Origin of the sequence: Rhizobium binae (genome assembly GCF_017357225.1) — a bacterium.
GTDB classification, from domain to species: Bacteria; Pseudomonadota; Alphaproteobacteria; order Rhizobiales; family Rhizobiaceae; genus Rhizobium; species Rhizobium binae.
This window is the reverse complement of record NZ_CP071608.1, coordinates 1-115343: the sequence shown is the minus strand read 5'-3', so window position 1 is coordinate 115343 and position 115343 is coordinate 1. Positions and strand designations below refer to the sequence as shown.

Below are 115343 nucleotides of genomic sequence, written 5' to 3'. Positions count from 1 at the left end.
ACAGGCAGCCGACCTGGTTTTCTTCAACGATCACCTTGACGCTGTTCCGGAAGCGATCGCCATTGCGAGAAGATCTGCCACGCTGATCCGGCAGAACTTTGTTCTGGCGATTGGTTATAATGTGCTGGCGGTGCCGATCGCCATCGCCGGATTAGCGACGCCGCTGATAGCGGCGGTGGCAATGTCGACATCTTCGATCATCGTCGTGACGAACGCACTGCGCCTGAACGCCTTCAGCAAGCGTCCGGGTATGCACATTCGAGGGCGGATCGGCAGGAGCGCGGAGGTCAAAGCCGCATGAACATGTTGATCTATCTCATACCGATCGCGCTGCTGATGGGAGGAATAGGACTCCTGGCATTCCTTTGGTCGCTGAAGAGCGGCCAGTACGACGACCTTCAAGGCGCCGCCTGGCGAATCCTCGCCGAGGACGAAACCGATCAACGAAAACCCTGACCAAACACTGGTCCAAAAAGGAAATGTAGATACAGAATTGCGACAATCTGCACTGTCGTCGTTTGTCGGCTCCGCGACAAATGCCCTTTCCTAACCGAGTTCACGGCTCGCCAAAATAACTAAAACTTAAGAATATTCTTTTCGGAATTCACTCGATGATTTGGAGGGCTTTCTTGAAAGCTACTAAGCGACGGGGCTTCCAAGTTGCCCCAAGTGGTTCATGATGCCAAGCACGTGCCAATTTCACGTGATGGCATCGATCTCGTGCCCTGAGGTCATGATCGGGCATGGATCCGAGAATTAAGTGGAACTTTATCATGAAACCTTCCGCCAATCTTATCCTGCGTCAGACCCAGTCCCTGGTGATATCACCGCAACAGATTCAATCCATCCAGTTGCTGCAAATGAATCATTTCGAACTCAGCCAGTTTATCGCTCAAGAAGTGGAACAGAATCCTCTGCTCGAATTTCAGGACGACAACGTGGCGGGTGGCGAATGCGGCGAAACCCAAGATGGTGAGTATGCTCATCAACCGGAGGATGCCGGCGGGGACGATGGTTATGACAATCGTGACCAGGCGCTCTCCACCGACTGGAATGACAATGGCGGCAGCGCCAGCACCAGCCGACTGAACGACGAGCTCGACACCAACTACACCGATTTCTCTCTTGACAACGCGGCCCCGCAGCGCCTCGACGCGCCGGAGCTCGTCAGCCAATGGAAGTCGATGCCGGGCAGCGGCGATGGCGCCGACTACGATATCGACGATTTCGGCGCCAGCCAGGTGTCGCTGCGCGATGATCTCGCCCAGCAGATCCGCTTCGCCCTGCCTGACACGGCCGACCGGCTGATCGCGCAGAATTTGGTCGACCAGCTCGACGACTGCGGTTATCTGCAGGCCGATATTGTCGAGGCAAGCGAGAGGCTTGGCACGAGCCTCGCGCAGGCCGAGCGCGTGCTTGCCACCCTGCAGAGCCTCGATCCGCCGGGTATTTTCGCCCGCAGCCTCGCCGAATGCTTTGCCATCCAGCTCAGGCAGAAGGACCGCTACGATCCGGCCATGCAGGCTCTGGTCGAAAACCTCGAACTGCTTGCTCGGCGCGATTTCATCTCGTTGAAGCGGCTCTGCGGCGTCGACGAAGAAGATCTTCTCGACATGCTCGGCGAGATCCGTCAGCTCAATCCCAAGCCCTGCAGCGATTTCGAGGCAGCTGTTTCCGAAGCGATCATACCCGATGTGGTCGTCAGAGCCTCCTCGGATGGCGGCTGGCTGGTCGAGCTCAATCCGGATGCGATGCCGCGCCCGCTGGTCAACAAGTCCTATTCTTCCCTGGTGAAAAAGAACGACGAAGCTCGCGCCTTCCTTGCCGGTTACGAGGAGAAGGTCAGTTGGCTGATGCGCAGCCTCGACGAGCGGGAAAAAACCATCATGAAGGTGGCAATCGAAATCGTCCGCCAGCAGGACGCCTTCCTGCTGCACGGCGTCGATCGCCTGCGCCCGCTGAACCTGAAAACGGTCGCCGAGGCGATCAAGATGCATGAATCCACCGTCAGCCGCGTCACGTCGAACAAATATATGCTGACGCCGCGCGGCCTGTTCGAACTCAAATATTTCTTCACCGTCTCGATCAGCGCCGTCGCCGGCGGCGACAGCCATTCGGCCGAGGCGGTGCGTCACAAGATCCGTGAACTGACCCTGCAGGAGAGCCCGGAGGCGATACTTTCCGATGACGATATCGTTGAGATGCTGAAGAAGGGCGGCGTCGATCTCGCCCGCCGCACGGTTGCGAAATACCGGCAGCAGATGAACATCGCCTCTTCGGTCCAGCGCCGCCGCGAGAAGCGGGCACTCGCCAAGGTCGCGGGCTTCTGAAGCTGTCTTCAACCCGGATCGAATTGTCCTGCTCCAAGCGGCCGCGAGTTCTTTCTGAAAGCTAGTTCTTCGTGGGTCACGCCCTCGCCTTGATCCTCAAAGGTTGCACTGATCCGCTGCGAATCCATCTGACTGCGGAACGGACCACAAAACCGCTGCTCTGGGATTTTGGCAGCGGAACGCCATCACCGCCCGAGTGCGCAGCCAAACGCGGAAACCCGAATGGGCGCATGGCGGCAGCTCCCGCGGTCTTGAGGCAGCGCTGACCGTCTGAATTTGAAGCGCCGTAGATCAAGTCAAAATTGTTGCGGCTTTACTATGGCGGCGCAACTGATAGACCGCAGAACCAACGTTTGATCGAGGAGAAGGCATTGCCGGATATGCCTACCCGAGCCGCTTAGGCCGCGGCCGTGGGCTATACCCTGATTGCGGAGGACCATGACCTGATTGGGCTCGATCATTTTCGCTTGACGGACGATGAACTTGCGCTGGCGCAGAAAGCCGGCCAATTGCGCGTAACATTCGCCTATTCGGCCGACATTAGCACAACCGTGATCGGGTTCGGCGCGTCAGCTATTGGTCGTCGTCTATGCGACGGTTACGCGCAATACGAACATCCGATAAGGCCGTATTGCCACGTCAAAGGGCCACACCAGCGAAGATCGGCTCGCAATCGTCGAGCGGCGCCAACGTAACTATATCCCAGCTGTTGCTTGTTTTCGATTGGACCCAGTGAGCCAAAATTCAAAAAATATAGACCGGATGGACTGCAGTCGCTATCTGAAAGGCTTGCGATGCTGAAGACGTCGCCGAACCTTCGAATCAGACACCCGAGGCTTCTTGAAGATGAAAAAAGTCCAACGCAGCTTTGCCGTCGAATATAAATCCGGTCGCCGAAAACTCGATTTCAAACCGAACTCAATCTGGGGCGACACCGATCTCAAGTCCGTTGCTCAAGATCTGCAGGACGAGGCAATGCCATTTATGTCATTAACTCCTCAGGCAAAAAGCAGCGAGATGCTTGTATCCGGAGAAGAACAGGCCGGGTCTTTATTGACACTGCCGATCGAGCAGGAGACAAATGCATCGGCTTTACAGGAGATCACAATGGCCGACGAAAACGATACGATGATCAATGCTGAAACGCCGGCCGCCACCGCGTCCGATGTATCTAAGAAAGTGCGCAAACCTCGCGCTAAGAAGGCAGTCCCTGAAACGGCCCCCGCCCCGGTTTCTGTGCAGCCAGCATTGGCTTCGAATGCCACCGCCGGAAAGCAGAAGAGAGGACGCAAAGCAAAGTCTGACGAAAGCGCGACAAGCGCCAGACGGGCACCTATCAAGCGTGCTCCGAGGGCGGTGCAGGCAGCGACGGCACCGTCGGTGGCTGCAGTCGACGAGTTTGCGGATCTTCTGCAGCTCGAAGAGGAAAACCAGAGGCTGCGCAAGCTGCTGGCGGAGAAGCTCCGTGCTGAAAATGCCGATCTGCGAAAGCGACTCAACCTCGGTTGATCGCAGCAGACGGTCAAGCGCTGGCCGCATTCCCATGCTTATTGAAGTGAAGATTTTGGCGGCGGTTCGTTCTGCCGCCAACACTTTTGTGCGTAGTTTGCATACGGGGTAGAATTCGAGGTCGAATAAAATGGCGTCTGCATGGAAACTTCTTGCCCGGCTGGTGTCTCCGCAACGGCAGCAGAGGCAAGAGCACCGCTCGACCGATGACGTGAAGTCGGACGCATTGGCCATCGCCGAGCCATCTGAAACTGCAGCCAAAAAGGAGTTGGGCGCCACAGACCGTCCTATGGACGATACGGCAGTTTTTCACGATCATTCCGCGGCGGTGGCAGTCGACCCAGATCATGCCGACGAGGCGGAAAGCGCTGTTGATGGTCCCGCAGATATCGAAGGCACGAGGCCGGAGGAAGCAGTTGATCCAGCTTTGTCCGATGAAGCCGCCACAGCTGCGCATGCCGCACCAAGTGCCTTTCGACAACTTGGTGAAGGTCAAACGGGAAAGCGCAGCACGCGGGGCAAGAAGGCGAAAACTATTGCGGCCGTTCTCCCACGGCCTCCAAGCGTTCCCACTGCTTCTGACGATGCAATCAGCCTCGATGGCGAGATCAGGCTGCTCCGGGATCAGTTGGCGCGCAGGCTTCGAATGCAAAATGCGCACTTGAAGCGTATGCTGGAGCGGTTCGAACGCTGAACGTGTCCAAGCACGACCAACGGACGGCGGGCTTGAGCAGCGTGTCAACACATTTTGATGCTAAGCTCGACCAAAACGCACTTGGCGCCCGGTGAAGTGCCGCGTAAGGAGCAAACCGCGCCTACACTCGAACTCCAGCTATCAACAGTATGATCTGGACCCTTTCGAATCGACCTAGTTCCCATCCGAATTCACGTCCATTTCTGTCTGGAGATGAAACGCAATATGGTGAAGCAATTCGGGCGCAGAGAGTCGTTCGTCTTGACTAAGGGGGGCCCGCGCCTAGCGTTTGATCCAGTGGCAGCCGGCCCGGCATCGTCTTCCTGGGTCTGGTGTCCAAGCAATGCGTGCGACCGGATCTTTGTAATCGTCCGCCGCGATCTTAGCCATAGGGGTAGCTTTGCGTTGCGCTTGCTCCGCCACGGGCGGCCCCATCGTGAGAACGATCACCTCGCCCCCATATCCGATCTAGAGCCTATCGGACCGCCCTCTCCAACGTGGTAGTGATCGCGGGCGGATTGCGACCCTATATGTCGACAACCCTACGGAACCTCCGAATAGTGACAACGAATGATGTGCAATCTGGAAGGCTTACCGGCGCAACCTAATTGGCACGAGTGGTGCTCCGATAGGGCGACCCGGCGCCAGTTCGGAACCGCAATTGCGAAGAGGCTAAACCTCCGGCACCTGACTTACAAGCGTCGCTTGCACAACCCCGCGGCGTCTAACGCGGAGGAGCATAATCGGTGTTCACGACTAACAGGAATTCTTGAATGACTTCCATCTGCATCATGGCCCGGCGTCTTTCTGTCGCGACGGGGATAGATGTGGCTGTCGATATTCCGCTCCCTGATGACGATTGCCGCAAGCGGTTGATTGAACGATTCGGTCATGCGCTGAAATTTCAGGGCGAAGCTTTGGCCGAAGCCGTCTCGCGTTCAAAGGGCGGCAGCGCCGCTTACATCAAGGAAATGGTGCGCCGTCTCGCCCAACGGAGGATTACTAGGGAAGCCGGGTCGCTCGTCTCAGGCGAGGACGTTGAGGTAGTCTTTTCTCTCGCTGAATCAGAGCGCAGCCCCTCGATGGATATGAGAAACTGGAAAAAGTCACATCATCGAGCAAGGCGATTGCGGTTGCTGCTGACGCTTGCAAGGCGTCCAGTGCTTCACGCCGGCACCTTCCCCCGCTGTTCGTGCGGTAAAGTATTGCGGACTGACAATCGCCGCTGAGAAGTCTTCTACATGCCTCTTAAGTCATTTCGCTGCCGGCAGCGCCTGCCGGTGTCACGTTCCGCCCCTTCATCGCGTAAAGAGTGAGTTGCCACCATGTCCGAACAATCATTGCCGACGCTGCCGATGTGGCGCGTCGATCACATCGAGCCCTCACCCGAAATGTTGACGCTATGCGCTAACGGTCCGATCCACCGCGTGCGCTTCCCCTCGGGGCACGAAGGCTGGTGGGTGACAGGCTACGACGAGGCCAAGGCGGTCCTGTCCGATCCGGCGTTTAGGCCTTCGGGGATGCCTCCGGAGGCAGTCACCCCGGCCACGGTAATTCTCGGTTCCCCGGGGTGGCTCGGCTCGCACGAGGGGAGCGAGCATGCCCGCTTACGCACGATCGTGGCGCCGGCGTTCAGCAGCAGAAGGCTGAAGCTGCTCGCGCAGCAGGTCGAGGCGATCGCCGCACAGTTGTTCGAAACGCTGGCGGCCCAGCCCCAGCCTGCGGACCTGCGCCGCCATCTCTCGTTTCCCCTTCCGGCCATGGTCATCAGCGCGCTGATGGGGGTGCTCTACGAGGATCACGCCTTTTTCGCCAGGCTGTCCGACGAGGTTATGACGCACCAACATGAAAGCGGCCCGCGTAACGCGGCGCGCTCGGCCTGGGAAGAATTGCGCAGCTACATTCGCGGCAAGATACGAGACAAGCGGCAGGATCCGGGTGGCAACCTGCTGACGGATCTGCTCACAGCGGTTGACCAAGGCAAAGCGACCGAGGAAGAGGCGGTCGGCCTGGCGGCCGGCATGCTGGTGGCCGGGCATGAGACGACCGTCGCGCAGATCGAATTCGGCCTGCTGGCCATGTTCCGCCATCCGCAAGAGCGCGAACGCCTCGGCAGCGATCCATCCCTGGTGGACAAGGCGGTGGAGGAAATCCTGCGAATGTACCCGCCGGGCTCGGGCTGGGACGGCATCATGCGCTATCCGAGGACCGACGTGACGATCGCGGGCATGCATATTCCCGCGGAGAGCAAGGTGCTGGTCGGCTTGCCGGCGACGTCATTCGACCCCCGCCATTTTGACGACCCGGAAATCTTCGACATCGAACGCGACAGAAAGCCGCACTTGGCTTTCTCATACGGGCCGCACTACTGCATCGGCGTGGGGCTGGCCAGAGTGGAACTCAAAGTGGTGTTCAGTTCGATCTTCCAGCGCTTTCCTGCTCTACGCCTGGCCGTGGCGCCCGAAGAACTGAAGTTGCGCAAAGAGATTATCACTGGCGGGTTCGAGGAGTTTCCGGTGCTCTGGTGATGCGTGGACAATACCGGGTATCGCGAGCTCTTCCGCATTTGCCGGCCTTCCTGTCTCGCACCGTTCAAATCAGCCAACCAAGAGGTAACCAAGATGAACGTGCAAGAAATCACGACAACATGCCGAGACGTCTTAGCCGAACTAGCGTCGCCGGCCTGAAGGGTAACTCCTCTTCCGACGATCAATGCGACCACGCTTTGCCCTGTATCAACGCTTTCGTGCGCCACATGCGAATGCGCCACCCTACTCGACATTGTAGGTTTCGTGCTCTGTTGAAAATGGTAGGACAGATTTCAGTGAGACATGATCCGCAGATGCGTTCGGCTGTTGCACGGAAACCGGACCAGCGTTTGGGATCTTACGTGCTACCATCGATATTTGATCCTATTCGATCGAGAACACGAATAGTTACTAATTAATTTTGACCTCGCCAACACCTCTGGCGGGGGAGACGAAGAGGAGGAACCCTCAATTCCAATACCTATCGCCAGTATGACAGTACGCAATGGCAGCCGAACCACAATTGGCTGCTGCGCTACCCACAATTTCAATGAGGAGCAACCGTGAGCGTTAAGAAGGTCGATGTCAGCAATTTCCAGTCGGAAGTTCTGGAATCCATAGTGCCGGTAGTCGTCGATTTCTGGGCTGAGTGGTGCGCTCCGTGCAAAACGATTGCTCCGAGCCTCGAAGAAATCGAGGTTGAGATGGAAGGAAAGGTCAAGGTGGCCAAGCTGAATATCGACGAAAATCCGGAGATCGCCCGGCGATTCGGCGTCCTCTCGATCCCGACGCTCGTGATCTTCGAGGTGGGCGAAGTGGCCAGCATCTCTGTCGGCGCCAAGCCGAAGACCGCTATCTTAAACTGGATACATCAAGCGTTGGCTAAATGACAAAATAGGACAGGGGTCGGAAAGCGTCGATTGCGCTCTCGCCCCTGCTACCCTGGGGCGATAGAGCACAAGCGGCCGCCCTCCAAGCGCATCCTACCTGCAGAGCCTCGACGAAATACCAACTATACCGCCGCAACTCAGCAATCTCCTCAACACCGATACCGCTTATCCAAACCCAGCAAGAACATCAACTGCTGAGGAAAGAGATGCAGTATGAACGGCGGTCATTCGTGAACAGGCTGGCGCCCTGGCCGTCGTGCCAGATCACCTTAATCACCCGCCTTGACGCCGTCGAAAGCTGAACAATTAGCCGCTATGCGTATCGCTCTTCAGCGTCTCCTGCACTGACGTACCCCGTCAAACTAGGCCATTTGGAATTGAAGCATCCACTTATGATCCCCGCGGGGAAGAAGAGGAGAACCCCGTGAAGGCCTCGACCTTTTCGGAACCGCAAATAGCATTCGTGTTGAAGCAGACAGAGGACGATACGCCGATCGGTGAGGTCTGCCGCAAGGGGGAATTTCAGACGCGACCTCTTACAATTGGCGCAAGAAAATACGCCAGTCTCATGCCCTCCGGAGATGAAGCGACTTCGCCAACTCGAGGACGAGAATGTCAAGCTGAAGCGGATCGTCGCCGACCCGTCGTTGGACAAGGCCATGCTTCAGAACGTCCTATCAAAAAAGCTCGGAGGCCTACCCGCAAGCGCAAGCTTGTCGACACGGTCAGGCGGACTGGAAGGTCTCGATTCGGCGCGCATGCTCGGTGTTGAAGATCGAGCGGTCGCTTTATGTCTACAAGTCCAGCCGCGGCGAGCAGGCCGAACTGAAGCTGAGAAGCAAGGACGTCTGCCAAACACAGGTGCGCTACGGCTACCGCCGCGTGCACGTGCTGCTCAAGCGTGACGGATGGCTCGTCAATCCGACGCGCATCTTTCGCCTGTCGCGAACCCTTGCGCGGACGAGGTGGACATACATTTTTGCAGGACGCTCGCAGAGTGCGGCGGCACCAGCATCTGCTCGGCGATTGGCTTCTTCAGCTTGGCGTTGTCCTCTTGAGCGCCTTCAGAAGCTTCGCCTCGCAAACTTTCATGCCGCCATATCTGGGTTTCCAAAATGTGAGAGGTCGCTTTCTAAATTTGCTTTGAGCAAACATCAACCGCTACGCTCCAGCTTCCTGTTCCTTCAGCACCGCAATGATCTGCTCTTCCGTAAATCTCTCCTCCTTCATTGTCCGTACTTCAGCAGGCCGGATTCTAATAAAATCTGGAGGAAAGTACCCACCGGCCCGTCACTTCAGTTCACGTCCACCAACACTAAATCCTCTTTACGTTGGAGGCGTTCTTTGGCAGCCGGACCTTGACTTTGAAGCCTCGTCCGCAATCAGTATCTATGGCGACTTCGCCGTGATGGGCACTTACTATCCTCTTTACAATTGTAAGGCCAAGACCGCTGCCTTCGGGAACGCGCTCTTGCGAGTCATTGCCGCGCCAGAAGGTATCGAAGACTTTATCTGCCACGTCGGCCGGCAAGCCAGGACCTGTGTCCTCGCAAAGTATCATGGCCGAATCTTCATCCTGATAGGTCTGGATGGTCACGGTACTCCCCGTTGCGTAGCGGCGGCAGTTATCGAGCAGCGCGCGCAGCACAAGGTGCATTCCCGTAGGATCGGCGATGCAAACTGCACGATCGAACTGTCGCTCAATTGTGATGCTGGCGGCGATTAAATCGTGCTCCATCGAGGCGGTCAGCGTCTCAGCTTCCACCGCCAGGTCGATCTCTTTCATGTTAAGAGCGAGCTTGTTGGCGCTCGATAATCGAAGATTTTCTAAGTCGTCGGCCATAGGAACAAGACAGCTGACATGGGGAATCATGCGAGCGAAGAGCTCCCGACTTGGTTCGATGGCTCCAGTCGAAAGTCCACGCAGATTGCCAAATAGCACGGTCAGGGACGTGCGGAATTCATGCGCGATCGCTGAATTCCGGTACCTGAGATCTGCTTCCAACTCCTCCAAACGTTCGGCCATAGCGTTAATATCGGCAGTAAGTGCATAGGTCTCCTCGAACGAGTTCGGGGGCGCCGTGACACGCACTGAATAGTCACCGGCGGCTATAGAACGGGTTGCAGCTGCAATTGGTGGCAGAGCGCCCACTATGCCTTGGGCTAGCCGACGGCCGACAATGACGGCGGGAATAAGACCCATTGTTACTATTAAACTGAGTACCGCGACATCCATCCAGGACGAGTAGTAATTGGTTTCCCGAAAATAGCCCAAAGACTGCAATCGATCCAGTATCGTGAAAAATATTGTAACTCCAAAGTTAAATGCCGCTAAAGATATGAAGGTTTGCACGCTCAAAGCCCGAACGATCATCGTTTTCAAATTTCTGGTCCGGTATCTAACCATCTGGGTTGTCCATTCGGTATCCAATGCCCCTGAGGGAGACCAACATGCCGCGAAGGTCTGCCGCGTCTAGTTTGGATCTCAGATTGGACATATGAGAATCAATGGTCCGCTCGAGCGGCAAATCTTGTGGAAAACACTCGTCAATCAGTTCAGCACGCTCGAACACGCGGCCGGGGGAACTAGCCATACGAGAGATAAGCCTGAACTCCGTTGGAGTTAGCTTCAGGTCTTTTCGTCCAGTCTGTTGATCTGCCCATGCGGCATGTGCTGACTTATCGATAGTCAGTTTTCCAAGGCGGATTGGCCTATTGGCGGTGCGACCACCGACCCTCCGTAGCACCGCGTTGGTATGGGCCACCACCAAGTCCGGTTCGAACGGTTTGGCAATGTAAACATCTACTTCGCATCGATAGCCCTGCAGTTGTTCAATAAGCTTGCCCCGGCCAGTCACCATAATCACTGGCGTATCGCCGCGGCGCCTGATTTCAGCCAATACTTCAAAGCCGTCCCGGCGGGGCAACGAGATGTCGAGAATGACGAGATCCGGTTTCAGCTTCATATGGTGCGCAAGGCCTATTTCTCCATCGGAAGCCTCCACTGTTCGATAACCTTCTCTCTCAAGGTAAGTTCTTAACAAAGCACGAATTTCCCGATCGTCCTCGATGATAAGAATCAATTCATTGCGCATGGCGTGCCCCCTAAAAGTAGTGATGCGAAAGAGGTTTTCGCGACGCCTCGCGTCAAACCATAAATTCGAATCGCTGCAACATTATTGAGCAGTTAGCTTATGTGACCGGTCATAAAGTGGACACCAACCCAGGGAGGAAGAATGGCGACGACTTCGCCTCCCCGTGAATATATTTTACTATATAATACTTCCGCAGGCACCGCTAATGACTCTTAAATACATTTTTTATCACATATGCTTCACACGGAAGATTATGTGAACGGTTTTTCTCTCAAATCTACTACTGCTACACCTCAATCAATCCGAATCTTGCTGCTCTCAATACCGCAACTATTCTATTCCCAGTCTTCAGCTTCCTCATAGCGTTTTTGATATGGTAATTGATTGTATTTGCGGAAATTCCGAGTATACCTGAGATGTCCCAAGAGGACTTTCCCTCTGCGACCCATGAAAGACACTCCTTTTCACGTGCGGTCAGGCTGGGACGTTCGTCGTTGCAGTCAAAAGTGTTCACGATCTTCAAATGAAATAACCACGCGGCGAATTGGAGGTAGTTGATTTCAAAGTCCTTCAGTCCATTCGCTTCTTTTTGAACAAAACTCATGGTCGAGAAAAAGCCGCCCTGCCCGCGGAGGGGAACAGTAACGCCCGCCTTCAAACCAAAATTTTTAGCGTCATCGAAGATGCGTCGTTCTCTATCCGTGGTTTTTGGATCGGCATACACTTCGTCCCAGCGCAGCGGCAACGACTGAGATCGGCTCGCTACGATTGGGCCAAGCCTGTCATAGCCTTCTTTTAAACAATGCTCCTGCCAAGCCGCTGGATAATTCGACATTGTTTGCAATTTGCTTCCGCTTTTTCTAAGTGGATTATGGACGTACGTCGAAGCGCTATAGGCAACCAAAGGGTGACCCAAGATTTTCGCGAAATCAGATAGACACTCGAACATCTGTTCAACACGGAAGAGAGCGTCCATCTGGTGAAAAAAAGTACCAAAGGCCAAATCAGCATCAGCTTGCGTCGTCATTTGAGCAATCTCTCTCGGTATCGAGCTAAGCCGACCGGAGCCTTCTGCCCGAGGTTGGGCACACTGATCGCGATCGCGCCGTCGGTTGTTCGCGAAGCCTTTGGGTGGCACGCGGATGGTGTCGCGGATTGCACGGCAGCATTGGACCAGCATGCTAAAGTGGTGCGGCCATAAACCAGCTTAAGGCCCCGAATCCGCATCAGTGTCTCCTCAACAAGGCCTATCTCTCGCGTACGGGTGGAGATTCCGTGGAGGCTGCATGGAGTTTTCATGCATACAGAGCAAATTGAGGTCGCTTGAAACGGATCGTCGCAGATCTGACGCTGGACCGCGATATGATGCAGGACGTCATTTGCGGAAGCTCTAAGACCTGATTGGAAGCGGGAGGTATCCGTCAGCCGCTTTGTGGCCGGTACCGACCGACGCCCGTAGTGAGATAGGAACAGCCCCGGACAGATTATCGGGAATGCGGTATCCAGCACGCGCATCAGAGCTTGATCACCGACGTCCTTGAGTTCCGCCTCCATCCATTCGATCATCCCGGTTGGACGTACTTTGGAGCGTGGGATTCCTCATGGCCGACACCTTGACATAGGACATCAGAGACGCTGTGCTGATCCACCTTCCGGATCATCACTTGATCATTAATGTTCAACCTCGAAAGAGGGCTTGGACATATCTCGATTTCAGAGCTTACACTTAAATCGAAGGATGAGCCGGTACGCCGGTTTGAGGTGTTGATTGGCAATGGCCGTAGCGAATGGAGCGACGATCAGAAGGCGCGTGTCATTGCGGAGAGTTGCGAACCTGGCGTGACGATGTGCTCTGTGGCGCGGCGGCATGGGCTGACGCCGCAGCAATTATTCACGTGGCGACGGCTCGCCCGAAAGCGAGCTGAGGTTCTTTCTGTGCTCGGGGAAGATCCGATGTTTGCACCAGCAGTCGTCGTGTCGCCCTTTAAAGGTATCTGACCGAGCAATTTTGAGAAGTCGCTAGTTGCCGCAAAATCCTGCTCTGAGATTGGGGAGGGCCGATTGTGGCACACTGGTCCGAAAGCATGTGAACTGACGGCGCCATTGAGCGATCCAATACTCCAGGTAGAAGTTCCGACCTTTGCCACCCTTTCTATCGCTCCTAAGCTTGTTGATGCCTACGTTTCGCGAAACCATGAAATGCACGCATCCACAAGAATATCTACCGGATCTATAACATCTGTACCTTTGAAAATATCTCTGGATGCGAGAGAAAGCTCACTGCACCCAAGTATAATAGCGTCCGGCTTGAAGCTCCGTGTTCGCGCTATCAATAACGCCATTTTAAATCTTGCGCGGCCTATATTTCGATGATGTCCCGAGAGGTGGTGTAGCTCGTTCGATCGTCGAGCTTTCCGGTCAAGGCCGGGAGCAGGTCAACTTGCGGCGGGCAAGTTGATGAGCGGATCATCACTCATTGTGGCGATCGTCTCAAGTGTCATGTAGCGCGAGCGCTGAACAGCCCACTCATCATTTTGCTCCAGCAGGAGAGCGCCGACGAGTCTGACGATGGCATCGTCGTTTGGAAAGATGCCGACGACCTCTGTCCTTCGCTTGATTTCTCCATTCAATCGCTCAATCGGGTTCGTGCTGTGCAGCTTGGTCCAGTGCTGCTTAGGAAAGGTCATGTATGCGAGGACATCTTCCTCGGCGCTGTCCATAAGGCCGGCGAGTTTCGGCACTTTCGGCCTGATCTGATCGGCGACGTTGCGCCACTGTTGGCTGGCGGCTTCCGGCGTGTCTTGGGCAAAGGCCGTTGCAATGAAGGCTGAGACCACGCGTCGGCCGCTCTTGCCGGCATGAGCCAACGCATTGCGCATGAAGTGGACCCTGCAGCGCTGCCAGGTTGCTGAGAGAACCTTCGACACGGCGGCCTTGATGCCTTCGTGTGCGTCGGAGACGACCAGCTTGACGCCGCGCAGACCGCGCCGGGTCAGCTTGCGCAAGAACTCCGTCCAGATCGGCTCGGCTTCAGAGGTGCCGATTTCCATGCCAAGAACCTCGCGGCGACCGTCCGTGTTGACGCCCACAGCGATGATAACCGCGACAGACACAATACGGCCGCCTCGCCGGACTTTAAGATAGGTCGCATCGATCCAAAGGTATGGCCAGTCGCCTTCAATCGGACGCTCAAGGAAGGCCTTCACCTTGTCGTCGATCTCTTCGCAAAGCCGAGATACCTGGCTCTTGGAGATACCACTCATGCCCATCGCCTTGACCAGATCATCGACCGAGCGGGTCGAAACACCCTGGATATAGGCTTCCTGGATCACCGCGGTCAGAGCCTTCTCAGCCATGCGACGCGGCTCCAGAAAGCTCGGGAAGTAGCTGCCAGTGCGTAGCTTTGGAATTCGAAGTTCAACAGTTCCAGCTCGGGTCTCCCAGTCGCGATCGCGATATCCGTTACGCTGAGCAAGTCGAAAGTCATTCTTCTCGCCGTAGGCCGCACCGGTCTTCGTGCCAACCTCCAGCTCCATCAACTTCTCGGCCGCAAAGCCAATCATCTCGCGCAGCAAATCCGCATCAGCGCTCTTCTCAACAAGCGAGCGCAGGTCCATCATGTCATTGGTCATCGGTGGTCTTTCCATCAGGTTGTGCTTGAACAACCCAACCCTACCGGAAAAAGCCGATGACCACCGCTATCGAGCTACACCACCTCTCGGGACATCATCTATATTTTATTTCCATTCTTGACTTCATCAATGACACTTACTGCGTCTCGTTGAATCGATTCGACACACCAGCCTGCCGTTAAATTTCCATATAATTTGCGTTGAATACATGCCTTCATTCCCAAGACAATTGTTCGCAGGTTATCTATATCGGTTCCGTTATTCTGACGAATAAAGTCGCGGGTCACCTCAACTATACTAATGAACTTTATTGTTAGTGCGTTTGCAATTTCAGAAGACCAAAAATGCGCGGTATTGCAGGGGATGGCTATAGCTCCACATCCAACGGTTTCGAGCCACTTTGCGCGTTCCAGAATTTGTCCCAAAGGCGCATTGCTACCGGTGTAAGCGGTGAACAGAGGCCGTTACTTTTGGAATTTCCAGGGCATTAGAGCCTCAATATCGCTGGCCGGCCATCCGGCTGCGATGCGCTCGAGCGTCTGTGTCAACCAGGCCAGTGGGTCGACGTCATTCATCTTGGCGCATTGAATGAGGGTTGCAATCGTCGCCCAGGTCCTACCTCCGCCAGCATTGCCGGCGAATAGACTATTTTTTCGAACAATTGCCTGTGGCCTGATCGCCCGTTCAACGATGTTGGAGTCGATTTCGATGCGTCCATCGCGGAGGAACTGTTCGAAGGTTTCGCGCCGATTGAGAGCGTAGCGGATGGCCTCAGCGAGCTTGGACTTGCCAGAGATGCGCGGCAGCGTGTCCCGCCAGAGCTTGTAGAGATCGGCAACGATTTCAGCGGAGCTCTCCTGGCGGGCGGCAACGCGCCGATCCGGGCTTTGTCCACGCACCTTTTCCTCGATCGCCCAGAGCGCGCCCATCTTTTCGATCGTCGCTGTTGCCACCTTGGAACCGTCGTTGGCATGTAGCTCGTAAAACCGACGCCGACTATGAGCCCAACATCCCGCCAGCAGAGCGCCGTCATTTCCGCGATCGGGACGGGCAACGCGGTTATAGGCCGCGTATCCGTCGATCTGCAGGATGCCACGATAGCCATCGAGATGCCGGGCGACACAATCTCCAGACCTATTGTCTTCAAATCGATAGGCAACCATCGGCGGGCCACTGCCGCCGAACGGTCGATCATCTCTGGCATACGCCCATAGATACGCTGTCTTGGCCGACCCCGACCCAGGCACAAGCGTCGGCAATGTCGTCTCGTCGGCGAATATTCGCTCGGCTTCTTTGATCCGATCAAAGGTGTAGTCGGCGAGGATCTCAAGTTCGAACCCGACCTTACCCATCCATCGCGCCATGGCACCACGGTCGACTTCGACATGGTCGCGCAGGAAGATCGCCTCCTGCCGATAGAGCGGCAAACCATCGCCGTATTTGGAGACCGCGACAAAGGCGAGCAGCGCTTCCGTTGGCATGCCGCTTTCGACGATGTGCGCCGGGGCCAAGGCCTGGATGACGCCGTCCTCGTTTTTGAAGGCGTACTTCGGGCGGTGGGTGACGATCACCCGGAACTTTGGCGGGATAACATCCAATCGCTCGGAGGTATCTTCACCAATCAGGATCTTCTGTTTGCCGGCATGCTCAGGCAGCTCGTCCGGCTCGATTACCACATGGATACGCTCCAGATGCGGCGGGAAGCCCTTGCGCGGACGTGATGCACGTTTCGTGGTGCTTGGGGTTCGGCCTTTTGCGACCAGCGCTTCGATTACAGCAATCCCAGTCTCGATTTCCTCGAAGACGAACGCACCCTGTTCATCGAGATCCGTGTCGGCCTTGTTGCTCTGCTTTTCCGAGCGTCTTCCATACCGGTATCGGTTGAAGGCTTTGAGGACCTGCTTCAGCTTGGCGATCTGCTCGTCGGCATCTGTATTGCGGGCTTTCAGATCAGCGACTTCAGTTTCCAGGACCTCAGCGCGCGCAGCCTTTTCAGCCATCGCCAGGATCATGGCTTTCAGCGCATCAACGTCATCGGGGAGCTGCAAATCGGCTGCTATCATGCCTGCAAATAGAGCATATTTTGCCGACAATTTCCCGCAGTTTCGGCCGCCTGATTCACTCTGCCGCAGGGCTTTTACCCAACAAATTCCGGCCGTTTCACCGCAACCGTGCGCACACGTTTCCAGTCCATCCCGTCAACCAGGGCAAGGAGCTGCGCGTGATTGAGCTGCACGCGGGCATGTCCGATCTTCGGCCAAACGAACTGATTTTTCTCCAGCCGCTTCGAATAGAGGCAGACGCCGGAGCCGTCCCACCAGGCGATCTTGACCCTGTCCGCTCTCTTGGCGCGGAAAACATAAAGCGAGCCACTGAACGGGTCATTGCCAGCATCGCGCACCAGCGACAAAAGGCTATCGGGACCTTTACGGAAGTCGACCGGGTGGCTTGCCAGAAACACCTTCACACCCGACGGGATCATGCTGACCGCACCGCACGCAGGACACGAGCAAGATGAGCCTCATCGATGTCGGCACCCGCCCGGATCACCGTGTCGCCGATGATGATCTCGATCGTCGGACCTCTGCTGCTTGCCGGTGAAGGCAAACCATTCCCCGATGCCGTCGTGGGTAATACCGCAGCTTTCCGGCGCGCATGGCGAAGCCACGTGAATAACTGCGACGGATCAATTCCGATGCGACGCGCCACCGCCGATATGTTGGTGCCCGGCTGCATCGCTTCGACAACCGCTTGCGCCTTGAATTCGTCTGACCAACGCCGAACCTCACGAGGCGCGCCTTCAAGACGACTGGCAACGGCTTCGATCATATGGAAGCTTCTAGCTTCGGACATAGGTGCAGACATAGAAGTTCATACCAAAGCTCATTCATCGCTCAGGCACGAATAGACCCTCAACATCAACCTCGCCAGATGGGGTCTCTGCATCGCTTACCTACCGGTCGATATCGCGTGTGTTTGATCAGAAATGTTTGGAAGTGACAGAGTAATAAATGGGACGTGGTCTTGATCTGTGTCCGCGCCACTTTTTTGAGCCAAAGCCTGCAGAAATTTCGCTGTTGCTAGACTTCCCATTCCCCCTACCACTCCAAGCGGCTTTTTTAACCCAATTATGTGGGGAGGACGGGCATCTGCTTGCGGGTTGATATCAGACATCAGAACATCTCATCTTGCTGTAGAATGGATTTGGTACGACATGAGGGCACCGTGGGCGACTGCAATCGAAGTTTTTCTTCACCAGTCACCACGGAACTTCTCTTAGTTGGTCTCGGCAGCTCAAGGCCATGTGAGTCATCATCGTTGTCTCCTTGTTTCCGTCTGTATGTACTTAGTGAGTTCAAGCCCCGTGGACGTTTGATGGAGCGATCATGGACGAGCGGTCCGGGGCGGGCGCGTACCGAGGCGAGCGCCTGCACGTTTTATAGCCCTGCGGCAGGTGACAGCCTTTGGGGGCGGCCATCAATCGAGCGTTCCGACGATCAGCCGCGGTGGCCGGAGGGATCGGCTCTACGATGCCGAAATGAGCCCGTAATCTCGCTGGTCGTGGCTTTACGATCGAGCAGTGCTCGTCAGTCGAAGAAGCCGGAGCCGACATCTTCACCACAGGGACGGCTGACAAATAGTGCGCGACCATGCTGTCGGATAACCATGTCGGACCTGGAATCCACATCAACGCGGTAGGTGGCAAATGCCCCGGCAAGAGGGAACTGAGCAAGGATATCCTCCTCTTTGTGGAATATCCGCCACAGACCCGCATTACACCTTGCATGGCAGCCGACGGGAAGTAAACCCGCTCCCAACTGCGGCGCAACTCGCGACGGCCCACAAGCAGCTTCCGATCTGGCAGGAGCGTTCACCCCCGGCAGGGAAGCTCATGGGAGCGATGCACCGATCATTCCCAAGCGGGGAGCGATAGACAAACATCCAAGCATTGCCGCGGCGTGATACGCTCATGGCCCGCACGTTTGGCCAGACCGTGTAAGAAATCCGCCGGGCGCTGTTGCTTGGCCGTTAAACGTCTTGTGGAGCTTCGAGCGCCGCCGACGACGACGAGCTGTCCTTGCGAATCTTTGGAACGGCTGATTGTGCCGTGCGGCGAATGGATTTCGGGCGCAAAGCCAAGCATGCCTGAGAAGGGCGCAGTTGATCTGCTGACTAGGGGCGACCTGGCCCGCAGACGCCGCCCGATGATAGCCTTGTATCGTCCGATTGCCATTTCGACCAGCGGGCGTCTGCCGTGGCCTTCAAAGACCTGCCATTCCATCCAGCCACCCAAAGCTGTGAAAATCAATATATGTAAGTATATATGCAATAATATACCCTATCACTCACGAACTTTTCACACGGATATTTGCCATGTCTCGAACGAAAACGATATACTATAAGATATATCCGTCTCATCTGTTGCGTTGCTGACGTATTTCATGAATTGTCCTGAATAGGAGCTACGACAGCACAGTGCAGGAAGATTACTTCCTATGAATGCTGAAATCTTGCCGGCGACATCATCGTCGGGAGGCTTGCACAAGGAGCACGATGACATGCATCAGAAAAAGCAATCAGACAAGCGCCTTGGCTCCTCGCATCTGCAGTTGGCAACCATCGACGGTGTGTCGCTGCCTGGTCTGCAATTGTCACTCGAGCGGCAGGAGGGCTCCGGGTCGACGAAGAAGACCTTTTTCCAACAATGGCTCCTGGATTTTGCTTTCGGTTGCGAGCTATTTTATCCGATCCAGCTATATGAACATCTCGCAACGAGCGAGAGGACGACAAAGGCGCTAAACCGTTAAGTGAATTGGGAGAATTTGGACCGGCCGCCACGTTCCTCCTTTGAAATCCACGTCTATTGAGTTTCCATATTCCGGGATGGAAGCATCGGCTCAGTCGCCAACGCTTGCAAACTCCAACAACAAGTCGGCGAGCGGATGGAGGATATCATGGACGACCTTGATGCGACGCAAGCAAAGGACGGCTCGGGCACACAGGCTTCAACAGGTGTGAACCAGCACGGCAGGAACATCGGAAGATGGTAAGAAAGTCTATCGGGAACCCGACCGTTAAACGGTACCCGCAAGGCGCAGTTCAAATCTTGCTGCTGGCATCAAATACGCTGACAACGCGCGCTCGCCTGCCAAAATCAAGGAAATTTGACGCGCAGGGTTCGCCCATCAAATTCACCGCAGAAAGGATTCGTTCTCCGTGTCATTTTGTTCTTCGAAACGCATTCGCATCGCCGCACTTGCAGCGACTGCCATCGTGCTGGGCACCCAGATCGCAATTGCGCAAGAACCGTCTATAGGGTCTCAGTGGCTGAACTCGCCAACATCTCGAGTGGAAGCGCTTGCGGTCCTTCAGACCTTGAATGCCAATCTCCTGAGTAACGCCAGTGCTACGTTGACCCTTGATCGCTGGTGCGCCGCGCACAAGCTCGCACCGGAAGGTTCTAAGATTGTAGCTCAGCGTGTGGGCGGGCAAGACAAGCCGGCCGATGAGCACATCCGTGAACTTCTGACCGTCGGACCCGGTGAGCTGATCGCTTATCGCCGCGTCCGCCTGGTCTGCGGCGACCGCGTCTTGTCGGAAGCCGACAACTGGTATGTACCCGCAAAATTAACTGCAGAGATGAATCAGGCTTTGAAGACCAGCGATATCGCGTTTGGCAGAGCCGTTCAGGCTCTTAATTTCACTCGCACAAACCTGTCTGCCAAGTTGCTCTGGTCCCCTCTATCCGAAGGCTGGGACATGGACGGCTTAACAGCGCATGAAACAAGTTCCCTCAGCCTGCCGCCGTTCCTGCTCGAACATCGTGCCGTACTGAAACTTCGAGACGGCACGCCGTTTAGCGCCTTGGTCGAAAGCTACACGGACAAAGTACTAGACTTTCCAGTTCCGCGCCTGCTTTCTCAATAGCGCTTCGGTAGCTCAGCATACTTGCTGAATTGCGCGGGATAAAAATCGACAGCCACTGCATGCGACAAAAGCGCCTGCCTTGCGGAAGCGTGCCGTCGGGCGACTGACTTGTCGATTCGTTGATCGCGGCGACGCACGATCCTGAGCCATCGCAGATGGTCACTTGACAGTCCTCTCGGCAAGCCTCTACCCTTTTTGGCATTCACCAGGGGGGTCCCGGCAAGGGGCTGAGATACTGCTATCGCGCGCAGTGACCCGTTGAACCTGATCCAGTTCATACTGGCGTAGGGACGGTGCAAGCGCTCGAGAGGTTTCGGATTCACGCGTGGAATCCGTGCCGGCGTCTTTCCATCATTCCGGCTGAGGACTGGGTCTCCAAACTCAAACTTGGAGCCTCAAACCGTGAACATCGCCGCAAAGAATATCACCCCAACCGTCACCACCGGCCCCTTGCCGACATCCAGGAAGATCTACAGTCGGGGGGACATCCATCCCGACATTTGCGTGCCGATGCGCGAAATCAGCCTTCATCCGACATCGGGCGAGCCGCCCGTTGTCGTCTACGACTCGTCCGGCCCCTATACGATCGAGGGCACCGAGATCCGTGTCGAACAGGGGCTGCCCTCACTGCGACGTGACTGGGTTCTCGCCCGCGGCGACGTCGAGGCCTATAAGGGCCGCCATGTCCGTCCCGAAGACAACGGCTTTGCCAGCGGCGAAAGGCTGACGCCCGAATTCCCCGCGCTACGCCAGCCGCTGCGCGCAAAGGATGGCAGTGCAGTCACCCAGCTCTCTTATGCGCGCGCCGGCATCGTCACGCCCGAGATGGAATTCATAGCCATCCGCGAAAACCTCGGCCGCAAGGCGCAGGAGGAGGCAATGGTTCGAGACGGCGAGAGCTTCGGCGCTCATATTCCGGACCATGTGACGGCGGAATTCGTCCGGCAGGAAGTGGCGGCGGGACGAGCGATCATCCCCGCCAACATCAATCATCCCGAAGCCGAGCCGATGATCATCGGCCGCAATTTCCTGGTGAAGATCAACGCCAATATCGGCAATTCGGCCATCACGTCGTCGATGGCCGAAGAGGTCGAGAAGATGCTCTGGGCGGCGCGCTGGGGTGCCGACACCGTCATGGACCTTTCCACCGGCCGCAACATTCACAACATCCGCGAATGGATCATCCGCAATTCGCCGCTACCAATCGGTACCGTGCCGCTCTACCAGGCGCTGGAGAAGGTCGAGGGCATTGCCGAGAACCTGACCTGGGAGGTGTATCGCGACACGCTGATCGAGCAGGCCGAACAGGGCGTCGACTATTTCACCATCCATGCCGGCGTGCGGCTTCACTACATCCCGCTCACCGTCAACCGCGTCACCGGCATCGTCTCGCGCGGCGGCTCGATCATGGCCAAGTGGTGTCTCCATCATCATCGCGAGAGCTTCCTCTACGAGCATTTCGAGGAGATCTGCGATATCTGCCGCGCCTATGACGTTTCCTTCTCGCTCGGCGACGGCCTGCGTCCTGGCTCCATCGCCGATGCCAACGATGCAGCGCAATTCGCCGAACTGGAAACACTGGGAGAGTTGACCAAGATCGCCTGGGCGAAAGACTGCCAGGTGATGATCGAAGGCCCCGGCCATGTGCCGATGCACAAGATCAAGGAAAACATGGACAAGCAGCTCAAGGTCTGCGGCGAGGCGCCCTTCTATACGCTTGGACCGCTGACGACGGATATCGCACCGGGTTACGATCACATCACCTCCGGCATCGGCGCAGCAATGATCGGCTGGTTCGGTACGGCGATGCTCTGCTACGTCACGCCCAAGGAGCACCTGGGGCTTCCCGACCGCAACGACGTGAAGGTAGGCGTCATCACCTACAAGATCGCGGCCCACGCGGCTGATCTCGCCAAGGGGCATCCGGCAGCACAGCTGCGCGATGACGCGCTCTCGCGTGCCCGTTTCGAATTCGGCTGGGAGGATCAGTTCAACCTCTCGCTGGACCCCGAAACCGCCCGCAGCTTCCACGACGAGACGTTGCCGAAGGAAGCCCAAAAGGTGACCCATTTCTGCTCCATGTGCGGCCCGAAATTCTGCTCCATGCGGATTTCGCACGATATCCGCGCCGAAGCGCAGAAGGAGGGGCTAGACGCGATGGCAGCGCGTTATCGCGAGGGCGGCGACCTCTATATGCCAGTTCAAACCCTGCAACATTCGGGCGAATGAGATGCGTGTGCTTGTCAAAGGGGCCGGCGTCGCCGGCCTGACGGTGGCGCATGAACTGCGCGCTCGAGATGCCGAGGTCACCGTGCTGGATCCATATGACGGTTTCCTGCGTGCTGCTTCGTGGCTCGCGGGCGGAATGTTGGCGCCTTGGTGCGAGCGGGAGAGTACTGATGACGCAGTACTCACGCGCGGTCTCACCGCCGCCGACAAATGGGAAGCAATGGTGCCGGGAGAGGTGCGACGAAACGGAACGCTCGTGGTCGCCTCTGCTCGCGATCTTGGTGAACTGCGACGCTTTGCCTGCCGCACGACGGGTTATGAATGGCTGGACGAGCCGGCGATCGCGGCGCTGGAACCCTCCCTTGCCGGGCGGTTCCGGCACGGGCTGTTCTTTCGCCGCGAAGCCCATCTCGATCCTCGGCGAGTGTTGTGTCTGCTGCGCACCAAGCTGACGGATCAGGGGGTCACCTTCGTGGGCGAGAGGCCGCACGAGAGCTTCGACAGTGTCGTCGATTGCACGGGCGCAGCGCAGATCGGCGAGGTAAAGGAATTGCGCGGCGTCCGCGGCGAAATGCTTTACCTTAGAAGCTTCGACGTGGATCTCTCCCGGCCGGTCCGCCTGCTCCATCCGCGTATCCCCGTCTACATCGTCCCGCGAGGAAACGGTCTGTTCATGGTCGGCGCGACGATGATCGAGACGGAATTCGACGGGCCTATAGTCGCCCGCTCACTGATGGAACTGCTCAACTCTGCATACACGCTATTTCCGGCCTTTGCCGATGCAACCATAATCGAAACGGGTGTCGGAATCCGCCCAGCCTTTCCAGACAATCTTCCACGCGCAAGCCGTCAGGGAAAGGTGATCTCGCTCAACGGCCTCTTCCGCCACGGCTTTCTGCTCGCGCCAGCCATGGCGGCCGAGGCGGCTGAACTTGTCTTCAACCAACATACCACGGGAAGGAATGCCTCATGAAAGTGATCGTTAATGGCGAGGCCCAGGATGTCGCGGCTGAGACGCTGTCGGAGCTTTTAGTCCTGATGGAATACGAGGGTGACTGGCTGGCGACAGCCGTCAACGGTGAGCTTGTCCATCGCGAAGACCGCTTCGATCGTTCGCTCAACGACAATGACAGGATCGAAATCCTGTCGCCGATGCAGGGAGGCTGACGGATGCTGACGCTCTATGGGGCCGAAATAAACTCCCGTCTGCTGCTCGGCACAGCGCAATACCCCTCTCCTGCCGTCCTCTCCGAGGCCGTCTGGCAGTCGGCGACGGAAATCGTCACCGTCTCTCTTCGTCGTGAGATGTCGGGGGGCCGCAGCGGTGGTGCCTTCTTCGAGATGATCCGCGCGCTCGGCGTTCGTATCCTTCCCAACACTGCAGGTTGCCACAGCGTCGCGGAAGCGGTGCTGACCGCAAAGATGGCACGCGAGCTGTTCGCCACCGACTGGATCAAGCTCGAGGTCATCGGCAACCATGATACGCTACAGCCGAACGTCTTCGGTCTCGTCGAGGCGGCTCGCACACTTGTCAGCGAAGGTTTCGAAGTCTTCCCGTACACGACCGACGATCTGGTCGTGGCCGAACGACTGCTGGAGGCCGGCTGCAAGGTGCTCATGCCTTGGTGCGCACCGATTGGCAGTGCTGCCGGGCCGCTCAATCCGACAGCGCTCAGAGCAATGCGGGCGCATTTCCCCGACGTGTCGCTGATCGTCGATGCCGGCATCGGCCGGCCGTCGCACGCAACTGCGGTCATGGAGCTTGGTTTCGATGCGGTTCTGCTCAACACCGCCGTTGCCGGCGCCGGAGATCCCGCGGCGATGGCAGCCGCCTTTGCCGCGGCAATCGCCGCCGGCAATCAAGCCTTTCACGCCGGCATGCTGGAGCCACGCGACATGGCCGTCCCCTCCACGCCGGTGATCGGAAAGGCGGTATTCACATGAAGCTTGATCCGTTCTACCTGATCGTCGACAGCGCCGAATGGATTGCCCGGCTGGTACCCCTCGGTGTCAAGCTGGTGCAGTTGCGCATCAAGGATCGTCCGGAGACTGAACTATGCGCCGAGATCCGTCGCGCAGTAGCAGTCTGCGCTAAACATCAATGTCAGTTGATCGTCAATGACTACTGGCGGCTTGCGATCGAGGAAGGTTGCGGCTTCGTACACCTCGGCCAGGAGGACCTCGCGACAGCGGACCTCGACGCGATCCGAGCGAGCGGCCTGAAACTCGGCCTCTCAACGCACGACGAACGTGAGTTGGAAACCGCACTGGCAGCAAAGCCTGATTATATCGCACTCGGCCCGGTCTACACGACGATTCTCAAGCAGATGAAATGGGCACCGCAAGGACTGACGCGGCTGAGCGAATGGAAATCGCGCATCGGCGATCTGCCTCTGGTCGCCATCGGCGGGTTGAATGTCGAACGGATCGAAGACGTCCTTGCTCACGGGGCGGATAGCGTCGCGGTCGTGACCGACGTCATGGTGCATGAAAATCCGGAACTGAGGACAAAGCAATGGATCGTCGCGACAGCGCAGGCGAGAATCCGCAATCTTCAATAGGTCCTCAGGAAGCCATTGGCAATGGATTGTAAATCAGCAGATCGCCACGGAAATGGCACCATCAAAAAATCGGAGTTTGAACAATATGGACACCGAAAGCTCATCGGTCTTCAAAGGATATGAACTTCTGACCCATCAACCGCTGGCAAAGTTTACCTCTAGCCCATTCGCGATCGTGCCATGAAACAGTGACGACAAAGAATTTAGGCAAACGGTCTTCCAAGCCTTGCTCGTAAAAGCACATGGATCTAATGAGGCGCGTCAGTGATCCTAGGGAGTTTAGAATGCAAGTTTTGGTACGTGATAATAACGTTGAGCAAGCGCTCCGTTTTTTGAAAAAGAAGTTGCAGCGCGAGGGCGTTTTCCGGGAGGCGCGACTTCGGGAGCGTTTTGAAAAGCCGTTCGAAAAACGTGCTCGTGAGAAGGCCGAGGGTATCAGGCGCGTCCGTAAACTCGCTCGCAAAAAGCTTGAACGGGAAAGCGGTATTTCGGCCCCAAAGAAGGCGAGAGCTTCTGGTCGCTAGTGGGGATCGAGTGACGGATGTTTCGTCTGTCGAAGGTATGACGGCCGAGGCCGTACGTTATCGACCGTGATCCGGCCTCCACCCAATTCCCGCTCGCTTGGGGGCTCCGCGCCAATACGGCTATCTGCGAACAGCGTTAAGTTTACGGTGCCCGCCGATCGCATTCCACGACCGCCCCTCCCCTCGGCAGATCAGACATGCTGTCCGCCGTTGATGTGGATTTCGGCGCCATTGATGTACGAGGAGGCGTCACTGCATAAAAAGTATATTGTTTCTGCCACTTCGCGGGGCGTTCCAAGCCGAGCCATCGGGACTTCTTGCTCGACCAATGCGTTGGTGCCCGGCGACAGGATTGGTTTCGATTTCGCCTGGAGCGATCGCGTTTGCACGCACACCACGCGGGCCGAACTCATGGGCGAGTTCGCGGGTCAAGGAAGCGAGGCCTGCTTTTGACGCCGCATACGCAACGCCCGCAAAAGGATGAACGCGCGAGCCCGCGATCGAGGTCACATTGACAATGAGACCCTTGGCCGCCTCAAGCTCCGGCAGGAGTGCCCGCGCGAGCAGCGCCGTCGAGATCAGATTGACGTTCAGCACTTTCGTCCAGGTTTCAGCATCGGTTCCGCGAACGCCCAGCCTTGATCCGCCCGGGCCTTTGGGCGAAATGCCGGCATTGTTGACCAGTGCGTGAAGCTTCCCATCAGGAAGACGCTCCCTAACCGCTGCGACTAGCGTGCCGACCTGAGAGAGATCTGCAAGATCAGCCTGTATGTGACTCTCCTTTGCTGTCGGCCAGGCGCATTCCTCTGAAAATGGCTGTCGCGACACTGTGAGGATGCGCCAGCCTTTCTCCTGAAATAAACTTTACGGTTGCGTGGCCAATCCCGCGGCTTGCGCCTGTCAACAGCATATATCCGGTTGCCATAAGACCCTCATACATCTAGATATATGATGCCTCATAAATGAGAAAGCGTCTGGCGCAAGATGTACGTTTGCCTACGCTCAAATATTATCGCATCGACGTCCACACAGACGTCATTCAGCAGCAGCTACACTCACATGCGCAAGGATGACTCGTCCACCCTGATCGATGTCGTCCATGATTGCCCGCGCCGCCCCCTCCCCCGCTGCCGATATCCAGTCTCATTACTTGCGTACGAGCGCTGGGTGATCAACCGGCACCCAGCGGCCATCTTGGTCGTGTGAGATGCTCGCGTAGCTTTGTTCTGGTGTCCATTCCGGCGTCTCGGCAAACTGGAAAAAGGGCTCAGATCCGAGTGACCACCCAAGCCGATCGACGGGGTATATTGAGCTGCAAGCATAATCACACATGCGTAAGCGCGAATTTCTATGCGCCTTTTGAAGCGGAGTGCTCTGATGCATGAAGTGTCCACCAAAAACAGGTGGACACCAAATCATGGACGATGCTCCTAAACTGCAGGTGCGGCTTGTTGGCCGCGACGGTCGCCGTCGATATGACCCTTCCTCCCGAGATCAGCTTGTCGCAGCGTGTTTAGAGCCCGGCGTTTCGGTTTCGCGTCTAGCTCTGGAGCACGGCGTCAACGCCAATCTCGTTCGCAAATGGGTGAAGAGAGCCAAAGAAGATAGTGCATTGCCTGCGGTATCTACGTTCGTTCCGGTTCAGATAGCTACGGATATGCACTCGTCTTCTGCCAGCGGTCCACTGACGAAGGTGGAGCCGGTGGGCAAGCGATCTCATGCATCCAAGCTGAGCGCGGTGCTGCCGAACGGGGTCAGCCTGACGCTGGAATGCAGCGATGTCGATGGTCTGGCGGCAATCATAGGAGCGTTGAGCCATGTTCAGACTGGGCGCTGATCTGCAGGTCTACCTCCACCGGGAACCCATCGACTTCCGCGCGGGCATCAACAGCCTCGCGGTCCTTGTGCAAGAGGTGATGGAGCTGGACCCGTTTGCTCCATCGGTGTTTGCCTTCTGCAATCGCAGGCGTGACCGGGTGAAGCTCTTGTTCTTTGATCGGTCCGGGTTTGTTATGGTCCTGAAGAAGCTAACGGAAGACCGGTTCAGGTGGCCCCGTCGGGAAACTGCGGTGGTGACGCTGACGACAGAGCAACTCCACTGGATCCTCGACGGCATCGATATCGATGCGATGGTCCGCCATCCCGTGCGGCAGTATCAGATTGCTGGCTGAGGATGGCGAATTGAGATTGACGCGCAGGGGCGGTTCAGATTCAAGAATCTGATGACGCGCACCGGCGAACCGAGCATTGCAGAACTGATGGCGCAATTAGCAGCCAACGCTGCCGAAATCGCCGCGCTCAAAGCCGAGAAGGAAGCGCTCTCGCAGCGGGTCGTCAAGCTGGAAGAAGAACTGGCACTGGCAAAGCTCCATCGCTTTGCACCCCGCAGTGAGAAGCACATTGATCGTCTCTTCAACGAGGCCGAAGAGGCTGCGGTCGAAGGTGGTAGCGAGGAAGACGATGACGTCGAGCTTCCGGATACTGGCTTGCCTGCGGCCGAGGGCGTTACGGGCAAAAAGCGGGGACGCAGGCCTCTGCCGGCAGACCTGCCGCGCGAGCGTGTCGAATACGACCTTGCTGATGATCAGAAGGCTTGCCCGTGCTGCAAAAGCCAAATGCATCGAATGGGCGAAGCCGTTAGCGAGCAGCTCCATATCGAGATCAAGGCAAAGGTCCTGCAGAACGTACGGTTCAAATACGCCTGCCGGCACTGTGACCGTACAGGGATTAACACGCCTGTCGTAATCGCGCCCATGCCCACGCAACCCCTGCCGGGCAGCATCGCCACCGCGTCGACGCTCGCCTTTGCTCTCGTCCACAAATACGTAGATGGCACGCCGCTCTACCGCGTGGCTCAGACATTCGAGCGTGCTGGCGTTCCGATCAGCCGTGGCGCTCTTGCGCATTGGGTCATCGGCTCGAGCGAGAAGCATCTATACCGCATCTATGATGCTTTGAAGCTGCGGCTGAAATCGCAGTCTCTCATCCATGGCGATGAGACGACGGTTCAGGTGCTGAAGGAAAAGGACAAGGAAGCCACCAGCACGTCGTACATGTGGGCGTACCGCAGCAGCGAGAACAGTGACGAGCCGATCGTGCTTCTCGACTACCAGCCCGGCCGCGGTCAGATTTATCCGCAGACCTTCCTTGGTGACTACCGTGGCATACTCGTCACTGATGGCTACACTGCCTGGCGCACATTGAATGGCGCAACCCATGTCGGATGCATGGCTCACTCCAGGCGGCGCTTCGTTGATGCCCTCAAGGCGAGAAAGAATGGAGGCGGACCGCCGGAACAGGCACTCCGGTTCTTCGAACAGCTCTACCGGATCGAAAGGCAGGCGAGAGACAAGACCCCAGATCCAGGGGAGACAAAGGCCGATTGCATTCGCCGTTTCCGCCAGCAGCACAGCCTGCCTGTCCTGAACGCCCTAAAGACGTGGCTCGATAACATCGCGCCGAAGGTCGTACCGGATACCAAGCTCGGCGATGCTGTGTCCTACACCCTGAACCAATGGGATTATCTGACGCGCTACACCAGCGATGGCAGGATGCCGATCGATAACAACATTCTGGAACGCGAGATCAGAGTTTTTGCCACCGGAAGAAAATCGTGGCTGTTCAGCGATACCGCTGACGGAGCCAGGGCCAGCGCTGTGATTTACAGTCTGATGCTGACCTGCCGCGCCTGTGGCGTCGATCCGCTCTCTTGGCTGCGCCACGTCCTCACTGAGCTGCCTCAGCTTGACGAAGCCGACGACATCGGCGACCTGCTGCCCTTCAATTACTCCAAGACCACTGCGGCCTGATAAAGCTGGGTACTGCTACCCAGCTAAGCGCAAGTGTCCGTCAACTGCCGTCAATGCGCATTGAAAATCGCGCTTACGCTTCGAGTTCAAAACGTGGCGCGCGTTCCATCTGTGGGACAATATACGCCGGTGATCTCGTCTTCTGAAATGGCTTCTGCGGGTACGGACCATCGTGACAGTATCCTTCTTTTGAGAGAGTGCCGGTGTCCTCATCGTGACAGGAAGGCGCCGACTTGATGCAGATGGAGCAGGAGCGACGACGTCGAGGGCTTCCTCGCCGGGGACGCCAAAGATGTACTCGACCCCCTCATTCAATCGCCGAGACAAGGAAGTTGGGCCCCTTGACCATGCGCGGATTCTCAAAAATGAGCAAAATTTACCTCCTGACGGATTTATGTATGGATTTTGCTTTTAATCCGTCGGAACGATATAGAATCGTTATATGCCCGTCAACAGCCAAAAAGCTGCCGCGCCAACAAACTTCCGGCTCCATCGAAAGGCCTTTCGTGCCTAATTGAATTTTCTTTTAGTGAGGGCATAGCGAGACAATTTCCGCAGCGAGCTCCGCGGTCCGGCGTCGGCTCGCCTTCGGCCAGGAGGAACGATCGCCAGTCGGTTGCGGAGATCCGCCGCAAAGCGGAGATCAGCCATACATCTGCAATACACCGCCCTTTGTCACGGTCGACGACATAGGTGCCCGTCATGCCAATCGCAATCTCGATACAACACAGATCGGCGGCGAACATTTCACCGCCTTTCGCACTACGCCGTCGAAGTCGCGGCTGCCGGCGACATTGGCGCAAGCACCGGCCTATCGTAAGAGCGGCATATCACGGGTGAGACGCGCATACGCCTTCTACGGATGCTCCTTGCAAATGTGAGCGCGGCATCGCAATCGTCTGTCTAGATTTGGGCGGGGCAGGAACGAACTGTTACCCGAATGGGCCAATACCCGCTGGCGGGTGGACCAGCACACAATTCGGCACGAGCGACCTCAACCTGTTGCGAGATGCGCCCGTCCAAGCGATAAACGTACACACTAAGGATGTACAAGTTGGAAAGCCTAGGATATAGTACATCCACGTACACACAAGGTTGATGACATGCACACCACTAAAGCTTTCAAGAATGGAAATTCCCAGGCGGTTCGCATACCGGCGGAACTGGCGTTTGAGCGAACCGATGTTGAGTTGGAAATCGAGCGCATCGGCGACGAGCTTCGCATCCGTCCTGTGCATCGCTCCCTGGCCGGCGTTCTGGATGTATTCGCCCGCTTCTATCCGGATTTCATGCGCGACGGAAGAGAGTCCCATGAGCAAGAGGAGCGGGATAAGATCTGATGGCGCGTTACATGCTCGATACGAACATGTGTATCTACCTGATGAAAAACCAGCCGGAGCAGGTCGCTCGCCGCTTTGCCAGTTGCTATGTGGGGGACGTGGTGATGTCCGCCATCACCTTCGCGGAACTCGAGTACGGTGTTTCCGCATCCGATGATCCGGCACGAGAACTTGATAATCTCACCGCCCTGGCCGAGCTGATCACGGTAGAGCCGTTTGGGATCGCAGCAGCGCGTGCCTACGGTCCGGTTCGAATGGCGACGAGAGACCGGAAGAAAGATCATCTCGACAAACTGATCGCATCGCATGCGATCGCTCTGGACACGGTATTGGTGACCAACAACACGCGGGACTTCCTGGCGTATCCCGGACTGAAGCTCGAAAACTGGCTGGACGCGGAACGCAGAGAAACCAATTAACCCGTCCCAGCGGCTATGCCGTGAGAGGCGGGCAGGGAGTGGACCTTGACGGGGGTCGTGCTAAGAGTGCCAACGACCAAGGTGCGATCGGCGAAAAGGGCGATGTCAAATTAACTTCTCTAGGTGCGTTTGCGGTATGATGCGGGCTCAGGCCGTCACTGCAGTAGCCATTTTCCGTTGGGCGAACGCATCGAGACGATGCAGGTGAACCGCGATGGCGGAACGCGTTGGGTGTGAAGGGACGACGAGATTTCGCACGGCCGAGAAGATGTTGGTGAAGCGTTGCAACGCACCCGGTGAGCGAAATCGTTGCATCATCCGCTGACGTTTTCGCAGCGGCAGATGCGAATTCTCGGCACGATTGTTCGGGCCCCTTGTGCGATCGATGGTCGAGTAGGCATGACCTGCCGCCGTGCCGCTCCATAGGAGCGGAGCTTGTCGGTGACGATGCGCTTCGGCAGGTATCCTTGCTTCCAGCAGGCGTTCGGCCGCCTTGGTCTTGCGTAATTCTGACCTACCCTGTTCCGTCCTATTCCCTTCGTTGGTTTGAGGAACTGCTTCCGGCGGACACGTGGCGGCGATCGATCGTCAACAGCCTGAGGATTGGTGGCGGGACTACGTTGTTAGCCACCTTACTTGAAATGGCGGCTTCTTTGGGCCTTCGAGCTCGAACCCTTTTGTTGCGCGGACATTCCGCACACTTTCCGTCTGCCAATGGTGGTGCCTGCGGTGGTGCTTGGTGTTCGGATGCAGGTGCTTCTCGCTCGACTCGGCCTGACGAATACCTACTTAGGGTCATCATCACTCATACAGTTGTTGCCGTTCCATTCGTTGTCATCAGTATTGGCGGAGCACTTTCCGGAATCGACGGCGAACGGAGCTTGCATCGCAAAGCCTCGGCGCCTCGCCGTGGATTGTTTTTCGCCGCGTAACGTTTGCCACTTGCAATGCCGGGAATTCTATCCGGTGCTGCGCAGCCGAAATGGCTCGGCACCGCAACCCGCCGCTACCGAACCAACAACAGCAACCAAAAACCGCTGGAGCGAACTCAAAACTGGATAAAACTTGAGGGCAAGGTCAAAACCTGTAATCACAGCTTCAGGCACTTGTCGAAGTCCTTCGCAACGCAAGCTTTGAGCGACGGAATCGATCCAACATCGACAATCTGCCTTATGTCAGTTAAGGAAATCTCATTTGTTCGCTCCCGGTTCCCGTCCTACACAATGACTGACCACCTTAAGACACGATGATTATCGACAGCGGGACCGCTAAAATGACTACTGTGTTGCGAGACAAGTTCGAGATGCTGTCGAATATGAAGCCCTCGCTCGAAGACGGCGAGTATGTGTTCTGCTCGTTACCCAATGAAGGGAGCAAAGTTCACAATCTAAACCCGATCGCGACATTTCATGAAAGAGAAGGCTTAGCAGTCGTCCTCGAGAAAGGAGAGGCGCACGGAGCGGGGTTCGAAACTTCACTTGCGATGCGCCAGATCACTCTCAATGTGAATTCTGCGCTCGATGGCGTCGGCCTCACGGCGGGCGTCGCTGCCTGTCTCGCAGAAGCTGGCATACCGTGCAACATGGTGGCTGCATATCACCACGACCATATTTTTGTGCCGGCGGGCCTAGCTGATCGAGCATTGCAGCTCCTGATATCGCTGCAGGGCGACTCCGCGCGGGCGATGCGCAATGTTGACGGACAATAAGTCGCAGAAGGCCCACGAAGCTTCACTAACTTTGCGAGCAAGCAGCAGCACAGGGTAATATAGAGCCGTCAAATCTGCGGCGGATTTTGTCACACACTGGGGCGAGCGCGTATGAACCTAAAAGGCGGGCATCGACGTGGCACGCTCGTCGCCCGGCGGCAAGGACTGCATTTCCGAATTGGCACTAATCTATCGTGGACGGGTTTCGGTCAGGAGACCGGTTTGCCACTCGCTATGTATCGACTGGCACCCATCTACGCCCATTTGGGTCTTTGCAGCCGATAAATCGGGCCGAAGCTGTGCCGTCCGACAGTTCAATGCAGTTGACTACCAATCGACCGAAGCAACCGATCAGCGTTCTGACGGACATATAGGCAATGCAGGCGAGAATGTGGGCAAGCCAGGCTTGGGCTTCGATCCCGTTCACAATTGGCGATCGTCGTGACAGAGTCTGGGCGGAGAAATCTGCTCGTACGCACGATTATGCGCCCCTACACCAAGTGCGAGCTGGCCCACGACCGAGGCCATCGCTCGGCGCAGGACCATTCAACCCAATATCCAGCGTCGTCCCGGCCGTCGCTCGACCGTTGTCAGGAGCCGATCTGCAGGCGATCACGCCGAATTTACGAGCGAAAGAACTGCGCCAGCCGCGCCATTCCCCTTGAAGAGTCAGCTGGTTGCCGAACATCACAGCCGAGGTTCCCTGCCCTACCCTTGAAAACCGTGCCCGAGTTGAACAGCATCCCATTGAAGCGCCCCGTGAGTTGCTGCACCCACCTTCCTTGAAAAAGGTGCAGCCGTGGAAGAAGCTGTTCAACGATGTCAGCGCGGCGCATCGCATATCTTTTCTAGAATCCCTAGAGCGGATGCAGTCCTTCGAATCCTGGACGCGTCGAAATCCGCGTCATTCTCCAGAGCTGTCACCTCTGCCACAGTCAGACCAGTGGTTTCTGCGACGTCGTTCAGCGAATAGCCACGAGCCAGGCGAGCTTCTGCAAGCAGAGCGCCAACGGACGGGGCAACTGGGGGTTTCGCAATCTTCGAGACCATGTTCATGTCGATTAAGGCTCCTTTTGGCAGCCGGAAAACGTGCATCCGTTTTCTAGCTCCACCGCTGCCGACCGCGTCCGGCAACGGACAGTTTCTTCGAATTCCGCGGGCGCACTTTCTACCAGTTTGTGCAGCAGAGAACAGGTCTGACGCGATGAAGGGCGGACACCCTTGCGTAGCAGCCGACGAGAGGTAACCCAAGCTCCCAACTGCGGCGCACACTCACGACGGCCGACAAGTAGCTTCTGATCTGGCAGGAGCGTTCGCCCCGGTAGGGAAGCTCGTAGGGAGTGATGCACTGATCATTCCCAACCGGAGAACGATGGACAAACAACTCGAGAGTTGCCTCGGCGCGATACGCTCGTGGCCCACAGATTCGGCCAGAGCCTGTGAGAAACCTGCCGGGCGCTGTTGATCGGCCGTCGTCTTGAAGAGATCGCCTGAGAAAGGCGCATGGGGATCAAGCGCAGCAATCTGAGCTCAGGGGCCCTTCATCTTTAAGGATTTGATTCGATCGCCCGAAAAGATGATGCGGGCAAAGCCCGCATCATGTTTGGCATTCGACTCAGTTCTTGGTGACGAAGTCCTTGACGTTGGCAGGCGTCACGAGCTGGAAGGGTATGTAGACCTTCTTTTCGATCTTCTCGCCCTTGGCGAGCTTGAGCGCTGCATCGAGCGAGCCCTTGCCCTGGCCGGCGGCATCCTGGAACACGGTAACGTCAAGATCGCCTGCCTGCATGGCGGCAAGCGCGTCCTGCGTGGCGTCAACGCCGCCGACGACGACCTTGCTCATGTCCTTGCCGGCTGCCTTCAGCGCCTGGATGGCACCGATCGCCATTTCGTCGTTATTGGAGATGACGGCGTCGAATTCGATGCCGCTGGAGAGCCAGTTGGTCATCAGGTCGGCACCCTGGGTACGATCCCAGTTGGCCGTCTGCTCTTCGACGATCTCGATGCCTTTGCACTCGTCCGTCTTGATGACGTCGTGAACGTCCTGGGTCCGCATGCGCGCAGCCTGGTTGGAAAGCTCGCCCATGATGACGACAGCCTTGCCCTTGCCGCCGAGAATGCGGCAGATTTCCTTGGTTTCCAGCGTGCCGGATTCCAGCTCGTTGGAAGCGACGAAGGCCTGCTTGTCCGGCAGCGTGTCGACGTTGACCGGCTGACGGTTGACGTAAAACCAGCGGAATGCCGGCATCGGCCGCGAGCTTCGACATCGCCGTGGTCGCATCGGTATCGACAGGGTTGACGATGATTGCATCGACCTTGGAGGCGATGAAATTCTGGATCAGGCTCTGCTGCTTGGAAACGTCGTTCTGCGCGTCTTCGACCTGCAGCGTCACGCCGCTCAGTGTCTTTGCATAATAGGTCATGCCGTTGCGCAGAACCGTCAGCGCGGCTGGATCGATTGCTTCACCTGCAAAGGCCCCCGCGATGGAGGAACATACTTCCGCTCGAAGACTGACCCACGCCCGAGCCCGAAGCGGGTCGCCGAGGAAATGCTTCGCTGCGCTTTCACGAAGAGGAGCAATACAACTACATCATATGAGGCTGACGAAAGGCCGTCTCGATAGAGCGATGAGGCGAAGCATATTGACTGCTGCCTACCTAATGTCGTAATAGAACCGTCATTCACTACAAAACCCGTCACGAGGTTATTTATGCCACAATCCGAGAAACCAGACGATGAAGAGCGTATAGTGGAGCGCGTTCGGCGCCATAGCGATAGTATTTGGGCTTCCATAAAGGCGCAGGGCGTGGCTGCCAGAGCACCACTTCCCCTCAGGACCTTGCGCTCGTTCTCGTTGGGCGAGGTCGCTGAGATTCTCGGTGTGTCGGGTAGCTATCTGCGCCAGTTGTCAATTGATGGGCAAGGCCCGACACCCGAGCTTGGGACCGCAGGACGACGCTCCTATACACTTGAACAGATCAACGAACTCCGTAATCATCTCGCTTCAGCCCGTCCAAAAGAGGCTTTGAAGTTTCGCCCGCGGCGACGCGAGGGTGATAAGCTGCAGATCATCTCGGTAGTCGCCGGTCCCGCAAGCACCACCACATCGTTTTATCTGGCTCAAGGCCTTGCACTTCAAGGTTTCCGCGTCCTCGCTATAGATCTCGATTCGCACGGCTCGTTATCTAAGATGTTCGGTTTTTACTACTTTGGTTATCCAGTCCACAATGCGAGCATCTATGCGGCGATACGCTTTGACGAGCATCAGGAAAGTATGCGGTCAGCAATCCAACCCACCCTTTTTGATGGTCTTGATCTCGTTCCGGGCTCTGCCGAACTCTCTTTTTTTGAAGAGGAGTGTGGCCGGCGCTTCCGTGGCGAGAAATTGAGGTACCCGGACGCTAGCGCCAGGATGGTGTCTGCGCTTAAGGAAGTTGAGGCGGATTATGATGTGATCGTTCTCGCCTGCGGAGATGGAGACTTTCTGACCGCGGGTGCATATGAAGCAGCAACCGGCGTTCTTGTGACGGTCCGCCCTGAGATGCCTGAGATCGTGTCAATGACCTCGTCCCTCTACTCTTTCACGCATTTCGTCGCACTGATCGAAAGGGCTGGGAGGACCATAAATCATGATTTCTTCAAATATCTGGTGACAAGGCACGATCCGCGTGACGTCTCACAGCAGAAGTCAATCGCAATGTTGCGGGAATCCCTGGGGGATGATCTGTTGACAGCAACCGTCTGGGAGTCGGACGCGATCCGGCAAGCGCGGGACAAAGGCCGATCATTGTATGAGCTCTCAAGCGGAGCGGTAGGCCGATCGTCGTACGAGCAAGCGATGAAATCGCTGAATTGCGCCAATGCAGAGATAATGGACATCATGTTCGAGGTTTGGGGCCGCGCCCCGTTCTATGTCTCGCTGGCTTCGCGCTCGACGACTGCAGGAAAGGCGAGTTCCGAATCCAGAGGCTAAGCAAGTGAACTCACGTATTTTGCGCATCCACGTGCGCTCGACGGATAAGGACCTCAGCAAGAAGATCACATCGGCAGAGGAAAACTAGCAAATGAGGTGTTGCAAGAACATCCCGCATTTGCGTGAGGTTGAACCGCGCCGGATTTACTCGGGACCATTTCGTTCAAGTTATGCGGCCATGGCTGCTTCCGCTTAATACCGCTCTTCAGCATTGGTTGATGGTATATTCCCGCGGGATAGGGCAGCGAAGCGCGTGCTGGTGGCGTTAATGAAGCGCTATGACTTTGCTCCAAACGGATCATCACCGATAAGCTCCGCTTCTACGGTGCAGCAAAGGCGAAAGTAGCACCCGGCCTTGACCATTGGTCGGACAGGGCCTCAATAATCGGGGCCGAGACAGCCATCTGCCGTTTCGAAAACGGGAACGAACCACGCAAGGCCACCGATCACCAGGCACGTTGCAACGGTTCGTCTCCATGCGCTCAGCGACCCGCAATTGCTTTTTCAGTTCCGTCCCGTCGCCGCGCCGGGCAAACAATACGCTACCGCCGGCTCGAAGCTTTCGATGCATGGAAAATTGCGGCCTGTGTCGCCTGAATAACCACGAGCCGCTGACTTTCCAGCCAGAGAAACTTAACGTGACAACACCATCGAGACGCGTCGCGTCAAACCCTGAACGCGAATCGCTGCAGCCGCCGTTTGTTTACGGTTACGGCGGAAACTCAATCAAATCCAAATCTTGCCGCTCTCAACACCTCAACTATTCTGTCCCGGGTCTTCATTTTCCTTATGCCGTTTTTGATTGATAATTGATTGTATTTAAGGAAATTCCGAGTATCGCTAAGATGTCCCAAGACGACTTTCCTTTTGCGACTCATGAAAGACACTCCTTTTCACGCCCAGTCAGGCCGGGATAGTCGCCGTTGCAGTCTAAGGTGTTCACGACCTTCAAATGAAATACCCAGGCGGCCGATTGGAGGTGGTTGATTTCAAAGTCCTTCATTTCACTCGCTTCTTTTTGCACAAAACTCATTGTCGAGGAAATGCCCGCCTGCCCGCGGAAGGGAACAGTAACACCCGCGTTCAAACCGAACTTTTTAGCGTCATTGAAGATGCGTCGTTGGTGTTGTCACGTTACTCTCTTTCGCCGATTGCACGTAACTGTGTGGGGACGCCAACGACGATCAGGCGTTGACGTGATTAACGCACCAAGAATGATAGCTAGGGACGCACACATTCCTGAACCTGTCAGCCATTCGCCGAAGAACATGGCGGCAAAGAGCGCGGAAAAGAACGGCTCGCTCGATTCGATGACCTGTGTTTTGTACGCTTCGATATGCCGCAGGGCGAGGATCGTGCAGTAAAAGCCGCAAAAAGACGGAATAACGCCAAGCGACAACAGGCTCGGCAAAGCGTTTGCTGATGGGATTTGTGCACCGCTCCAGAAATAGGGCACGGCGAGCATGACCAGTCCATACGCCAGGAACAACCACAAATTTTCCAAGGAAGAGCGGAGTTTGAAGAATTTCCATGCAAAGATGAAGCTGGCATAACCCAGGCCGGCAATGAGGGCGAGAGTGACGCCCATCAAGCTTCCCGTTTCCAGCCCGTCGCCAGAGATCAGGAAGAAACCGCCGAGAACGACCATAGCTATGGCAAACGCTTTCCCCATCGTTACTCTTTCCTTCAGGATGATGATGTCGAGCGCGATTGCGCCAAGCCCACCGGCAAAAACTAGGATGGCGACAAGCGGGATCGGCGCATAAGCGAAGGCGCTGGTTTCAAAATGATAAAGCGTAAAGATGCCAAGTGCGGAGCAAACCGCAATTTTCCACGACCCCGCGAAAGCCGCAGTTAATCGGGCCAGACCCCCAGCTTTCCAGACAACGATGATCGAAATCAGCGAAAGCGCGATACCGCAACGCCAGAACGCGACGGCCGTATGATCGAGACCTTCATTGAAGGCGAAGCGGGACAGTACACCGACGGTTCCATTTGAAAGAGCCGCAAAAAGGGCGAAAGCAGCGCCGGCAACTGGCGAAGGACAAGTACTTTTCACGGCTGTAACATCTTTCTTTTCACATGCAAGTGGCACGCCTCACCGAAGGCGCGGAAGATTTCACCGCTGAGCGGATCCTCGACGTGAAACCATTCAGGATGCCATTGCACAGCTGCGGCAAATGTCGTTGCTTCCTTTACCGATACGGCTTCGATGACGCCGTCCACGCACCGCGCATCGACAGCAAGACCATCCGCCAATTGTGCAATGCCCTGCTCGTGCAGTGTGTTGACTGAAACAGAATTTGTCTTCAGGCGGCGAATGCACTCCGCGATATGGCCGTTACCTTCAGCGACAATTGCATGTGAGGGAGCGTATTGAAGATCACGCGCGAGAGACAGATCTTCAACATGCACACCTCGGCCTTCACCTTCCGAGATATTGGTTGAAAGGGTGCCTCCAAGTGCAACATTGAGTTCCTGCAGCCCACGGCAGATTCCGAACAAGGGGACGCCCAGCGACAAAGCAATCTCAATCGCAGCGATGCTCGTCCTGTCGCGATCAAGATCGAGCGTGCTGGCGCAAGCCATCGGACCCCCGTATCGTGAAGGTGATACATTTGACGCCGCGCCGGTCAGGAGCAATCCATTGAAGGCCAACAGGCAGGTCCGCAACTCTTTGTCGGCAAGTCCCCCTGGGATCAGGACTGGCACGACGCCAGCGGTGAGGTGCAACGCTTCGAGATAACGGGCGCGCACCACATCATAATCAACGCCGTCGACCGTCTGGCGATTGCAAACGACACCAACGATTGCCGGGCTGTCTTCTGCCATAGCGGCCACTATGTCAGGCCTCTTCAAGGGCTTGACCGATATCAGCAAGGATATCGTCGACATGTTCAAGCCCGACGGAAATCCGAATCGTTCCGTCGCGCACGCCGGAAGCCAGGCGCGCTGCTTGCGGCACTGACGCATGCGTCGTGGAGGCCGGATGCGTGGCGAGTGTCCTCGCATCGCCGATGTTTGCAACATGGTAGACGAGTTGTAGGCGCTCGATAAACCGGCGGCCGGCATCGATACCGCCGGCGATCTCGAAAACGATCATCGGGCCGCCATGGTCGCCCATGTTTTGCTCGGCGCGACGTCGTTCCAGCGTTCCGCCAAGACTCGGATAGGTCACGTCGAGGACGTTCCGATGCTCCTTGAGATATTCAGCGACGCGGCGGGCATTGGAGCAATGTCGCGGCATCCGCAATGGCAGCGTCTCCAGGCCCTGGATGCAGAGAAACGATGCGAATGGTGACGGACAGGGGCCAAAGTCACGCATGAGCGTATTGCGCATCTTGAGCAGGAAAGGGCTGGCTCCATAGGGACCGGGCAGATCACGCGCAGCTTCGAGCCAACGGATATTGCCATGGGAGACATCAGGGCGGGTCATCAACGGAAATCGTTCGGAACAGGCGTCCCAATCAAAGGTGCCGCCATCCACGACGACCCCACCAATCGTGGTGCCGTGGCCGCAGATGTATTTTGACGTGGAGTGCAAGGTCACATGCGCGCCGAGCTCAAGCGGGCGTGTGATGAGAGGGGTCATGGTATTGTCGATGATGAGCAGAATGCCCATTTCATGTGCAATCGCGCCGACCTCCACGATCGGGAAAGGTGTGAGTTTCGGATTGGGCAATGCTTCGGCAAACCAACAACGCGTACGGTCGTCTGAGGCTTCGCGGAAACGTGTAGGATCGCCCGGATCGACGAAACGCGTTTCGATCCCGAGCCTTTGAAAGGTACTAGAAAGCAGATTGATTGTCCCGCCATATAGATGAGCGGAACTCACAATGTTGTCGCCCGCCACCGCAATATTCAAAATGGCGAGCATAATCGCGGCCTGGCCCGACGACGTCGCCAAAGCCGCGACGCCGCCCTCCAGAGAAGCAATGCGTTGCTCGAGTATATCCGTCGTCGGGTTCATCAACCGCGAATAGGTGCGTCCCTCTCTTCGCAGATCAAATATGTCTGATGCGTGATCAATAGATTCAAAAGCATAGGCATTCGAGAGGTAGATCGGCACAGTCGTCGCGAGTGTTGTCGGATCGTAACGATAGCTACCGTGAAGCACCGCCGTCTCAACGTGCAGCGCCGGCGCCGGAACGGGTTGTGTTGTGGCGATATTTCTCTGGGTTTTGGTCGGCATTGGTTGTCTCCGGAAATCTGTTCTTCTCGAGAATTGGCGTTTAGGCCGGCAACAGCGCGCTTTCGATAAAGCGCTTCAGATTCTGGTCCCTGATCAGCATCAGAATGGAAGGTTCACCATTTGCGCCAGACTGAAATATCCCGCCTGTCTCGGAGCAGTGCGCCGCATATTCGAGATCGCGCATGCGGATGGCGTGCGCCTCAGGTAGACGCCAGAATGGGGTGGTCGGATCGAGGTGATGATCGAGATGATAGTTGTCGTTGTTGATGCCCGTCAGCCACTTCTCGATGTTCCGGCTTTGACGGTTTCGCGCCATATGAAGGTTGACGTGCTGGTTGTCGATGGAGCTGCAGTGCTCAGACATCTCGATGAACCATCCGATGATATGGAATGAGGTGACGTAGGGAACGACCCAGAGCAGGAGGAATTCCAGGAAATAGCCGGAGACCAGACCCGCCGCGGCAATAGACGCCCAGAATGCATAGAAGCCCCAGCGATCGAATTCACAGCGCCACCCTTCTCCACGCTGAACTCGCGTAGCGCTCTCCTTGCCGGAAAGGGAAGCGACAATTACCTGGTATCTGTTACGTACCAGATACCTGAAATAAGCGTAGGTCTTCGATCCGAGTAACGGAAGAACAATGATCTTCCAGATAAAGGAACGATCCGTCCGCGGCGTGAATACGCCTTCCTTTATAAAGAACTCTAGGTCGGGATCGGCGTCGGCTCTGCCAAGGAAGGGGTGATGATTATGGACATGAGACTCCTTGTAGGCAAAGTGGCGCTGAAAGATCGGCCAGGCGGTTGGCCACGTGCCGAGCAGGAAGTTCAGCAAGCGATTCTTTGTCAGAACGCCATGCGCGGAATCGTGCAAAATGGTGGAAATGCCCCTTTGATGCGCGCCGATCATGATTACCGCGAGAGGATAAAACCACCAGCTTACATCAACCACCAGCCACACAAGGGTAGCGATCACCGCATAGTCCTTAACGATGTAAAATGGGCCATGCCAATTGTCAGTCGCAAGAGCCTTGATGTCACCGGTGATAGATCGATCGAAGTGATGGTGCGTATAGCGATCAGGCGCTTCGATACCTTTATAGAGAGGTTGAGCATGACTGTTCATGAAAATACCTTTTGCTCGATATTGAAGCGCCATTCCGTCGCATAGGCTGATAACGTGACATCGCCCTCTGCAGCATCCCACGGACGGAAAGCGGAAACTCGGCGCGACGTCTCGCATGGGCGAGCGAACCGTAAGCCGACTGTCGAAGCTCTGCGGAGCGCGGCCGTGCGCTGGGCACATTTGAAGGCCGGCGTATTCGTAGTGTGGACCGAATAGTTCTTGCATTGTCACGAGAAGCCAATCTTCAGAGTTTCGTTCAATCTTTCCGATTAAGATCCGGAGGATGTCCCCTTCGTTGGTCTCGTCGGCACAAGTCATCATTGGCGCCTGTATGTACTGAGTAGGTTCAGGTCCCGTGGAGGCCGGATGGAGCGTTCATGGAGGCAGCGTAAACTTAACGCAGTGAAAACAAGAGTACCCCCCGATTGCTACCGCCGGGACCGCACCAACGCGCGCCGCAATCGACTTGGGCCGAGCCCTAGCTCAAATCTGTATCTCAGAATCTCGCGGACACGCCGCATCTTTAGTCTCTCCGCTGGCATCCCGTTCCTTCCTTTCAAAGGACGAACGTCTCAATCAGCAGGACACCCGGATAAACACCCCAATCCGGGGGCGGCATCATCTCGGAACAAGGGGGCGGTTAATTCTCGGAATTGGGGGACCGCGCTTGAAGCTCTTTCAAAATCGAGTACTGAATCTTGCCCAAGGCTGTTCGCGGCAATTCCCTCGTGAAAATGAACTCCCGCGGGACCTTGAAGCGAGCGACCTGCGACTGCACATGCGCGGCCAATGCTTCCGCTTCGATCCGTGCCCCCACCCGCCTGACCACGTAGGCGACCGGCACCTCGCCCCAGTGCGAATCATGCCGACTGACAACGGCGCATTCCTTGACATCAGGGTGCTCCCCGAGCACACGCTCGACTTCGGCTGGATAGATGTTTTCTCCGCCGGAAATAATGAGGTTCTTTTTGCGATCGCGAACCCAATAGTGACCGCTGGCATCCCGGTACCCGATGTCACCAGTGCGATACCAGCCGTCACACAGTGCCTCGCGGGTCGCTTGATGATCGCCCCAGTATTCACAGAAGACATTCGGGCCGCGCACTGCGATTTCGCCTGGGGCACCCGCCGGCAACTCCTTGCCGGCTTCATCAATGATCATCGCCTCACAGCATAGACCCGGCAGGCCAATAGACCCGCAGCGTGAGAGATCACCCCCAAGCCTCGTGTAGATGGCGATGGGGCAGGTTTCTGTGGAGCCATACACTTGAAGGACCGGTACCCCTCGCGCGGTAACGCGCTCGATCAGGGCCTGGGACACAATCGTTGAGCCCGTTGAAACGGCCTTCAAGGAGTACAGGTCTGCCGTCCACCACGCGTCGTGGTCAGTCAATGTTTGGATGGCCGTCGGAACCAATGCCGTTAGTGTTGGCCGATCGCGCTCAAATGCAGTAAGTGTCGCACCTGCCGCAAATCGGGAATGGATAGTGACCGTCGCACCATGTTGCAAAGCCGGAGTGGTCTGAATGTTGAGCCCACCCACGTGAAAGAACGGTAGTACCGACAACACATGATCTTCCGACGTCAGAGCATGCATGTGCTGGCTCATCACCCCGTTCCAGAGCAAAGCTTCTTGTCGGAGGACCGCGCCTTTGGGCCGCCCGGTAGTGCCAGAAGTGTAGACGATCAGAAGCGGGCAGCTCAAGTCAGCATGTGAGTTACCGCCATCACCGCGGCCTTGGGCCAACAGGTTACCCCATGTGCTCCCGCGAGGGGGCGTGAAGTCCAAACCGACGACTGAGGTGTCGGGCAGTGTGTGTGCCAGATGCGGCAGAAGGCTGTTGAACTCCTGCTCGACAACCAATACCCTTGCTCCGGCATTGGACAAGATGAAGAGCTGCTCAGCCGGCGCGAGCCGCCAGTTCAAAGGCAGCATAATTGCGCCAAGACGCGCACAGGCATAGAGAAGAATTAGATACTCGGGCCGGTTCAGGCTGAGGATGGCGACTCGATCGCCTTTAGTGACTCTCAGCTCTTTGTTCAGGGCACGGGCGGCTTGCTCGATAGATCCCCGCAACGCGGCGTAGCTTAGCGTCTCACCCTCGAAATGAATTGCGGCCTTGTTTGGAGCAACCGCCGCATTGCGGTCAATCAGTGTGCAGAGATCCATTGTAATCGTCAGCGCATATTTTTCGATCTGAAGGAAGGCCGAGAGGGGGAGCCGCACTACATCCTAAAGATGCCATAATGTGGCGTCTCAGTGGGAGCATTGAGCGAGGCGCTCAAGGCGATTGCCAGCGCGTTTCTGGTGTCGACAGGATCAAGAATCCCGTCGTCCCAGATTTCAGACGTTGCATAGTAAGCGCTTGATCGCTCCCTATACTCTTCCAAAATCGACTGTCTCGTGACTTCGTACTCCTCCGCCGATAAGCGCCTACCATCGGCCGCCATTTGCTTTGCCTTCACATCCGTAAGCACTCGCGTCGCTTGATCGGCACCCATGGCTGAAATTTGAGCCTGCGGCCAGGTGAACAGAAAACGCGGATCGAAAGCGCGCCCTGCCATGGCGAATGTTCCCCCACCGTGAGAATGATTACAAATGAGCGTGAATTTGGGCACCGCCGCTCCAGACACGGCCATGAGTAGCTTGGCGGCATTTTTGGTGATGCCACGCCGCTCATATTCGCTGCCCACCATGAAGCCGGTGATGTTCTGCAAGAAGAACAGCGGCGTCCGATTCATGTCGCACAACTGGATGAAGTGAGCGCCCTTCAACGCACTGTCATCGAATAGCACGCCGTTATTCGCCAGAACACCGATTTGGTATCCATGAAGGCGCGCGAACCCGCATACCAGAGTTCGCCCGTAGAGCGGTTGGTATTCATGGAACCTGCTGCCATCGACCAAGCGCGCGAGAATCTCCCGCATATCAAAGTGCACTCGAGGATCTCTTGGAATTATACCGTATAGCTCAGATGCATCATAAGCGGGCGGCTCGGGAGCGACTCGATCGATGGAGATTTTTTCAGGACGATTGATACGACCGACTAAGTCGCGGGCAATCGCAATCGCGTGCATCTCTGAATGCGCGATATAGTCGGCCGTTCCCGATACCGTGGTTTGCATGTCAGCACCGCCGAGCTCGTCGACAGACACGTGCTGGCCAGTCGCAACTTTTACAACCGATGGACCGCCGAGAAATATCGCTCCGCTTCCCTGGACGATAATGTTGTACTCGCTAAGCGCAGGAACGAAAGCTCCTCCCGCGATGCAATGTCCCATCACGAGGGCGACCTGCGGCACGCCCATCTTCGAGAGAATGGATTGGTTGCGGAAGATTCTGCCCGCGTGGTGGCGATCCGCGAAGAGTTCCGCCTGCAGAGGAAGAAATCCACCGCCACAGTCGCAAAGATGAACGACGGGCAGACGGTTCTCGATTGCTATATCCAGGGATCGGACGATCTTTTTGACTGACAGCGGATACCATGCTCCACCCTTGACGCTCGGGTCATCTGCGTGAACGATCACCTCGCGTCCCGCAACGATGCCGATGCCGACGACTTGCGCTGCGCTGGGCACACCCCCGTTGTAAGCCTCGTTCGCGGCCAGTGTCGAAAGTTCGAGGAAAGGCGTTTCTGGATCAAGCAAAGCCTCCACCCGGTCGCGAACAAAATGCTTGTTTTGTCGCCGCAGGCGCTCGCGGTCGCGCTCGGGACGGTCGAAGCGGACCGCACGCTGGCGCTCGTTTAATTCGGCCGCAAGTCTTCTGTTGTGGAGCTCGTTGAGGTGAAATTCTTGCGAGTTCACGTCGACAAGAGAAGCGATGCGCTGCATCTTAATGCCCTTCCTCTTTGATCGTAACTAGTACCGCGCCATGCTTGAAGCTCTGGCCTTCGCTAAAATGAATTCGGTCGACCACCCCGTCCTGTGGCGCGCGTATGACGCTTTCCAGCTTCATGCTCTCGATCACCATCAGCGCGGAGCCTGCGGAAATTTGGTCGCCGGGCAAAACCGACGTTTTAACCACCACGCCTGGCATCGGCGCGCGCGCCACAAGAAGACCTGCATCCTTTTTCACGAGCGAATGGGCTAACAATGGGTCTCGGTAGCGCAGAACGCGCGTCCTGCCGCGAATATGCAGGTGAATAGTGTCGCCATCGATCGCAAACCTTACCGGCTCGTTTGAGTCGGCAATGGTAAGAATGCCGCTACCGTCGCCTTGATGGGTGAAGTCGAGCGGTACGAGTATTTCGCCCCCCAAATGCAGGCGATACCCCTGCTGACAACGTGAAAGCCACAACTGATAATCTACACCTTCAAGCTCAAAAACGTGGTTCACGCGTTTCTCCAGCCGCCGAGCGAGGCGTGAAGCTCAGGTACGGCATCTGCCGAATCGCACACTGGCCTCGTCAGTAGAGCGGCGGCGGCTAGGAAGGTCGACAAGTCGGACGGGGAGTCGCCAGCGGCCAACTGCGGATTTTCGTCAAGATATCCAGTATGGAGCTGTCCGCTTAAAAATTGCTCGTCGGCAAGGACGCGCGCTAGAAAGCTCGCGTTTGTTTCGCAGCCGAGGAGCACCAGCTCCCGCATCACGCGTTCGACCTTCAGCGCAGCTTCATTACGCGTGTCCGCATGTACGATCACCTTCGCCAACAAGGAATCAAAGGCTGTCGTTATCTGCTGACCCTGCGAGATGCCAGTGTCGATCCGTAGGCCTGGACCGCCGGGATACTCGAGCACCAGTACCTTCCCCGTCGTAGGAGAAAAGCCGCGTTCAGGAGCTTCAGCACACATCCTCGCTTCGATCGCGTGTCCTTTCGACACGATATCTGACTGTGAAAATCTAAGCTCATGGCCCCCGGCGAGATAGAGCTGTTCGGCAACAATATCGATGCCAGTGATCATTTCGGTGACGGGATGTTCCACCTGCAGGCGCGTATTCATCTCGAGGAAATAGAAATCTCCTCCATCCACGATGAATTCCACAGTTCCTGCATTTCGATAGTTGGCGGCTCGAGCGATGCGAACGGCAGCTTCGCAGATTCTCTGGCGCAACCGCGGGGAAATCGTTGACGCGGGCGCCTCCTCAATGACCTTCTGAAATCTGCGCTGAACCGAGCATTCCCGCTCGAACAAATGAACGACGCTTCCGAAGGAGTCGCCGAGCACCTGCACTTCGATATGCCGTAACTTTTCGATATATCGTTCGATGTAGAGCCGGCCATCCCCGAAGTAGCGCTGCGCCTCACTGCGTGCCTCCGCAATGGCGTCTTCCAAGGTGTCGAGGTCGCGGGCGATCCGCATGCCCTTGCCGCCGCCGCCGGCTGATGCTTTTACCAGCAAAGGCGCTCCAATGGATCGCGCCCTCATAATGAACGAGGCAGGGTCATCTTCTTCGATCGCTGAATGCACGACCGGAATCCCGTTCCGCTGAGCGAAGTTGCGGGCCCGAATCTTGTCACCCATCAATTGGATGCTCTCAGGAGTAGGCCCGACGAAAGTGAACCCAGACTCGACCACTGCCCTTGCGAAGTCCGCATTCTCTGCAAGGAACCCATAGCCTGGGTGAATCGCCCCGGCGTTCGCCTCGCGGGCGGCAGCGATGATTTGTGCGGTATCAAGATAGGCTGCGACCGGCGTGCGACCGCTCACAGCAATCGCCGTGTCGGCCATTGAGACGGCCGGCGCTCCCGCATCGAGAGCGTGGTAGACAATTGCGGAGCGCAATTCAAGCTCGCGCAGGGTCTTGATGACGCGTACGGCAATCTCGCCTCTATTGGCGATCAGAACGGTATCAAAGGGTAATTTTCGCATTCGCCTATTTGCCTACCTTAGGGCTGAGATCAGATTTGCAGGCCCTTTGTAGTGCTCTCCATCTCCGTATAAGGGCCTGCATCGCCCATGGATCGGGTTCGCAAATGATCCCGCGTTGTCACAATCTCTTTGTGGTCGATGTTTTGATGGCAGGTAGCCTCATCCGCAAACCGAAGCCGGGCCAGCGCATCGCTGAGTAGCAGCAATTCCTCAATAGCGTAAGCAACGAGCCCACTTGGGCGCGACAACTGCGGTTCGTGCAACGCCCTCCCTGTGGGTAGACGGCAGAGACGGTGCGCGCCTGTTCCATGAGGTCATTTCGAATGCGTATTTCACTTGGCCTGTTGGCATGAGCCTTCTATTTGCTCGGCGGGCACCCGAGACACCGAGCCGAGATCCTGTTCCCTAAGATGCTGCCCCGGTACACGGCCGTAACTGTCGAGACGCAGGATAGCATCGTAGGCAACGTCGACCTTCGCAGGTTGTGGTTCAGTAGTACAATTTGGGACAACCGCACGCCCTTAGGCCGCTTTGTTGCAACACCGCAGTTGCTAGTTTTTCCTCTGTGGATGTCCTTGACCACTGTATCCGGCAAACGCCGTGGTTAGCTGCTAGAGCGCTCCCCCGCTGCGGGGCTTAGTCAAGCCTGTTTGTCCGTGCCGGCGTCATGGTCCTTTTCTGGGTCAGCCTCATGAGGGGCTGAGATGAAATCGCTGACTCTCAGTTATCAAGAACCACCGCTTTCCACCGCAGATCATCGCCCGTGCGATCTGACTGTACTTCCGGTTCCCCTTGAGCCTGCGGCTGGTCGAGAAAATGCTGCTGGAGCGCGACATTGTCGTGCCTTACGAAACGATACGGCAATGGAGCCGCAATTCCGGACGGCTCTACGCGTTCAATCAGCTTAGATCCATAAGGACGGACTGAATGGCCAAGGCGGTGTACTGGGAGGCCTCCAGTGGCAGATCTCCAAACGCAAGTTGACAAAGAAGGTAGTTGGCGCCCGCCTCTTCCAACTGCTCGAGGAGAGCCCGGCGCACAAGAGCTGCCGTTCCTACTACGCACAACTCGCTCTCGATTGCGGCATCTAAGGTCAGCGGCAAGTTTGGCGGAACGGCGATCGAGTTGAGATCGTACAGGAATTTGAAGTTCTTGATCCATCGGCCGTAGGCAGGTGCCGCGAGTGAATGGGCATGCGCGGCAGAACGTCCGACCACTACCATTCGGAGCAATCCGAGAAAAGGCACTGGGTCGTCCGCACCAGTGTTGTGCACTCGCTCGGAACGGAAGGCATCAGTAATTTTGCGAACAACAGACGCGGGTCCTTGGCACGCGATGCTTGCGCCGTTCGCAGCGGCCCAAGCAGCAGACTCGGGCCGGTTGGTGGCGATCCATGTAGGCGGATGTGGACGCTGATGAGGCCGCAGCGTCAAAGGGACATTGTTCAGCTCAAAATGGTAGCCTCGGTAGGATAGTGTGCCCCCCTTCATTGCCTTCATGAGGATTTCGCAGGCTTCGAAGTAGCGCTCCGGCACCGCGTCTGCACCAATCCCGAAGTAACTCAATTCGATCGGGAGAGAGCCGCGCCCTATGCCAAGCTCGAGCCTACCACCGCTCAACTGGTCCAGCGTACAGATCTCTTCAAACGCGCGTAGCGGATGACAAAGGCTGAGCAACATGACCAAGGGGCCGACACGAAGCTGCCGAGTGCGCTGTGCGACGCTCGACAAGAACAAATTCGACGATGCGCCTCTCCCGTGCGGGGTACAATGGTGCTCCGCGAGGTGATATGCATAAAAACCGAGCCGATCGCACGTCTCGGCTAACGTCAGGCGGTCTGAGTACTGTTGTGCGATGTCGCGACCGTCGTCGTCTAAGTGATCAAAGATGCCGATGGTTAGCTTTGAAGGGAAGGTATGTCTCATTCGGTCATCTCCAACTTTCATTAACGAGCTCAATGGCGTTGATCCAACTGATCTGAGACCTGGCTTTTTTACTGGGCGGACATGATCTTAATTTGCCTGGGCTTTGCGCTGGCCACGCCAGATCAGGCGTTTGGAAGTTGCGCACACGTGTCCTTGCGCTTCCGGCTGTTGCTGAGAAGTTTATCCGTCCCCTACGAAGGCCACCTAGAACGTCGGCGTTGGCCACCCTAGCAGATCGCGTGGAAGGCTCCTTCCGCCAACAGGCACACACGGCCAAAAGCTGAACCGGGCTATGGGACTGTACTTTCGGTGGGTGGCCCGCCCGAGCTGTGTGGATGTCCCCTTCGTTGGTCTCGTCGGCACAAGCCATCATTGGCGTCTCCTCGTTGGCGTCTGTATGTACTGAGTAGGTTCAGGTCCCGTGGAGGCTGGATGGAGCGTTCATGGATGCACGGTCTGGAGGGCCGCCCGCATCTCGGAATAGACGATGGTTGCCCGTCGGCCTACGAGATGGCTCCGAGCAAAGGTTTACATGCGAATCAGCTCTGCTTTGATGGGACAGCGCTGCCGGTATATTGTCACGTTAACTGGGCTTCGGTTGTCTGCCTGACGGGTTGGGCGTAAATTTCGGTGATGCAGACACGAGATATCAGCTTCAAACGTCACCGTTTTCCGCCACGGATCGTTCTCACTCGGTCTGGCTCTATTTGCGGTTCAACCTTGGTCTGCGTGAAGTTGAGGAAATGCTGCTCGAGCGTGGAATCGACGTGTGATGCGATCAACCCAGGAGTAAGGCAGGCCCACCGCCGGGCAAGGGCCGATCGATCTCGGCCACACCGAAAGGAAGGACCACGGCCTTGCGGCTTGCCGATCCTTCGAGGTGAGTAATTCTCTCTCAGGTCCTCGAGAACGCGAGGATTGTGGGCGCGCGACATCGTTCACGGACCTCCTCAGGCTCTTGTTTTCAGGTTTTTATGTTCGAAAGGACGGCGATGTTCCTTTTGCTCTCGGAAATTAAAAAGGGTCACACGGGCGGATACTTGTGCTCCCGGTCAGGAATTGGACGTCTGGACACGATTCACGAAGAGAAACATGGATATATCCTGACAATTAGGGAAGGAGAAAAATGAAGCTTTTCCTATCCAGACCTCCGTCGAAGAGGAAAGGCAGGACACATCACATTGCAAACTGTCAGAAAACTGCATATATTTCTGACAGGAGATTGCCATGCAACGACTAACAACACAGATCATGGCCTATGCCGAACAGCTGCCCGAGGGAACGGCGCTGTCCGCAAAGGCCTTCCTGCATTTGGGAAACCGTGCTGCGGTAGACCAGGCTCTGTCGCGCCTATATGAACGCGGCGAGCTCGTCCGGGCCGGTCGTGGGATCTATCTCAAGGCGATCAAGAGCCGCTTCGGAAGCCGGCCGCCTACGGTCGAGCAAGCCGTCGAAGCCGTTGCGCACCAGCGTGGCGAGGTGATCGTTTCGAATGGCGCTGCGGCTGCAAACTCACTCGGTCTTTCCAGTCAGGTGCCGATCCGGTCCATATACTTCACATCCGGTCGCAGCCGAACCATGACTGTCGGCAGCCAGACGGTCGAGTTGAAGCACGTGCCACGTTGGCAGCTTGCCTTGGCGAACAAGCCTGCCGGCCTGGCTGTCCGCGCGCTGGCCTGGCTCGGTCCGGAAAAGGCCGACGAGGCTCTTCCGAGCATCAAGCGGAAGCTCTCCGCAGAGGCGTTCGGCGAACTCGTTGCCGCCGCCCCTCAGTTTCCCACCTGGCTTGCCCGCAGTGTAGGAAAGGCCGCTTATGGCTGAACAGTTTTTACGACTGTCCCGAGAAGCGAAGTCCTTGCGATCGCAGCGGAGAAAGCCAGGCGGCCTATCCACCTCCTGGAAAAGGACGCGTGGGTCGTCTGGGCACTGCAGACCCTTTACGCAACGGCGCTTGGCGACCACCTTGTCTTCAAGGGCGGCACGTCCCTCTCGAAAGCCTACAACGCCATCCGTAGGTTTTCGGAAGATGTAGACCTGACCTACGATATCCGCACGCTCGCTCATGATCTCGTGGGCGAGAACGAGGAGGCATTGCCGAAAACCAGAAGCGAAGAAAAGCGCTGGTCGAGCGAAGTCCGCAAGCGTTTGCCGGTCTGGGTATCCGAGACCGTGCGCCCGCTCGTTGCCGATGCGCTCAGCGCCCAGTCGCTTCCAGCCACCGTCCGGGTCGAAGCCGACAGGCTCTTCATCGACTACGAGGCAATTAGTGGAGGATCCGGCTATGTCGCTCCAAGCGTGATGCTGGAGTTTGGGGCTCGATCGACCGGCGAACCGGCAAGCGTTCGCGACATTTCATGCGACGCTGCCGGCCTTGTCGATGGCATCGAATTTCCCAACGCGCGACCGCGGGTCATGCATGCCGAACGCACGTTCTGGGAAAAGGCGACAGCAATTCACGTCTTCTGCCTGCAGGAACGCCTCCGCGGGGAGCGCTTTTCACGCCACTGGCACGACATCGTTCGTCTCGACGATATAGGCGTCGCCGACAGCGCAATCGCTGATCGCGAGCTGGCAAAGTCGGTGGCGCAGCATAAATCGATGTTTTTCGCTGAGAAGGCGGCTGACAAAACGCCGATTGACTATGAAGCGGCTGTGGGCAGGGGGCTGCAGCTGACGCCCTCCGGCGCCGGGAGGACAGCTCTCGAACAGGACTACTCGCGGATGCTTGAAGACGGCCTTCTTCTCGATGAGGCCGAGACCTTCGACGAACTCCTCTCTCGATGCGTAAAAATCCAAGAAAAGGCCAATGCCAGCGGCTGAGAAAAACGTCCATGATCGCGTTTGTGGAAGGCAACTGAAATGACAATTCGCGCGATGGCCGACCCGTGATTTTCAGCCGCTACACCACCTATCGGCCCGGCCTTTTCGCCCGTCTGCTTCCCTCCGGTAGGTGGAAGCTCCGGCTACCGACGGCGACCACGGCGTCCGTCGAGCTCCATACCGGAACGCGGGCCAAGCTGCTATGCCTGGACATTACCGCCATCGGTATCAAAAAGGCCCTGCTTTGGCACACGGTCGAAATCCGCACATGCAGTCATGTCGAAACTCTGTCGTGCCTCGGCGAGGACGCCGCTACTCGGCTCGCGACGGACCTTCACAGGTTCATCAATCGCTACCTGCTCGAACTGATCCGGTCGGATCAAGAGGTTTTGAAAGAGGTCGATGCGAAACTCGAGCCATTGATCGAGGGGAAGCGGCAATACCTCGCACAGGCAGATCTGGCGCAAGCCATCGCGAGTGTTTCTGGCCCGGCCGCCGCAGCACTCTCCCATCCCTTGTTCGACGCCGACGGCTTAACCGCGGCTATGGAAGCCGATCTTCCACGGTCCCTGTTTTTCCTGACCGACCCCGACCGGCGCCATCAGTACAATAATGAATTTGTTGCGACCGAGCTCACCAGATACGCCCCCTTCTTTGACGATCTCGATGGCCGATCATTGTCCGACCAACAGAGGGAGTCCTGTATTCGCCTTGAGGACAGCAATCTCCTCATCGCGTCCGCAGGGTCAGGCAAGTCGGCGACGATGGTCGGCAAAGTCGCTTATGTGCTGGACAAGGGACTGTATCAACCGGAGGAAATCCTTGTCCTCGCCTACAATCGGGCCGCAGCTGAAGAGCTGAGGGAACGAATTGCGCAGCAGCTTGGCGTCCAGCCGGCGGATCTGCAGTGCAAGGTCACGACGTTCCACGCTCTCGGTCGGAGTATCATCGAACTGGTGGAGGCCGGGCCACCGCAATTAGCGAATTGGGTGGACCACCCTACTGGCGAAGCACGGGTCATCGCAAAGATCATCGAAGACTTGATGCAATCGGACGCGGGCTTTGCCAAGGTCTGGATTGACCTTCTCGTGCTATATCCGCAAGCCGATATTCCAGCGTCCGTTTTTGACAGCAATGCGGACTATCACCGCTACATCTCAGCGCGCCGTCGTGGTCGTGATGTGTCGATTGGCGCACTCGGCGGGGTCTACGTCAAATCACTGCAGGAGCAGACCATAGCGAACTGGCTGTGGCTCAATACGGTCGAGTTCCAATACGAGCGCCAGATCGCCACGGAAGGCGAAGACGGGACGATCAGGCATGTGCATCCCGATTTCTATTACCCGGCAAGCAATACCATCCATGAGCATCTCGCAATCGATAGCGACGGTTCCTCGCCATTTGCCGACTACGTAGAACATGCAGATAGTAAGTTAGCGGCCTATAGCCGCGCGGAGCTGGACGTTTTCTCGACAAAATCAGCTCAGGCAAACGGTGGAACGCTTCTCCTTCAGCTCGAGGCTGAGCTTGCTAAACGAGAAATTCAATTGCGTCAGCGCAGCCTTGAGGAAATCTTGAAGGCGGTCGAACCGATCGTCATCAAACACTTCCAGAAGCTGATCGCCATCTGCATCAAGCATATCCGTGCTGGCGATCTGACTTTGGAAATGCTCCTTGAGCGCGCGAATTCCCTTCACGACAAGAAGCGTGCCAAGACGTTCGCACAGGCAATCTCGAAAATTACCGAGGCCTACGCGAAGAAGCTCGAAGACGACAAGCGTATCGACTTCGATGCCATGATCGCCAACGCGACCCGTTTGGTGGAGGAGGCCCGGTATAAGAGCCCCTACTCCCTCATCCTCGTCGACGAATTCCAAGATATCTCAGATTCCCGCGCCAATCTGATTAAATCACTGAAGCACCAGAAGCCATTCTCGAAGATCTTTGCGGTCGGAGACGACTGGCAATCGATTTATCGCTTTGCCGGCTCTGATATTAGCATATTCACGCAATTCGAGGAAAATTTCGGCGCAAGCTGGCAAGGCAGGCTCGAGACGACCTACCGATGCAATCAGGTGATCGCCGATGCTGCCGCAAACTTCATACAGCGAAACCCCGCTCAGCTGAGAAAGGCAGTTCGCTCGGCCAGACCGGCGATTGCGCGATCCATCAGAGCAATTCCGATAACGGGCGAGGAAGGCAAGCCCGACTTCGGTAAGGCCAGCCTGCGGCTCCCGGACCGGCTTGACCGGTTTCTCGGCGGGATCGCAAGCCAATGGCGCACGAGCAGCGCTGCCCGGCTGAAGGTCATGGTGCTTTGGCGGTATAACCTGCTTGATCCGTTTGCCGGCGGGCTCCCCCGGTTTGAAAACATCGAGGTATCGGGTTTGTCATTTCATCGCGCGAAGGGGCTGGAGGCGGATTACACAATCCTGCTAGATGTCAGCGAGGGTGAATATGGTGTTCCCAGCCGAATTGAAGATGACGAGCTTCTAAACCTCGTCATGCCGCAGCCAGAGACCTTCGAATACGCTGAGGAGCGGCGTTTGTTTTACGTCGCCCTAACGCGGGCAAGTCGAGGTGTCTTCCTGCTGATGAACGATCGGCAGCCATCACGTTACATTCACGAGTTGGCAAACATCGCCGGTGGCAACTTCCGACTGGAGACAATTGACGGCGAGGCGCTGCCTCAATGTCCAACATGCCATGTCGGGCATGTCACCGAAGAAAGAGCAAGACCGGAGACCGCTTTATGGGGTGCACGCAGTACCCAGATTGCAGTTACACAGCGCAACTTGGTGTGCGCTGAAGAACATCCAATCATCGTGGGCAACCAAAAATGCTAGGGCTCAAGCACTCCCACGGGTACCCTTGGAAACCGTGGACCCGATAGCGCGTAAGTGAATAGTCATTGCGATTACGATGTCCCCGGGTAACGAGCGTTGGAATGTCAGCGCGATCGCGACGCCGTTTCGTCGCAGCGGTCGGCAGGGACTGGGATGACGGTCGAACGGAGTGGTTCCGGGCTCCGATGACCTCTTAGTTGACTGAATTGTCCAGCGCGCCAGGCGGGCCGGCAAATTGCGGAAAAGATCACGGAACCCGGTGGTGTCCGCGCATCACCAGAGCACCGGGAACTCCTCGAACCCGCCATTGATGATCTCCTTGCGCAACTTGAGTTCTTCCAGCGCCACGACCAGGCGCAGCGTGGGGAACCGCTGAAGATCGTACCGAACACCACCTTGAGTTCCAGGCTGGCGAGCGCCAAGCCGATGCGGTAGTGCGGCCCGTAGGAGAACGCCAGGTGCGGCTTTACGGCGCGTCCGATGTGGAATTTCCGGGTCGTCGAAATGGCTTCGATCGAACAACTTCGCTGGTAGCCGATCAGCACCTTGCTCTCCGCGGGAATATGCACGCCCGCGATGGTCGCGGCCGCCCCTGGGATAGCGCACGATGCCATCCCAGCCCGCGCCCCGGCAAACGCCTTGTCCACCAGGGATGGATCGCCGACCAGGGTTCGGCTTAAGAGAGCGCGCGTATTCGTCCGGTCATCGCAGGCGCTCGGGCTGATTCAGGTTCCGCAACCAGCAATCGGTTAATGATACTAGTGGATATACAACTAAAAGTGCAGAAAAGGTCCGACCCTACTCTCGACTAAGAGACGCATCAGCGGTTAAACATCCATCGGGTGGAAGCAAATTTCGCACGGCAACGCCGCTTTACTTCAGCGGAGTGAACACCTGTTGCCGTCCAGGGGGGTCTTATGAAATTAATCTATTCGCTCTTTCTTGCCTTTACGCTATCAGCAAGTTCGGCTACCGCACACGGCGGCGGAACTGACGGGAACGGGTGCCATACCAATCACAAGACCGGGGGCTACCATTGCCATTGAGAACTCTTGCACTGATTGGAATGTTTTTCGCCTCGAGCAATATTTGCCTTGGCTGGGATGGCGTCGATAACGAAACGGGGGCCTCAGTCGAGATCGGTAAAGGTAATCTTGTTAGATCCGGCCAGACTATTGAGATCTACGACCACGGGTCCGGTGAATACCGCGACGTTGACGTCCAAAGCATTCAACGTTCCGGTGGATCCGTTGAAGTGGAAGTCTACGACAGTGAGAGCGGCGAATATCGCACTCTCGAGATGGATGATTGAAGCCATGAGCAGGCGTCATGGTGGCGCCTGCTTCATATTGTTGCACAGCGTTGAATCAAGTTTTCAAAGGCGCGGTCAGAAATTGACGATCGGCTCCCAACCCCGGTGCAAAAATCGCGGAGATAGTTACGCTACGTAGCTCCTGCACGCTTGCTTGCGGGGTATGGGTTGCTTGTCACACCGAAAACCAGAGCAATCCATGTCTATTGGTATCCTCACGCCGACTGGTGAATGCAGCATCGAGCCTGCTCCTGGAAGGCCTATCATCCTCCTCGGACCTAACGGTACTGGAAAGAGTCGCCTTGGCATCCACATCGATAATCTTGAGGAGACAGGAGCCTCTTATCGTATCGGGGCACAACGCTCACTTGAGCTCCCGGATGAAGTTTTTTCGGAGAGGTACGAACGAGCCGTTGGCTTGCTTCGCCGTGACAGCCGGCGCGTCCAGGCCTCGCCGGGATCAATGGAGCATAATTACGATGAAGTACTTGTCGCCCTCTTTGCCGAACGCCTCCGGGCACTGGAACTTGCGCACGAAAAATCGAAGGGGCGGAAAAATTCCATTCGACCGGTTACCGTGATCGACAGACTTCAAGAGCTTTGGCATGAGTTGATCCCCAGCCAAAGCCTTCTGTTTTCGGAAGCCACCGTCCGGGCGGTCAGGCTCGATGGCGATGGCGAGTCATACGAAGCGTCCGCGATGAGCGATGGAGAGAGGCTTGTTCTCTATATTCTCGGTCAGGTCCTACCGATCGAGACCGATAGCCTTCTGATTGTTGACGAACCCGAACTGCACATGAACCGCTCGCTGCTTATGCGGTAATGGGACCTTGTCGAGCGCGCCCGACCGGACTGCTCTTTTCTCTATGGTGACACATGACATCGATTTCGCGGCGTCCCGTCGCAGCGCTCAACTATATGCCGTTCTAAACTATGTGCCGGCGACCTATAAGGAGGTGCTTGTTCGCACACGAACTCGGCTTGAGGAGGACACGCCGGCAATGTGGACGATCGAGCCCTTGCCCTCGGCGACTGAGCTCCCGCGCGATCTTCTTGTGCGGATGGTCGGAAGCCGCAAACCAATCCTGTTTGTTGAAGGGAAACAAGGCGGCCTGGACGAGACGATCTATAGGGCGATCTATGGCAATTTCACCGTCATCCCGTCCGGATCTTGCGGCCAGGTGATCCAGTTTGTCCGCAGCTTCCGCAAGCAGGAGGAGTTGCATTGGCTGCATTGTGCCGGTTTGGTGGATCGCGACAATCGCGATCCAGCGGCGGACGGTGCTCTTGAGGAGGGGATTTTTACACTTCCCGTTCACGAGGTCGAAAACTTGCTTCTCGCGCCCGAAGTTTTCTTTGCGTTGGCCGAGGAACTCAAGTTCGACAAACGTGAGGCGACGCGCCGCTTTGACACGCTGACGAGTGACGTCTTTGAAGCCGCAGGACGCGACGCGGACCGCGTTAGCCTGAGACACACCAGCAATGTTATCTGGCAATCCGGTAAATCAGTCGGCGCGAAAGCGAAGAACATCAATGAGTTGTCGCGCATTTACGCTGAGCTTACGGCTAAAACCGACCCCTCCTCGATCTATTCTGATTTTCACTCAAAATATCAGGGCGTCTTGGCAGCTCGGGACTTCGAGCAACTTCTCCTTCTATACGACAACAAGAACAAGCTTTTGGACATGCTCGGGAAAGCATTGGACCTGCAAGGCAGAAGCGCGCTCGAAAATCTCGTGTCTCGGCTTCTTGTATCGCCAACCGCGAGCCCACTGACTGGCGCTCTCGTGCAACGACTTCCGGTAATTGATACTGGTACGTACTGACACGCAGGCAACTTCCGTGAACCCCTCGTACGCGGCTCCTGCTTGCTTCAGAAGCTCGGGGGCCATGACATCTCCATGCTACCCTCGACCTCCGATCGATCTTCGCCTCCGCCCATGCTAACGCCGAAACGCGCAAGAGGTGCGGCAGCGTCGCCGATCGGTTGGTTGCAAAAGCCCTATCCGGTTGACGCTTTGATCGATCTGGCCGGGTGGCATCTGACTTCATCGTCGTCATCGGACCACCTCCAAAGGAACGGAAGTTAGCGCGCTCCGATGGGATCCGAACTTTGAAGCCGAAGGGGATTTCGAACGAAGAGTTCGACGCGGACCACGTTCTGATCGCTTCCCTTCCTTGGTGGCTTCCTGTCGGACGATCGGCGTGCGCAACGTTTCTGGGCAGATCTGCAGAAACTTGTCGATCGAGATGAGGACGTGCTTCTGAATGCGCCCGGCACTTATGACGCTGGCCGCGGTGCCGAGTGATCAGGCTGTACAGCCCTTGGTGATGCCGACGTCGGTTGCGGCCTTAACTTTCGGTTGCATTCTGGGGAATGCTCGCTCAACGCTTTGCAAGTAAAAAGTACGCTAAAATGGCTGGAGCGTCTGGGTAGAATTGGTCGTTCGGCAACGATCTGCGGTCGAGCAACCTCGATTTATAGATAGCCGTCAGACGATACGCCTTCAAGAAGTCTTACCTATGTCTTGTCCGGAGGGGGTCATGGCAATTCGGGTTCTGCCTTCACAGATCATCGCGATGCTTGCGCCGCGGCGCCATCGCTTGCGCAACTTCTTGTGGCACGCAGTCCGCGGCGCCTGGAACAATCCACAGCTCACCTGCCCCGCCATGATGGCAACCGGCAGGACGATACGGATCTTCGCGATATGAAGGCGATCATACAAAAGCTCGGCTCCTACCGGGTCATTCGCAATTCCTGCGACCTTCTGCGCGACCCGGATTGATGCCGCAGCGAGTACATCTGCAACCAACACTTTGGGAGGCAAGTCATGGCAAAAGTTACTCGTGGAAGCCGACAATCAACGGGGGTGGCCATGCCGGTCCTGTTGCTGACGAAGGAAGAGACGGACAGTTGGATGCGGGCGCCCTGGGATGAAGCCGGGGAGTTGGCCGGTCCATTACCCAATGATGCGCTGATCATTTCGCCCGCGAGCCGTACGGATCCACGATCGTCTCGAAATCTGGAGAGCCGGCGGAACAGGGCAGCTTACAGTGGTCGAGCGGGTGCCGGCGAATTAGGCAGACGTTGGGTAAGCCTCAGTTGTGTCACCGTCGCAGTTCATCCAAGTCGCGATCGAGTCATGCAGCATCCAAGGTGATGGCGCGCTGAGGGTGACCTCAACGGTGTCGACTGCGGTGAAATGGCACCACTCTTCATCATCTGAAGTCCATTCGCCGAGAATTTCGCCGTCCACGCGCAATATGTCACCGCTAAAATCAGGGTTGTGATAGCCCGTCATAATTATGCCGTTACGAACCATGCCTCCTGTATCGGTCATTTCACAGATGGCTCGAAACTGAGCCCTCACAGCCTCTACACTGGGACCGGAGATGAGGCCGACCTCGAAGATCCTGTATCGCAAGGTTCCGACGTAGTGGTCCATCTCCTCATTGGCGTCGATTTGACCCGACATCTCACCATGTTGTTCGGTCTCAATATGCACGATGCAGAAACCCTCCTGTATATTTCCAAATTGGCGCTGCACTGGGCTCGAGACCGATAACGAATTCGATCACTTTGGCGGAGGACAATTCGCACGGCTTCAGTAGCAACCCAGGCCCAGCCAGTCGATAGAGGCTAAAGCTGACGATATCGCTTCCGCTAAGCTCCTCGCCATACAGCCAGGTCCGTTTGCCATCCCGCGACCGCTTAACGGTCACGCCCCATAACCGCTTACCAAAATATCCGTCGAAACAGCCGTCCGGCAATTTCGCTAGCGCATCTTCGAATGCCGCCTGAAGCGATGGAGGTTTCTCGCCGTCGTCGGTCATGGTTCCAGGCATTCGTCGCAGATGCCACAGCCATCGTCATCCAAGGGCATTTAGTGCGGCCTCCTTCTTCGTCCAATAGTCGAAAAACGCGGCTCAGGCGCATCAGTTGAGAGGCGTTTTTGCCGCTCGGTTCAGTTAAGACGAGGTACCCAATATCGTCAACGTGAATGGCGCGGCGTTGCTGGATATCGACACCGAGGGAGCCGGCTCCCAAGATCCCGATCAATAACGCACGACCCGTTATGGGAGGTCTTTGACAATGCTGATCTGCTGCAGCCGGTCTTTGTCAGATATAGACCTGCAGGATCTGATGCGCTAACGACTCAACTGCCTGATCTACAACCCTACCGGGTCCACCAGACACGGGCGACACCGTGGCGCGCTGTGACGAGCAAGAGAGGTGACAATGGAAATGGCGATTAAGCCCCTCCGACATATTCTTAAAGAATATTTTTCCGGTTCGAAGCTTTCAATCATAATACTGTTAGCGTCAATTTTGACCGGCTCTGCGCTCTCAGTACTCGTCCCCTTTTATTTCTCACGTCAGCTAGACGTGTTGGCCGCCGGCGCCCCAACTGGTCAATGGGTTCAAGCCTTTTGGGTTTACGCAATCCTTTTGGGTATTTCGGTCACCTTTCAGCGAGGAACACAGTATCTTGCTGTCATTCAAGCTGAACGCTTGGGATTTTTGGCTTCCCGAAGTTTTTTTGAGCGGTTGATTGCTAAACGACCTAGCTTCTTCGTCGACCATAATCCTTCAGAAATTCAGTCAGCTCAGTCTCAAGGCACACAGGCGATCACCATGCTTGTTCAGGTCGCGTTCATTGCCTTTCTGCCTGGGGCAGCCTCGTTTGGCTTCACAATCGCTATGCTAGGGGCAGTGATCAACCTGCAGATCGTTCTGGTCGTGCTGACCTACGGTATGATTTTCTTGACTTTGATCGTGATTTCGAACCGCGTTAGCCGGCGACACATGGAAGCAGCCATTGACGCTGATCAGGCGAACGCACGGTATGTGGGGAATGCGATCAGCGTGATCGAACCTCTTCGACAAGCCGGAAGCGCTGTGTGGATGAAGGATCGCTTTACCCACAGCGCAGAGTCGGTGTTTCTTAATTGGCGGGCCTACGCAGTCCGGCGCATCGGTTTTGCCGGCTTGGTCGGCGCTTCCATCACGCTACAATTCGGAATAACCTTTTTTCTGCTGATGCCTCGATACGAGGCAGGCACGCTGTCTATCGGCGATATTGTTCTCTTCAATACTCTCCTCCTGCAGCTGAATGTTCCATTTGAGCTCATCGGACAATCAATTGATGAAACACTCAGAGCGATCGCCAAGATGCGACCACTGGCGCGTATTTGGTCGGCGCCAGAGGAGGAGGACGCGGACGATCGAGAGCCCCTTATGCTAAAGCAGGGGACTGTCGAATTTCGAGAGGTCAGCTACAACTATCCGAACGGACGTGGCGCAGCCAATATATCGTTCAAAGCAGAACGGGGAACCATCACGTTCATAACGGGGGAAACGGGATCGGGGAAATCGACGCTCCTCAAACTCCTCCTCAAAGCGATCGAGCCGGACGCAGGAGCTATCCGCATCGATGGCAAGAACCTCCATGAGATCCCGCGCGCAGCTTGGTTCGCGAAGACAGGAATCGTCCCCCAGGAGGTTCTTCTTCTGAACGACAGCTTGAAGACGAATATCACCATGGGACGACCCCTCGACGAGAAACGCCTGAAGGAAGCCGCCCGAAAAGCGGCCATTCTCTCCCGAATTGAAGAGATGCCTGAAGGTTTTGAAACGACGGTAGGGGAGCGGGGGCTAAAGTTATCGGGCGGAGAACGACAACGGATCGCCATAGCGCGGGCACTTTACGGTTCACCCTCAATATTGCTGCTCGATGAGGCAAGTTCGGCTTTGGACGATACAACGGAAACGGAGATTATGGGCCAATTGAGGCTGGTCGGCAGTGATATGACCATAATAGCGATTACCCATAGACTGAGTAGCATTCAACGGGGCGACCAGGTGGTAGAACTTCGAAGCCCCGCAACAGCGATGCCGAGCCCACACGAGACCAAATTGTTTGTAGAGCGACCAAGTGCCTGAGGAGGTCCGGCGGCAGCTACAGATTATATTTATCTTATAAATCCCTTATAAGTTGCATATACCCGAAAGCGTGCAAACATCTGAATTGCCAATTCCGGCAAAAGAGAAAGGAAACTGCTATGAAAGTTCGCCTTATCAAGCTGAATGCCCCTCGTGCTACCGGTCGTGCAACCAAGTTCCTCGTCCGGGGTGACAGCGCCCGTTACCGGTACTAAAGCTAGGGGAGCTCGTGAATGTTGCGCGGGACACTTTCAGCTCGTACGGTTCGCGAGCTCCCTAACTCGTCTCCACAGGCTGGCCGCATTGAGCCGCTAGAGCACTGCAACGTTGTCTATCGATTGATTCAAGAGCCAGCGGCATGGGCGATAGTCGTAGCAGAGAAAATCTCAGGTCATGCATACTCGCTCACAGGCTTATCCGACGCCTATAAATTCTTCGAGGAGTTCGATGGTGAGGTTCTCCTCCTCGAAGTGCAACACAATGAATACGGATTTAACTTAAGGCTGTTGTCAAATGGTAACGGCGTTGCGCCGGTATATTTCTACCAGACCGGCGATTTCCTCCACTTAGATTGGGATAGCCACCGTCTTGCACAGGCAGTTCCATATAAGCCGCTAGATTTCCAATTCCTTTGCCGATCTATAGTGGATCCGGTTTATACCTATCGGACGCCGTTCTTAAATGTCCAATCCCTCCCTCCTCGAACGGAGTTGTTATGGGATGGTTCACGAGTATCAATTTCGCAACTCCAAGGTGAAGAGCTCGTTGACGAGATCGATCGCGAAGACGCCGCAGAGTTTATCGCCGATCATGTCGCGGCCTTTCTTACCAAAAGAGCCCAGCCCGAAGATAAAGTTGCCGTTGAGCTTAGTGGTGGGATAGATTCATCGTTTGTCGCCTTGGCAGCTTTTCGCGCTTGGCAGGGGAGAGGAATAACCCTGGGCATCGATATCGGCTTCGGCCATGAACGAGCATCTCAAACAAAACGCCGAAACAAAGTGATCAGGGCCTTGGGCTGCCGAGACTTTTTGATAGATGTCCGTAACCATTTGCCGACTTTTGAGTTGTCGGAGCAAGACCTTGAGAGCCGCTATTTGCTGTCGGAAGAATACGAGCGCTCATTCACGCGAATATGGCAGATTGCTCAGGAGCAAGGATGCAACGTCATCACAGGCGGATATGGAGGCGACGAGCTCTTCCCAGCTTTGGAAACGGACGAAGTGCGTCAGGATAAGCTGAGAGGCGTCACCGAAGCCGATCTCTCAAGAATTGAGCTGGTCTATGAGGAGATTTTCACGCCGGAGGCTGTGCAAGCCTTGAACGATGGATTCATTGGCGAGTTGGATGCCGGCTACCTTGGAAAATCTGCGCGACTGGCAGTAATAAAACGAGCACCGCTCTTGCTATCTCGTGGGTTTTGGCCCGTATTTCCGCTTTTTGACGAGAAACTGGCGGCGGCGCTGCTTTCGGCAACGGTGGACGAGCGCCACGAGAAAGCCTCGCTTCAACGGGCCGTCAAGGCACTTTTAGGCGACAATGACATCTTTGGAGAATACGACAAAGAGACCTTGGAAGGAGCTTCGGACTATTCTCTTCGCACTAACATTGATGACGTCATTCATGTCCTGGCCATTCACGTCTAATCGATGTGGGAATTCTCAAACCAGACGCAATCAGCATGGATGGTATCGGAGATATCTCGGACAAAAAAAATCCATACTCGCCCGTCCTGTCAGTTCTTTACGCGGCCGAGAAGTTTATCAGATGGAATCTCGCTTGACAGATTTTCAAACCATTATCGGACGGTGGTTACAGGTGGATCCAACCCAGGTTCAAATGGTCACTGACGGGGTAAACAAAAACCTCCGCGCGATGGTCGACCATCAGGACGTATTTTTCAGGTTTTCACCAGCCTCACTGCACTCGAAGAGCGATCTGGAAGCCGAAGCAGCAGCATTGAAGAAGTTGTACTCTATGGGGGTGCCGTGCTGTGAAATCGTAGAGGTAGATGGTCGGCAGATCTGGGGGCCAGTCAAGGTCAACGAGGTAGAATATAACGCATTGGTAAATCGCGCTATCGTGGGCTCATCATTGGCACCTGTCCCTAGTGACGCTAAGGCTTTCGGCCGCTCCCTCGGCCAGCTACATCAAGTATCCGCGGATCTGCCCATCCCACGAAATGTGTCGACCAGAAAAAAGCGAGTAGATCCAGTACTCCAGACAGTCTTGCACGATCTTACAGAATTGGCGAACACCTTCGAAGTCAATCCGGAGGCAGAGGTGGGTATCTGCCATGGCGATGCGTGGCTCGGTAACGCCATCATGAGAGAGAACACGGCGGTTCTATTTGACTTTGAGTTCATGAAATTTGAAGCCCTGGCTTATGACATCGCGACCTTTATTTGGGCGCTTCGAGCCGATAACAACGAAGAGGAGGACCAGACCTTTAGGAGCTTCGTGAGAGGATATCGCGAGGAGTGCAACAAAGAGTTCAGCGAAGGCGAATTGAAGAATGGTCTCCTGCGGAAGGAGATCAATAATATCGAGTTCCTTTGTGAAAACGTCGCAATGTCCCGAGAAGTTAAAGTCGCTACCGCACGGTTTGCCCGGGACACGATTGACTTCGTTCTGAGCGACGAGTTTTCACGGTTTCGCTGGGTTTAAGCCGAACTATGGATAGCTTGATAATTAGACAACCGCGATCCTCAGATAAGGAGGACATCGTCGCGGTCTATGAGTCCAGGGGCTTTTTTGACTACTCGCCGTCTCGCCCCGATCTAAAAGTCATCGTTGCAACAGTAGACGCCTATTTCACAGAACTAGTTTCCGATCCGGCCTCGATCATTCTCTACGTCGCCGAGCTCGAATATCGGCTTGCCGGATTTGCGATCGCCCGAAAGGGCGCTCGGGCTACTTGGGAAGTCCAGTCGGGCGTGCATTTCGATCATCGAAAGCAAGGCATTGGGCATGTCCTTCTAGCAGCGTTGTTTGAAGAAATGTATAAGCGCGGACCGGCTGCATGCAAGGCAACAGTACATGCCGGAAATGTCGCCTCGATAAAGATGGTATCGCGATTCTTCCGAGAACATGGAGAATTTACCGGCTTGCCGGGCTTCCTGCAATTCACGACATCCTGGTAGTCAGAAGGAAGCGCCAGAAAAAACCATTGGGTGACCCGCCAGGAGGTCACGTTCTTTGACCGCTTGAATAGTATCTGCCATTCTCTGCTTCCGAACTTCAAAAAAAATCTGAAGCCTTTCCGTCAGCGGCACGGGTTGCCGGCTGGAAGCTAGCCACAAGTATGAAAAGGCTGCCTTTCCAATCTCTCCCTCGGGCCCGTGCTTTTCTCCGTCGATCACAAGGTAACGCGCGCATTGTGCGATTGCTGTACGAGTGAATATGGCTGTCGGGTGGGCGAAGTAGGTGTCAATGATATCCGTAATCAACTTTACACTCTCAAACACGCTATTCGCAGGTTCGCGGAGCCTTATACCATCGTCAAGCAGCCGTTTCCGAACAAGGTTCTTTCGGCCGTGGGGAAGCGTAGCAGCACTCGCCAGAAGAAGATTTTGGAGGAACTCAAGGCGTAACGCGATGCTTTCTGCATCAAGTCGTTTGTTGAAGAAGCCCCGTCCCGGATAAAAGTCTATCAGATCTTCTGCCGCCAGCGCGATCAAAGCCTCTCTGATTGGAATTGCGCTGAACCCTAGCTCAGATTCGAGCGCCCTGACCGTGATAGGCGCACCAAACGGAAGTTCTCCGTCGACAATTTTGCGTTTCAACGCCTGGTAGGCAGGTCTGCTGGTCTGGTGGATCAATATCGTCTCCGTCAGTCACTGATCGGAAAGTAGGTCACGTTCGCCAAACTAACTCTCACGGCTCAACTTAAGTATGGTCAACTGAAACGAGTAGGACGAGTTTGATAAAATAATTGTGATCGACCGTCAGCTTGCTCATGTCGACGACGAAAATATCACGTGTTCAATCAGTTATCTGAGATTAGCGACCGATGCTGCCTACCGTGCGGAGCCTCCGACTCGCCTCGTGGTCGTATCGACCGGATCGGGGCTTCGTCTCAAAAATGCCATACGACCGCTCACAGTGTCTTCGGAAACACGTCCGCATGAGAGAGCTGGAGGTCGTACGTGCAAAGATTGAAGATCAAGCAATGTTTTCAGCCGACGCCGGACTATTCGTTCAACAACCCAGTATGGATACAGCTTTAAATTTAGCAGGACCTTACCTTTTCGGGCGCTGAACCGTGGATGAAATGCGATGACGATTATTATTCGGTGGAACCATAAGAGATTTGCGGCGGCTATCGCGATAGCAATATCAAGTCTCGCTCCGGCTGGAACTGCCGTTGGGCAGGACAAACAATCAACTCAAATTGAGCTCGCCCAAGCTGACGTGAGCAAAGCTGTTCGTCAGGACGTCGCGAACGAGGTCCGCATTGCTGGATCTCTAACCCCAATTCGCCGCTCAACGCTTACTTCACGTGTCTCCTCCACGATCATAGAGCTTCCGGTACAGATTGGAAATGTCGTCACGAAAGGCGATCTGCTTGTCCGCTTTGATACGGAAGGACTTGAATCGGCAGTCACCGCCAAAAGGGCTGAAATCGACGCCCTCAACGCCCAGATCGAGCTCGCGGAGGTGGTGCTCGAAAGAAACATCACCCTTGGCGAGCGCGGTGCTGCGTCAGAGGCGACCCGGCTGGAAGCAAGGGCAAATCTTCTCAAGCTTCAAGCCCAGTTGAGGGCCAAACAGGCTGAGGTCGCGGATGCTGAGCGGTCTCTCGCCTATGGAGAGCTGCGAGCCGAGTTCAACGGCATGGTTGCCGCTCGTCCAGTGGAACAAGGACAAACAGTCGCGCTGAACACCGACCTCATGACCATAGTGGATCTCAGCCAGATGGAGGTCGATGCGGGAGTTCCCACAAGCCGCATTCCGCTTGTACGGCTTAAGCAGCCCGTCGACCTGGCCGTTGAAGGCTTTCCGGGACGGACGTTCACAGGCCAGGTCGTCCGTATTTCGCCAACGGCCGTTGCCGGATCTCGGGCGGTGCGTGTCTTTATTGCCATCGATAACGTACAGGGTCTGCTGCGGGGCGGCATGTTCACGACGGGGGTTCTTAAAATCGACGATCAGAAGGATGTCATCGCCCTTCCGACTGCTTCGATCCGGCATGATACGGGAGGCTCGTTCGTCCTCAAGGTGGAAGATGGCGTCTTGCGCAGACAATCCGTGGAGCTCGGTACGAGTTGGACCGACCGTGATCTCGTTGAGGTATCGGGCATCAAGGAAGGCGATGTAGTGGTCACAGCCCCGTTGCGCGATCTTGTTGCGGGCACGCCAGTGGCCGTTGAGGGCAGTTGACCGATGTTCCTCACTCGCATCAGCGTCAAGCATCCCGTCTTCGCCACCATGATGATGGTAACGGTTCTCGTGCTCGGCTTGTTTTCGTACAGCCGTCTCGGCGTGGACTTGTATCCGGAAACCGACCTGCCGATCGTGGTGGTCGCAACCACCTATACCGGTGCATCTCCGGCATCGGTGGAGAGCGAGGTCTCACGACCGATTGAATCGTCGCTGAATACCATTGGTGGGATCGACACGATAACGTCGGAGTCTTACGAAGGGCGCTCCATCGTCGTCGTTCAGTTCGAACTCGACGTGGATGCACAGGTGGCGGCGCAGGAGGTGCGCGACAGGGTTGCACGGCTTGATGCGACCTTCCCTGACGGCGTGGACACCCCCCATGTCACACGCTTCAATCCGGACGACGAACCAATTCTCTCCGTGGCGGCATCCTCGTCCAGCCGAACGTTGTCCGAAATCACGACGCTTGCCAACCGTGTCATCACCAACAGTCTGAACGTCATTTCGGGCGTCGGTCAGATTTCGCTCGTTGGCGGCAGCGAGCGGCAGGTTCTCGTGGTCGTAGATCCTGATCGCCTCGAGGCATATGGTGTAAGCGTCGTCTCCGTGATGGACGCGATCCGCCGCGAAAATCAGGATCGTGCGGCGGGGACGCTCATTTCGGGCATCAATCAGCGGATCGTGACGGTCGAAGGGCGCATAGCGGATTCCTCGAGCTTCAACAGCATCATCGTCAGCCAAAGCGGCGGCTATCCCGTTTACCTTTCAGATGTAGCGACCGTTCTCGATACAGGCGCGGAAGTGACAAGCCGCGCGACCTATCAGGGCGTCACGTCGCTTGGGTTGGACATCGTCAAGGTCCAGGGGGCGAACACGGTCGCGGTGGCGTCTGCGCTTCGCAATGAAATTTCCGCGTTGAATGCAGAACTCGCAAAAGAGAATGTCCAGCTCACCATCACCCGGGACAACTCCCGCCCGATTGCCGCACAGGTTTCCGAGGTACAGCGGACGCTGATCGAAGGTGGCGTCCTAACCGTGCTAATCGTGTTCTTGTTTCTGAACTCGTGGCGATCCACCGTCATCACCGGGCTTACGCTCCCGATTTCCGTCATCGGCACATTCGCCGTCATCCATGCTCTGGGGTTCACCCTGAATACAATGACGCTGATGGCCCTGTCGCTGTCGATCGGTATTCTCATCGACGACGCGATCGTCGTGCGCGAGAACATCACTCGCCATCTCCAGATGGGCAAGGGCCATGTCAGGGCGGCGCTCGACGGCACCAACGAGATCGGCCTCGCCGTATTGGCGACGACGCTATGCATCGTCGCCGTGTTCCTGCCTGTCGCATTCATGGGGGGACTGATCGGCCGCTTCTTCCTGCAGTTCGGCGTGACTGTCGCCGCGGCCGTGATGATTTCTCTTTTCGTGTCCTTCACGCTTGATCCCATGCTTTCGAGTGTCTGGTACGATCCTCAATCCCAAAAAGGTGCCAAGCGAGGACTCCTCGGCCGTTTGGTGGAACGGTTCGACCGACGGTTCGACGGCCTTGCGGACCGATATCGCTCTGTCATTCACTGGACATTCGACCATCGGAAAACAACAATTGCGATGGTCGTCGGCATGTTCGTTGCGAGCCTGCTGCTCGTTCCCCGCATCGGAGCCGAATTCCTGCCGCCGGCCGATCAGGGTGAAGTGAGCATATCGCTCGAAGCCAACGAAGGCGCATCTCTCGATTACATGGCCGCCAAGGTCGGCCAGGTCGAACGAGCGCTGCGGGAATTCCATTATGTCGCTTCGACGTATTCGACTATCAATTCCGGCGGCGCCCGCGGGTTCAACGAGGCCATGGTGGCCGTGCAGCTTGTGCCCAGCATCGATCGGACGCTGACCACGTCGGAAACCATCGAGCCGATCCGCCAACGCCTCTCGCGGATCGCTGGCCTTAAGATCTCTGTCGGTCAGTCGGCGGGAGTGGGAGGATCATCAAAGCCGCTGCAGCTCTCGATCCTGGGGGATGGCGACGAGGAACTGCGACGAATTTCGGATCAGATCACCTCGGCGCTCGCTGCCATCCGGGGCGCAACGGAAATCGAGTCGTCGATCGAAAATGTCCGACCCACCCTCGCCGTCCGAGTGCGTCGCGAAGCGGCAAGCGATCTGGGGGTGTCGATTGCGACGATCGGCGACACGCTTCGGCCGCTCGTCGCCGGCGACGCAATCTCAGTCTGGAACGCGCCCGACGGTGAGTCGTAAGACGTCATGGTGCGCCTGCCGGCGACCGGCCGACGAGATGCGTCGCAACTTCGCAATCTCACAATTTCCACCGGCCGCACGGACGAGGATGGCAAGCCGATAACCGTCCTGCTGGACCAAGTCGCCGATGTCGTCGAGAGCACGGCGCCCAATGCAATCACCCGTAAAGATCTGTCTCGCGAGGTTCGTATATCAAGTAATATCGAAGGCAGAGCGTTAGGTGACGTAACGGCGGACCTGAATGCCGCCATCGCCAAGATGGACATTCCTATCGGCTATCGCATCTCCTTCGGCGGAGATGCCGAGAACCTTGCGGAGAGCACCGGTTATGCGCTTCAGTCCCTGGTGCTGGCGGTCATCTTCATCTACATCATCCTGGCTTCCCAGTTCGGCTCATTCATCCAGCCGATCGCCATCATGATGACATTGCCCCTCTCCTTGATCGGCGTTTTGCTCGGCCTCCTATTCACGGGATCGACGCTCAACATGTTCTCGATGATCGGGTTCATCATGCTGATGGGGCTAGTTACCAAGAATGCGATCCTTCTCGTTGACTATTCCAATCTGGGAGTGCGGGAAGGCACGGATCTGCGCCAGAGTCTCGCCGATGCCGGAGCGGTCAGGTTGAGGCCGATTGTGATGACCACGCTTGCGATGATCTTCGGCATGTTGCCGATGGCATTGGGCCTGGGCGAAGGCGGCGAGCAGCGTGCTCCGATGGCCCATGCGGTGATTGGTGGATTGATATCCTCGACGGTGCTTACGCTGGTGTTTGTGCCGGTTGTCCTGACTTATCTTGACGGCATGGCGACCCGCGTTGGGCGCTGGTTTGTTCATCCGGCGGCAGCGACAAGGCCGTGAAGCTCAGCGACGGCAATCAGCCGCCGCCTCGCCTTCTTCTGCGATCCGTTTGGCAACCTGATCGAACTCGCCGAAGTCCTGCCGTGAACCTTTCCCACCCCGGTGGCCATCCCGACATCGCTGTGGCCAGACGCCCTCCCATATCTCGCCGAACATCAAGGAACATCCTCATGAAAATCTGGTTCATCACCGGCGCCTCCCGCGGCTTTGGCGCCCTCGTCACCACACGCGCTCTTGCTTAAGGCGACGCCGTCGTCGCCACCGCCCGCAATCCAAAGGCGATCACCGAGCGGTTCGGGAACACCCCAACCTGTTTTCGGTCGCCCTCGGCGGTCCATCCTCTCCGAATGGCGCACCGTCTCGGTCTCGACCGATTTCGCTGCCGACCAATAACAGCGCTCGTCTGGTTAAACGTCGTCCGATGGAAGGCCGCTTTCGGGGTCTCTCCCATCGCCTTGAACCAGTTCGAACCGTCGACCGTCGAATGCTACGGTTAAGCTGCAAACTCAGGAACTTAATGTAGATCTCTCGTGGTCGACGCGCGCCAATCCAACAATTATAACGCAGCGGGTTGTAACCGGTGCACAGTGAGAAACACGGCCTAAGCTGATGGGGTGACAGTTTTTGAAAATAGGCCGGCGTCAAAGGAGCAGCGGCGCACCAGGCGCAGACTTCTTTTTCGCCCACAGCTCGCTGGTCCGCTCCATCGTCACCAGCTCGGGCGGAAATGTCCGCTTCTGAAATGCCAGCGCCTCCTCGAAGCTCCCGTGAAGCCATTGTTCGTACTCATCGGGATGTAACAAGACGGGCATCCGGTTGTGCACGGGTTGAATAGCCTCATTGGCGTCCGTCATGACCCCGGAGTAGACCGGACCCCACTCGTCGCTAATCCGCCAGAGCCCTGCCCAGGCGAACACCGGCTGGTCCTTCAGCGAACCAGGTACGGGTCATCCTGCCCTTTTCACCCTCGGCTTCGGCGAAGCCGGTCACGGGGATCAGGCACCGCCATTGCGGCTTTCTGGCAAGACCGATCCACATCCCCTTCGAAAGGTCAGCGATGTTGTTGACCGGCTTTGGTTTGGCCTCCGGCTTCATGCCTTTCAGGCGCAACGGGAATCCCCAGACCATCGAGCGAAGCTCGCGAACGCCCTCATTCTCCGTCACCACCATCCCCGGCGTGCCCGGATACACTTCCTCCGGTGCGTTGGACTGCATCGGGTTCGGCACGCGGAAGTGTGCGGCGACTTCCGCAGCGGACAGACGGACGGTGTACAAGTTGCACATTCTGCAGACCTTTCGACTGGAAACCGAGCACGAGACCTCGGTTACATAAGCATGTTGTCCCGACGCGGTGAAGCCTTGGAGGGCGAAACGCCGCTTTGCCAGCGGTCACGCGTATGCAGGATTTCGAAGTCATCGGATGGCGGCGGCTCGCGGAACTGGAAGGCGATGACGTCCTCGATCGGGCCATGAAGCCAGCGGTCGTATTCGTCCGGATTGAGCAAAACCGGCATGCGATCGTTGAACGGCCTGATCTTCTCGTTGGCGGTCATGGTCATGCCGGCGAACACGGGGCCGAAGTCGGGGGTGTTCTTGCAGAACCCTGCCCAGGTTGTTGATTTGCGCTGAGAGTTGACCCGGGATTTGCACTGAGAAGTGACCCGCCTTTTAGGTATCGTTCGTGTCGGTCTTGGTGGTCAAGCTCTTGCGTTTCTCCTTTGCCGTTTTGGGTTCATGTGCGGAACTGTTTTTGAAGCGGAAGCTGTCATTGCCAGTTTCCAGGATATGGCAATGATGGGTGAGCCGGTCGAGCAGCGCGGTTGTCATCTTTGCATCGCCGAACACGCTGGCCCATTCGCTGAAGCTGAGATTGGTCGTGATGATAACGCTGGTGCGCTCATAAAGCTTGCTCAGCAGATGGAAGAGCAGCGCGCCACCTGAAGCGCTGAACGGCAGGTATCCCAGCTCGTCGAGGATCACGAGATCGGAGTGAACGAGGCGATTGGCGATCTGCCCGGAGCGACCTTGTGCCTTTTCCTGTTCCAGTGCGTTGACCAGTTCGACGGTCGAGAAGAACCGAACCCGCTTGTGGTGATGCTCGATGGCCTGGACACCGATCGCCGTGGCAATGTGCGTCTTGCCCGTGCCGGGGCCGCCAACCAGGACAATGTTGTTGGCGTCATCGAGGAATTCGCAGCGGTGGAGCTGTTGCACTAGCGCCTCGTTGATCTCGCTGCTGGCGAAGTCGAAGCCGTTCAGATCGCGGTATGCAGGAAAGCGTGCGATCTTGAGCTGGTAGGCCGTCGATCGCACCTCTCGTTCAGCCGTTTCCGCTTTCAGAAGCTGTGACAGGATCGGAATGGCAGCTTCAAACGCCGGCGCTCCCTGTTCTGTCAGCTCTCCGACGGCTTGAGCCATGCCGTGCATCTTCAATTGCCGTAGCATGATGACAATGGCACCGCTTGCTGGGTTATGACGCATGACGAACCTCCGTCTTTCTCAAGGTGTCGTAGCGTTCGACATTGGCCTTAGGCTCATTGGTGAGCACCAGTGCCTGGGGTGCGTCGAGCGTCGGCGGCGTGAAGGATTTGCCATCGACAAGGCGATGCAGCAGATTCAACACGTGAGTCTTGGTCGGAACCCCGGACTTCAGCGCCATGTCGACGGCCGACAGGACTGCTTGCTCATCGTGCTGAAGAACAAGCGCCAGAATATCGACCATCTCCCTGTCTCCACCCGGCTTCTTGAGCAGGTATTGCTGCAGGTTCTTGAATGCGTCCGGTAGCTCGGCGAACGGAGCACCATTGCGAAGAGCGCCGGGTTTGCGCTGTACGACAGCCAGATAGTGCCGCCAGTCGTAGATGGTCTGTCCCGGGCGGTCATGGGAACGATCGATGACGCGGTGATGCTCGCAGACGATCTGACCTTCCGCTGCTATAACGACACGATCCGGATAGACCCGAAGGCTTACCGGCCGATTAGCGAAAGAGGCCGGGACGCTGTAGCGGTTGCGCTCAAGATGCACGAGGCAGGTCGGCGTGACACGCTTTGTGTATTCGACAAAGCCATCGAACGGCCTGGAAACAGGCATGAGAGCCAGAGCCTCCTCAGCCCAGATGTCGGCAATGGTGCCGCGTACCTGACCATGTGGTGTCTTTGCCCAGAACTCCTTGCACCGAAGCTCAAGCCAATCATTCAAGGCTTCCAATGATGGAAAGCGCGGGATCGGTTGAAAGAAGCGATGACGCGCATCCTGAACGTTCTTCTCGACTTGCCCCTTCTCCCAACCTGAAGCCGGATTGCAAAACTCGGGCTCGAACAGGTAGTGGCTGGCCATCGCCATGAAGCGGACATTGACGTCACGCTCTTTTCCACGGCCAACCTTGTCGATCGCTGTGCGCATGTTGTCGTAGATGCCACGGCCAGGAATTCCACCGAAGACGCGGAACGCATGATTGTGCGCATCGAACAGCATCTCGTGGGTTTGCAGCAGATAGGCCCGGACAATAAAGGCACGGCTGTAGCTCAGCTTTGTATGTGCCACCTGCAGCTTGGTGCGTTCATTGCCAATGATGGCCCAATCCTCAGACCAGTCGAACTGGAACGCCTCACCCGGTTCAAATGCCAGGGGGACAAACGTGCCACGTCCTGTCGTCTGGAGTTCTCTCTGTCGGTCCGATTTCCATTCTCGAGCAAAGGCTGCAACGCGGCAGTAGGAACCATTATAGCCGAGGCTCACCAGATCAGAATGCAATTGCTTCATTGTCCGCTTCTGCTTGCGGCTCTTTTTCGATTCAGTCTTCAGCCACGCTGATAGCCGATCCGCGAATGGATCAAGCTTGCTCGGCCGCTCCGGGACATTGAACTTGGGTTCAACGCCGCCGGCACGCAGATATTTGCGGATGGTATTCCGGGATAAGCCCGTCCTGCGGCATATCTCCCGGATCGATAGCTGATCCCGAAAATGCCAGCGCCGGATTACGCTCAGTAACGCCATGTCGATCACTCCAGAGCCCCCGCTGAAACCACAGGGGATGATTGAAACATGGGTCAATTCTCAGTGATATTTTCCCGCAGTCCCGGGTCAACTCTCAGCGCAAATCAACACCCAGGCCATCAAAGGTTGGCGGTTCTTCGAAAACCACGATCGGGTTTTTGCCCCTTTGACACCGTCGGGATTTGCGAAGTGTGTCAGAGGGATCAAGCAGCGATATCTGGGATGAACGACGATTCGATCCCAGAGCGGATTGGTGAGATCGGCGACGAGGCCTATTCGGCTCGGGGGCTCGCCCTCCCGTCGCATGTCACGTGTCTGCCGTGGGAAGCCCCAAGGAATCGACTTCAGCAGCCGCAGTCCATCCTTCTCCAACACGATCAGTCCGGGAGTGCCTTCGACAGTTTCGCTCGGCACCTTAACGGCCGGCGCCATGTCGACCGCGAAATGCGTGACAATCTCCTCCAGGCTTTTGGTGACTGCAAACAGGCGCGACACATCGGTCTCCTCAGTGGAAGTTTCTGGATTTGATCTTCAGATTATCGATATGGAGATCGGGAATATAAATGTCCCGAGTTTGCACAGCGGGCTTGGGATTATCCCGTGGATCCGGTCCTCCTCCGTGCTTGACCTGATCGCCACGGCCATGGGGCAGCGGGAAGTCACCAAGGCCGCCGTCCCGGTTACCAACGCTCGCCAGGTCGGTGGAGAAATCGAACAGGCGCTGAGCGACGAGGTGAACGACCTCGCCTTCTCGTTGAATGCGTCCGTTGATGGCCATCATGCTCGCGGTCATCAGAACCCGCCGCTGGCGTTCAAACAGCGACGGCCAGACGACCGCGTTGACGATACCGGTCTCGTCTTCCAACGTGAGGAACATCACGCCCTTCGCCGATCCTGGCCGTTGTCGCACGAGAACCAGGCCGGCCGTCCACAACCATCGTCCGTCGCGTTGTCCCATCGCCTCCGCGCAGGTGACGATGCCCTTGCGATCGAGGTCCTTTCGGAGAAACGATACCGGATGCGCTCGCAGGGTCAGACCCGTATGCGAGTAGTCCTCGACGACCTCCCTGCCCTCGGTCATCGATTTCAGCGCTACTTCGGGTTCATGCATTTCCGCGATGACCTTGGCTTCGCGCTCGGCGGCAGCCGCCCAAAGCTCCAGGGGTTCATCCCGGAGCGCCTTGATGTCCCAGAGTGCGTGCCGCCGTTCCAGTCGCAGCGATGGCAGGAAAGCATCCGCTTCGGCCAGCTTGACCAGCGATGATGGCGAGACCCCTGAGCGTCGCCACATGTCGTCAGCCGATGCGAACGGCTGGTCTGCCCGAGCCAGGATGATCCGGGCGGCATCGTTGGTGGACAGGCCCTTGACGACGCGCATGCCAAGCCTGACAGCAAACCGGTCGGAATTACCAATCCGCTCCATCGTGCAGTCCCAGCGTGACCGGTTCACACAGACGGGCCGAACTTCGACACCGTGGTTTCGGGCATCCTGCACGATCTGCGCGACGCTGTAGAACCCCATGGGCTGGCTATTGAGCAAGGCAGCACAAAACACATCGGGGTGGTGACACTTCACCCACGAACTCGCATAGGCGATCAGCGCGAAACTCGCTGCATGGCTTTCTGGAAAGCCATACGATCCGAACCCTTCGAGCTGCGCGAAGGTTTTTTCGGCGAATTCGCGTGTGTAGTCGTTCTTGACCATGCCCTCGACCAGCTTGTCCTTAAACTTCGACACGCCGCCTGTGAACTTGAACGTCGCCATCGCGCGCCTGAGCTGGTCCGCCTCGCCGGCCGTGAAACCCGCGCAGGTCATGGCAACCTTCATCGCACTTTCCTGAAACAGCGGAACGCCGAGCGTCTTGCCGAGGACCGCTTCGAGCTCAGGCGTCGGATACTCGACCTTTTCCTTGCCTTCGCGCCGCCTCAGATACGGATGCACCATATCGCCCTGAATGGGTCCGGGCCTGACGATCGCCACCTGGACGACCAGGTCGTAAAACGTCCGGGGCTTCAGGCGCGGCAGCATCGCCATCTGGGCGCGGCTCTCGATCTGGAACGTGCCAAGCGTGTCGGCCTTGCGGATCATCGCATAGGTGGCCGGATCCTCCTGCTCGATATCGGACAGGCCCATTGGGATGTTCTTGTGTTCTTTCAGCAGCTCGAACGATTTCGCCATGCAGGTCAACATGCCGAGCGCGAGCACATCGACCTTCATGAACTTCAGCGCCTCAATGTCGTCCTTGTCCCATTCGACGACCTGGCGGTCCTTCATGGTCGCCGGTTCGATCGGCACCAGATCGTCCAGCCGGTCCTGCGTCAGGACGAAACCGCCCGGATGCTGGCCGAGATGGCGCGGCGCGCCCATCAGCTGGGCCGAAAGATCCAGCGCCAGCTTCAGGCGATAGTCGGCGGTATTCATGTTGTTGTCGATGAGCTGCTTCTCGCCGACACCTTCGGACCAGCCCCAGACCCCAGAGGAGAGCTGAGTGATCAGATCTTCCGGCAACCCTAAAGCTTTACCGACATCCCGCAGCGCGCCTTTGGCGCGGTAGCGGGTGACGGTGGAACAGAGCGCGGAGCGTGAGCGGCCATAGGTCTCGTAGATCCACTGGATGACTTCCTCGCGGCGGGCATGCTCGAAGTCGACGTCGATGTCTGGAGGCTCGTCCCGTTCCATCGAAACAAACCGCTCGAAGAGAAGGTCACCCGTTTCCGGATTGATGCTGGTGATGCCGAGGCAGTAACAGACCGCCGAGTTGGCCGCCGATCCCCGCCCTTGGCAAAGGATTCCTTGCGACCGGGCAAACCGGACGATGCTGTAGACGGTGAGGAAATACGGGGCGTATTTCATCACCCGGATGAGTTCCAGCTCGTGAAGGATTGCTTTGCGGACTTTGTCCGGGATCCCTTCGGGGTATCGGGAAGCAGCGCCCTCCCAGGCGAACTTTGTCAATGACTGATGGGCATCAAGGCCCGGCACGAGCGCTTCTTCCGGGTATTGATACTGAAGCTCGCTCATGTCGAAACGACAGCGGTCGACGATTTCGCGGGTTCGTGCCAACGCTTCCGGGTATTCCGAGAACAGCCGGTGCATCTCTTCCGGCGCTTTCAGGAAGCGATCGGCATGCCGCTCGCGATCGAAGCCGACGCTGTCGATGGTCGTGCGGTTGCGGATGCAGGTGACGATGTCCTGGAGCTGTCGTCGCCTTGGATCATGAAACAAAACGTCGTTGCTGACAACCGTTTTGACCTTATGTCTCGCCGCCATGTTCGAAAGATTGTGAAGCCGCAAGCGATCATTCGGGCGACGGCGCAGGCACAGTGAGACATAGGCCCTGTCGCCGAAAATCGCAGCGATCTTCCTGAGCTGGCTGGCAGTGGTCTCGTCGGCCTCATCCGGGACAAGGATTGCGATCAGGCCAGCAGCATAGGCTTCCACGTCTGACAGATCGAGAACGCACTTGCCCTTGCCGCCCCGGCTCTTGCCGAGCGAAAGCAGGCGGGTCAGTCTCGAATAGGCTGGCCGATCGGTGGGGTAGACCAGGATAGACATGCCGTCGGAGAGATCGAGCCGACAGCCGACGACCAGTCTCACGCCGGTGGTCTTTGCCGCCTCCCATGCCCGCACGATCCCGGCAAGCGAATTGCGATCGACCACGCCAAGAGCGTCAATGCCAAGCGCTGCCGCCGCGGCAAACAGTTCCTCGGCTGAACTCGCTCCACGCAGGAAGGAGAAATGCGTGGTGACCTGGAGTTCGGCATATCTCATCCGAACACCCCATGCAGAAACCAAAGGTGCGAGCCGGTGTCAGCATCCACGCCGTCACCCGCGCGATAGACCCAGTAGCGTTCACCCGCCTCGTCCTCGACAACGAAATAGTCGCGAACGGCGGCATGTTCTCTCGGGCGAAGCCACCACTCGCCAAAAATCCGCTCCGGGCCGTCTGCCCGCTTTACCCGACGGCGCTTTCCGCGCCAGGTGAAGACGGCAGGCGGCTGGTCGGGAAGCAGAGCGGTGACGTCGATCCGTTCCGGGTTGGCCAGCAGTCGCGACGGCCTCGGCCATTTGGCAGCCCATGTCGCCCCGGTTTCGTCGGCCATCGGACCGACGCGCATCACCGATCGCTCGGGAACGTCGGAGGCGACGGGCGTGACCCGGTAAAGCCGCTGGCCGCGATTGCCGAGGATGTCGACAAGCGGCGTCACGTCGACCACGGGTTCTTCGATCAGGGAGGATGCAGCTTGTCGCTCCTCGAGCGGCTCTGCCATGATGGCGACAAGCACCAGGCATTCGATGCCGAAGCCCGGATCGATCTTCTCGATCCGGTCGCAGAGAAGCTTTGACAGCCGGGCGGGGTCACGTACCGGTTTTGCCAATCCGGCTCGGATGCACTGGCGGGTGTTGTCGACACGATGGATGACGAGATCGGAACGCCTGACGCCGAGACCGCGCGTCTCCAGCTTGGCGGTCAGTTCGCCGACCAGTCGACGCACATATTTGGCGATCGTCTCCGCCGCGCCGATCGGCTCCTGAAAGTTCTTCGCTGCCTCGACAAGCTCCGGAGTGCGCAGAGGTTCGATCGGTTCTGCCATTCGTCCAAAGAGCTGATCCAGCCGTCGGCCAACTTCGAGACCGTATCGCAGCGTCACGGGCGCACGTGGCATTGCGGAGAGTTCACCGACCGTCTCGACGCCCATCACCCGCAGTCCATGGATGGTGTCTGGTGGAAGACGCAGACAGTGGATCGGCAGGCCAGTCACCGCTCTCGCAACGCCGCCGACCGGGACAACCGTCGTTTCAGCCGACGTCACGCGGGTGATCGCATGCGCGGCCCCCCATGTATCGGCGACCGCAGCACGCGCCGCCAGGCCCCGTCCTCTCAGCCCATTGACCAAGCCGGAGATCAGCAAGTCTTCGCCGCCCTGCAGGTGATCGGCGCCTTCCGTATCCATGACGATGCCGTCCGCGCCATCGACAGCAACGACCGGGCTGTACTGCCGGAGCGCCCACAGCGCGAGCCGCTCAAGGGCAGCGGCGTCGGCGCTGGGATCAGCATCGATCATCGTCAGATTGGCAACGACGGCCTGGGCTTTGCTCGCCGGCATGCCGATCTTGAGGCCCAGTTTGCGTGCGGCGGTATCGGCCGCCGAGATCCAGCGTTTCGACCCCGATTTGGAAATGACGACGAGCGGCTGGTCAGCTGGCACGGCTCCCTCTCCATGTCGACGTATCCGGTCTGTTGCCAGATTGGGGAAGTAGACACAAACGACCCTTGGCATCACAGGCTCCTATTTCAAACTCAGCACACTCGCCTGCTTTCACGCGCATCAATTCCAACAGCCACCGCGCCCGGCCGACCCCTGCCACTGGCAGCTCCTCCGACGGAAGCACGCTCACCCTCCATCGTGTCGTCGAGGCCGTCGGGTTGCCGAAGTCCGACGCTTCCGTCTGTCGCCGCCATCTGCGGACAACGAGGCCCATGGTTCCGGTTTTTTCGGCAGCCAGCTGCAGCCGCCGGGATGCCACCATCGGCAATCGCACCAACTCCCCGACCACCGCTGCCAAGCCACCGAAAGAGAGCCCTTCTTCCATGGAAGCCAGGACATCCTCCTCCTTGTCGCCTTCGCAGAAGATCACCCGGTCGGGATGTAGGCCTGCCTGAGCGATGGCGGGGAAAAACAGGTCAGGCCTCGTCAGGCACCAGAGCACCTTGCCTCTCGAGCGCGCGGCAATGCCGGCGGCGAATAAGGCTGCCGCCGCGCCATCCACAGTGCCCGAACCGCCACCGGCGACCTCGTGAAGAGCCCCGTACGACAGCCCACCGCCGGGCAATCGCTCGTCCATTTCCCGGACGCCGAAGGGCAGCACGACAGACTTCTTCGCCGCGCCGCCTTCTAGGTGCGCAATACGATCCCTGAGTTCCTCGATGACCCGAGGACTATGGACGCGCGACATCGTTCACGGACCTCCCTCGGCTCGTGTTGCATGGACTTCATGTCCCCGAAAATTGTTGACGTTCCTCTTTTGTTCCGTGTCCGTGACGGAGTCAAGCCGGTCGTATCGAGCTTATTTAGGCTCCGCTAAAGCGCTGTGGGCGAAATGATGAAACGAATCAGGAGCCTAGGCTGCGGGAGCCAAGTGACTCTACCGCCTCATTTTTTTTTGCGTTTTGCACATGGGCCTAAAAGATGCGACGGCGTGATAGCGGCCAAAACGAAAAAGCCTGCCGCGGGAGGAGGTGCGGCAGGCTTTTCGAAAATAACCGAACAGCAACTGGGAGGAGGAGTGTTGCTGTTCCCGCAACCGGCCTTGGGAGGAGTAGGACGTCTGCATATCGAACTGATGCGGGAGGAGGTGCATCACTTCGATAGGTGGATGATACGCGTTCTGGCCGCCTATTAAATAGACTTTGCTGCAGCGCAGTCATGCCGACAGCGCATATCAATTCCGACGGTGCCAGGTCGATCATTCAGAGCCAATGGCGCTGTTGTCCACCGCCCCTGCCCAACTCCATGGAACAAAACGACAATCTGTTGCTTTTTGCCTCCTAAGGTCGCGCGCTGTGACAACCAGACGTGACAGGAGGCGGATTTGTAGCGAGGACTGCCATGGCAAGCGACAAGCTCTCGACATACAAACAAAAGCGGGATTTTCAGAAGACGCAGGAGCCAAGCGGCGCGGCGAAGCTGAAGGCATCGAACCGCAGGCGCTTCGTTATCCAGAAACATGACGCAACGCGACTGCATTACGATCTGCGGCTCGAACTCGACGGGGTGTTCAAATCCTGGGCGGTGACTAAGGGTCCGTCGCTCGATCCGCACGACAAGCGGTTGGCGGTCGAGGTCGAGGACCACCCGCTGGACTACGGCGACTTCGAAGGCACCATACCGAAAGGCCAGTATGGCGGCGGCACAGTCATGCTCTGGGACCGTGGCTACTGGGAGCCCGAAGGCAACAAGACACCTGAGCAGGCTCTGGCCAAGGGCGACTTCAAGTTCACCCTGGAGGGAGAGCGGCTGCATGGCAGCTTCGTTCTGGTGCGGATGCGCAACGATCGCGATGGCGGCAAGCGCACCAATTGGCTGCTGATCAAGCACCACGACGGTTTCTCGGTCGAGGAAAACGGCGCGGCTGTCCTTGAAGACAACGCAACGTCCGTAGCCTCGGGTCGAACTATGGAAGCGATCGCTGCTGGCAAAGGCAGGAAGCCGAAGCCGTTCATGGTGGAGAGCGGCGACGTTCAGGCCGATGCGGTCTGGGACAGCAACCATGGCCTTGCTGCTGAAGAACGCAAAGCCGAAACCAAAACTAAAAGGAAAACTAGCTCAGCTAAAACTGCCAAACCAGCAAAGTCTGCGATGCCCGACTTCATCGCGCCGCAGCTTTGCGAAACGCTGGAACGGCCGCCCGCGGCCGAGGGATGGATCCACGAGATCAAGTTCGACGGCTACCGCATCCAGGCGCGCATCGAAAACGGCGAGGTGACGCTGAAGACCCGCAAGGGCCTGGACTGGACGGCAAAATATCCGGCGATCGCGACATCGGCTGCAAACCTGCCGGATGCCATCATTGACGGGGAGATCTGCGCCCTCGACGAAAACGGTGCACCTGATTTCGCAGCGCTTCAGGCGGCACTGTCGGAAGGAAAGACGGACGCCCTGGTCTATTTCGCTTTCGACCTGCTGTTCGAAGGCGATGAAGATCTGCGGCGATTGCCGCTCACCGAGCGGAAGGAACGGCTGCAAAAATTGCTGCATGGTGCCGGCGAGGATCCACGCCTGCGTTTCGTCGAGCATTTCGAAACCGGTGGTGACGCCGTGCTGAAGTCGGCCTGCAAGCTCTCGCTGGAAGGCATTGTTTCAAAGCAGGCGGATGCTCCCTATCAATCGGGCCGCACCGAGACATGGGCGAAGTCCAAATGCCGCGCTGGCCATGAAGTCGTGATCGGCGCCTATGCCAAGACCAACGGCAAGTTCCGCTCATTGTTGGTCGGCGTCTTCAGGGGTGACCACTTCGTCTATGTCGGCCGGGTTGGAACCGGCTACGGGGCCAAAACGGTCGACACGATCTTGCCGAAGCTTCGGGAGATCGAGACCGACAAATCACCGTTCACGGGCGTCGGCGCGCCGAAGAAGGATCCCAACATCGTATGGGTTAAACCCGAATTGGTCGCCGAGATCCAGTTCGCCGGCTGGACGGCGGACGGCCTGGTCCGTCAGGCCGCCTTTAAGGGATTGCGGGAAGATAAACCCGCAGCCGAAGTCGAGGCGGAAAAGCCGGCATCGCCGGCGAAGACAGAGACCCCAACGCCAGCCGCGACAAAGGCATCAAGGCCGGCACGCGGCAAGAACGCCAAGGCCCAGGTGATGGGCGTGATGATCTCCAGCCCGGACAAGGCCCTGTGGCCGGATGCCAATGACGGGGTGCCGGTCACCAAGGAGGATCTCGCCCACTATCATGAAGCTGTCGGCCCATGGCTTATCGACCATATCAAAGGGCGGCCATGCTCGATCATCCGGACGCCGGACGGCATCGGCGGCGAGCAGTTCTTCCAGAGGCACGCGATGCCTGGAACGTCGAACCTGCTCGAACTGGTCAAGGTGTTCGGCGACAAGAAACCCTATCTGCAGATCGATCGGGTCGAGGGCCTCGCCGCCATCGCCCAGATCGGCGGCGTTGAGCTGCATCCCTGGAATTGCGAACCGGGCCAACCTGAGGTTCCCGGTCGTCTCGTCTTCGACCTTGATCCCGGTCCGGACGTCCCCTTCTCCACCGTGGTCGAAGCCGCCCGGGAAATGCGCGACCGACTAGAGGAACTCGGCCTCGTCAGCTTCTGCAAGACCACCGGCGGCAAGGGTCTGCATGTCGTCACCCCGCTTGCCGTGGCGAAGGGCAAGAAGCTGACATGGCCGGAGGCAAAAGGGTTCGCACACGATGTCTGCCTGCAGATGGCACGCGAGAACCCTGACCTCTATCTGATCAAGATGGCCAAGAACCAGCGAAACGGCCGGATCTTCCTCGACTACCTCCGCAACGATCGGATGGCGACTGCCGTCGCCCCACTGTCGCCGCGCGCCCGTCCCGGCGCCACCGTATCGATGCCGCTCACCTGGAGCCAGGTGAAGACGGATCTCGATCCGAAACGCTTCACCATCCGCACGGTACCGGCGCTCTTGGCCGAGACGGCCGCCTGGCAGGATTACTGTGACGGGCAGCGCTCGATGGAGCATGCAATCAAGCGGCTGGCAAAGTCCATGAAACAGGCCGCCTGAGATAGCTGTGGTCAGGGACCGTAGCGTCGATCAAGTTCTTTGAGGGCAGCCTGAACCTCATCAATAGAAACCGGTTCCGGTGTTCCAGGCATATGTCTGAAAGCGGGCTTCGAGTTGACGGCGTAGAAATCCGAAGCCCACGAAGCCAGGATGGTCCTTTTGTCGTCTGCAGAGAGTGCCTTCGCTTTCACCACATCCATCGGCCGCTCAACCTGCATGCCCTGGAGCAGGACCGTTGGTCCCATTGCCATAGCGTTGCTGGCCGCCTGCTGCAAAATCTCGTGCATATCGGCCTCCTTAGCGAACGTGCGGATCTTTGTCGTGCCGGCGGCGGGAGGCGACGATCACGTCGGTTTCCGGCGCAAGCAAATCATGCTTAGCGGCGAAGGCTGCAAACAGGCCGCGCGCGGTCTCGGCTTCGATATCGCCGCGCAGCGCGGCACTGCATGACTTGAGCGCCACCGAATGGGCCGTATCGCGCAACGATGCCGGCCATTCGGCCAGATGCCGGTAGGCATCCATGACTGTTCGGACTTCAGCCGGAAAGCCAAGGCCGACAAGGATGGTCACAGGTTGTCTGAACATATCGGGTTTCATCGCTCTCTCCTTCCCAACCCGGAATGTCGACGGGCGCCACCGCCGTGGCGCCCTGATCTATTGAACAGGCCTGGAAATCAGGCGGCCTTCTGCGCTTCGATTTGCACCGGGGCCGTCTTCTGCGTGACAGCCGGATTTGTCTGGATATCGATCCTACGCGGCTTCAGAGCCTCGGGGATCTCACGGACCAGGTCGATCGACAGGAGACCGTTTTGCAGATCCGCGCCGTTCACTCGTACATGATCGGCGAGCTCGAACCGGTGTTCGAACGGTCTTCCGGCGATGCCGCGATGCAGGTAGCCGTCGTTGGCGGTCTCCTGCTTCTTGCCGGTGACGGTCAGAAGGTTGGACTGGAAGGTCACGTCGAGATCTGCCTGGGCAAAGCCGGCCACCGCAATCGAAATCCGGTAGCTGTCATCGCCGGTCTTGACGATGTCATAGGGTGGCCAGTCGCTGATCGAACGGGCACGCTGGGCATTTTCGAGAAGATTGAAGACCCGGTCGAAGCCGACGGTCGAGCGAAACAACGGTGCGTAGTCATAAGATGTTGCCATAGCCATATCCTCCTTGAAGCAACATGGGTACGGGAACGCCGAAAGGCAGCGCTCCCAGCAAGGCCAGCTCTGTCTTCAGCAGCCGGCGGCAATCGATTTGGTTTTCGAAAATTTCGGATTCAAGAGAGCAGGCGGAAAAATTTGGACGGGGCAACAGCCGTCAAAATCAGCTCAGTCGAGCTCGTAGACCGCAGCGTTATCCTGGATCTCACGCAGCCCTTTGTAGGACGCGTGCCGCAGATTGCCGTCGTCGGTCCAGCCCCGGAATTCAATCTCGGCGATCAGCGTCGGTTGCGCGAAGACGTAGTTCTTGCCCTGGAGCGGAACGACCGGCATCCTGGTCTTCAGCTTGTCGAGCGTCTTCTTCAGGTAGGCTGCGTCCTTTTCCTTGAAGCCCGTGCCGACTTCGCCGACATAGATCCAGTCGTGGCCACGCCGGGCGGCAAGCAGCAGGCTGCCGATCCCGCCTCGGGCGGTGGCTGACCGTTCGTAGCCGACGATCATGAAACTCTCGCTCTGAATGCATTTGATCTTCAGCCAGTCGCCAGTCCGGCCGGATCGATAGGGACGGTCCCGGTGTTTGGCGATAATGCCTTCCAGTCCAAGCGAGCGGGCGTTCTCGAGAAGCTCGGCGCCATCACCCTGGACCTCCTCGGAAAGCTGTATCGCGCCGACGGCTCCGTCGAGCAGGTCGGTCAGGAGGTGGCGGCGGGCCGACAGTTCGGTCTTCGTCAGATCGTGCCCGTCGAAGTATAAGAGGTCGAAGGCGAAGAGGACGGATTCCGTGGAGGCACGCTTACCACCGCGCCCGCCTAGCGAGCGTTGCAGCGCTCCGAAATCGGACCGGCCCTCGCTATTCAGCACAACAGCTTCGCCATCCAGGATCGCAGTTCCTACCCCGAGCTCTCTGGCGGCCGCTGCAATCGCGGGAAACCGAAGTGTCCAGTCATGGCCGCCACGCGTGATTATCCGGACGCCCTTCGGCTCGATGTGGATGGCTAGGCGATAGCCATCCCACTTGATCTCGTAGGCCCAATCCGGTCCAACCGGTGGCGCCGATTTCAATAGGGCCAGGCAAGGTTCGACCCGGTCTGGCATTGGATCGAATGGAAGGTTCGGCTGTGCCGGGTCGCGCTTTCGGCGCGGCTGCGATTTGGCGGAGAGACCGTCGTCCTGCAGTAATGGCTTCGCTGGTTTTCTCATTTGCTGGACCGGGTCTCGGCCGCGACCGATTTCTTCAAAGCATCCATGATATTGATGACGTTGTTCGGGGCGGGCGCCGAGGCCGGCGCTTTCGCCTTGGCCTTCGACGGCTTCTTCAGCGCCTTCTTCTTATCCGCAATGATGTCGAGCAACCGATCCTGCACCGGATCGATGACCATCTTCGGATTCCAGTGCTGGGTCTGCTTTTTGATCAGTTGCTGCACCAGGGGCATCATCTCGCTGTCCGCTGTCTTGTCGTCGTCGATCCCGGCGAAATAGGTATCCTCGTCACGCACTTCATCCCCATAGCGCAGCGTCCAGAGGACGATACCCTTGCCGCGTGGCTCCAGCATGACGGCCCGTTCCCGGCGCGAGATTACCAGTCGCGAGATACCGACCATGTCCTGCGCTTCCATGGCGTCTCTGATGACGGAAAAAGCCTCCTGCCCCACCGGATCGTTGGGCGACAGGTAATACGGAGTGTCGAGCCAGATCCATTCCACGCTGTCGCGCGGTGTGAAGGTGGAGATATCGATCGTCTTGGTGCTGTCGAGTGCGACGTTCTCCAGCTCCTCGTCTTCCAGCATGATGTATTCGTTTTCGCCACGCTGGTAGCCCTTGACCTCGTCCTCGTCTTTCACCTCCTTGCCGGTAACGCTGTCGACATAATGACTGACGACACGGTTCTGGGTTTCGCGGTTGAGGGTGTGAAAGCGCACCTTCTCGCTCTCGGAGGTCGCAGGCATCATCTGCACCGGGCAGGTGACAAGCGAAAGCTTCAGATAGCCTTTCCAATAGGGACGAACGGCCATGGTCTCCTCCGATCAACCGGCGCGGCGGGCTTGCGACGCCGCGGACTTGGTTTTGGCAGCGGCAGGCTTGGCGGCCTTATGCCGCGACGTGCCCTTGTTAGCATTGGCAGCCGTCCGCTTCGGCTCGGCCTTCTTCCCACCAATGCCAGCGCTCTCTCTAAGAGCCTGGAGAAGATCGCTGGGCTTGGAGGCGGGCGGAGCCTTCTTCTTCGGTAGCGCCCTGCCCTCGATTTTGGCCTTCACCAGTTCGGCGACGGCAGCTTCGTACCGATCGTCAAACGTGCTGGCGTCGAAGCTGCCTTTCTTGGTGCCGATGATGTGCTCGGCAAGCTCAAGCATTTCGCCTTCGATCTTCAGATCAGGCAGTTCGTCGAACGCCTCTTCGGAGGAGCGCACCTCGTAATCGAAATTCAGCGTTGTGGCGATCAATCCCTTGCCGTGTGGCCGGATCAACACCGTGCGGACACGGCGGAACAGGACGGTCCGGGCGATCGCGGCAACCTTGGCATTTTTCATGCCGTCGCGCAAAAGCACAAAGGCATCCGTGCCCATCTTGTCCGGCGCCAGATAGTACGGCTTGTCGAAATGGACCCCATCGATCTCGTTACAGGGGATGAACGCGTCGATCTTGAGCGTCTTGTCGCTGTCGGGAACCGCGGCCGCCACTTCCTCGGGCTCGAGGATGATGTATTGGCCGTTTTCGATCTCGTAGCCCTTGACCTGATCGTCCCGTTCGACGGGATCGCCGGTCTCGCTGTCGACGAACTCACGCCTCACCCGGTTGCCCGTCTTGCGGTTCAACGTGTTGAAGGCGATGCGTTCCGAAGAGGAGGCCGCGGTATAGAGCGCCACCGGGCACGACACCTCTCCGAATTTGATGAAGCCTTTCCAATTCGCTCTTGGGGCAACCATGACGCAAAACTCCTCACGCAACTTAAGCGATTCAAGCGAATCAGAATGTAATTGTTCCGAGTCGAAACGAATCATTTTTCAAGGACTTAGCCCAACCGTGCCGCTCGTTTTACGAGTCTGCGCTAGGCGCTTGATTCCGGTGCATCTTTTCGTGGCCGCGCGCGTTTCTTCCCGGAGCAACCCTGAAGGAGTCCTGCCATGAGCAAGCGCGAACTGATCGATACCGGTACCGACAAACGTTACGTCCGGCGGGACAAAAAAGGCAAGTTCAAGGAGAGCGTCGATGTCTCGCGATCCCTGTCCGCCGATGCTCGCCACGACGCGAAGCATGATGCGAAGCCCGGCCAGGGCGACAAGGGTGATCGCAAACACTGAGGCAGCGCCGGTGAAGCTCGCCACCTATAATGTCAACGGCATCAACGGTCGCCTTGACGTCCTGCTGCAGTGGCTGACCGAAGCTCAGCCTGATGTCGTCTGTCTGCAGGAGTTGAAGGCGCCGGAAGACAAGTTTCCGCGCCGTGAGATCGAGCGCGCCGGCTATGGCGCCATCTGGCACGGTCAGAAATCCTGGAATGGCGTGGCGATCCTAGCGCGGGATCAGGAGCCCCGCGAGACGCGCCGCGGCCTTCCAGGCGATCCCGACGACAGCCATAGCCGTTACATCGAGGCCGCCATCGATGGGATCGTCGTTGGCTGCCTTTATCTTCCGAACGGCAATCCGGCACCAGGGCCGAAGTTCGACTACAAACTCCGCTGGTTCGAGCGGCTGCATTCCTATGCGGCGGAACTGTTTGAGCTCGATGTTCCGGTCGCCCTTGTCGGCGATTTCAACGTCATGCCGACCGATCTCGATGTCTACAAGCCGGAGCGATGGCGAGACGATGCTCTGTTTCGGCCTGAGGTTCGCGCAGCTTATGCCGAACTCATAGCCATGGGCTGGACGGACGCCATTCGGCTGCTGCATCCGGAAGAGCGGATCTATACGTTCTGGAAGTATTTCCGCAACGCCTTCGTCCGCGACGCAGGCCTTCGAATTGACCATTTTCTGCTCAGTCCATCACTGCGGGAACGACTGCAGGCCTGTGGCGTGGACAAGTTCGCGCGTGGATGGGAGCACACCAGCGACCACGCGCCGGTTTGGATTGAACTGGACGACGGATAGCATATCTCAAGGACATATCGGCGCGGTCGTTTCCAGGCGCGCCACCCTTAGCGATGTCCGATGGCGAAACATAGGAGTGACGGTATGCCCGCTCAACAAGAATTCGATGCCGCGGAGTTCGCGGATCGCTTGGCGGCGATGACGGACGAAGAAGTGTTTTTAATGATGCAGAAGCTTGAAGAGGGCAGCGAGAGAATTCCTCCTAAAGATCGCGATGAGAGCGATGTGTTCGCCCAGATCGCCATGGTGGAGACGGCCATAGAGGATCGGTTCCCCGGCCAGCTGCTGGCACCGTATAAGGATTGGAAGCAACGCCGGATCGGTGGTTGATCAGGAGGGTTTTCGATGAGTGAGAGATCTCAAAATCAGGAACGACTGTTTCAGCAGCTTGATGATGTCGTCGCCGAGATCATCGATCGCTTCGCTAGTGAGGGCCATGGAACGGCGCGTGTCATAGAGACGCTGCATGACGTTCTCGCAAAGCGACAGCTCGCCTATGATCGTGACCCTGATCCGGCGGAGGAACCAATAGCGGAGCCTTCCAACGATTGGCCGGGCGCCGATAAGACATCAAACAGAGGCGAAGGGCCGTGACCATGCAAAACACGGTAGACCATCCGGCCGCCGGGGAGACGATACGCAGCCTCACGCGGACGCAAGAAGAAGCGCTGAGAGCAATCGCATTTTTTCGGCGGCAAAGAAAAGTCGGCCGCGGTTGGCTCGTGGGTGACAAGCGGCTGTCGGAGAAGCTCGTCGAGCGGCTGGAAAAGATGGAGCTGGTCGAGGAAAGCTTCATCCACGGCGAACCGGTGCTGCAGTTGACCATTGTTGGACAGGCAATTAAGGCGCAGCTTCTCCAATAATTGCACTCGCCTGCGTTTTCGTGTTCGGTATTATTTGAGAATGGTCGTGATCAGGTTTGCTACTATTACCTCGATGGGGCGCCATGGGAGGAGGCAGCATCTCGCGTCCTCTGGCAAACTCCGCACCGATCATTTATCCCAAGAGGCCTACCGCTCATCATTGAACCAACCAGCGCGGTTCAATTTTCATCGTCGGAATCGCGAAATTCTCGGATCCCAGAGCGATATAATTCAATGTACCGATGCCCGAGCGCTGAAAAAGCGACCTCATTCTGGGTGACCCCAAGCGATTCACGCAAATGCTTCACACACGTCATTCCCGCGAGAGCCATGATGCTTATGGTGTCGAATATCTCGAAGTCCGTGAGTTCAGGATCGATCTCCAGATGTATCCGGTCGGCAAGTTCTTGAGGATGGCGACATAGAGATGTCCACGTGACGTGTTCGGCATCAGCAGAAATCTCGCGATAGATATGATGGTATCTGGGGAAATCGCTGCCTTTCGAAAAATCCCCCAAATTCAGACTCTGAAGTTTTGTCCCGTCACCCATGACGAATTGCTGAAGACGTCGGTTCGCCTCCTCGGTCAAATTGACGGCAATTTTCTGAAAAGCCTTTCCTCTTGAAATGCGGCTCGCCTTGTCATCGTCCAGCAAGATTTGCAGGTACTCCGGCCTGGAGCAGGCCGCTTCCATATGCATCGCACATTCGACAATCCCGCGGACGAGTATTCTAAATCCGAGTTGCTCGCCTTGCTGAAGGAGCGTAAGTGCCGAACGAAACAGCGTGAAAGCACGAGCCGCGATCGCCAACATGGCGGATTGTCTTCGTGGATCGTCGCCATAAAGCGGATCAATCGCGGCGTCCTCTATGAACCCGCGCGACAGATCGTTGAAAGCAACAAGCCATTCAACCCAGTCGGCATCAGCAATTTTTCCCGTATCGGAGCTGTCGCTCATCATTGTATTTTGCCGGTGCATTATCGTTGGTTTCGCCAATGCTGCGTTGTAGGTTCAGCCACACACCACTTCTATTGTCACGGATCTGGAATGCTAAGTGGTTCAACATATTTAGCGACATCAGCTGGGCGAGGAAACTTGCGACTTAGAAAGACGAGGACGGCCGCGCAAAGCTCCAGCGACCAAGCGCACCGTGCGGGCGTAAAGGCTGCCGCCTCATCCCGCGGAACATCCTGGTTGTCATCTTGGATGTGGACCTTATTGCGGAACTTGCGCAAGGTATGCAGCTGGTCATAGATCCCTACCCCAAGCTCGTCGAGCAGCCCATACTTCCGCATCACGTCGATGATGTTGTTGAGCTTGTCGATCTTTTTGCCTTCGATTCCCTGCCGGTCGACTTCGGCGATGTTAGGCACCCCTTCACGATTGAAATTCTGCGCACGGTAGATGATTTGGCCTAACGCCGCCTCGAGAATGGCGCCGACCTGCACCACCACGAGCTTGTTCAAGCCGCCGTCGCCATTATGGTTACAGAGCGCGCGCAGAATGGCAGCATTGTAAACAAGGTTGTCCCCAACCTTGAAATCCCCGATGAAATTTGAGGGTATGTCGACCACGATGTCTGTTCTCCTCAATTATGGAGCGGCACGTTGAGCCGGACGCGGTTGAACGCGATTTCTCACCTGATCGTAGATCCTGAGCTCGCCAGGCATTTCGAGTGTAACCGCCAGGCCGAAAGGAACCAATTCGTCAATGGCGCCAGCCGGATCGGGTTCCCTTTGAATTTTCAATCTCAAGCTCATACCGTCGCCGACGACCGCGGCTTGTGCACCGCTCCACACCCGCGTAAAGAGCGTCCCGCGATTGGTCTGGTTCCCATCCGGTTGCCATGCGTCAGCGGAAACACCAAGACCCGCGATCTCGGCCGGATCGAGGATTTTCATCCTCACAGCACGATAGGATTTCCGACCGGGCACGACCGGTGTAAACCAAGCTAATGTGGCAGACAGCGAGTGGGCACGAGCCTGTCCGCCGATCGCAGCCGGTATCGGCACTAGCACATCGACGCTTCGCTCCCTCCCCAGCGACCCAACACACCAGAAGGTCGCGCGGTCCGCGGCACAGGCGACGGCATCGTCGCTGTCGAACACGCCATATCCGAGGAAGCGGCGAATGTTGTCCTTTTGACGTGGAGCCTGACCCTGACCGAACGGTCCTAGTAGCTCTTTGACCAAGCCGGCGGCCCCATTCGGCCAGCGTGCTGGGTGCACAAGCAAAGCCTTGATGAGGACAGCTCGTTGGGTATTCGTTAGCTGAAGAAATTCCTGACCATAGGCCGCTTCCAGGGCATCGTGGATGCGGTGAGCCGTTCGAGAAGCCAGTGCAGTTGCTGCGCTCGTTCCATTTGTGAAGCCCTCGGCATTCTCGAAGCCAGGGCGTGGCGGTGCGGCTACTTTGAGGCCCGCTCCTCGACTTGCGCCCGCCGGTGCGACCGTAATGCTCTCCGCGCTGGCGACGACGCGGAGGTGCTCTCGTGCGCCCGGCATAAGGATATCCGGCTTAACGGAGCCTGCGAATCCAGGGCCTAGGGCGCTGGACGGGTTCGCAATGTCGAGCTCGGAATAGGGGTTGACGTTAACGCGTGCCAAGGCTCGCTCAGCGTTCGGCACCCAATCCAGGTTTCGAGCGCCGATGGTCAACCCATTAATCGTTTCGGACGGGGAGAGCAATCGACGGTCGGCGACCACTGCCGCGACCGCGTTGATCACGCCTCGCGCGCGCTGATCGGCATTGGCATCCTCGAAGGCGACCCGGTTTGCAAAGGCCGCGACGGGGAATTGTGTGGTGATATTGCCGGCGCTGACGAGGAAAAGGATACCGAAGCGGTATGCCAGTCTGTCGAGAAGTCTCGCCCAGGGCGACAGCTGGCCGTAGAATGGGCGCCGGAGATTTCCGAGCGATATATTGATGATGATAACATGTGGAGCCGAGGGCTCATTGCCCGCGCGCATACGGATGACAGCCTGATAGATTAAATCAACGATCAGCCTGTCCGCTGGAAAGCGGTCATTGTCGCCTAGAACCGGAATGCAGTGCACCCGACGAGGCAGCGGCTGCTCCGGCTTGTTGCGATCCCCGTGGACAATGAGGGAGGCCATGGCCGAGCCGTGATAACGTTGCGCCACAACAGCGCCGGGCTCAAGCCCGAAATGATCCTCTAGGCTCAGATGAGGCTGCAGCAGCGGGTGCCCCGCGACGGGAACGCCATCTAGAAGCGCGAGAATCGGGTCGGCGATGACAGGTCCCATCGCTGGCGCAGGAGCAGCCGGCAAAAGATCATTGGTATCAATTCCGGTGACAACGCTCTGCGGGCGAATGTGCATGATCGGCTCGACACCGGCCAGACTGCCGGGAGCCCGCTCCACGACCATCCGAATTGCCGCCGCTGGCAGTTCTGCAAGGATGGCGTGGTAAGCAATGTCATCCAGCCTGGCGCGGCTGAGAGGTCGACCACCACTCTGCCTGATCGCCTCTGCGACTGCCGCTTCACTGATCGCACCTGCGTCAGGTGACGCGCGGAACACGAGTTCGATTTCAAGAGGAACAAACTCGTCGTCCGCCCGGCCTTCGATCTCGTCAGCTAGGACATCCGCATCCAATCGCTGGACGCGATCGGCAGGACCCCAAACACGAAGGTCGCGAAGACAGGCAAAGACGTCCCGCCATGGTGTAAAGCCCTGCGGCAACACCCGGCCCGCCACCCAGGTTCGCCATAGCGATTCTATCTGCCGCAGTGCCTGCAAATCCGGTACAAGCAGGTAGGCAACGGGTGCCTTGTCCTCATCGCCCGGCAGCTCTTCCTCATCGATAAGTTCGAGGCCAGGAACATTGTTGATCGCACGAGCAAAGGCCGCAATGCTTCCCTTCACTTCAAATACCAGTAGTCGCTCGGGCGCCAGTGCCGAAGGATCAGCGCGTAGCGCCAAACCGCCAGGGTCGCGTTGAAGAACGTCCGTCAGACGCTGGAATTTCGGGCCGAAGCGCTGGTTCTGGTCAGCGGTCGAGTTTGGTTGAGGGCCGCGCACGACGGCTTGTCGACCGGGGGCTCGTGGTTGCGGGTCGCTCGGTTGCAGTCTCAGTATCGGCTTGGTCGGATCGCTCGCCATTCAGAACCTCAGGACTAACTCTTGTTGCCCAGAGGTCCAGTTCTGAACGAAGTGCATCGTCGATTGAAAGCTCCCCCAAGCCCAATATCTGCCTTCTTCGCACGTTTTGGCAGAAATCCAAAGCCTCTGCGAAACTTACGGTACCCAATTTTGCGGCAATCGACCTAGCTGCAACTTTAGGCGCGTGGGGCCATTGCGATATGATGCGGTCGAGAAAAACCCCGATCCTCTGTCGGTCGGGGGCGGGAAAAGCCAGCCGCATCTGGAAGCGCCGCCAAACGGCCCGATCGAGCAACTCGGCGTGGTTGGTCGCGGCGATCACAACGACATAACTGGGAAGCTGGTCCAGTTGCATCAGCAGGAACGAGACGACGCGCTTGATCTCGCCGGTCTCGTGGGTATCGCCGCGTTCCTTGCCGATCGAATCGAACTCATCGAAGAAGAGAACGCTCGGCCGCGTGCGAACATAGTCGAAGAGCTTGCGCAGGCGAGCATTTGTCTCGCCGAGATAGCTTCCAATTAGGGCGTCGTACCGGACAACGAAAAATGGGAGCCCGAGTGCCTCCGCAACAGCCTCTGCAAAGGAGGTCTTGCCGTTACCTGGTGGACCGGAGAGCAGAACCCGGTGGCGTGGCTCGTAGCCATGAGCGCGCAAGACATCGGCACGAGTGTGTTCTTCAATGAGTTGGCGGCCGCCCTGCTCTACCGGAAGCGGAAGCATCAGCTGGTTGAGCTGAAGTCGCGGCTCGAGTTCGAGTATCGTGTCTTTTCCAGAGCCGGCAGGACTAGAAGCGGCCGTCAGGGCCGGCGGCGTTACGGCGACCGTGGATAGCGCCCGCTCTAGCCGATCGGCGACGATATGGTGGTTTTGCGCTCGCTCTTCAGCGACCAGCGCTTCCGTAGCAGATTTCAGCATAGCCCGATCGCCGGATGCACCAGCGCGTACGAGGGAAATGAGAAGGTCGCTTCGGGCCATATCGATCGCGTCTCTAAAGGTTCTGAACTTAAACTCGCGGCAACGCGAATCGTAACTCAAATAGTTGAAAAAGTCTTGCCACGTGAACGTCTCCGGCTTCTATACATGAAATTTGCGCCTCGCCAACGCAAGGGAAAACGTGGCTCTTGATTACGCGCAGTAGGTGTAGTTTTTGATCCAGTAAGCGGAAAACCAAGGGCCACGGATAAGAATAATTGGCCAAGGGTTAGCAGCATAGGCGAGGAGCCGGCATGACATTGGTTCGAATCCTGGAGATCGCGAACTTTCGAGCGATTAGAAAGCTCCGGTGGCTGCCAGGACCCGGGGTAAACTGTCTGGTCGGCCCGGGCGATAGCGGGAAGTCCACCATTCTCGACGCAATCGATTTATGCCTCGGCGCGCGGCGATCGTTGTCTTTTACCGATGCGGACTTCCATGGGATCGACTTCGATCAGCCTATCCGCATCTCCATTACTCTTGGCGCTCTAGATGAGCCACTCAAGAATATCGACGCGTATGGCGATTTCTTGGTGGGTTTCGACGCGGCTAGAGGAACCGTGGAGGCGGAGCCAGGTGCTGGGTTAGAAACGGCGCTAACCCTGCAGCTCACCGTGCAGAGCGACCTCGAGCCGGAATGGACGCTCGTGTCGCCCCGTGCGCAGGCAGCGGGACGAACGCGCAATCTCAGTTGGGCCGATCGCACCCAGATCGCCCCGGCGCGGCTCGGTGGGGCGGGCGACTCACACCTAACGTGGCGGCGTGGCTCGGTGTTGAGCAAAATCACGGAAGGCAAGGCGGATACATCGAGCGAACTGACCCGGCTGGCGCGCGAGATGCGTGATGCTTTTGATCAGGAGAAACTCAAGGAGTTGGAAGGCTCATTGAAGATTGTCACCGCCGCTGCAGGTGAGATGGGCGTTCCTGTCGGTGCGGCGGTGCAAGCCCTTATCGACGCCGGTTCGATCAGCTTTACGGGCGGGTCGATCTCGCTGCACGACGAGAGCGGTATTCCGCTGAGGTCGCTCGGCCTGGGATCGTCGCGTCTTTTGATCGCCGCTCTGCAGCGGAAAGCTGCAGAAAAGGCAACGACCTTCCTGATTGATGAGCTGGAATACGGCCTTGAGCCGCACCGCATCATCCGCTTGCTCGGGGCGCTCGGTGCGAAGGAAGAAATTCCTCCGATGCAGGTGTTCGCGACGAGCCATTCACCAACGACCGTCACCGAACTGAGCGCTCACCAGCTCCACATTGTCCGACATAAGGATCACGAACACACCGTGACCCGTGCCAGCGACGCGGGGGACGTGCAAGGAACGATCCGGGCTCACGCCCACGCCCTCCTCGCCACATCCATCGTTGTGTGTGAAGGCGGAAGCGAAATCGGCCTTATGCGCGGGCTGGATCAACATTTTACCGGAACGGGTGAACTATCGCTTGCCGCCTGCGGCGCCACGCTCGTCAACGGCAATGGCGATGAGACGTTCAGCCGCGCCAACGCGTTGCAGTCCCTTGGATACCGCGTCGCCATCCTGCGCGACAGTGACAAGGCCGCGCCTGCTGCAGCGGAGGCGACTTTCCTGGCCGGCGGAGGGGAGGTCTTCGCCTGGGGCGGGGGGCGGGCGCTTGAGCAGGAGCTGTTCGCTGCCTTGTCCGACGCGTCCGTCGCGCAACTCCTCGAGCTTGCAGTCGAAGCAAAAGATCGCGCAATCATCGACGCGCATATCAAGACGATTTCGAACAACTCGACGTCGCTGATTGTTCTTGAAGCCGACGCTTTAATTAACGGCTTCGATACCGCCAGCCGAACGCTCCTGGGGAACGCTGCGGCGCGGTTCGGTTGGCTTAAGACCATTACAACCATGGAGGCCGCCGGACGGACCATCGTCGGGCCTTCATATGCCGCCGCCAATGCCAGTTTGACGAGTGTGATGGATGGCGTCTTGAAGTGGGTTGAAGATGGTAGCCGGTGAAATCGACCTGAATGCAATCAAACGGGGACTTGTCGTAGCGCCTGCTGGCTGCGGAAAGACCCAGCTCATCACGGACGCGCTTGCGCGACACGACGGCGCGAAACCGGTTCTGGTGTTGACGCACACCAACGCCGGCGTGGCAGCTCTGCGCGGGCGTCTCGAAAAGGCGGGGGTGAAGCCGAGCTCTTATCGAGCAGCCACGTTGGATGGTTTTGCTATCCGGTTGATTTCGACGTTTCCGCAGCGCGCGGGGCACAATCCGCGGATAATAGATGGTGCCCGCCCGAATTATGAAGCGATCAGAGACGCAGCGGCTCGACTGGTCGCAGCCGGACATGTGCACGACATTCTCGCCGCCAGCTACGAAAGACTGTTCGTCGATGAGTATCAGGACTGCTCGATCCGCCAACACGCGTTGGTGACCTGGCTCGCCCAGAGCCTGCCGACAGCGATCGTCGGAGACCCTTTCCAATCCATCTTCGGGTTCGGGGGCGACCCTCTGGCGGATTGGAATTCAGAGGTTCTGACATTCTTCCCAGTTGTCGGGGAACTCACCATTCCTTGGCGGTGGAACAATGCCGGAGCCGCCGAATTGGGGAATTGGTTGCTCTCTCTCCGGCCCCTGCTCGCCAGCGGCACACCGATCGACCTGCGGACGGCGCCCGCTGCAGTTCAGTGGATCGAGCTCGACGGCCGGCGCGATGATGCACTTCGTTTGGAGGCGGCCGCGGTACAGGTCCCCGGCGAAGCGAAGGTCCTGATTATCGGCGACAGTATTGACCCGCGTGGACAGCGTCGCTTCGCACGTCAGGTCGATGGTGCCGTCACCGTAGAGGCCGTAGACTTGCGCGACCTGACAGACTTTGGAGCTGCGCTTGATCTCAGCGACCCGGGAGCGCTCGCCGTGGCTGCTGGATTTGCTGAAAATCTTATGAGCAATTTTTCAGCCGATGACCTTGTGCGGTCGATCACTGCCGCCCGGGCGGGCAGCCTTAGCCGTGCCTTGTCCGACCTGGAACAGGCGGCCGTTGTGTTCGAGCAGGAGCGAACGCTGAGCGCGCTTGCAGACTTGTTGGTGTCTATCAACAGGGCGGGCGGGGTGCGATGTTATCGGCCGGCGGTGCTTGCCGCAGCACAGCGCGCCCTGCAGCTCGCCGCCTCCCCAGGGGGACCATCCTTCCGCGAGGCGACTGTTGCGATCCGCGAGCAGACGCGGTTGGTTGGGCGGCCGCTTGCCAGACGCTCGGTCGGCAGCACCTTGCTACTCAAGGGCCTTGAAGCCGATGTCTCTGTCGTTCTGAACGCCGCTGCCCTCAACGCTCGAAACCTTTATGTCGCGATGACGCGTGGATCTAGCCGGGTGATCGTTTGCTCCTCATCCCCGATGCTTAATCCTGTCTGGTGATCACGGGACTCACGGTTCGATCCAAGAGACATGGCCAGCTGACATGTAAACGACGGCCCCGCGTTCAGCACCGGTCACGCTCAGATAGTCACGTAGCTGTGCCGCGTGTGCACCCTGCGCAGTCGCATCCGGATTCACATCCGATTTCCAGTCTATGACCAGGACGATGCGATCACCGTCGACCCAGGCGGCATCCGCGCGACCCGCTAGATAGCGTGGCGGGGCTGCTGCCCAAAGCGGAATTTCGGGCACCAGCCGCCCGATGAACGGCTCAAGGTCGGGCATGCGCAATGTCCGCAGCGCTGTTCTCCCCATTTCCGCGGGATCCGGCATGCGCTTATTGTCGCTGTCATCCACCGCGGCTTGCAGTTGCACTAGCAGTTGTCCAGCTCGCCGCGTGACGTCTTCCTCGCCTTGGGACAGTTCGCCATTAAGAAGCTCCTCCATCAGCTTGTGAAGAACGTTACCGCGCAGGGCGCCTGCTCCGACGATTCGTTGTCCGTCCGAGGTGCTATCCACGACAAAGCTGTCTATTGTGTCTGCGCTACGGTCAGGATCGCGCTCGCTAGGACGATCCCAGAGGATGGGTTCCGAGGCTGCCACGATGCGCTCGCGCTCCGCGATGAAAATCGCATCGGTCTGCTCGTTGGTCAGGACATTAGCAGCGGTTACTTCAGGGGCAGGCAGCATGTCCGTTCGAAGCTCACTCAGACGCTTCTGTCCCAGATCCATGACCCTAGACCACGAGCGCGACGAGGCTCCTGGCAGATCTGGGATGACGAGCAGATCGCGGGCACGCGTCGTCGCGACATACCACAGCCGTTCACGCTGCCTCGCTTCACGAAACTCTTCCTCGCTGCGGGCGACTGCCAAGGCCGGCGGCTCAATGCCGCCGACGATCCAATGAAGGGTATCGTCCGATTGGCGATAAACAAACTGGTCCTGAGGCTTGAAACGAGTTGACGAGTTCACCGTGATGACGACAGGCCATTCAAGCCCCTTGGCGCTATGCATCGTGACGATTTCGACCGCGTCTCCAGAGACATCCACCCGTCCCTCGGGGTGGCGGCGTTTTCGCTCCCACCCCCGCTGGAGATCGAGCGCAAACGCCCGCAGGCCAGCTACTCCATAGGATCTCGCTAGCTCGACAATCGCATCGAGGTTCGCCAATGCACGAGCGTTGCGTTGGCCATGGCGCGCGGCCATTACCACCCGGAGGTTCAAGCGCTCGATCGCGTACGCTAGCAATTGCATGGGCGTGAGCTCCGCAGCGAGACTGTGCAGACCCTGGAGTTTGACGAGCACGTCACGAGCGAGAGGATGGACGACGTCGTCAGCCACCGTCCGCAACTGAAATCGCCGGCGACCGTCCGCATCAGGCGCGAGTGCCGCCGTGACGTCGAGCAACTCTTCGTCGCTCATGCCAACAAGTGGGCCGCGCATAAACGCGCCAAACGCGAGTGTGTCCAAGGGATCGCTCAACGTTCGGACCAGAGCCAGAAGATCTTGCAATTCCTGCCGCCGGAATAATGCGTTGCCAGCCTGAGAGGCGACAGCGATCCGCTGTCCTTCAAGGGCGCGCTCGTAGCGCCATAAATCGGTGTGCGTGGGCGCGAGCAACGCTATATCACCTGCCCGAAGACGCCGTTCTGTGCCGTCTGCCTCGGTAATCGTAAGTGCCCCTATCAAGCGCACGCAAAGACCGGCCACTGCCTCTGCCTCCGCCTCGCGCTGCTCCTCTGCGCGGGCATCGCGCGGCACGTCGATCGTCAGCTTCGCCGCAGCTGGAAATGGCAGCGGCGGCGGGTTCACTGTAGCCGTCAACGGTACGAAGCCAGGCTGCCCCGGCTTAGCAAGCACCTGCTGGAAAACCTCGTTGATATGTTCGAGCACTTCCGCCCGGGACCGGAAATTGGCTGTAACGTCTAGCAGGCAGCCGTTGGATGATCTGGCGATCACCGACTTTGCCACGGCATAGGCCTCGATGTCGGCCCCGCGAAACCGATAGATAGCCTGTTTCGGATCGCCGACCAAAAACAGCGCGCCGGGACGGAGCTCAGCCTGTTCCCATCGGCCGGGAGGCGTGGTTGCCGCGATGAAAAACAGGATCTCGGCCTGAAGAGGATCAGTGTCCTGGAATTCATCAACGAGAAGATGCGGGTAGCGGCCCGCGAGCCATTCGCGGATTTCCGTGTGCTCGCAGACGAGAAGCCGCGCTTGAAGCAGAAGGTCATCGAAATCCAGGACCGCAGCATCACGCTTGCGCAGATCATATGCATCGATCACTTCGCTCAAGACCGCGGCCAGTTCATGCACAAGCTTCTGGGCAATCGACCCAATCAAGACTCGGTATGCCGCGCTCACCTGCTCGTACCGGGCGGACGCCTCGTCACCGCGACGCTGGCCTTCGGCGGGTCCGAGAACACTCTTCCAGGCCGCCATTCGGCGATACGGCTGTAGATCGATGGACCGCGGCAACATAGCTTCGATGCGTGGGGGCTGTGTCAAGCGCCAAAGGACAGGAAATGCGGTATCCGTAAGGGCTTCGTTATAGAATGCAGCCAAACGTTCCAGGTCATTGATCAAGTCCGCTGTGCCAGCCTCGGCTGGACCGGCGGCGTGCCAGCGGGAAAACGCCACGACGGCTTCGTTGAATGTCCGGTCCGGCCGGGATGAAAAATCAGGTGAAGGCGCACTCGCGGTGCGATGGTCTCGGCGTAATACGGCAAGTTCGCGGACGCGCTCGACGACTCCAAGCGGATCGTCCTTCGCCAACGTTGCGATCGCTCCATCTTCGTCGGCGCTGTCCGCCAGCTTGTCCTTCAGCCACTCGGCAAGCACTTCGTCGAAGAGAGCCTCGGCGACAGTCGCATCAACCACTCTGGATCCGGGATCCAGACCCGCGGCGAGCCCGTGCGAGCGGATGATGCCTTGGCAAAAGCCGTGGATCGTCGTCGCCGTGATCCCATCGAGTCGCGGAGCCGCGGCCTCGAGACGAGCAAGCGCATCCGCGTCTAGCGGCTGGGTGAGTATTTTCGCAAGCGCCGGCGGGATCTTTCCGGCCCGGAGCTCCGCAATCGTCCAACGAATTCGCGCTTCAAGCTCGCTTGCCGCCGGTTCGGTGAAGGTGATCGCGGCGATCTTTGAGGGTTCAATCCCGCTCGCTATCATCATCGCAACACGGGCAGCCATCAAGGACGTCTTGCCGGTGCCAGCGGCTGCCTCGACCAGGATGTTGGATATGAAGTCTGTTAACGCGCGTCTGCGAGCATCTAGGTCAGCGATCACGGGCTGCTCCAAAGCTTAGATAGCGGGCTATTCACCTGCGCGAAGGGACGTTGCTTAGTACGACGATAGACGTCCAGGTCGGATGGCAGCGCGATCGAAATCGGATCAAAAAACTCCGGCTGGGGACCCAGCGCGATCTGCCCAGTCTTCTGAAGTTCGACAGCAGCGGCTGTGAAGGTAATAGCTTCCTCGATGGCAGCTGCGAGTTCGTCTTGGACCAAGCTCAACGTGCGAGCGGGCTCGTGCCTGAGATAGGTCAGCCGAGACTCGACGTACCGGACCTCCGGCAGCAGCGATTTGGCGGCCAGAGCATAGAAAACGCGTTGGAGCTCCATCCCTCGATTGAAAACGATGGTCTTCTTCCGCTCGGGCGCCGCGCCTGCCTTGTAGTCGGTAATGATGGCCGCACCTCTAGACGCGTCCTCGTCGAGCCGATCGATCCTGCCGCGAAATGCAATACCAGTCGCTCCCACCGAGACTGGCGAAAGCGTTGTCCAAGGATGAGGCCCGGCGATGGGCTCGCCGAATGTGAGCTCGGTCCAACTCGTACCACGAGGTTCTCCAAGAGCATCTCGCAACCCCCGCGATGCGCGCTCCCGGGCCACTGTCATGGTATGGCGCCATAGCAGACCCGGTGGGACTGCACGTGCGATCGGCCAAATGTCGCCCAGTCGCTTGGCTTCATCTGCTAGACCGATGTCGATCTCATGAACATTCCTCGGAGCACCGTTCCGGAGAACTCCTCCAATGAGGGCGTGGACGAGTTCTCCGAACGCGCGTTGGTCGAGCGCCAGCGGCTGGGGGTCGAGATTGGGCTCGCGCCAGTGAAGCGCGTACTCCCAGACAAATCCAAGCGGATTGCAAAGGAGGCGATTTAGGGACGTCGTGGATTGCACTTCCGCGAGTGCTTCCAGGACCAAATGATGGTTTGCCCGAATCAGCCCGTCATGCGCGGTATGCTGCTCGCTATCCTGCCAAGCCCTCCAGCAGGCGCGGCTGGACCGAATCTGCGATTGCTTGCCTGCATCTACAGGTCTTGCATAAAGGCGATCGCTTTCGCTGAAGGCGTGCCGGGGAATGGCGCTCCGGCTCACAATCCTTTGCTGATCGCGGCGCCATAGCGTGCTCGCGGCTTGCAGCGCACCCGTCGCGCTCCTGTGCCCGCGCGAGAGCGCATAGTGGTCAGACTGAGCGACGAGCAGGTTGTACATCATTCGGTCCTCGTCGGCGATATCAGCTGAAGGAAGCTTAATCTTGTCGAGAAGATGCTGCGGTAGTAACGGATCTTCGACCGCCTGGCGCGGCCAGGCGTTCGCCTCGAGGCCGAGAAGCCGGAGATACTTGCGAGGGGCGCCGGCTAGATGACGAGTTGGTCCCCACACGACGCTGCTGCCGGGCTCTCTCCCGTCGTCGACACGGAGGGCCTGGAGCGAGAGTTCGACTGCTTGGGGAGGCGCCATGCGCAAGGCATCCTGCCACAAGGTGAGCGCTGGGCCACGCAACAGAAGACGTCCTGCTCGTTCCGCCGCGAGGAGACCGCTAGCGAGAACCTCGATAACCGGTAACAATGATTTTTCGGCAGCATCGCCATCGGCCCGCTCGGCCCGTGCTTGCATCAGGGCGTGCCGCCAATGCTGCGCGGTCGACAAAGCAGCGCTTCGCCTTAAACCCTTGGCCCAGTCGAGGGGGATATTCTGACGCGCTGGAGAAACCCGGGCGAACAAGAGGCGCACGCGTTCTTGCGAGAGGCCCCTTAGTAGAACATCGGCCAGCGCGGCACAGCTCTGGCCTTCACGCGTCGCTAAGGCGGGGACGCCATGGCTAAAATGCAAGGGAAGCCCAGCCTCGCGCGCAAGCACCAAGAATGTATCGTCCCATGTACTCGGCGAAGTGGCCGTGATCGCGATCTCACTTGGAGATATGCCGTCTTCCGCAATGAGCGCCCTCGCCCAGCGCAGCGCCTCTCGCACCTCGCTCCGCGGATCGGCGCAGACATCGGCGGCGGCGAGCCGGCTGCGGCCGGCGGGCAACACTTCCTCGTTTCCGGGAAACCAGCTCCGCTGGCAATGGGCTGAACCGACCCATCGCACTGGAACAACGTCGCAGAGGTGCATGATGAGCCGGTGCCAGATGGGCTTGATGTCAGGAACTTCATGAAGCGTGACGGAACCCAAAAGTTTTGGAGCGAGATGCAGGCGCTTCAGTGCCGCTTCAACGAGGTCTGGCGGGGCGAGTGTACCCGGAGGCAACGCCTCTCTCACACGCCGTTCCAGCATAGCGAAGTCACGTAGGCGGGGATTGTCCGCAATTTCAGTTAGGATCCCGGCCTCCCACCAGCTTCGGAGTGAGGTGAGTACAGCAGATGGCATCCCGGGCAGGCCAGAAACCTGTCCGATGTCCTCATACATCCCAGCGTCAAGAGCCGCTCGTATCGCGGGATACAAGGTTTCTTGTGAAGCTGGAGCTATGAAGCCGCCCGCGAGCCGAGCAGCTAGAAGGGGAAGCGTTAGTATCTGGCGCCCGATCGCGCCTTCGCGCGCAGCGGTGAGCCGCTGCATCCGCAATGCAAGGGGGCCGTCGACGATCACGGTATGAATGGACATTTCTCCGCCCCCACATCTTGGCCTCGCGCTGCCACCTATCCCCGAGTTAGCCATACAAGCGCCAAACAATGCCTCACCCGTTTGTGCCCCGCCGGACAAACAATCCCTCAAGGTGGGCGACCATGTTTTCGAGGGCGCTACCCAGCTTATCGAGATCGGCTTTACTTATCGTACGCTCTCGACCGTCGTGATCGCGACCGTAGCGGTGGACGCAATCATGCCGTACAGGAACGAACTCCATAAGTATTTTCTTTGTCGCTTCGTCAGGAAAAATTGTAGAGCCCAGCGCACTCCGATAGTATTGATCGATCTTCACGAAGTTGTGGTACATCAACTCGCGCAAGCGCGTATGCACCCAATCACGAAATGCATCTGGATTTGATGCAAGCTCAACGACACTGATCTTTTCGGCGGCCCATTCCTTGTTGCCCCTCACCAGTGCTGACATCGATTTGGGATCGTCAAGCACTAGGCGAATCAGGCGGTCGCTTAGATACGCCTCGATCGCGGAAAAGTATTGGACAAGCAGCATTCGGTTCAGCGCGGCAATCGATCCATGGCCTCCGCTCTCGACCTCGCTGGCGACGAAGTCGATGTCGTAGGTCGCAAACTTGAAGATCTGCCCAGGGTCATTTGGTAGGTTTTCACGCTGATAGGCTTCCGTCCCCCATTCGTCATCGGGACTCGCGATGGGATCATTAATCACTTCAACCGGTGTGTTTTCATCCTCGAGTACCGCTGCCAAGCCTGCGCCCGTATTCCTGATCCCAACTCTAAACTGTCGATCGCACTCGGTGCACTCCACGGCCTGCTCAACAAAGCCTTGCGCGTCTGACTCGCGGTCCGCCATGAGGTCATAAGGCGGCACCTCCTCAAGGATTGTGTGAATAGTAGCCCCACATCCGGAGCACACGAATTTTACGGAAGGTAGACTAAACTCCATGCTCCCCTTTCGTTTTACTCAAGTGCCACTATCGCGTCCGAAAGCTATTTGCGCCAGCTCGTTATGGAAAGAACATACGGCTTCGAGACTCTCTGGCAGGTTAGAGTATTCCCCACGCCCGAAACCTCCCCCTCCCCGTCATCTCCCTCAAGCCCAGCTCCAAAACAATCCGCCGCGCCGCCTGCGGCGTCATGTCGAGCGCCTTGGCCACCATCCCGGCCGACACCAACGGTTTTGCCATGGCCAGCTCGACCAGTTCCGGCAATTTCGAGGAGGTGCGGCGCCCCTCCAGCTTCCGCTCGAACAGCGTGCGCGCCAGCACCAGCCGGTCATGTTCTTTCAGTCCGATCTCGGCGGCCGCCAAAAGTCCGTGGGCGATGGCGAGCAGCCGCGTCTCGCGATGACGGTGACGCCGGCGATCGACGGGAATGGTTTTCAGACCGAGGTTGATGGCGGCCAGATGGGTGCCGGTGGTGATGGCGGCCTGGCGCAGGATCGAGGCGGCCAGCAGCCGGCCGAGCCAAGGCGCGTGCTGAAGGACGGAAAGCTCGTTCCAGGCATCGAGGGCAACGATCGCCTGCAGAACCGCCGGCAAGTTTTCGGCCTGGCGCAATACGCCTCGCCATTCGTCGAGCCGGGCATCCTCATCCCAGTCGAGATCATAAACGAGCGGGTCTTTTTCGGCCGCGGCGCCGGCGCTGGGTCGGCCGAGCCGTGTGGCGCTCTCGATCGCCGCCCGCGATCGGGCCAGAACCGCATCGATGGCGGCATAGTCGACGCCGGGGAGATTGTCCGCGTCATCACCATCGTCCCCCTCCCCTTCTGCATCGATCGGGGATGCGAACCGGACGACGCCGGCCGTCCCCGCCACGCCCTCGCCAACCAGACTGCTGTCCGACGTTTGTCGCAAAATCCGGATACCCTCGGCGGACAACGTCCAATCTGGCGGTTGCGCCGCAATGCGCCGGCGGGTGCGCAGCACGTCGCGGGCGATGGTGAGTTCGTGGGTGGGCGTGCGGATGTCGCGAGTGGCGTCGTGGAGGACGAGATCCTCGAGATGAACGAGTTCGCCCTCGATCCACAGCGAGGCGCAGGCGTCGGCGAAGTTTTGGCGCTCGATCCAGCCCTGACCGACCGGAGAATGGGCAACCCGCTCGTCCAGGCGCGCCAGAGCGACGCCGGCGTCAAATGCCGGGCGCATCAGGGCTGTCATGCTGATTTTCGCGAGATCGTAAGCCATTGAAATCATGGTAAATGATTTGCTAAAGGAACGCCAGCGCGTCGTTACTGTTCTTCATATGGTACGATCGTGCGCTGGGTTTTCTATCATCGATAATTATAGGTTATCGATGGTAGTTGATCTGGAGTCGCAAATCAGCAATGTCAGCCGTCCTGGATGACCGGAAACGCCTGGTTTTCCGGCCTTTTAGGCAAATTTCGGCGAGGTTCGGCGGAAACGTCTCTGCTCTACAGACGACTCCGAGCAGCCCTCCCCTTCCGATGAGCTGGGAATTCTCCATCCGCTTCAAGCTCAAACGGGCCTTCGTGGTCGCCCCCTCCTCGGATCTCTCTATTTTCAGCCGTTTCCGCCGCAGATGGCCACCAGAGCGCGTTTCACGCTGGTCACGGCCCGACGCCCGTTCGGCATCCCTTTTCGACTCTGGTGGGGCTGCATTGACTCCATAAAACACGCTTGCAACTGGTCATTTTCTCACGCATTCCTTAACTGTACAAAGCACCGTAAAATCGCGCGAGAAAATCATGGCAAAACGGCAAGCCGCCAATCCAGCGCCGGCCCCCAAACGTCTTATCGGTTATGCACGCGTCTCGACCGACGATCAGGTCCATGATGCGCAGATGGACGAGTTGCGCGCCGCCGGCTGCGAGCGGATTTTTCAGGAGCACGGATCCGGTGCGTCACGGGCCAGACCGGTTCTGACGAGACTCCTCGTCGAGCTCGCGGCTGGCGACGTGCTTGTCGTTGTCCGGCTGGATCGCCTCGCCCGCTCAGTCAGCCATCTGTTGCAGGTGATCGAGGACCTTGAAGAACGCGGCGTCCATTTCCGATCGATCCGCGATCCCATCGACACGTCCACCCCCCAGGGGATGTTTTCTCTTCAGGTTCTCGGAGCTGTCGCGCAGCTCGAACGGGCTTTAATCGCCGAGCGAACCAGAGCTGGCATAAAGGCGGCAAAAGCGCGTGGCAAGCTGCCGGGCAATCCTGGACTTCGAGAGCGGCGGCCAGAAGCGATCAAGGCGGTGTCGAAGGCGCGAGACAAACTCTATCTCGACGAGTTGATCTCGTCCGCCCAAACGTGGCTGCCGATGGTGCGGCAACTCCGGCCTCAGCACAGCTGGGACAATGTCGTCCGGGTGCTAAATCGCCGGGGCCATGACTGGACGGTGGAACGCCTGCGCCGCGCGGTGCATCGGATGGTCCGCGAGAAGCTTGCCGACTCCGAGCTTTTGGGGCGCTCGCCCCGTCGTGCCCCAGAGGATCACCTGATGAAGCTCGTTGCAGCGATTGCCATTGCTGATCCAGATCTGTCGCTGCGCGATATTGCCGCCCAACTGGATCAGATGGGTGAGCGGCCGGCACGCGGTGGGCGCAAATGGCAACCGTCCTCTGTTCGCCACCTGCTGGATGAGGCACATCGGTTTGGTCTCATCCGTCATTGAGGGCACGGAGCATCAACTTGCCGATTGCCCGGTTTCTTGCGCGCCTTGTTTTGGACGGCAGAGATTTCCAGCCTTCGCTTTCGACAATGCCGCGGGCCAACTGCCGGTACTTGGTTTCCGCACGTAGATTTAGAACTGACGCCGCCCGCGTTGGTGGAGGTACCGGATGATACTCTGGGACCGGCCCGCGCTCGAATTGCCGAAAGGCTTCGCGAACGGAGGCAGAGAGTAGAGCCTTCTTGGCGGTCTCCTGAAAGAGGAGGTCTGAAATAGCCGTAATGGTCACGGCTCACCATGCCGGTGGAAGGCTGGCCAGCGGCGCCGCGCCTGCCGTAACTGACGGCCGTTGACCATAAGGCAGCGATAAACCCAGCGCGGCGATGTATGGCATCCCTTCCGGCCGTGGCGTCCAGAGGAAGCGGCTTGCCGTCTCGGTGCATTCAAACTCCGACCCGCCCTTGCCGATGGCCTCGCCTACTAACGATACGACCTGCAGCAAGTCTGTTTGATCGCGGCGCTGGAACCGCCGCGCCCAGACGACCGCATCGCAATCACGGCAAACCAGTCTAACAACACCATCAGGCGTAGACCGAAACTGAAACAGACAGCTGCGGAAACATCCGCCGCAGTTAATCTCGAGGCCAATTCTGTGCCGGGGGCAGACCACTGCTTCGACGCATGGCCACGATTGGCGGCAGTAGTGGTCCCTCCCCTCCTCGGCATCTTCGTCCAGGCATGCCGGACAAACGCCTCGATGCGCCGCATCGCTGACGAAAGACGCTCTGCTGCGCCCGGTAGCCTTCAGAGACAGTTGCTCCAGATCGACTTGCCGCAGGCGACAGGCAAGCGCCCATAGACGCGGACTGGTCGGTCGGAATGTCGTGATTGAAGAATTGTGTGTTCGAGCCTTCCGAAAGTCCACTTATCCGGTTTCCAACCTGCCGGGGTGAGATGGTTGGAGCAATGGCTCGCCACCCGCCAACAACAGCTGAGAAGCTTATCCTCAAAGGGCCGTCGGGCAATAGCCAGCAGCCGCACCGGTCTCACTGGGTTGCATGTCGCTGCAGGCGGCCTTCAGTGCGCCGCGCCATCGGCAACCAGCGGCAGGACAAGGTTGTCACCGTCGAAGCTCTCAAAAGTGATCGTCTCCTTCCCATTTCGGACGGCTTCGACCGCAACTGTCTCGATCAGGCGAAAAATTCGCACCGTGAAGCCATCGGTCATATCCAGAACTTTGCGGCGAACCGCTGCGGTCCCAAGCTGAGATGACTGGCGCAGAGGCATTATGCTTTCGAGACTTGCGAGCAACTGCGCAAACTGCTGTGTATTTGACCACCGCTTAAGGTGAAATGCTTCAAACCTCTCCGCGAGCTGAGGATCCGTCAACAACGCCTGACGGGCGAGATCGGTACCGGCGCAGGTCAACGGGACTTTCAGATCGTTCGCCAGAAAGCGAATGACGTTGAGGAAGACCCGTTGCTGCCGATACGTCCCGGTCAGCAAGGCATGGATCTCATCGATGATCAGCATCCGAGTGCGGCAAGTGGTCTTCAGACGGAAGGTCTCGTCTCCGCTTGGACCCGGTGCGCTCATTGCATTGAGGCGTTCGCCGTATACATCGCCTTCGACGGGTTCGGCCGGCATCTGCATCGCCACGACCGGCATGCTCGTCACCCCGGTTCCACGATCGGAGATGGGCTGGTGATCGCGAAGAAACTTTCGGATGATTTTTGTCTTTCCCATGCCGATATCGCCATAGAGAAGCAGACAAGGCATTCGATCCCGCGGCGGATAGGAGAGCAGATCTTCCAGCCGCGCCAGTGCAGCCCTCGCATCGGCTGTTTCCTGCCAACGATCTGCACGGATCCAGCCGACTCGTTCTTCAATCCCCACCTCGGCATACTGGCGATAGGCTGGCAGGAGGTGGAGATATTCCGTCATGACCATTCACCGATAACGGTGCCAAATCAAAGAAATCGATTTCGTCGGTCATCCGTCATTTCCGCCTGCTGCCGGTTGGTCGCCAGCACTAAGGCCTCCGATCTACATTTGTAGGGAGTGATGATTCCCGCCGGCCTTCGCGCTGGCCGCGCCCAGTGACGGTCAAGGGGTCCGAAGGTCACATTCGCTCGGCGACTTGCCCTTGACCGTTGCTCCAGTCCGGTTTTCCACCCGCGGAACGCATATTGCATAGGCTGCCGATACTGCCAGCACAGGCACGGCGAGCAGCTTTGTGCTGATGATGCCGGACTGAATAGCGCGAATAATGGTGATGCCGAAGATCGCCACTATCATCGTCGCCGTCTCTGCCGTCAGAGCGAGCCGCGGTGTCACCGTTCGTAAGGCGACCTCGTCCATTCGATCTCAACCGTCCGCCGGAGGGGACGGGCCTTCCCCATTCTCTGACGCCGCAATTCAGCTCTCTCACCAGTCGCATCTTGTGCTCTGCCTCGAGACGCAACTTGTTCATAGGCGCACACCGCGCATATTTAGCTCCGACAAAAATCTCTGCCCGAAAAAACAATTATCTTTCAGTACCTTATACCGGTGGTCAGTTGACCACCGAAGAAAACTAGTTTCCGCGTCATGAAAATTTTGAGTTCGGTCCCAATTCACGATGATCAAAGCTCTACCCGACCTTCAACCTGCCCTCCCCGTGCGCCCGCAGGCGCGCCATCAGCATCGGGCCGATTGCGAATTCTCCCTTTTCGCTTCGCCGCGTCAGGCCGCGAAGATAGCCACCGGCCGAATTGATGTGGCCGCCGCGCTCCAGGATGCATGCCATCACGGTCGCGGCATTTTCCGGCCCCATCACATTGGCGGCCTCTTCGTATGCCGACGGACTGACGCCCAGCATCGATCGAACGATGACGGCTGCGGCCATCAGATCGCGCCAGTTGCGGATTACGCCATCCGGCCCATAGGCAAGGATTTCCGGGCAGGCCTGCAGAACGAGGCCGAGCGGGAAGGATTTCAGTCCGCCACCATCATTGCGGACCCCCGGCTGTCGACTTTGCTCTGCCTCACCCCTACCCTTCTCTGGCGTCACGCCCCCTCGATCGTTGTCTTGCTCAGCCATCGCGCCCCGCTTCGTTTCGAAGCCTGGTTCAAATTCAATAATGGATTCGGGATTTGAATTCTGTATGTGACGCTCAATATAATCGGCATTGCCGCTCCGTTTTGTTGATTTAATCCGAATTTCCAATCGGTTAAGGATATCCGCCCGCTGAACCTCCAATTCATCCAGCAGCAATTCAAGCTGCGCTACCGTCGGCGATCGCGGCAGGCCTTCGATCAGGTCCCGGAATTCGCTGTAGAGGCCTTGCCAATCCCCGGGGATCTCTTCTTCAACTGCCGCTTCGATCAATTTGGCAATGTCACGGCGGCAAAGGGTAATGCGTTCACGCAAACGCTGGACATGCAGCCGCTCAGCCATCACTGCGGCCGCAAGCTGTTCGATCTCCTCGGCACGGGCAAGCAGCGGCGCCAGCGAGAAGCCGAACGCCTCGTCGACCTCCCCTGCCCTGTCCCTGCGGACGTAACGCTTGCCGTTGGGGCTATCCTTGCGCACCAGAAGACCTGCCTCGACGAGCGCGGCAAGATGACGCCGCACAGTCTGTTCAGCCATGCCATGCGTTCTGAGCGAAAGCTGGATATTCGACGGGAAGACGATCAAACCGTTTCCCTGGGCCAGCTCATTCTTCGGATAAAAGCTCAAAAGCGCGTTGAGCACGGCAAGCGCTCGATCGCCGATGCCAAGCAGCGGCTTTGCTTCGCACAGCGCGCGAAACAATTTCCACTTATCAACCGACTGATCCGGTTTGATCTCCCCGGCCATGACTTGGTTTGCAAGCATGCCAAGCGTCATCGACCGCCGCCCGAAGGGCGTCGTTACGTTTGTCGTGTGCATTATCTTTTACCTTTCAGCAGGCAAAGGAACTCAGCTCACCAACACGGCGCTAAAAACTCTTGACGAGGATTCGAGGAAATGCGATTCTGTTCTTGCTAGAGAGACAGAAGGGCTTCCGCGACGGCGACGTTGAGGGGGCTCTTTTCTTTTGCGGTTTACTCTCCGTGTTTCCGTTGATTCTCAACATGGTACGCTTGATACAACGCTGGCAAACGCTCGAGTACGAAGGTCGCAAAATCAGGCGTCGCCTTCCTGTCAATCGTGATTTCCAGTTTGGCCTTGCTCTGCGTCACCTGAGCAATTCTGGTGCCGTCCGGGGTGGCCATGACCTCAGGAAGTCCGCGCGCAACCCGACTCGGCTTCAGACTAGCGATCACCACCTTGAACCGTTCTGCCGATGGCAGCGCTTGAACTTCCTCCGACATCGCATATTTCGACACATCGGCCGGTGAAGGCGCTCTCTCGATCAGCTCCGCTAGCTGCTGCCAACTCGGCCGTCCAATGCCAGGAGCAGCACCAATAGCATCGATTAGTTCAGAGGGGAGGGCGTCGACGAGCAGAAGCATCTTCGACAAATTACTCTTGTCGATAGACATCGCGGCGATGACAATTTCTCTTGAAAACTGCCTGTTTAGGTGATGTGCGAAGCGCGCCTTTTCGATGAAGGTAAGATCTTCTCGCTCATTGTTTTCCTGACCCTGCGCTACGACCAATTGCTCGTCTGTCAGTTCGCGAACAACCGCCTTGACCCGGATTCCCAACTCTGAAACGGCGCGCAGCCGACGGTGGCCGAAAGCAACTTGATATCGGGCGGGCTGGTCCGGATGAGGTCGTACAAGGATGGGGACTTGCTGTCCTTGGTCGCGGATCGAAGCAAGGAGCCCGTCGATGTCCCCCGGCATACGATCCTGCACAAACGACGGCTCAATTGACGAGGCATCCAACTCTATCACTACCTGCCCTTCAGCAAGACGCCGCTCGATCTCTTCGGCACGGCTGAGACGATCGTTTTGCTCTCGCAGCGCGTTTCCAATGTTCGCTGTGAGCTTCGTTGCGGGATCGCGCTCCTTCCTTGCCACCCCGAGAAGCGGCATGGATCGATTCTTTGCGGCTCTGTAGTCTGCGGACGACGTTTCGGGCGCGTCTGTTGAGACGTCAAGGATGTGCTTCCGGCTCATGTGGGTCTACCCCATGCTTTTTTGATCAGTGTTTCGATTTCGTCGTTGACGGCATTCATCGCCTCCAACGCTCGGTCATAGGTCGAACGCGTGAACTGGCCACGCTCGATTTCAAATAGGGTCTGGTTTGTCAGACCAGCATCCGAAACCGCGGTGGTTTTAAGCATCGGGAAATTAAGGACATTTTCGCCGAAAATAGACCGCAGATAACCGACCATCTGATTTTGCGGTCCATCGCTCGGTTCGAAACGAGTTATCAAGTAGCGCATCCAATTAAACTTGAACTCTGCGCCAGCGTTCTCGATTTCGCGCAGAAGGTTTGATGTCATTGCCAGAAACTGGTTCATCGACATCACGTCCAGCATCTGAGGATGGACAGTGACTAGGATCGATGTTGCGGCAGTCAGAGCCGAAAGCGTGAGGTAACCAAGCTGGGGAGGGCAGTCGATCACCACGACGTCGTAGTTGTCTGCGATGTCTTCGATCACCTGACTGATACGACCGTAAAAGAGCGTGTCGCCTTCCTTGCGCTTCATCAGCGCACGCGGCGTGTCATGCTCGAATTCCATCAGCTCAAGATTGCCCGGGATCAGGTGGAGATCAGGGATATACGTTGCTCGGACAACCTGCTCGATAGCAACCTGCTCTTCATCGTATCTGATGGCGCCGTAAAGCGTCTGGTTCGGACCAACGTCGGTTTCCGGCTGGCTACCGAAGAGCGCGGAAAGACTCGCCTGGGGATCCAGATCTATGGCCAGGATGCGATATCCGCGCATAGCGAGATACTGTGCCAGATGCGCGGCGGTGGTGGTCTTGCCAGATCCACCTTTGAAATTCATAACAGAGATAACCTGAAGCTGTTCGCCATCTCGACGATGCGGCAGGTAACGCCGGTTCCCGCGGCCGACCTGGTCCATATGCTTCCGAATCGCATGGATATCTTCAATTGAGAACATTCGCCTGCCACCCGGGCTCATGCTAAGATTCAACTCCGGCATCTCTGACGCGGTCTGGCGCAAATAGGACTCGCCAACGCCGAGCAGCTTAGACGCCTCAGACGGCCCGAATGTTCGAATGCCCTTCTCGGAATGCGGTGGGAAGACCTTAAGATGATGTGCTTGAAGTTGGCTCGAGAGGGCATCGGCATGACGCTCCATCAAGGCTGTCAATCCTTCAACTGCAGGTGCTTCTTTTGCGGCGGCCTTCGCCATATCGATAACCCATTTGTTGCCACTGGCGGT

Annotated in this window: 94 protein-coding genes, 15 pseudogenes and 1 riboswitch (1 of these 110 running past the window's edge); of the genes and pseudogenes, 54 read left to right on the top strand and 55 right to left on the bottom strand. The window is 57.6% G+C overall.

Translation table 11 applies throughout. The annotated features are described in order from the left end of the window. The 9 genes and pseudogenes from J2J99_RS29755 to J2J99_RS34800 all read left to right on the top strand — a co-directional run. Positions 1-301, top strand: partial view of a cation-translocating P-type ATPase gene (locus J2J99_RS29755; RefSeq protein WP_168301771.1) — the 3' end only. It extends 1985 nt beyond the left edge of the window; 301 of the gene's 2286 nt are visible here — the last part of the coding sequence; the start codon falls outside the window, past its left edge; the stop codon is at positions 299-301. After that, on the top strand, positions 298-456 hold the full coding sequence (gene ccoS, locus J2J99_RS29750) for a cbb3-type cytochrome oxidase assembly protein CcoS (protein WP_011649551.1): 159 nt from the start codon (positions 298-300) through the stop codon (positions 454-456). The genes J2J99_RS29755 and ccoS overlap by 4 nt, the downstream gene beginning before the upstream one ends. 317 nt (positions 457-773) lie before the next feature. Further along, positions 774-2330 (top strand): RNA polymerase factor sigma-54, encoded by a 1557-nt coding sequence (gene rpoN, locus J2J99_RS29745; RefSeq protein ID WP_168301772.1) that lies wholly within the window; start codon positions 774-776, stop codon positions 2328-2330. 846 nt (positions 2331-3176) lie between these two features. Next, a complete protein-coding gene (locus J2J99_RS29740) occupies positions 3177-3839 on the top strand; it encodes a transcriptional regulator (RefSeq protein ID WP_168301782.1) in 663 nt (220 codons plus the stop codon). A 130-nt stretch (positions 3840-3969) separates the two neighbouring features. Next, positions 3970-4533 (top strand): hypothetical protein, encoded by a 564-nt coding sequence (locus tag J2J99_RS29735; protein WP_168301773.1) that lies wholly within the window; start codon positions 3970-3972, stop codon positions 4531-4533. A 773-nt stretch (positions 4534-5306) separates the two neighbouring features. Next, a complete protein-coding gene (locus J2J99_RS29730) occupies positions 5307-5762 on the top strand; it encodes a hypothetical protein (RefSeq protein WP_205919223.1) in 456 nt (151 codons plus the stop codon). A 96-nt stretch (positions 5763-5858) separates the two neighbouring features. Then, positions 5859-7061, top strand: a complete 1203-nt coding sequence (locus J2J99_RS29725) for a cytochrome P450 (protein ID WP_168301774.1) — start codon at positions 5859-5861, stop codon at positions 7059-7061. A gap of 563 nt (positions 7062-7624) precedes the next feature. Further along, the gene (trxA, locus tag J2J99_RS29720) at positions 7625-7951 is read left to right on the top strand and encodes a thioredoxin (protein ID WP_168301775.1); all 327 of its coding nucleotides are present in this window, start codon (positions 7625-7627) and stop codon (positions 7949-7951) included. A gap of 424 nt (positions 7952-8375) precedes the next feature. Next, positions 8376-8681 (top strand): annotated as a pseudogene (locus J2J99_RS34800) (transposase); the annotation flags it as partial. 585 nt (positions 8682-9266) lie between these two features. Here J2J99_RS34800 and J2J99_RS29715 read toward each other — a convergent pair. From J2J99_RS29715 to J2J99_RS29705, 3 genes are all read right to left on the bottom strand, one after another. Further along, positions 9267-10325, bottom strand: a complete 1059-nt coding sequence (locus J2J99_RS29715) for a sensor histidine kinase (RefSeq protein ID WP_246638701.1) — start codon at positions 10323-10325, stop codon at positions 9267-9269. A 25-nt stretch (positions 10326-10350) separates the two neighbouring features. Then, the gene (locus J2J99_RS29710) at positions 10351-11046 is read right to left on the bottom strand and encodes a response regulator (protein WP_168301777.1); all 696 of its coding nucleotides are present in this window, start codon (positions 11044-11046) and stop codon (positions 10351-10353) included. Positions 11047-11332: 286 nt separating this feature from the next. After that, complete coding sequence (locus J2J99_RS29705; RefSeq protein ID WP_168301778.1) at positions 11333-12073, bottom strand: helix-turn-helix transcriptional regulator; 741 nt, start codon at positions 12071-12073, stop codon at positions 11333-11335. A gap of 647 nt (positions 12074-12720) precedes the next feature. On the opposite strand from J2J99_RS29705, the gene J2J99_RS29700 reads away from it, so the two are divergent. Then, positions 12721-13044, top strand: coding sequence for a transposase (locus tag J2J99_RS29700; protein WP_168301779.1), 324 nt, complete (start codon positions 12721-12723; stop codon positions 13042-13044). 437 nt (positions 13045-13481) lie between these two features. Here J2J99_RS29700 and J2J99_RS29695 read toward each other — a convergent pair whose 3' ends face one another. From J2J99_RS29695 to J2J99_RS29675, 4 genes are all read right to left on the bottom strand, one after another. Continuing rightward, positions 13482-14678 (bottom strand): IS256 family transposase, encoded by a 1197-nt coding sequence (locus tag J2J99_RS29695; protein ID WP_168301780.1) that lies wholly within the window; start codon positions 14676-14678, stop codon positions 13482-13484. A 464-nt stretch (positions 14679-15142) separates the two neighbouring features. Beyond that, complete coding sequence (gene tnpC, locus J2J99_RS29685; RefSeq protein ID WP_168302449.1) at positions 15143-16741, bottom strand: IS66 family transposase; 1599 nt, start codon at positions 16739-16741, stop codon at positions 15143-15145. Positions 16742-16815: 74 nt separating this feature from the next. Continuing rightward, the gene (gene tnpB / locus J2J99_RS29680) at positions 16816-17160 is read right to left on the bottom strand and encodes an IS66 family insertion sequence element accessory protein TnpB (RefSeq protein ID WP_168302450.1); all 345 of its coding nucleotides are present in this window, start codon (positions 17158-17160) and stop codon (positions 16816-16818) included. Continuing rightward, entirely contained in the window at positions 17157-17507 is a 351-nt protein-coding gene (locus J2J99_RS29675; RefSeq protein ID WP_246735488.1) for a transposase, read from the bottom strand. Before J2J99_RS29675 ends, tnpB (J2J99_RS29680) begins: the two co-directional genes overlap by 4 nt. 713 nt (positions 17508-18220) lie before the next feature. Between J2J99_RS29675 and J2J99_RS29670 the strand changes: the two are divergent. Next, positions 18221-18454, top strand: a pseudogene (locus J2J99_RS29670) (ornithine cyclodeaminase); the annotation flags it as partial. Between the two features lie 318 nt (positions 18455-18772). Here J2J99_RS29670 and J2J99_RS34795 read toward each other — a convergent pair. Beyond that, positions 18773-18966, bottom strand: a pseudogene (locus J2J99_RS34795) (IS5/IS1182 family transposase); the annotation flags it as partial. 208 nt (positions 18967-19174) lie between these two features. On the opposite strand from J2J99_RS34795, the gene J2J99_RS29660 reads away from it, so the two are divergent. The 8 genes from J2J99_RS29660 to rpsU all read left to right on the top strand — a co-directional run bounded on the left by J2J99_RS29660 (position 19175) and on the right by rpsU (position 25920). Further along, positions 19175-19486 (top strand): hypothetical protein, encoded by a 312-nt coding sequence (locus J2J99_RS29660; protein WP_168302354.1) that lies wholly within the window; start codon positions 19175-19177, stop codon positions 19484-19486. A 409-nt stretch (positions 19487-19895) separates the two neighbouring features. After that, a complete protein-coding gene (locus J2J99_RS29655; protein WP_168302353.1) occupies positions 19896-20606 on the top strand; it encodes a hypothetical protein in 711 nt (236 codons plus the stop codon). 197 nt (positions 20607-20803) lie between these two features. Beyond that, a riboswitch (TPP riboswitch) is annotated at positions 20804-20915 on the top strand. A gap of 93 nt (positions 20916-21008) precedes the next feature. Beyond that, entirely contained in the window at positions 21009-22835 is a 1827-nt protein-coding gene (gene thiC / locus J2J99_RS29650) for a phosphomethylpyrimidine synthase ThiC (RefSeq protein WP_168302352.1), read from the top strand. A gap of 1 nt (position 22836) precedes the next feature. Further along, positions 22837-23808 (top strand): glycine oxidase ThiO, encoded by a 972-nt coding sequence (gene thiO / locus J2J99_RS29645; RefSeq protein WP_168302351.1) that lies wholly within the window; start codon positions 22837-22839, stop codon positions 23806-23808. Beyond that, complete coding sequence (thiS, locus tag J2J99_RS29640; protein WP_128412792.1) at positions 23805-24002, top strand: sulfur carrier protein ThiS; 198 nt, start codon at positions 23805-23807, stop codon at positions 24000-24002. Before thiO ends, thiS begins: the two co-directional genes overlap by 4 nt. A 3-nt stretch (positions 24003-24005) precedes the next feature. Continuing rightward, positions 24006-24779, top strand: coding sequence for a thiazole synthase (locus tag J2J99_RS29635; protein ID WP_168302350.1), 774 nt, complete (start codon positions 24006-24008; stop codon positions 24777-24779). Further along, a complete protein-coding gene (locus J2J99_RS29630) occupies positions 24776-25396 on the top strand; it encodes a thiamine phosphate synthase (protein ID WP_168302349.1) in 621 nt (206 codons plus the stop codon). Before J2J99_RS29635 ends, J2J99_RS29630 begins: the two co-directional genes overlap by 4 nt. Positions 25397-25680: 284 nt before the next feature. Then, positions 25681-25920 (top strand): 30S ribosomal protein S21, encoded by a 240-nt coding sequence (gene rpsU, locus J2J99_RS29625; RefSeq protein WP_168302348.1) that lies wholly within the window; start codon positions 25681-25683, stop codon positions 25918-25920. 191 nt (positions 25921-26111) lie between these two features. On the opposite strand, the pseudogene J2J99_RS29620 reads toward rpsU, so the two are convergent. After that, positions 26112-26845: pseudogene (locus J2J99_RS29620) on the bottom strand (SDR family NAD(P)-dependent oxidoreductase). A 492-nt stretch (positions 26846-27337) separates the two neighbouring features. Between J2J99_RS29620 and tnpA the strand changes: the two are divergent. Genes tnpA through tnpC (J2J99_RS29605) form a run of 3 tightly spaced genes read left to right on the top strand, consistent with a single transcriptional unit; the run spans position 27338 to position 29729 of the window. Further along, a complete protein-coding gene (tnpA, locus tag J2J99_RS29615; RefSeq protein ID WP_205919397.1) occupies positions 27338-27757 on the top strand; it encodes an IS66-like element accessory protein TnpA in 420 nt (139 codons plus the stop codon). Then, positions 27738-28091, top strand: coding sequence for an IS66 family insertion sequence element accessory protein TnpB (gene tnpB / locus J2J99_RS29610; protein ID WP_168302461.1), 354 nt, complete (start codon positions 27738-27740; stop codon positions 28089-28091). The genes tnpA and tnpB (J2J99_RS29610) overlap by 20 nt, the downstream gene beginning before the upstream one ends. Positions 28092-28142: 51 nt before the next feature. Then, positions 28143-29729: an IS66 family transposase gene (gene tnpC, locus J2J99_RS29605; RefSeq protein WP_207600943.1), complete on the top strand. Its 1587-nt coding sequence runs from the start codon at positions 28143-28145 to the stop codon at positions 29727-29729. Between the two features lie 449 nt (positions 29730-30178). Here tnpC (J2J99_RS29605) and J2J99_RS29600 read toward each other — a convergent pair whose 3' ends face one another. Continuing rightward, complete coding sequence (locus J2J99_RS29600; RefSeq protein ID WP_168302100.1) at positions 30179-30475, bottom strand: hypothetical protein; 297 nt, start codon at positions 30473-30475, stop codon at positions 30179-30181. A gap of 357 nt (positions 30476-30832) precedes the next feature. Between J2J99_RS29600 and vapB the strand changes: the two genes are divergently transcribed. Both vapB and J2J99_RS29590 read left to right on the top strand, forming a co-directional pair. Next, positions 30833-31069, top strand: coding sequence for a type II toxin-antitoxin system VapB family antitoxin (gene vapB / locus J2J99_RS29595; RefSeq protein WP_168302099.1), 237 nt, complete (start codon positions 30833-30835; stop codon positions 31067-31069). Beyond that, positions 31069-31488 carry a type II toxin-antitoxin system VapC family toxin gene (locus tag J2J99_RS29590; RefSeq protein WP_018496488.1) on the top strand — a complete coding sequence of 140 codons (420 nt, stop codon included), beginning with the start codon at positions 31069-31071 and terminating at the stop codon, positions 31486-31488. Before vapB ends, J2J99_RS29590 begins: the two co-directional genes overlap by 1 nt. A 147-nt stretch (positions 31489-31635) precedes the next feature. Here J2J99_RS29590 and J2J99_RS29585 read toward each other — a convergent pair. Then, positions 31636-31961 (bottom strand): annotated as a pseudogene (locus J2J99_RS29585) (DDE-type integrase/transposase/recombinase); the annotation flags it as partial. On the opposite strand from J2J99_RS29585, the pseudogene J2J99_RS34285 reads away from it, so the two are divergent. After that, positions 31956-32459: pseudogene (locus J2J99_RS34285) on the top strand (ABC transporter permease); the annotation flags it as partial. The pseudogenes J2J99_RS29585 and J2J99_RS34285 overlap by 6 nt on opposite strands. 302 nt (positions 32460-32761) lie before the next feature. Next, positions 32762-33196: an ACT domain-containing protein gene (locus J2J99_RS29580; protein WP_131702666.1), complete on the top strand. Its 435-nt coding sequence runs from the start codon at positions 32762-32764 to the stop codon at positions 33194-33196. Between the two features lie 822 nt (positions 33197-34018). Here the strand turns inward: J2J99_RS29580 and J2J99_RS29575 are convergent. Beyond that, positions 34019-34252, bottom strand: coding sequence for a helix-turn-helix domain-containing protein (locus J2J99_RS29575; protein WP_131702551.1), 234 nt, complete (start codon positions 34250-34252; stop codon positions 34019-34021). Positions 34253-34811: 559 nt separating this feature from the next. Then, a pseudogene (locus tag J2J99_RS29570) lies at positions 34812-35652 on the bottom strand (sugar ABC transporter substrate-binding protein); the annotation flags it as partial. Positions 35653-35907: 255 nt separating this feature from the next. Here J2J99_RS29570 and repA (J2J99_RS29565) point away from each other — a divergent pair. Further along, positions 35908-37170: a plasmid partitioning protein RepA gene (gene repA, locus J2J99_RS29565; protein ID WP_168302098.1), complete on the top strand. Its 1263-nt coding sequence runs from the start codon at positions 35908-35910 to the stop codon at positions 37168-37170. A gap of 238 nt (positions 37171-37408) precedes the next feature. Further along, positions 37409-37767 (top strand): annotated as a pseudogene (locus J2J99_RS34790) (DDE-type integrase/transposase/recombinase); the annotation flags it as partial. A gap of 277 nt (positions 37768-38044) precedes the next feature. On the opposite strand, the gene J2J99_RS29560 reads toward J2J99_RS34790, so the two are convergent. From J2J99_RS29560 to J2J99_RS29520, 9 genes are all read right to left on the bottom strand, one after another. Beyond that, positions 38045-38284: an autoinducer binding domain-containing protein gene (locus tag J2J99_RS29560; RefSeq protein ID WP_281438384.1), complete on the bottom strand. Its 240-nt coding sequence runs from the start codon at positions 38282-38284 to the stop codon at positions 38045-38047. A gap of 15 nt (positions 38285-38299) precedes the next feature. Then, positions 38300-39229, bottom strand: coding sequence for a DMT family transporter (locus J2J99_RS29555; RefSeq protein WP_168302097.1), 930 nt, complete (start codon positions 39227-39229; stop codon positions 38300-38302). Continuing rightward, positions 39226-40002, bottom strand: a complete 777-nt coding sequence (locus J2J99_RS29550; RefSeq protein ID WP_168302096.1) for a gamma-glutamyl-gamma-aminobutyrate hydrolase family protein — start codon at positions 40000-40002, stop codon at positions 39226-39228. Before J2J99_RS29550 ends, J2J99_RS29555 begins: the two co-directional genes overlap by 4 nt. Positions 40003-40015: 13 nt before the next feature. Further along, on the bottom strand, positions 40016-41362 hold the full coding sequence (locus J2J99_RS29545) for an O-acetylhomoserine aminocarboxypropyltransferase/cysteine synthase family protein (RefSeq protein WP_168302095.1): 1347 nt from the start codon (positions 41360-41362) through the stop codon (positions 40016-40018). 40 nt (positions 41363-41402) lie between these two features. Next, positions 41403-42521 (bottom strand): fatty acid desaturase family protein, encoded by a 1119-nt coding sequence (locus J2J99_RS29540; protein ID WP_168302094.1) that lies wholly within the window; start codon positions 42519-42521, stop codon positions 41403-41405. Positions 42522-43128: 607 nt separating this feature from the next. Further along, positions 43129-44658, bottom strand: a complete 1530-nt coding sequence (locus tag J2J99_RS29535; RefSeq protein ID WP_168302103.1) for a class I adenylate-forming enzyme family protein — start codon at positions 44656-44658, stop codon at positions 43129-43131. 56 nt (positions 44659-44714) lie between these two features. Beyond that, positions 44715-46322: an acyl-CoA carboxylase subunit beta gene (locus J2J99_RS29530; RefSeq protein WP_168302093.1), complete on the bottom strand. Its 1608-nt coding sequence runs from the start codon at positions 46320-46322 to the stop codon at positions 44715-44717. 1 nt (position 46323) lies between these two features. Next, positions 46324-46827 carry an acyl-CoA carboxylase biotin carboxyl carrier protein subunit gene (locus tag J2J99_RS34275; protein ID WP_205919284.1) on the bottom strand — a complete coding sequence of 168 codons (504 nt, stop codon included), beginning with the start codon at positions 46825-46827 and terminating at the stop codon, positions 46324-46326. Continuing rightward, positions 46824-48302, bottom strand: coding sequence for an acetyl-CoA carboxylase biotin carboxylase subunit (locus J2J99_RS29520; RefSeq protein ID WP_168302092.1), 1479 nt, complete (start codon positions 48300-48302; stop codon positions 46824-46826). The genes J2J99_RS34275 and J2J99_RS29520 overlap by 4 nt, the downstream gene beginning before the upstream one ends. Positions 48303-49011: 709 nt before the next feature. On the opposite strand from J2J99_RS29520, the pseudogene J2J99_RS29515 reads away from it, so the two are divergent. After that, positions 49012-49196: pseudogene (locus tag J2J99_RS29515) on the top strand (IS6 family transposase); the annotation flags it as partial. Positions 49197-49201: 5 nt separating this feature from the next. Here J2J99_RS29515 and J2J99_RS29510 read toward each other — a convergent pair. Beyond that, positions 49202-50227, bottom strand: coding sequence for an LLM class flavin-dependent oxidoreductase (locus J2J99_RS29510; protein WP_168302091.1), 1026 nt, complete (start codon positions 50225-50227; stop codon positions 49202-49204). A 633-nt stretch (positions 50228-50860) separates the two neighbouring features. On the opposite strand from J2J99_RS29510, the pseudogene J2J99_RS34785 reads away from it, so the two are divergent. From J2J99_RS34785 to J2J99_RS29490, 4 genes and pseudogenes are all read left to right on the top strand, one after another. Beyond that, positions 50861-50997, top strand: a pseudogene (locus tag J2J99_RS34785) (IS6 family transposase); the annotation flags it as partial. Between the two features lie 457 nt (positions 50998-51454). Further along, positions 51455-52048, top strand: a complete 594-nt coding sequence (locus tag J2J99_RS29500) for a DUF6088 family protein (RefSeq protein ID WP_168302090.1) — start codon at positions 51455-51457, stop codon at positions 52046-52048. A gap of 39 nt (positions 52049-52087) precedes the next feature. Next, positions 52088-53047, top strand: a complete 960-nt coding sequence (locus J2J99_RS29495; RefSeq protein WP_168302101.1) for a nucleotidyl transferase AbiEii/AbiGii toxin family protein — start codon at positions 52088-52090, stop codon at positions 53045-53047. A gap of 65 nt (positions 53048-53112) precedes the next feature. Continuing rightward, the gene (locus J2J99_RS29490) at positions 53113-55893 is read left to right on the top strand and encodes a UvrD-helicase domain-containing protein (RefSeq protein ID WP_425526073.1); all 2781 of its coding nucleotides are present in this window, start codon (positions 53113-53115) and stop codon (positions 55891-55893) included. 273 nt (positions 55894-56166) lie between these two features. Here the strand turns inward: J2J99_RS29490 and J2J99_RS29485 are convergent. Then, positions 56167-56561 (bottom strand): annotated as a pseudogene (locus J2J99_RS29485) (cytochrome P450); the annotation flags it as partial. A 249-nt stretch (positions 56562-56810) separates the two neighbouring features. Here J2J99_RS29485 and J2J99_RS29480 point away from each other — a divergent pair. The 5 genes and pseudogenes from J2J99_RS29480 to J2J99_RS29460 all read left to right on the top strand — a co-directional run. Further along, positions 56811-56939 (top strand): YHYH domain-containing protein, encoded by a 129-nt coding sequence (locus tag J2J99_RS29480; RefSeq protein ID WP_127431506.1) that lies wholly within the window; start codon positions 56811-56813, stop codon positions 56937-56939. Further along, a complete protein-coding gene (locus J2J99_RS29475) occupies positions 56930-57205 on the top strand; it encodes a DUF5334 family protein (protein ID WP_244604864.1) in 276 nt (91 codons plus the stop codon). Before J2J99_RS29480 ends, J2J99_RS29475 begins: the two co-directional genes overlap by 10 nt. Before the next feature lie 199 nt (positions 57206-57404). Then, positions 57405-58028, top strand: coding sequence for an ATP-binding protein (locus tag J2J99_RS29470; RefSeq protein WP_168302289.1), 624 nt, complete (start codon positions 57405-57407; stop codon positions 58026-58028). 178 nt (positions 58029-58206) lie between these two features. Beyond that, a complete protein-coding gene (locus J2J99_RS29465) occupies positions 58207-59031 on the top strand; it encodes a DUF4435 domain-containing protein (RefSeq protein ID WP_168302288.1) in 825 nt (274 codons plus the stop codon). Between the two features lie 1047 nt (positions 59032-60078). Beyond that, positions 60079-60257, top strand: a pseudogene (locus J2J99_RS29460) (SOS response-associated peptidase); the annotation flags it as partial. A gap of 25 nt (positions 60258-60282) precedes the next feature. Here the strand turns inward: J2J99_RS29460 and J2J99_RS29455 are convergent. Next, the gene (locus J2J99_RS29455; RefSeq protein WP_168302287.1) at positions 60283-60711 is read right to left on the bottom strand and encodes a hypothetical protein; all 429 of its coding nucleotides are present in this window, start codon (positions 60709-60711) and stop codon (positions 60283-60285) included. Beyond that, positions 60701-61051, bottom strand: a complete 351-nt coding sequence (locus J2J99_RS29450) for a hypothetical protein (RefSeq protein ID WP_168302286.1) — start codon at positions 61049-61051, stop codon at positions 60701-60703. The genes J2J99_RS29455 and J2J99_RS29450 overlap by 11 nt, the downstream gene beginning before the upstream one ends. Positions 61052-61445: 394 nt before the next feature. Between J2J99_RS29450 and J2J99_RS29445 the strand changes: the two genes are divergently transcribed. The 4 genes from J2J99_RS29445 (at position 61446) to J2J99_RS29430 (ending at position 66289) form a co-directional block, all read left to right on the top strand. Beyond that, on the top strand, positions 61446-63149 hold the full coding sequence (locus tag J2J99_RS29445) for an ABC transporter ATP-binding protein (protein ID WP_168302285.1): 1704 nt from the start codon (positions 61446-61448) through the stop codon (positions 63147-63149). Positions 63150-63382: 233 nt separating this feature from the next. Next, on the top strand, positions 63383-64792 hold the full coding sequence (locus J2J99_RS29440; RefSeq protein ID WP_168302284.1) for an asparagine synthase-related protein: 1410 nt from the start codon (positions 63383-63385) through the stop codon (positions 64790-64792). A gap of 133 nt (positions 64793-64925) precedes the next feature. Continuing rightward, the gene (locus J2J99_RS29435) at positions 64926-65813 is read left to right on the top strand and encodes a phosphotransferase enzyme family protein (protein WP_168302283.1); all 888 of its coding nucleotides are present in this window, start codon (positions 64926-64928) and stop codon (positions 65811-65813) included. Between the two features lie 8 nt (positions 65814-65821). Beyond that, positions 65822-66289: a GNAT family N-acetyltransferase gene (locus J2J99_RS29430; RefSeq protein WP_168302282.1), complete on the top strand. Its 468-nt coding sequence runs from the start codon at positions 65822-65824 to the stop codon at positions 66287-66289. Here the strand turns inward: J2J99_RS29430 and J2J99_RS29425 are convergent, their stop codons facing one another. Then, on the bottom strand, positions 66290-66967 hold the full coding sequence (locus tag J2J99_RS29425) for a GntR family transcriptional regulator (protein ID WP_168302281.1): 678 nt from the start codon (positions 66965-66967) through the stop codon (positions 66290-66292). 457 nt (positions 66968-67424) lie between these two features. Between J2J99_RS29425 and J2J99_RS29420 the strand changes: the two genes are divergently transcribed. The 3 genes and pseudogenes from J2J99_RS29420 to J2J99_RS29410 all read left to right on the top strand — a co-directional run. Further along, positions 67425-68528, top strand: a complete 1104-nt coding sequence (locus tag J2J99_RS29420; protein WP_168302280.1) for an efflux RND transporter periplasmic adaptor subunit — start codon at positions 67425-67427, stop codon at positions 68526-68528. 3 nt (positions 68529-68531) lie between these two features. Beyond that, positions 68532-71648 (top strand): annotated as a pseudogene (locus J2J99_RS29415) (efflux RND transporter permease subunit). Positions 71649-71818: 170 nt separating this feature from the next. Continuing rightward, positions 71819-71976: pseudogene (locus J2J99_RS29410) on the top strand (short-chain dehydrogenase/reductase); the annotation flags it as partial. A gap of 313 nt (positions 71977-72289) precedes the next feature. Here J2J99_RS29410 and J2J99_RS29405 read toward each other — a convergent pair. The 8 genes and pseudogenes from J2J99_RS29405 to J2J99_RS29370 all read right to left on the bottom strand — a co-directional run bounded on the left by J2J99_RS29405 (position 72290) and on the right by J2J99_RS29370 (position 81604). Further along, positions 72290-72932: pseudogene (locus J2J99_RS29405) on the bottom strand (SOS response-associated peptidase). A 41-nt stretch (positions 72933-72973) separates the two neighbouring features. After that, on the bottom strand, positions 72974-73207 hold the full coding sequence (locus J2J99_RS29400; protein ID WP_246735475.1) for an SOS response-associated peptidase: 234 nt from the start codon (positions 73205-73207) through the stop codon (positions 72974-72976). A 109-nt stretch (positions 73208-73316) separates the two neighbouring features. Then, complete coding sequence (istB, locus tag J2J99_RS29395; protein ID WP_168302456.1) at positions 73317-74129, bottom strand: IS21-like element helper ATPase IstB; 813 nt, start codon at positions 74127-74129, stop codon at positions 73317-73319. Beyond that, on the bottom strand, positions 74119-75645 hold the full coding sequence (gene istA / locus J2J99_RS29390; RefSeq protein WP_168302455.1) for an IS21 family transposase: 1527 nt from the start codon (positions 75643-75645) through the stop codon (positions 74119-74121). The genes istB and istA overlap by 11 nt, the downstream gene beginning before the upstream one ends. 87 nt (positions 75646-75732) lie before the next feature. Next, complete coding sequence (locus J2J99_RS29385) at positions 75733-76140, bottom strand: hypothetical protein (RefSeq protein ID WP_246735468.1); 408 nt, start codon at positions 76138-76140, stop codon at positions 75733-75735. 10 nt (positions 76141-76150) lie between these two features. Continuing rightward, the gene (locus J2J99_RS29380; protein ID WP_168302197.1) at positions 76151-79417 is read right to left on the bottom strand and encodes an error-prone DNA polymerase; all 3267 of its coding nucleotides are present in this window, start codon (positions 79415-79417) and stop codon (positions 76151-76153) included. Continuing rightward, positions 79414-80928: a Y-family DNA polymerase gene (locus J2J99_RS29375; RefSeq protein WP_205919302.1), complete on the bottom strand. Its 1515-nt coding sequence runs from the start codon at positions 80926-80928 to the stop codon at positions 79414-79416. Before J2J99_RS29375 ends, J2J99_RS29380 begins: the two co-directional genes overlap by 4 nt. Then, entirely contained in the window at positions 80846-81604 is a 759-nt protein-coding gene (locus J2J99_RS29370) for an ImuA family protein (RefSeq protein ID WP_168302195.1), read from the bottom strand. Before J2J99_RS29370 ends, J2J99_RS29375 begins: the two co-directional genes overlap by 83 nt. Before the next feature lie 653 nt (positions 81605-82257). On the opposite strand from J2J99_RS29370, the gene ligD (J2J99_RS29365) reads away from it, so the two are divergent. Beyond that, positions 82258-84921 (top strand): DNA ligase D, encoded by a 2664-nt coding sequence (gene ligD / locus J2J99_RS29365; protein ID WP_168302194.1) that lies wholly within the window; start codon positions 82258-82260, stop codon positions 84919-84921. A gap of 11 nt (positions 84922-84932) precedes the next feature. Here the strand turns inward: ligD (J2J99_RS29365) and J2J99_RS29360 are convergent, their stop codons facing one another. From J2J99_RS29360 to ku (J2J99_RS29335), 6 genes are all read right to left on the bottom strand, one after another. After that, positions 84933-85208: a hypothetical protein gene (locus J2J99_RS29360; RefSeq protein ID WP_168302193.1), complete on the bottom strand. Its 276-nt coding sequence runs from the start codon at positions 85206-85208 to the stop codon at positions 84933-84935. Positions 85209-85218: 10 nt separating this feature from the next. Continuing rightward, positions 85219-85518: a DUF982 domain-containing protein gene (locus J2J99_RS29355; RefSeq protein ID WP_168302192.1), complete on the bottom strand. Its 300-nt coding sequence runs from the start codon at positions 85516-85518 to the stop codon at positions 85219-85221. A gap of 77 nt (positions 85519-85595) precedes the next feature. Continuing rightward, on the bottom strand, positions 85596-86072 hold the full coding sequence (locus J2J99_RS29350; RefSeq protein ID WP_168302191.1) for an Hsp20 family protein: 477 nt from the start codon (positions 86070-86072) through the stop codon (positions 85596-85598). A gap of 171 nt (positions 86073-86243) precedes the next feature. Then, on the bottom strand, positions 86244-87275 hold the full coding sequence (gene ligD, locus J2J99_RS29345) for a non-homologous end-joining DNA ligase (RefSeq protein WP_168302190.1): 1032 nt from the start codon (positions 87273-87275) through the stop codon (positions 86244-86246). Continuing rightward, entirely contained in the window at positions 87272-88087 is an 816-nt protein-coding gene (gene ku, locus J2J99_RS29340; RefSeq protein ID WP_168302189.1) for a non-homologous end joining protein Ku, read from the bottom strand. The genes ligD (J2J99_RS29345) and ku (J2J99_RS29340) overlap by 4 nt, the downstream gene beginning before the upstream one ends. 12 nt (positions 88088-88099) lie before the next feature. Continuing rightward, positions 88100-88999 (bottom strand): non-homologous end joining protein Ku, encoded by a 900-nt coding sequence (ku, locus tag J2J99_RS29335; protein WP_168302188.1) that lies wholly within the window; start codon positions 88997-88999, stop codon positions 88100-88102. Positions 89000-89197: 198 nt separating this feature from the next. Between ku (J2J99_RS29335) and J2J99_RS29330 the strand changes: the two genes are divergently transcribed. The 5 genes from J2J99_RS29330 (at position 89198) to J2J99_RS29310 (ending at position 91024) form a co-directional block, all read left to right on the top strand. After that, positions 89198-89374, top strand: coding sequence for a hypothetical protein (locus J2J99_RS29330; RefSeq protein WP_168302187.1), 177 nt, complete (start codon positions 89198-89200; stop codon positions 89372-89374). Between the two features lie 10 nt (positions 89375-89384). Continuing rightward, positions 89385-90161, top strand: coding sequence for an exodeoxyribonuclease III (gene xth / locus J2J99_RS29325; protein WP_168302200.1), 777 nt, complete (start codon positions 89385-89387; stop codon positions 90159-90161). A gap of 84 nt (positions 90162-90245) precedes the next feature. After that, positions 90246-90491 (top strand): hypothetical protein, encoded by a 246-nt coding sequence (locus J2J99_RS29320; RefSeq protein ID WP_168302186.1) that lies wholly within the window; start codon positions 90246-90248, stop codon positions 90489-90491. Between the two features lie 15 nt (positions 90492-90506). Beyond that, positions 90507-90755 (top strand): hypothetical protein, encoded by a 249-nt coding sequence (locus tag J2J99_RS29315; RefSeq protein ID WP_205919301.1) that lies wholly within the window; start codon positions 90507-90509, stop codon positions 90753-90755. A gap of 2 nt (positions 90756-90757) precedes the next feature. Further along, positions 90758-91024 (top strand): hypothetical protein, encoded by a 267-nt coding sequence (locus J2J99_RS29310; protein ID WP_168302198.1) that lies wholly within the window; start codon positions 90758-90760, stop codon positions 91022-91024. A gap of 179 nt (positions 91025-91203) precedes the next feature. Here J2J99_RS29310 and J2J99_RS29305 read toward each other — a convergent pair whose 3' ends face one another. The 4 genes from J2J99_RS29305 to J2J99_RS29290 all read right to left on the bottom strand — a co-directional run bounded on the left by J2J99_RS29305 (position 91204) and on the right by J2J99_RS29290 (position 96126). Next, positions 91204-91986, bottom strand: coding sequence for a DUF5677 domain-containing protein (locus J2J99_RS29305; protein ID WP_168302185.1), 783 nt, complete (start codon positions 91984-91986; stop codon positions 91204-91206). 74 nt (positions 91987-92060) lie between these two features. Continuing rightward, positions 92061-92600 (bottom strand): hypothetical protein, encoded by a 540-nt coding sequence (locus J2J99_RS29300; protein WP_168302184.1) that lies wholly within the window; start codon positions 92598-92600, stop codon positions 92061-92063. Positions 92601-92618: 18 nt separating this feature from the next. Then, entirely contained in the window at positions 92619-95150 is a 2532-nt protein-coding gene (locus tag J2J99_RS29295) for a S8 family peptidase (RefSeq protein WP_168302183.1), read from the bottom strand. Beyond that, entirely contained in the window at positions 95038-96126 is a 1089-nt protein-coding gene (locus tag J2J99_RS29290) for an AAA family ATPase (RefSeq protein ID WP_168302182.1), read from the bottom strand. Before J2J99_RS29290 ends, J2J99_RS29295 begins: the two co-directional genes overlap by 113 nt. A gap of 251 nt (positions 96127-96377) precedes the next feature. Between J2J99_RS29290 and J2J99_RS29285 the strand changes: the two genes are divergently transcribed. Together J2J99_RS29285 and J2J99_RS29280 are read left to right on the top strand one after the other, a co-directional pair. After that, positions 96378-98096 (top strand): ATP-dependent nuclease, encoded by a 1719-nt coding sequence (locus J2J99_RS29285; RefSeq protein ID WP_207601004.1) that lies wholly within the window; start codon positions 96378-96380, stop codon positions 98094-98096. Continuing rightward, positions 98083-99501, top strand: coding sequence for a UvrD-helicase domain-containing protein (locus tag J2J99_RS29280; RefSeq protein ID WP_168301572.1), 1419 nt, complete (start codon positions 98083-98085; stop codon positions 99499-99501). Before J2J99_RS29285 ends, J2J99_RS29280 begins: the two co-directional genes overlap by 14 nt. A gap of 9 nt (positions 99502-99510) precedes the next feature. Here the strand turns inward: J2J99_RS29280 and J2J99_RS29275 are convergent, their stop codons facing one another. The 4 genes from J2J99_RS29275 to J2J99_RS29260 form a co-directional block, all read right to left on the bottom strand. Further along, positions 99511-102789: a UvrD-helicase domain-containing protein gene (locus J2J99_RS29275; RefSeq protein WP_168301571.1), complete on the bottom strand. Its 3279-nt coding sequence runs from the start codon at positions 102787-102789 to the stop codon at positions 99511-99513. Then, positions 102786-105392, bottom strand: coding sequence for a PD-(D/E)XK nuclease family protein (locus J2J99_RS29270; RefSeq protein ID WP_168301570.1), 2607 nt, complete (start codon positions 105390-105392; stop codon positions 102786-102788). The genes J2J99_RS29275 and J2J99_RS29270 overlap by 4 nt, the downstream gene beginning before the upstream one ends. Positions 105393-105465: 73 nt before the next feature. After that, positions 105466-106335 carry a hypothetical protein gene (locus J2J99_RS29265; RefSeq protein ID WP_168301569.1) on the bottom strand — a complete coding sequence of 290 codons (870 nt, stop codon included), beginning with the start codon at positions 106333-106335 and terminating at the stop codon, positions 105466-105468. 100 nt (positions 106336-106435) lie between these two features. Continuing rightward, the gene (locus J2J99_RS29260) at positions 106436-107584 is read right to left on the bottom strand and encodes an RHE_PE00001 family protein (RefSeq protein ID WP_168301568.1); all 1149 of its coding nucleotides are present in this window, start codon (positions 107582-107584) and stop codon (positions 106436-106438) included. A 512-nt stretch (positions 107585-108096) separates the two neighbouring features. Between J2J99_RS29260 and J2J99_RS29255 the strand changes: the two genes are divergently transcribed. Then, positions 108097-109014 carry a recombinase family protein gene (locus J2J99_RS29255; RefSeq protein ID WP_168301567.1) on the top strand — a complete coding sequence of 306 codons (918 nt, stop codon included), beginning with the start codon at positions 108097-108099 and terminating at the stop codon, positions 109012-109014. A gap of 289 nt (positions 109015-109303) precedes the next feature. On the opposite strand, the gene J2J99_RS34780 is transcribed toward J2J99_RS29255, so the two are convergent. From J2J99_RS34780 to repA (J2J99_RS29225), 6 genes are all read right to left on the bottom strand, one after another. Next, positions 109304-109936 carry a TniQ family protein gene (locus J2J99_RS34780; protein ID WP_168301566.1) on the bottom strand — a complete coding sequence of 211 codons (633 nt, stop codon included), beginning with the start codon at positions 109934-109936 and terminating at the stop codon, positions 109304-109306. A gap of 152 nt (positions 109937-110088) precedes the next feature. Further along, complete coding sequence (locus J2J99_RS29245) at positions 110089-110955, bottom strand: TniB family NTP-binding protein (RefSeq protein WP_246638646.1); 867 nt, start codon at positions 110953-110955, stop codon at positions 110089-110091. Between the two features lie 162 nt (positions 110956-111117). Next, entirely contained in the window at positions 111118-111372 is a 255-nt protein-coding gene (locus J2J99_RS29240) for a hypothetical protein (protein ID WP_168301564.1), read from the bottom strand. A gap of 271 nt (positions 111373-111643) precedes the next feature. Beyond that, a complete protein-coding gene (gene repC / locus J2J99_RS29235) occupies positions 111644-112924 on the bottom strand; it encodes a plasmid replication protein RepC (RefSeq protein ID WP_168301563.1) in 1281 nt (426 codons plus the stop codon). 155 nt (positions 112925-113079) lie between these two features. After that, positions 113080-114102, bottom strand: coding sequence for a plasmid partitioning protein RepB (gene repB, locus J2J99_RS29230; RefSeq protein WP_168301562.1), 1023 nt, complete (start codon positions 114100-114102; stop codon positions 113080-113082). Next, entirely contained in the window at positions 114099-115313 is a 1215-nt protein-coding gene (gene repA, locus J2J99_RS29225; protein ID WP_168301561.1) for a plasmid partitioning protein RepA, read from the bottom strand. The genes repB and repA (J2J99_RS29225) overlap by 4 nt, the downstream gene beginning before the upstream one ends. Positions 115314-115343 lie beyond the last annotated feature (30 nt).

Coding starts and splice junctions, on each gene's coding strand:
- ccoS (WP_011649551.1), top strand. CDS start 298: ATGAACATGTTGATCTATCTCATACCGATCGCGCTGCTGATGGGAGGA.
- rpoN (WP_168301772.1), top strand. CDS start 774: ATGAAACCTTCCGCCAATCTTATCCTGCGTCAGACCCAGTCCCTGGTG.
- J2J99_RS29740 (WP_168301782.1), top strand. CDS start 3,177: ATGAAAAAAGTCCAACGCAGCTTTGCCGTCGAATATAAATCCGGTCGC.
- J2J99_RS29735 (WP_168301773.1), top strand. CDS start 3,970: ATGGCGTCTGCATGGAAACTTCTTGCCCGGCTGGTGTCTCCGCAACGG.
- J2J99_RS29730 (WP_205919223.1), top strand. CDS start 5,307: ATGACTTCCATCTGCATCATGGCCCGGCGTCTTTCTGTCGCGACGGGG.
- J2J99_RS29725 (WP_168301774.1), top strand. CDS start 5,859: ATGTCCGAACAATCATTGCCGACGCTGCCGATGTGGCGCGTCGATCAC.
- J2J99_RS29715 (WP_246638701.1), bottom strand. CDS start 10,325: ATGATCGTTCGGGCTTTGAGCGTGCAAACCTTCATATCTTTAGCGGCA.
- J2J99_RS29710 (WP_168301777.1), bottom strand. CDS start 11,046: ATGCGCAATGAATTGATTCTTATCATCGAGGACGATCGGGAAATTCGT.
- J2J99_RS29705 (WP_168301778.1), bottom strand. CDS start 12,073: ATGACGACGCAAGCTGATGCTGATTTGGCCTTTGGTACTTTTTTTCAC.
- J2J99_RS29700 (WP_168301779.1), top strand. CDS start 12,721: ATGTTCAACCTCGAAAGAGGGCTTGGACATATCTCGATTTCAGAGCTT.
- J2J99_RS29695 (WP_168301780.1), bottom strand. CDS start 14,678: ATGACCAATGACATGATGGACCTGCGCTCGCTTGTTGAGAAGAGCGCT.
- tnpC (WP_168302449.1), bottom strand. CDS start 16,741: ATGATAGCAGCCGATTTGCAGCTCCCCGATGACGTTGATGCGCTGAAA.
- tnpB (WP_168302450.1), bottom strand. CDS start 17,160: ATGATCCCGTCGGGTGTGAAGGTGTTTCTGGCAAGCCACCCGGTCGAC.
- J2J99_RS29675 (WP_246735488.1), bottom strand. CDS start 17,507: ATGATCGAAGCCGTTGCCAGTCGTCTTGAAGGCGCGCCTCGTGAGGTT.
- J2J99_RS29660 (WP_168302354.1), top strand. CDS start 19,175: ATGAATGCTGAAATCTTGCCGGCGACATCATCGTCGGGAGGCTTGCAC.
- thiO (WP_168302351.1), top strand. CDS start 22,837: ATGCGTGTGCTTGTCAAAGGGGCCGGCGTCGCCGGCCTGACGGTGGCG.
- thiS (WP_128412792.1), top strand. CDS start 23,805: ATGAAAGTGATCGTTAATGGCGAGGCCCAGGATGTCGCGGCTGAGACG.
- J2J99_RS29635 (WP_168302350.1), top strand. CDS start 24,006: ATGCTGACGCTCTATGGGGCCGAAATAAACTCCCGTCTGCTGCTCGGC.
- J2J99_RS29630 (WP_168302349.1), top strand. CDS start 24,776: ATGAAGCTTGATCCGTTCTACCTGATCGTCGACAGCGCCGAATGGATT.
- rpsU (WP_168302348.1), top strand. CDS start 25,681: ATGCAAGTTTTGGTACGTGATAATAACGTTGAGCAAGCGCTCCGTTTT.
- tnpA (WP_205919397.1), top strand. CDS start 27,338: ATGGACGATGCTCCTAAACTGCAGGTGCGGCTTGTTGGCCGCGACGGT.
- tnpB (WP_168302461.1), top strand. CDS start 27,738: ATGTTCAGACTGGGCGCTGATCTGCAGGTCTACCTCCACCGGGAACCC.
- tnpC (WP_207600943.1), top strand. CDS start 28,143: ATGACGCGCACCGGCGAACCGAGCATTGCAGAACTGATGGCGCAATTA.
- J2J99_RS29600 (WP_168302100.1), bottom strand. CDS start 30,475: ATGTTCGCCGCCGATCTGTGTTGTATCGAGATTGCGATTGGCATGACG.
- vapB (WP_168302099.1), top strand. CDS start 30,833: ATGCACACCACTAAAGCTTTCAAGAATGGAAATTCCCAGGCGGTTCGC.
- J2J99_RS29590 (WP_018496488.1), top strand. CDS start 31,069: ATGGCGCGTTACATGCTCGATACGAACATGTGTATCTACCTGATGAAA.
- J2J99_RS29580 (WP_131702666.1), top strand. CDS start 32,762: ATGACTACTGTGTTGCGAGACAAGTTCGAGATGCTGTCGAATATGAAG.
- J2J99_RS29575 (WP_131702551.1), bottom strand. CDS start 34,252: ATGAACATGGTCTCGAAGATTGCGAAACCCCCAGTTGCCCCGTCCGTT.
- repA (WP_168302098.1), top strand. CDS start 35,908: ATGCCACAATCCGAGAAACCAGACGATGAAGAGCGTATAGTGGAGCGC.
- J2J99_RS29550 (WP_168302096.1), bottom strand. CDS start 40,002: ATGGCAGAAGACAGCCCGGCAATCGTTGGTGTCGTTTGCAATCGCCAG.
- J2J99_RS29545 (WP_168302095.1), bottom strand. CDS start 41,362: ATGCCGACCAAAACCCAGAGAAATATCGCCACAACACAACCCGTTCCG.
- J2J99_RS29540 (WP_168302094.1), bottom strand. CDS start 42,521: ATGGCGCTTCAATATCGAGCAAAAGGTATTTTCATGAACAGTCATGCT.
- J2J99_RS29535 (WP_168302103.1), bottom strand. CDS start 44,658: ATGGATCTCTGCACACTGATTGACCGCAATGCGGCGGTTGCTCCAAAC.
- J2J99_RS29530 (WP_168302093.1), bottom strand. CDS start 46,322: ATGCAGCGCATCGCTTCTCTTGTCGACGTGAACTCGCAAGAATTTCAC.
- J2J99_RS29520 (WP_168302092.1), bottom strand. CDS start 48,302: ATGCGAAAATTACCCTTTGATACCGTTCTGATCGCCAATAGAGGCGAG.
- J2J99_RS29510 (WP_168302091.1), bottom strand. CDS start 50,227: ATGAGACATACCTTCCCTTCAAAGCTAACCATCGGCATCTTTGATCAC.
- J2J99_RS29500 (WP_168302090.1), top strand. CDS start 51,455: ATGCAACGACTAACAACACAGATCATGGCCTATGCCGAACAGCTGCCC.
- J2J99_RS29480 (WP_127431506.1), top strand. CDS start 56,811: ATGAAATTAATCTATTCGCTCTTTCTTGCCTTTACGCTATCAGCAAGT.
- J2J99_RS29470 (WP_168302289.1), top strand. CDS start 57,405: ATGTCTATTGGTATCCTCACGCCGACTGGTGAATGCAGCATCGAGCCT.
- J2J99_RS29465 (WP_168302288.1), top strand. CDS start 58,207: ATGTGGACGATCGAGCCCTTGCCCTCGGCGACTGAGCTCCCGCGCGAT.
- J2J99_RS29450 (WP_168302286.1), bottom strand. CDS start 61,051: ATGCCTGGAACCATGACCGACGACGGCGAGAAACCTCCATCGCTTCAG.
- J2J99_RS29445 (WP_168302285.1), top strand. CDS start 61,446: ATGGAAATGGCGATTAAGCCCCTCCGACATATTCTTAAAGAATATTTT.
- J2J99_RS29440 (WP_168302284.1), top strand. CDS start 63,383: ATGTTGCGCGGGACACTTTCAGCTCGTACGGTTCGCGAGCTCCCTAAC.
- J2J99_RS29430 (WP_168302282.1), top strand. CDS start 65,822: ATGGATAGCTTGATAATTAGACAACCGCGATCCTCAGATAAGGAGGAC.
- J2J99_RS29420 (WP_168302280.1), top strand. CDS start 67,425: ATGACGATTATTATTCGGTGGAACCATAAGAGATTTGCGGCGGCTATC.
- J2J99_RS29400 (WP_246735475.1), bottom strand. CDS start 73,207: ATGACCATGACCGCCAACGAGAAGATCAGGCCGTTCAACGATCGCATG.
- istB (WP_168302456.1), bottom strand. CDS start 74,129: ATGCGTCATAACCCAGCAAGCGGTGCCATTGTCATCATGCTACGGCAA.
- istA (WP_168302455.1), bottom strand. CDS start 75,645: ATGGCGTTACTGAGCGTAATCCGGCGCTGGCATTTTCGGGATCAGCTA.
- J2J99_RS29380 (WP_168302197.1), bottom strand. CDS start 79,417: ATGAGATATGCCGAACTCCAGGTCACCACGCATTTCTCCTTCCTGCGT.
- J2J99_RS29375 (WP_205919302.1), bottom strand. CDS start 80,928: ATGCCAAGGGTCGTTTGTGTCTACTTCCCCAATCTGGCAACAGACCGG.
- J2J99_RS29370 (WP_168302195.1), bottom strand. CDS start 81,604: ATGTCGCGCGTCCATAGTCCTCGGGTCATCGAGGAACTCAGGGATCGT.
- ligD (WP_168302194.1), top strand. CDS start 82,258: ATGGCAAGCGACAAGCTCTCGACATACAAACAAAAGCGGGATTTTCAG.
- J2J99_RS29360 (WP_168302193.1), bottom strand. CDS start 85,208: ATGCACGAGATTTTGCAGCAGGCGGCCAGCAACGCTATGGCAATGGGA.
- J2J99_RS29355 (WP_168302192.1), bottom strand. CDS start 85,518: ATGAAACCCGATATGTTCAGACAACCTGTGACCATCCTTGTCGGCCTT.
- J2J99_RS29350 (WP_168302191.1), bottom strand. CDS start 86,072: ATGGCAACATCTTATGACTACGCACCGTTGTTTCGCTCGACCGTCGGC.
- ligD (WP_168302190.1), bottom strand. CDS start 87,275: ATGAGAAAACCAGCGAAGCCATTACTGCAGGACGACGGTCTCTCCGCC.
- ku (WP_168302189.1), bottom strand. CDS start 88,087: ATGGCCGTTCGTCCCTATTGGAAAGGCTATCTGAAGCTTTCGCTTGTC.
- ku (WP_168302188.1), bottom strand. CDS start 88,999: ATGGTTGCCCCAAGAGCGAATTGGAAAGGCTTCATCAAATTCGGAGAG.
- J2J99_RS29330 (WP_168302187.1), top strand. CDS start 89,198: ATGAGCAAGCGCGAACTGATCGATACCGGTACCGACAAACGTTACGTC.
- J2J99_RS29320 (WP_168302186.1), top strand. CDS start 90,246: ATGCCCGCTCAACAAGAATTCGATGCCGCGGAGTTCGCGGATCGCTTG.
- J2J99_RS29315 (WP_205919301.1), top strand. CDS start 90,507: ATGAGTGAGAGATCTCAAAATCAGGAACGACTGTTTCAGCAGCTTGAT.
- J2J99_RS29310 (WP_168302198.1), top strand. CDS start 90,758: ATGCAAAACACGGTAGACCATCCGGCCGCCGGGGAGACGATACGCAGC.
- J2J99_RS29305 (WP_168302185.1), bottom strand. CDS start 91,986: ATGATGAGCGACAGCTCCGATACGGGAAAAATTGCTGATGCCGACTGG.
- J2J99_RS29295 (WP_168302183.1), bottom strand. CDS start 95,150: ATGGCGAGCGATCCGACCAAGCCGATACTGAGACTGCAACCGAGCGAC.
- J2J99_RS29290 (WP_168302182.1), bottom strand. CDS start 96,126: ATGGCCCGAAGCGACCTTCTCATTTCCCTCGTACGCGCTGGTGCATCC.
- J2J99_RS29285 (WP_207601004.1), top strand. CDS start 96,378: ATGACATTGGTTCGAATCCTGGAGATCGCGAACTTTCGAGCGATTAGA.
- J2J99_RS29280 (WP_168301572.1), top strand. CDS start 98,083: ATGGTAGCCGGTGAAATCGACCTGAATGCAATCAAACGGGGACTTGTC.
- J2J99_RS29270 (WP_168301570.1), bottom strand. CDS start 105,392: ATGTCCATTCATACCGTGATCGTCGACGGCCCCCTTGCATTGCGGATG.
- J2J99_RS29265 (WP_168301569.1), bottom strand. CDS start 106,335: ATGGAGTTTAGTCTACCTTCCGTAAAATTCGTGTGCTCCGGATGTGGG.
- J2J99_RS29260 (WP_168301568.1), bottom strand. CDS start 107,584: ATGATTTCAATGGCTTACGATCTCGCGAAAATCAGCATGACAGCCCTG.
- J2J99_RS29255 (WP_168301567.1), top strand. CDS start 108,097: ATGGCAAAACGGCAAGCCGCCAATCCAGCGCCGGCCCCCAAACGTCTT.
- J2J99_RS29245 (WP_246638646.1), bottom strand. CDS start 110,955: ATGACGGAATATCTCCACCTCCTGCCAGCCTATCGCCAGTATGCCGAG.
- J2J99_RS29240 (WP_168301564.1), bottom strand. CDS start 111,372: ATGGACGAGGTCGCCTTACGAACGGTGACACCGCGGCTCGCTCTGACG.
- repC (WP_168301563.1), bottom strand. CDS start 112,924: ATGCACACGACAAACGTAACGACGCCCTTCGGGCGGCGGTCGATGACG.
- repB (WP_168301562.1), bottom strand. CDS start 114,102: ATGAGCCGGAAGCACATCCTTGACGTCTCAACAGACGCGCCCGAAACG.
- repA (WP_168301561.1), bottom strand. CDS start 115,313: ATGGCGAAGGCCGCCGCAAAAGAAGCACCTGCAGTTGAAGGATTGACA.